The organism is Oceanobacillus sp. Castelsardo, assembly GCF_001659985.1.
In the GTDB taxonomy this organism is placed as follows: Bacteria; Bacillota; Bacilli; order Bacillales; family Amphibacillaceae; genus Oceanobacillus.
Genome location: NZ_LYCS01000003.1, coordinates 115,343 through 230,685 on the forward strand (window position 1 = coordinate 115,343; position 115,343 = coordinate 230,685).

The 115,343-nt window shown below is 36.4% G+C and carries 99 protein-coding genes and 2 riboswitches (2 of these 101 running past the window's edge); of the genes, 35 read left to right on the top strand and 64 right to left on the bottom strand.

Translation table 11 applies throughout. The features are described from left to right. Together A9178_RS07300 and pta are read right to left on the bottom strand one after the other, a co-directional pair. Nucleotides 1-732, bottom strand: the 5' portion of a protein-coding gene (locus tag A9178_RS07300) for an ABC transporter ATP-binding protein (RefSeq protein WP_068673871.1). The gene continues 1,008 nt to the left of window position 1, outside the view; only the first 732 of its 1,740 coding nucleotides appear in the window; the start codon lies at nt 730-732; its stop codon lies beyond the left edge, outside the window. 142 nt (nt 733-874) lie between these two features. Continuing rightward, nucleotides 875-1,852: a phosphate acetyltransferase gene (gene pta, locus A9178_RS07305; protein ID WP_068673874.1), complete on the bottom strand. Its 978-nt coding sequence runs from the start codon at nt 1,850-1,852 to the stop codon at nt 875-877. 425 nt (nt 1,853-2,277) lie between these two features. Here pta and hemQ point away from each other — a divergent pair, with 425 nt between their 5' ends. The 3 genes from hemQ (at nt 2,278) to A9178_RS07320 (ending at nt 4,210) form a co-directional block, all read left to right on the top strand. Further along, entirely contained in the window at nt 2,278-3,027 is a 750-nt protein-coding gene (hemQ, locus tag A9178_RS07310) for a hydrogen peroxide-dependent heme synthase (protein WP_068673876.1), read from the top strand. A gap of 331 nt (nt 3,028-3,358) precedes the next feature. Beyond that, the gene (gerQ, locus tag A9178_RS07315; RefSeq protein ID WP_068673878.1) at nt 3,359-3,832 is read left to right on the top strand and encodes a spore coat protein GerQ; all 474 of its coding nucleotides are present in this window, start codon (nt 3,359-3,361) and stop codon (nt 3,830-3,832) included. Nucleotides 3,833-3,958: 126 nt separating this feature from the next. After that, nucleotides 3,959-4,210, top strand: a complete 252-nt coding sequence (locus tag A9178_RS07320) for a hypothetical protein (RefSeq protein ID WP_068673879.1) — start codon at nt 3,959-3,961, stop codon at nt 4,208-4,210. Here A9178_RS07320 and A9178_RS07325 read toward each other — a convergent pair. The 5 genes from A9178_RS07325 to A9178_RS07340 form a co-directional block, all read right to left on the bottom strand. After that, nucleotides 4,201-4,569, bottom strand: coding sequence for a DUF423 domain-containing protein (locus A9178_RS07325; RefSeq protein ID WP_068674267.1), 369 nt, complete (start codon nt 4,567-4,569; stop codon nt 4,201-4,203). The two genes, A9178_RS07320 and A9178_RS07325, sit on opposite strands and share 10 nt — an antisense overlap. A gap of 31 nt (nt 4,570-4,600) precedes the next feature. Next, nucleotides 4,601-4,912 carry a YwdI family protein gene (locus tag A9178_RS07330; RefSeq protein WP_068673881.1) on the bottom strand — a complete coding sequence of 104 codons (312 nt, stop codon included), beginning with the start codon at nt 4,910-4,912 and terminating at the stop codon, nt 4,601-4,603. Nucleotides 4,913-5,075: 163 nt separating this feature from the next. Further along, nucleotides 5,076-5,225, bottom strand: a complete 150-nt coding sequence (locus A9178_RS19125) for a hypothetical protein (protein ID WP_197482160.1) — start codon at nt 5,223-5,225, stop codon at nt 5,076-5,078. Between the two features lie 251 nt (nt 5,226-5,476). After that, nucleotides 5,477-5,791: a phasin family protein gene (locus A9178_RS07335; RefSeq protein WP_068673883.1), complete on the bottom strand. Its 315-nt coding sequence runs from the start codon at nt 5,789-5,791 to the stop codon at nt 5,477-5,479. A gap of 14 nt (nt 5,792-5,805) precedes the next feature. Continuing rightward, complete coding sequence (locus A9178_RS07340) at nt 5,806-7,446, bottom strand: ABC1 kinase family protein (protein ID WP_068673885.1); 1,641 nt, start codon at nt 7,444-7,446, stop codon at nt 5,806-5,808. A gap of 268 nt (nt 7,447-7,714) precedes the next feature. Here A9178_RS07340 and A9178_RS07345 point away from each other — a divergent pair, with 268 nt between their 5' ends. Further along, on the top strand, nt 7,715-8,986 hold the full coding sequence (locus A9178_RS07345) for a YjiH family protein (RefSeq protein WP_197482161.1): 1,272 nt from the start codon (nt 7,715-7,717) through the stop codon (nt 8,984-8,986). 517 nt (nt 8,987-9,503) lie between these two features. Here the strand turns inward: A9178_RS07345 and A9178_RS07350 are convergent. Further along, nucleotides 9,504-10,544 carry an acyltransferase family protein gene (locus A9178_RS07350; protein WP_068673890.1) on the bottom strand — a complete coding sequence of 347 codons (1,041 nt, stop codon included), beginning with the start codon at nt 10,542-10,544 and terminating at the stop codon, nt 9,504-9,506. 188 nt (nt 10,545-10,732) lie between these two features. After that, a complete protein-coding gene (gene ku / locus A9178_RS07355) occupies nt 10,733-11,584 on the bottom strand; it encodes a non-homologous end joining protein Ku (RefSeq protein WP_068673892.1) in 852 nt (283 codons plus the stop codon). A 148-nt stretch (nt 11,585-11,732) separates the two neighbouring features. On the opposite strand from ku, the gene A9178_RS07360 reads away from it, so the two are divergent. Beyond that, complete coding sequence (locus tag A9178_RS07360) at nt 11,733-13,535, top strand: DNA ligase D (protein WP_068673894.1); 1,803 nt, start codon at nt 11,733-11,735, stop codon at nt 13,533-13,535. Nucleotides 13,536-14,027: 492 nt separating this feature from the next. Here A9178_RS07360 and A9178_RS07365 read toward each other — a convergent pair whose 3' ends face one another. The 7 genes from A9178_RS07365 to A9178_RS07395 form a co-directional block, all read right to left on the bottom strand. Next, nucleotides 14,028-15,212: an IS256 family transposase gene (locus A9178_RS07365; RefSeq protein WP_068673896.1), complete on the bottom strand. Its 1,185-nt coding sequence runs from the start codon at nt 15,210-15,212 to the stop codon at nt 14,028-14,030. Between the two features lie 926 nt (nt 15,213-16,138). Beyond that, nucleotides 16,139-17,533 carry an L-cystine transporter gene (locus A9178_RS07370; protein WP_068673898.1) on the bottom strand — a complete coding sequence of 465 codons (1,395 nt, stop codon included), beginning with the start codon at nt 17,531-17,533 and terminating at the stop codon, nt 16,139-16,141. Between the two features lie 250 nt (nt 17,534-17,783). Then, complete coding sequence (locus tag A9178_RS07375; RefSeq protein WP_068673900.1) at nt 17,784-18,224, bottom strand: OsmC family protein; 441 nt, start codon at nt 18,222-18,224, stop codon at nt 17,784-17,786. Nucleotides 18,225-18,327: 103 nt separating this feature from the next. Further along, nucleotides 18,328-19,509: a chromate efflux transporter gene (gene chrA, locus A9178_RS07380; protein ID WP_068673902.1), complete on the bottom strand. Its 1,182-nt coding sequence runs from the start codon at nt 19,507-19,509 to the stop codon at nt 18,328-18,330. 187 nt (nt 19,510-19,696) lie between these two features. After that, nucleotides 19,697-20,050 carry a DUF488 domain-containing protein gene (locus A9178_RS07385; RefSeq protein ID WP_068673904.1) on the bottom strand — a complete coding sequence of 118 codons (354 nt, stop codon included), beginning with the start codon at nt 20,048-20,050 and terminating at the stop codon, nt 19,697-19,699. A gap of 119 nt (nt 20,051-20,169) precedes the next feature. After that, nucleotides 20,170-20,970: a TerC family protein gene (locus A9178_RS07390; RefSeq protein WP_068673906.1), complete on the bottom strand. Its 801-nt coding sequence runs from the start codon at nt 20,968-20,970 to the stop codon at nt 20,170-20,172. 457 nt (nt 20,971-21,427) lie between these two features. Continuing rightward, nucleotides 21,428-23,185 carry a phospho-sugar mutase gene (locus A9178_RS07395; protein WP_068673908.1) on the bottom strand — a complete coding sequence of 586 codons (1,758 nt, stop codon included), beginning with the start codon at nt 23,183-23,185 and terminating at the stop codon, nt 21,428-21,430. Nucleotides 23,186-23,487: 302 nt separating this feature from the next. On the opposite strand from A9178_RS07395, the gene A9178_RS07400 reads away from it, so the two are divergent. From A9178_RS07400 to A9178_RS07410, 3 genes are all read left to right on the top strand, one after another. Further along, nucleotides 23,488-24,594, top strand: coding sequence for an AI-2E family transporter (locus tag A9178_RS07400; protein ID WP_369801960.1), 1,107 nt, complete (start codon nt 23,488-23,490; stop codon nt 24,592-24,594). 107 nt (nt 24,595-24,701) lie between these two features. Beyond that, nucleotides 24,702-25,268 (top strand): helix-turn-helix domain-containing protein, encoded by a 567-nt coding sequence (locus tag A9178_RS07405; RefSeq protein WP_068673912.1) that lies wholly within the window; start codon nt 24,702-24,704, stop codon nt 25,266-25,268. Continuing rightward, nucleotides 25,169-26,095: an IS3 family transposase gene (locus A9178_RS07410; RefSeq protein ID WP_231889811.1), complete on the top strand. Its 927-nt coding sequence runs from the start codon at nt 25,169-25,171 to the stop codon at nt 26,093-26,095. The genes A9178_RS07405 and A9178_RS07410 overlap by 100 nt, the downstream gene beginning before the upstream one ends. Nucleotides 26,096-26,148: 53 nt before the next feature. Here A9178_RS07410 and A9178_RS07415 read toward each other — a convergent pair whose 3' ends face one another. Continuing rightward, nucleotides 26,149-26,991: a GNAT family N-acetyltransferase gene (locus tag A9178_RS07415; protein WP_068673914.1), complete on the bottom strand. Its 843-nt coding sequence runs from the start codon at nt 26,989-26,991 to the stop codon at nt 26,149-26,151. Nucleotides 26,992-27,096: 105 nt separating this feature from the next. Here A9178_RS07415 and A9178_RS07420 point away from each other — a divergent pair, with 105 nt between their 5' ends. Continuing rightward, a complete protein-coding gene (locus A9178_RS07420; protein ID WP_068673916.1) occupies nt 27,097-27,276 on the top strand; it encodes an SE1832 family protein in 180 nt (59 codons plus the stop codon). A gap of 80 nt (nt 27,277-27,356) precedes the next feature. Here the strand turns inward: A9178_RS07420 and A9178_RS07425 are convergent, their stop codons facing one another. After that, nucleotides 27,357-29,198, bottom strand: coding sequence for a cation:proton antiporter (locus A9178_RS07425; protein ID WP_068673918.1), 1,842 nt, complete (start codon nt 29,196-29,198; stop codon nt 27,357-27,359). 408 nt (nt 29,199-29,606) lie between these two features. Between A9178_RS07425 and recQ the strand changes: the two genes are divergently transcribed. Then, nucleotides 29,607-31,748 (top strand): DNA helicase RecQ, encoded by a 2,142-nt coding sequence (gene recQ / locus A9178_RS07430; RefSeq protein ID WP_068673920.1) that lies wholly within the window; start codon nt 29,607-29,609, stop codon nt 31,746-31,748. Nucleotides 31,749-32,179: 431 nt separating this feature from the next. Here recQ and A9178_RS07435 read toward each other — a convergent pair whose 3' ends face one another. After that, a complete protein-coding gene (locus A9178_RS07435) occupies nt 32,180-33,406 on the bottom strand; it encodes an aminopeptidase (RefSeq protein WP_068673921.1) in 1,227 nt (408 codons plus the stop codon). A 188-nt stretch (nt 33,407-33,594) separates the two neighbouring features. Here A9178_RS07435 and A9178_RS07440 point away from each other — a divergent pair, with 188 nt between their 5' ends. Further along, nucleotides 33,595-33,921 (top strand): winged helix-turn-helix transcriptional regulator, encoded by a 327-nt coding sequence (locus A9178_RS07440; RefSeq protein WP_068673923.1) that lies wholly within the window; start codon nt 33,595-33,597, stop codon nt 33,919-33,921. A gap of 385 nt (nt 33,922-34,306) precedes the next feature. Here the strand turns inward: A9178_RS07440 and A9178_RS07445 are convergent, their stop codons facing one another. The 3 genes from A9178_RS07445 to megL all read right to left on the bottom strand — a co-directional run bounded on the left by A9178_RS07445 (nt 34,307) and on the right by megL (nt 37,647). Continuing rightward, nucleotides 34,307-34,804, bottom strand: a complete 498-nt coding sequence (locus A9178_RS07445) for an acyl-CoA thioesterase (protein ID WP_082918138.1) — start codon at nt 34,802-34,804, stop codon at nt 34,307-34,309. 20 nt (nt 34,805-34,824) lie between these two features. After that, on the bottom strand, nt 34,825-36,267 hold the full coding sequence (gene cls / locus A9178_RS07450) for a cardiolipin synthase (RefSeq protein ID WP_068673926.1): 1,443 nt from the start codon (nt 36,265-36,267) through the stop codon (nt 34,825-34,827). A 192-nt stretch (nt 36,268-36,459) separates the two neighbouring features. Next, complete coding sequence (gene megL, locus A9178_RS07455; RefSeq protein WP_068673928.1) at nt 36,460-37,647, bottom strand: methionine gamma-lyase; 1,188 nt, start codon at nt 37,645-37,647, stop codon at nt 36,460-36,462. 164 nt (nt 37,648-37,811) lie between these two features. Here megL and rarD point away from each other — a divergent pair, with 164 nt between their 5' ends. Then, nucleotides 37,812-38,732, top strand: coding sequence for an EamA family transporter RarD (rarD, locus tag A9178_RS07460; RefSeq protein ID WP_068673930.1), 921 nt, complete (start codon nt 37,812-37,814; stop codon nt 38,730-38,732). A gap of 91 nt (nt 38,733-38,823) precedes the next feature. After that, a riboswitch (SAM riboswitch) is annotated at nt 38,824-38,941 on the top strand. A gap of 127 nt (nt 38,942-39,068) precedes the next feature. After that, nucleotides 39,069-40,754 (top strand): PLP-dependent aspartate aminotransferase family protein, encoded by a 1,686-nt coding sequence (locus A9178_RS07465; RefSeq protein WP_068673932.1) that lies wholly within the window; start codon nt 39,069-39,071, stop codon nt 40,752-40,754. Nucleotides 40,755-41,569: 815 nt separating this feature from the next. On the opposite strand, the gene A9178_RS07470 is transcribed toward A9178_RS07465, so the two are convergent. Next, nucleotides 41,570-42,754, bottom strand: a complete 1,185-nt coding sequence (locus A9178_RS07470; RefSeq protein WP_068673896.1) for an IS256 family transposase — start codon at nt 42,752-42,754, stop codon at nt 41,570-41,572. Nucleotides 42,755-43,331: 577 nt separating this feature from the next. Here A9178_RS07470 and A9178_RS07475 point away from each other — a divergent pair. Both A9178_RS07475 and A9178_RS07480 read left to right on the top strand, forming a co-directional pair. Further along, complete coding sequence (locus A9178_RS07475) at nt 43,332-44,273, top strand: SGNH/GDSL hydrolase family protein (protein ID WP_068673934.1); 942 nt, start codon at nt 43,332-43,334, stop codon at nt 44,271-44,273. 5 nt (nt 44,274-44,278) lie between these two features. Further along, on the top strand, nt 44,279-44,911 hold the full coding sequence (locus A9178_RS07480) for a YpmS family protein (RefSeq protein WP_068673937.1): 633 nt from the start codon (nt 44,279-44,281) through the stop codon (nt 44,909-44,911). A gap of 46 nt (nt 44,912-44,957) precedes the next feature. Here the strand turns inward: A9178_RS07480 and A9178_RS07485 are convergent, their stop codons facing one another. Further along, complete coding sequence (locus A9178_RS07485) at nt 44,958-45,572, bottom strand: hypothetical protein (RefSeq protein ID WP_068673939.1); 615 nt, start codon at nt 45,570-45,572, stop codon at nt 44,958-44,960. A 221-nt stretch (nt 45,573-45,793) separates the two neighbouring features. On the opposite strand from A9178_RS07485, the gene A9178_RS07490 reads away from it, so the two are divergent. Next, on the top strand, nt 45,794-47,416 hold the full coding sequence (locus A9178_RS07490) for an ABC-F family ATP-binding cassette domain-containing protein (protein ID WP_068673941.1): 1,623 nt from the start codon (nt 45,794-45,796) through the stop codon (nt 47,414-47,416). 99 nt (nt 47,417-47,515) lie between these two features. On the opposite strand, the gene A9178_RS07495 is transcribed toward A9178_RS07490, so the two are convergent. Both A9178_RS07495 and A9178_RS07500 read right to left on the bottom strand, forming a co-directional pair. Next, on the bottom strand, nt 47,516-48,451 hold the full coding sequence (locus tag A9178_RS07495) for an NAD-dependent epimerase/dehydratase family protein (RefSeq protein ID WP_068673942.1): 936 nt from the start codon (nt 48,449-48,451) through the stop codon (nt 47,516-47,518). Nucleotides 48,452-48,468: 17 nt separating this feature from the next. Then, on the bottom strand, nt 48,469-49,671 hold the full coding sequence (locus A9178_RS07500) for a glycine C-acetyltransferase (RefSeq protein WP_068673944.1): 1,203 nt from the start codon (nt 49,669-49,671) through the stop codon (nt 48,469-48,471). A 198-nt stretch (nt 49,672-49,869) separates the two neighbouring features. Between A9178_RS07500 and A9178_RS19490 the strand changes: the two genes are divergently transcribed. After that, a complete protein-coding gene (locus tag A9178_RS19490) occupies nt 49,870-50,001 on the top strand; it encodes a hypothetical protein (protein ID WP_255376716.1) in 132 nt (43 codons plus the stop codon). A 445-nt stretch (nt 50,002-50,446) separates the two neighbouring features. Here A9178_RS19490 and A9178_RS07505 read toward each other — a convergent pair whose 3' ends face one another. The 8 genes from A9178_RS07505 to A9178_RS07540 form a co-directional block, all read right to left on the bottom strand. Further along, complete coding sequence (locus A9178_RS07505; protein WP_068673946.1) at nt 50,447-51,196, bottom strand: 3D domain-containing protein; 750 nt, start codon at nt 51,194-51,196, stop codon at nt 50,447-50,449. A 416-nt stretch (nt 51,197-51,612) separates the two neighbouring features. Next, nucleotides 51,613-52,785: an iron-containing alcohol dehydrogenase gene (locus A9178_RS07510; RefSeq protein WP_068674271.1), complete on the bottom strand. Its 1,173-nt coding sequence runs from the start codon at nt 52,783-52,785 to the stop codon at nt 51,613-51,615. 40 nt (nt 52,786-52,825) lie between these two features. After that, nucleotides 52,826-53,203: a RidA family protein gene (locus tag A9178_RS07515; protein WP_068673948.1), complete on the bottom strand. Its 378-nt coding sequence runs from the start codon at nt 53,201-53,203 to the stop codon at nt 52,826-52,828. Nucleotides 53,204-53,261: 58 nt separating this feature from the next. Next, entirely contained in the window at nt 53,262-53,894 is a 633-nt protein-coding gene (locus tag A9178_RS07520; protein ID WP_068673950.1) for a lysozyme family protein, read from the bottom strand. A gap of 102 nt (nt 53,895-53,996) precedes the next feature. Continuing rightward, nucleotides 53,997-55,340: an MATE family efflux transporter gene (locus tag A9178_RS07525; RefSeq protein ID WP_068673952.1), complete on the bottom strand. Its 1,344-nt coding sequence runs from the start codon at nt 55,338-55,340 to the stop codon at nt 53,997-53,999. Nucleotides 55,341-55,488: 148 nt separating this feature from the next. After that, the gene (locus A9178_RS07530) at nt 55,489-57,519 is read right to left on the bottom strand and encodes a TRAP transporter permease (RefSeq protein WP_068673954.1); all 2,031 of its coding nucleotides are present in this window, start codon (nt 57,517-57,519) and stop codon (nt 55,489-55,491) included. Next, complete coding sequence (locus tag A9178_RS07535; protein WP_068673955.1) at nt 57,512-58,042, bottom strand: DUF1850 domain-containing protein; 531 nt, start codon at nt 58,040-58,042, stop codon at nt 57,512-57,514. The genes A9178_RS07530 and A9178_RS07535 overlap by 8 nt, the downstream gene beginning before the upstream one ends. A gap of 315 nt (nt 58,043-58,357) precedes the next feature. Then, a complete protein-coding gene (locus tag A9178_RS07540; protein ID WP_068673957.1) occupies nt 58,358-59,356 on the bottom strand; it encodes a TAXI family TRAP transporter solute-binding subunit in 999 nt (332 codons plus the stop codon). A 321-nt stretch (nt 59,357-59,677) separates the two neighbouring features. Between A9178_RS07540 and A9178_RS07545 the strand changes: the two genes are divergently transcribed. Further along, complete coding sequence (locus A9178_RS07545; RefSeq protein WP_068673959.1) at nt 59,678-60,955, top strand: hypothetical protein; 1,278 nt, start codon at nt 59,678-59,680, stop codon at nt 60,953-60,955. 334 nt (nt 60,956-61,289) lie between these two features. Here A9178_RS07545 and A9178_RS07550 read toward each other — a convergent pair whose 3' ends face one another. From A9178_RS07550 to A9178_RS07570, 5 genes are all read right to left on the bottom strand, one after another. After that, nucleotides 61,290-64,466 (bottom strand): DEAD/DEAH box helicase, encoded by a 3,177-nt coding sequence (locus A9178_RS07550; RefSeq protein WP_068673961.1) that lies wholly within the window; start codon nt 64,464-64,466, stop codon nt 61,290-61,292. 189 nt (nt 64,467-64,655) lie between these two features. Beyond that, nucleotides 64,656-65,834 (bottom strand): MFS transporter, encoded by a 1,179-nt coding sequence (locus tag A9178_RS07555; protein WP_068673963.1) that lies wholly within the window; start codon nt 65,832-65,834, stop codon nt 64,656-64,658. A 330-nt stretch (nt 65,835-66,164) separates the two neighbouring features. Next, nucleotides 66,165-66,746 carry a superoxide dismutase family protein gene (locus A9178_RS07560; RefSeq protein WP_068673965.1) on the bottom strand — a complete coding sequence of 194 codons (582 nt, stop codon included), beginning with the start codon at nt 66,744-66,746 and terminating at the stop codon, nt 66,165-66,167. Between the two features lie 456 nt (nt 66,747-67,202). Next, nucleotides 67,203-67,718 (bottom strand): DoxX family protein, encoded by a 516-nt coding sequence (locus A9178_RS07565; protein ID WP_068673967.1) that lies wholly within the window; start codon nt 67,716-67,718, stop codon nt 67,203-67,205. Nucleotides 67,719-67,768: 50 nt separating this feature from the next. Next, the gene (locus tag A9178_RS07570; protein ID WP_068673968.1) at nt 67,769-68,284 is read right to left on the bottom strand and encodes a DoxX family protein; all 516 of its coding nucleotides are present in this window, start codon (nt 68,282-68,284) and stop codon (nt 67,769-67,771) included. A gap of 240 nt (nt 68,285-68,524) precedes the next feature. Between A9178_RS07570 and A9178_RS07575 the strand changes: the two genes are divergently transcribed. The 6 genes from A9178_RS07575 (at nt 68,525) to A9178_RS19130 (ending at nt 73,989) form a co-directional block, all read left to right on the top strand. Further along, the gene (locus A9178_RS07575; RefSeq protein ID WP_068673970.1) at nt 68,525-69,457 is read left to right on the top strand and encodes an ABC transporter ATP-binding protein; all 933 of its coding nucleotides are present in this window, start codon (nt 68,525-68,527) and stop codon (nt 69,455-69,457) included. After that, on the top strand, nt 69,444-70,688 hold the full coding sequence (locus A9178_RS07580; RefSeq protein ID WP_369801961.1) for an ABC transporter permease: 1,245 nt from the start codon (nt 69,444-69,446) through the stop codon (nt 70,686-70,688). Before A9178_RS07575 ends, A9178_RS07580 begins: the two co-directional genes overlap by 14 nt. Before the next feature lie 85 nt (nt 70,689-70,773). Further along, nucleotides 70,774-71,682, top strand: coding sequence for a DMT family transporter (locus A9178_RS07585; RefSeq protein ID WP_068673975.1), 909 nt, complete (start codon nt 70,774-70,776; stop codon nt 71,680-71,682). 204 nt (nt 71,683-71,886) lie between these two features. Further along, nucleotides 71,887-72,420, top strand: a complete 534-nt coding sequence (locus A9178_RS07590; RefSeq protein WP_068673976.1) for a flavodoxin family protein — start codon at nt 71,887-71,889, stop codon at nt 72,418-72,420. A 114-nt stretch (nt 72,421-72,534) separates the two neighbouring features. Continuing rightward, entirely contained in the window at nt 72,535-73,647 is a 1,113-nt protein-coding gene (locus A9178_RS07595) for an N-acetylmuramoyl-L-alanine amidase family protein (protein ID WP_068673978.1), read from the top strand. Nucleotides 73,648-73,830: 183 nt separating this feature from the next. After that, nucleotides 73,831-73,989, top strand: coding sequence for a hypothetical protein (locus tag A9178_RS19130; protein WP_197482162.1), 159 nt, complete (start codon nt 73,831-73,833; stop codon nt 73,987-73,989). A gap of 103 nt (nt 73,990-74,092) precedes the next feature. Here A9178_RS19130 and A9178_RS07600 read toward each other — a convergent pair whose 3' ends face one another. The 8 genes from A9178_RS07600 to A9178_RS07635 form a co-directional block, all read right to left on the bottom strand. Then, the gene (locus A9178_RS07600) at nt 74,093-74,272 is read right to left on the bottom strand and encodes a hypothetical protein (RefSeq protein ID WP_068673980.1); all 180 of its coding nucleotides are present in this window, start codon (nt 74,270-74,272) and stop codon (nt 74,093-74,095) included. 107 nt (nt 74,273-74,379) lie between these two features. Then, nucleotides 74,380-75,423 carry a ribonucleotide-diphosphate reductase subunit beta gene (locus A9178_RS07605; protein WP_068673982.1) on the bottom strand — a complete coding sequence of 348 codons (1,044 nt, stop codon included), beginning with the start codon at nt 75,421-75,423 and terminating at the stop codon, nt 74,380-74,382. After that, the gene (locus A9178_RS07610) at nt 75,401-75,850 is read right to left on the bottom strand and encodes a flavodoxin (RefSeq protein WP_068673984.1); all 450 of its coding nucleotides are present in this window, start codon (nt 75,848-75,850) and stop codon (nt 75,401-75,403) included. Before A9178_RS07610 ends, A9178_RS07605 begins: the two co-directional genes overlap by 23 nt. Next, a complete protein-coding gene (locus tag A9178_RS07615; RefSeq protein WP_068673986.1) occupies nt 75,835-78,072 on the bottom strand; it encodes a ribonucleoside-diphosphate reductase subunit alpha in 2,238 nt (745 codons plus the stop codon). Before A9178_RS07615 ends, A9178_RS07610 begins: the two co-directional genes overlap by 16 nt. A 115-nt stretch (nt 78,073-78,187) precedes the next feature. Then, a riboswitch (cobalamin riboswitch) is annotated at nt 78,188-78,381 on the bottom strand. Between the two features lie 144 nt (nt 78,382-78,525). Then, nucleotides 78,526-79,320, bottom strand: a complete 795-nt coding sequence (locus tag A9178_RS07620) for an ABC transporter ATP-binding protein (protein ID WP_068673988.1) — start codon at nt 79,318-79,320, stop codon at nt 78,526-78,528. Next, nucleotides 79,313-80,299, bottom strand: a complete 987-nt coding sequence (locus A9178_RS07625) for an ABC transporter permease (RefSeq protein WP_068673990.1) — start codon at nt 80,297-80,299, stop codon at nt 79,313-79,315. The genes A9178_RS07620 and A9178_RS07625 overlap by 8 nt, the downstream gene beginning before the upstream one ends. Nucleotides 80,300-80,404: 105 nt before the next feature. Then, nucleotides 80,405-81,448 (bottom strand): ABC transporter substrate-binding protein, encoded by a 1,044-nt coding sequence (locus tag A9178_RS07630; protein WP_068673991.1) that lies wholly within the window; start codon nt 81,446-81,448, stop codon nt 80,405-80,407. A 135-nt stretch (nt 81,449-81,583) separates the two neighbouring features. After that, on the bottom strand, nt 81,584-82,213 hold the full coding sequence (locus A9178_RS07635; protein ID WP_068673993.1) for a DUF421 domain-containing protein: 630 nt from the start codon (nt 82,211-82,213) through the stop codon (nt 81,584-81,586). A 151-nt stretch (nt 82,214-82,364) separates the two neighbouring features. On the opposite strand from A9178_RS07635, the gene A9178_RS07640 reads away from it, so the two are divergent. Continuing rightward, complete coding sequence (locus A9178_RS07640) at nt 82,365-83,672, top strand: M48 family metallopeptidase (protein ID WP_068673995.1); 1,308 nt, start codon at nt 82,365-82,367, stop codon at nt 83,670-83,672. Between the two features lie 59 nt (nt 83,673-83,731). On the opposite strand, the gene A9178_RS07645 is transcribed toward A9178_RS07640, so the two are convergent. The 3 genes from A9178_RS07645 to rlmN all read right to left on the bottom strand — a co-directional run bounded on the left by A9178_RS07645 (nt 83,732) and on the right by rlmN (nt 87,984). Beyond that, nucleotides 83,732-84,292, bottom strand: a complete 561-nt coding sequence (locus A9178_RS07645) for a hypothetical protein (RefSeq protein WP_068673997.1) — start codon at nt 84,290-84,292, stop codon at nt 83,732-83,734. 9 nt (nt 84,293-84,301) lie between these two features. Next, nucleotides 84,302-85,492 carry a ParM/StbA family protein gene (locus A9178_RS07650; protein ID WP_068673999.1) on the bottom strand — a complete coding sequence of 397 codons (1,191 nt, stop codon included), beginning with the start codon at nt 85,490-85,492 and terminating at the stop codon, nt 84,302-84,304. 1,424 nt (nt 85,493-86,916) lie between these two features. Further along, the gene (gene rlmN / locus A9178_RS07655) at nt 86,917-87,984 is read right to left on the bottom strand and encodes a dual-specificity RNA methyltransferase RlmN (RefSeq protein ID WP_068674001.1); all 1,068 of its coding nucleotides are present in this window, start codon (nt 87,982-87,984) and stop codon (nt 86,917-86,919) included. A 424-nt stretch (nt 87,985-88,408) separates the two neighbouring features. Here rlmN and A9178_RS07660 point away from each other — a divergent pair, with 424 nt between their 5' ends. After that, nucleotides 88,409-89,446, top strand: coding sequence for an SEC-C domain-containing protein (locus A9178_RS07660; RefSeq protein WP_068674003.1), 1,038 nt, complete (start codon nt 88,409-88,411; stop codon nt 89,444-89,446). 203 nt (nt 89,447-89,649) lie between these two features. After that, the gene (locus A9178_RS07665; protein WP_068674005.1) at nt 89,650-90,669 is read left to right on the top strand and encodes an LLM class flavin-dependent oxidoreductase; all 1,020 of its coding nucleotides are present in this window, start codon (nt 89,650-89,652) and stop codon (nt 90,667-90,669) included. Nucleotides 90,670-90,807: 138 nt separating this feature from the next. Here A9178_RS07665 and A9178_RS07670 read toward each other — a convergent pair whose 3' ends face one another. The 6 genes from A9178_RS07670 to A9178_RS07695 all read right to left on the bottom strand — a co-directional run bounded on the left by A9178_RS07670 (nt 90,808) and on the right by A9178_RS07695 (nt 96,555). Beyond that, entirely contained in the window at nt 90,808-91,407 is a 600-nt protein-coding gene (locus tag A9178_RS07670; protein WP_068674007.1) for a response regulator transcription factor, read from the bottom strand. Continuing rightward, nucleotides 91,404-92,537: a sensor histidine kinase gene (locus A9178_RS07675; protein WP_068674009.1), complete on the bottom strand. Its 1,134-nt coding sequence runs from the start codon at nt 92,535-92,537 to the stop codon at nt 91,404-91,406. Before A9178_RS07675 ends, A9178_RS07670 begins: the two co-directional genes overlap by 4 nt. Nucleotides 92,538-92,638: 101 nt before the next feature. Further along, nucleotides 92,639-93,691, bottom strand: coding sequence for a Delta(5) desaturase DesA (gene desA / locus A9178_RS07680; protein WP_068674011.1), 1,053 nt, complete (start codon nt 93,689-93,691; stop codon nt 92,639-92,641). 186 nt (nt 93,692-93,877) lie between these two features. After that, nucleotides 93,878-94,558 carry a phosphoribosylaminoimidazolesuccinocarboxamide synthase gene (locus A9178_RS07685; protein WP_068674013.1) on the bottom strand — a complete coding sequence of 227 codons (681 nt, stop codon included), beginning with the start codon at nt 94,556-94,558 and terminating at the stop codon, nt 93,878-93,880. 353 nt (nt 94,559-94,911) lie between these two features. After that, nucleotides 94,912-96,003 (bottom strand): copper resistance D family protein, encoded by a 1,092-nt coding sequence (locus tag A9178_RS07690; protein ID WP_068674015.1) that lies wholly within the window; start codon nt 96,001-96,003, stop codon nt 94,912-94,914. Nucleotides 96,004-96,006: 3 nt separating this feature from the next. Continuing rightward, on the bottom strand, nt 96,007-96,555 hold the full coding sequence (locus tag A9178_RS07695; protein WP_068674017.1) for a copper resistance CopC family protein: 549 nt from the start codon (nt 96,553-96,555) through the stop codon (nt 96,007-96,009). 195 nt (nt 96,556-96,750) lie between these two features. On the opposite strand from A9178_RS07695, the gene A9178_RS07700 reads away from it, so the two are divergent. The 4 genes from A9178_RS07700 to A9178_RS07715 all read left to right on the top strand — a co-directional run bounded on the left by A9178_RS07700 (nt 96,751) and on the right by A9178_RS07715 (nt 100,399). Continuing rightward, on the top strand, nt 96,751-97,578 hold the full coding sequence (locus A9178_RS07700; RefSeq protein ID WP_068674019.1) for a sensor histidine kinase: 828 nt from the start codon (nt 96,751-96,753) through the stop codon (nt 97,576-97,578). A 101-nt stretch (nt 97,579-97,679) separates the two neighbouring features. After that, on the top strand, nt 97,680-99,008 hold the full coding sequence (locus A9178_RS07705) for an IS3 family transposase (protein WP_068674021.1): 1,329 nt from the start codon (nt 97,680-97,682) through the stop codon (nt 99,006-99,008). Between the two features lie 42 nt (nt 99,009-99,050). Beyond that, on the top strand, nt 99,051-99,692 hold the full coding sequence (locus tag A9178_RS07710) for a response regulator (RefSeq protein WP_068674023.1): 642 nt from the start codon (nt 99,051-99,053) through the stop codon (nt 99,690-99,692). A gap of 92 nt (nt 99,693-99,784) precedes the next feature. Continuing rightward, on the top strand, nt 99,785-100,399 hold the full coding sequence (locus A9178_RS07715) for an NUDIX hydrolase (protein WP_068674025.1): 615 nt from the start codon (nt 99,785-99,787) through the stop codon (nt 100,397-100,399). 365 nt (nt 100,400-100,764) lie between these two features. On the opposite strand, the gene A9178_RS07720 is transcribed toward A9178_RS07715, so the two are convergent. The 3 genes from A9178_RS07720 to A9178_RS07730 all read right to left on the bottom strand — a co-directional run bounded on the left by A9178_RS07720 (nt 100,765) and on the right by A9178_RS07730 (nt 105,282). Continuing rightward, nucleotides 100,765-102,693 (bottom strand): ATP-dependent DNA helicase, encoded by a 1,929-nt coding sequence (locus A9178_RS07720; protein WP_068674027.1) that lies wholly within the window; start codon nt 102,691-102,693, stop codon nt 100,765-100,767. Nucleotides 102,694-102,925: 232 nt separating this feature from the next. Further along, a complete protein-coding gene (locus tag A9178_RS07725) occupies nt 102,926-104,443 on the bottom strand; it encodes a succinyl-CoA:acetate CoA-transferase ScpC (protein WP_068674029.1) in 1,518 nt (505 codons plus the stop codon). Nucleotides 104,444-104,637: 194 nt separating this feature from the next. Then, nucleotides 104,638-105,282, bottom strand: a complete 645-nt coding sequence (locus tag A9178_RS07730; RefSeq protein ID WP_068674031.1) for a LytTR family DNA-binding domain-containing protein — start codon at nt 105,280-105,282, stop codon at nt 104,638-104,640. A gap of 193 nt (nt 105,283-105,475) precedes the next feature. Between A9178_RS07730 and A9178_RS07735 the strand changes: the two genes are divergently transcribed. Further along, nucleotides 105,476-106,537 carry an NAD(P)/FAD-dependent oxidoreductase gene (locus A9178_RS07735; protein WP_068674033.1) on the top strand — a complete coding sequence of 354 codons (1,062 nt, stop codon included), beginning with the start codon at nt 105,476-105,478 and terminating at the stop codon, nt 106,535-106,537. 259 nt (nt 106,538-106,796) lie between these two features. Beyond that, entirely contained in the window at nt 106,797-107,432 is a 636-nt protein-coding gene (locus A9178_RS07740; RefSeq protein ID WP_068674035.1) for a pentapeptide repeat-containing protein, read from the top strand. On the opposite strand, the gene A9178_RS07745 is transcribed toward A9178_RS07740, so the two are convergent. The 3 genes from A9178_RS07745 to A9178_RS07755 form a co-directional block, all read right to left on the bottom strand. Beyond that, nucleotides 107,433-108,467: a serine hydrolase domain-containing protein gene (locus A9178_RS07745; RefSeq protein WP_068674037.1), complete on the bottom strand. Its 1,035-nt coding sequence runs from the start codon at nt 108,465-108,467 to the stop codon at nt 107,433-107,435. Nucleotides 108,468-109,593: 1,126 nt separating this feature from the next. Further along, nucleotides 109,594-111,009 carry an argininosuccinate lyase gene (gene argH / locus A9178_RS07750; RefSeq protein WP_068674040.1) on the bottom strand — a complete coding sequence of 472 codons (1,416 nt, stop codon included), beginning with the start codon at nt 111,007-111,009 and terminating at the stop codon, nt 109,594-109,596. Further along, nucleotides 111,006-112,259 (bottom strand): argininosuccinate synthase, encoded by a 1,254-nt coding sequence (locus A9178_RS07755; RefSeq protein ID WP_068674042.1) that lies wholly within the window; start codon nt 112,257-112,259, stop codon nt 111,006-111,008. Before A9178_RS07755 ends, argH begins: the two co-directional genes overlap by 4 nt. 543 nt (nt 112,260-112,802) lie before the next feature. On the opposite strand from A9178_RS07755, the gene A9178_RS07760 reads away from it, so the two are divergent. Together A9178_RS07760 and A9178_RS07765 are read left to right on the top strand one after the other, a co-directional pair. Next, nucleotides 112,803-113,456, top strand: coding sequence for a hypothetical protein (locus A9178_RS07760; protein WP_068674043.1), 654 nt, complete (start codon nt 112,803-112,805; stop codon nt 113,454-113,456). A gap of 23 nt (nt 113,457-113,479) precedes the next feature. Beyond that, nucleotides 113,480-113,914, top strand: coding sequence for a hypothetical protein (locus tag A9178_RS07765; RefSeq protein WP_068674045.1), 435 nt, complete (start codon nt 113,480-113,482; stop codon nt 113,912-113,914). Between the two features lie 125 nt (nt 113,915-114,039). Here A9178_RS07765 and A9178_RS07770 read toward each other — a convergent pair whose 3' ends face one another. Together A9178_RS07770 and A9178_RS07775 are read right to left on the bottom strand one after the other, a co-directional pair. After that, on the bottom strand, nt 114,040-114,687 hold the full coding sequence (locus A9178_RS07770) for an SDR family oxidoreductase (protein WP_068674048.1): 648 nt from the start codon (nt 114,685-114,687) through the stop codon (nt 114,040-114,042). Nucleotides 114,688-114,766: 79 nt separating this feature from the next. Then, nucleotides 114,767-115,343 carry the final stretch of an SLC13 family permease gene (locus tag A9178_RS07775; protein ID WP_068674050.1) on the bottom strand. 1,091 nt of this gene lie beyond the right edge of the window, so 577 of the gene's 1,668 nt are visible here — the last part of the coding sequence; the start codon falls outside the window, past its right edge — the gene reads right to left on this strand; its stop codon occupies nt 114,767-114,769.

The following is a 115,343-nucleotide window of genomic DNA, read 5'->3' on the forward strand; positions in this document are numbered from 1 at the left end:
AAAAATCCGCGCTTCTTTTAATCCATATTTATACAGTTTGGTTATACCGGACATCCCTTTATTCTGTTCCACTTCTTCAGCAGTCGAAGCTTTGGTTAATCGAATCTCACTTAAGGTTTGCTGAATATCTCCGGTAAACTTTGCTGTTTCATCTTGCAAGCTTTTTGATATTTTTGCCATTCTTGTACCGAGTGGCATCATGATTGCAAACGTTACCGGCACGGCAATAAGCATTAATAATGTCATTTTCCAATCCATAATTAATAAAATGACAATTGCCCCAATAATCGTAATGAAACCAGTAATAAACTGTGGAAAGTGTTGGGTAATAAGATTTTTTACAATACCTGTATCGTTTACCACACGGCTTACGGATTCCCCACTTGCTTGTTTGTCAAAATAACTTACTGGTAAACGGAGGAGCTTAAACCACATCATCTCCCGTAACCTTGCAACAATTCTTTGGCCAACAGCCGCTAACAAATAAGTAGATACACCATCTAAAACACCCTGTAAAACAAACACAACAAAAATCGCCACGATAAGCGTCGTACTTATGGCATCTACTGAAAACCCATCAACCAATTCCCGTGTTAACAAGGGAATCGAAAGACCAATGAACATTGTGATAATACTACCAATTAACCCGATAAATAAGGACCATTTTGGTATTTTAGTAGCTAAAATTAAAGAAACAAACGGTTTGAGTTTAGCCTTTTCCTGATTTCCCACATTTGATCTCCTGTCTCGTTTTTTTAAAATCTATCTATTGTTTACATTACGTATAAGAAGCCAATTTAGATTCACACTTTTGGAAAACAAATTTAGAAAAAAAGCTTGCAGCCATGTATAATTTGCTGCAAGCCTTTTATTTTTACTCCCCAACCGCTTGTGCTGCAGTAATTAGAGCTAGGTTATAAACATCCTCTGCACTACATCCGCGTGATAGATCGTTTACAGGTTGATTCAACCCTTGAAGGATTGGCCCTACTGCCTCAAATCCACCAAGACGTTGTGCAATTTTGTAACCAATATTCCCTGCTTCCAAACTTGGGAAGACAAATACGTTAGCATCTCCTTTTATAACAGAATCAGGAGCTTTTTTCTCTGCAACACTAGGAACAAATGCTGCATCAAATTGAAATTCTCCATCAATGACTAAGGAAGGATCATTTTCTTTTGCAATTTGAAGTGCATTCTCTACTTTTTCAGTTTCCGGTGATTTTGCAGAACCTTTAGTAGAAAAACTTAGCATCGCAATTCGCGGATCCACCCCAAATAGTTTCGCTGTTACCGCACTTTCTGCCGCAATTTCAGCTAAATCCTGGCTGTCAGGAGAAATATTAATTGCACAATCTGCGAACACATATTTCTCTTCCTCACGCACCATAATGAAGACACCTGATGTTTTTTTCACTCTACCATTTGTTTTAATAATTTGTAATGCTGGACGTACTGTATCTGCTGTGGAATGTGCCGCTCCACTAACAAGGCCATCTGCTTGACCCATGTATACTAGCATGGTTCCAAAGTAGTTTTCATCTAGCAAAATTTTACGAGCGTCTTCTTCTGTTGCTTTACCTTTACGACGTTCTACAAATGCTTGAACCATTTCATCGAAAGCAGAATAATCATTTGGATTTAAAATTTCACATGATGAAATATTTACTCCAACTTCTTTTGCCTTTCCTTCTACTTCCTCTTTATTTCCAATTAAAATCGGAGCAACTACTCCATCTGCACTTAATTTACTCGCAGCTGTTAAAATTCTTTCGTCTAATCCTTCAGGAAAAACTATCTTTTTATCTTTTCCTGCAATCTTTTTAGATATTTCATCGAATAAGTTACTCATTATACAATCCTCCAATATGCTATATATGTGTAATTTCAAAAAGGAGGATGAAAAGGACCGAGCAGTTCAAGGCGGCGTAGCTTTGAGGAACGGAACGTATACAATTAATACGTGAGGACCGGAAAAGCAAGCCAACGAAGAAATGCGAAGTGTCATTTTCACCGGACTTTTTGAATAACCTCTATATGCATTTCCATCATAAATCAAACCATACTATAATTAAAGAAATTAACATTGATTTTCTACAATTTTTGACAAAGCCTTGACAAATTGAAAAATCAAGTCTAAATGCAGACCTTCCTCCATGATTAGTATTCCCGAATTATGCTATAGTAAAAGAGGAAAGTGTAAACATCTACCCCCCTTGTTTAATAGGGGATGAACAGGACAATGCTATGAATAATCATTTTAAAGGAGAGATACATATGGCAGAAGCAGTAGGAACTTTAGACGGCTGGAGCACCCTTCACGATACACGTACATTTGATTGGACTTCTTGGAAAATGGCATCTGAAAATGACAGAAAAGAAGCTGTTGAAGAGTTAAAAGAATTAATGACAAAATGGGATGCTGTGGAGGAAGAGAAAAATGGGAGCCAATCCATCTATAAAGTAGTAGGTAACAAAGCCGATTTAATGTTTATCGTCGTTCGTCCGACAATGGATGAATTGGAAGACTTTAAAACGGAACTGAATAAGTCTAAAATTGGAGATTACCTCATTCCGGGATACTCCTATGTTTCCATCGTTGAGCTAGGTACGAATGATACCGTAGATGAAGTGAAAAACCGTAAAATCAATGAAGCAGTGGAAGCACGCCTTAAACCAATTCTTCCTAAATGGGAACATGCTTGTTTCTACCCTATGAATCGCCGTCGTTGGAATGAAGCAAACTGGTTTACGATTGATCGTAAGGAAAGACATCGTTTACTAACAGACCATGCCGCTACAGGTCGTAAATATGCTGGCCTAGTAAAACAAATTATTACTGGTTCCATGGGTCTTGATGAATGGGAATGGGGCGTAACTCTATTTGCACATGACCCACTTCAATTTAAAAAAATTGTTTACGAAATGCGTTATGATGAAGTTTCCGCAATCTATGCTGAATTTGGAGACTTTATCATTGGAAATTACTTGCCAAAAGAAGATGTTGATACTTATTTTGCACTGTAAAATTAATATACAGAATTTCAAAGCTATCACCCTCTGTGGTGGTGGCTTTTTTCATCTATTTCACTTATATAAATTCCCTTCAACTCATACTATACTCATTTATTAATCACCCTCTCCAAAATAATTGGGATTTATCTGTCATCATTTCCTGGGTATTTACATACATATAATTATTGAGTCTAGCATCCAAGATGATGGGCAGAAAGAAAAGATTCAAGTAAACGTGAAGTACTCATCAAACTAATAATACGACTGCCCAGCAGTCTAATGATAAGAGAAGTCAACAAACCAACCATTTGCAAGAAGTACTTAAAAACAGGGAGGAATTTTAATGTCTAATAATCAAGTCAATCGACAGTATGGAAACTTTTATCCTGTAGCTGCTTATCCTTATGGGTATCCAGGATATACAATGAATCCAATGGTAGGCCAACCCATAAATCCCTTACAACAACAAGCACAAATGCAACCAACACCACAGGCCCCTCAACAACAACAGTCTACAGACGTACCTGGAATGCTACCTCTTGAACAATCGTACGTTGAAAATATTCTACGACTTAATAAAGGTAAATTAGCCAAAGTATACATGACCTTTGAGAACAATGAGAGTTGGAATGCGAAAGTGTTTACTGGAATTATCGAAGCTGCAGGAAGAGATCACCTTATTATAAGTGATCCAAATACCGGAAAACGATACTTATTATTAATGGTTTACCTTGATTATGTGGAATTTGAGGGGGAAATCAATTATCAATATCCATTCGGAGAAAGTGCACAGCTAACTACTTACTCACCTAGATAATAGTCTGCCGCCAAATTATTTTGGTAAAATTCGGTTTACGCTATTAGGTTGCTAAAAAAGGATGACACTCCTAAAGCCTTGTGTCATCCTTTCTTTTCCTATCACATTAAAAATGGAGGGATTGCGATGAGGAGTCCGTTAGAAAAGTTTACACTAATTGAAATCCTCTCTATAGGTATTGCAGCTGTTGTTGGTTTGTTTGCTATGATACAAGGTTATCTCATTCTACTATTTCTAACTTTCTATCTTATCGCCATCAGTTTGATTTGTGAGGCTTTTATCTTTTTACAAAGAAGGGATACTGCTCACGCTGGTAAACAATTGGTACGAGCAATTTGTATCCTTATTTTTATCACGTATACAATTTTTCAAATATAGCGAAGTACAAAAACCCCAAATAATACCCAACCAATTAAAAAGGCAAGTCCGCCGATTGGGGTTATCATTGCAAAGGTTTTAATGGCTGTTGTGGAGTAAATATAAAGGCTACCTGAGAATATTAAAATTCCTAGGAAAAACATCCAGCCTGCCCATGTTAATGATAGACTTTGTGATTTTGCCATAAGGATTCCAACTGCAACTAGCGCAAATGTGTGAAACATTTGATACTGTACTGCTGTATTCCACGTTTCTAACTGCTTTTCAGTCAGTCTTGCTTCCAAGCCATGCGCACCAAATGCCCCAAGTGCCACTGCTAAAAACCCATTAATTGCCCCTAGTATTAAAAAGATCTTCATCCTTTTTTCTCCTTTCGATAAAGGTTCAGCATTAAAAATCAAAAATGGAATCTCCATTTGCCTTTTCGTGATCAATTGTCTCTAATTGTTTTAATTGTTGTTGCTGTACCTTTTGGATTGTATCTTGTTTTCCAATCATTGCTTTTAATTCCACTTCCGTAAATTCATCACGACGTTCTTCGGTTGTAATAACCTTTTCCGAATCTTCCTCAAGAAACAAATCACATAACAATTTTACATTACTAATATGTTTAATTAATTTCCCTTGATTGTTATGATTTTTCTTTGCATCATTTATTTCCTTCAACATTTTATTCAATATTGTTTCATTTTCTATCGCCATACGAACGCTCCTTAAATCTTGTGATTACACAGAATTCATTATATCATGAATCATATTGTATGAATAATAATGCTATGTAAACAGGTAAAAACCCTTGAGATTGACTCCCAAGGATTTCGGAAATAAAACGTTTTCATGTTTTTGTAATATTAAAATTTTGTAGTTAAGCCTCTATAAATGTCTCTGCACAAGTTTCTTGTTTTTCCTCTGAGTAGCGATTATACATCCACTGTAGAAAATTAACCTCTTCTTCTTTTAATTGTCTACCAAGTCGTTTTGTAGCGTTCTCATAAAATTGCAAAAAATTTATCATACCGCTAATATTCACCCCCGAATGGAAAAACTTCGTCTAATTTGTTTTAATTATACTACAGTTTTCACAAAATGCAACCATTTTTTAAATTATTAGACAATAACCTTTTAGAAAACTTGGCATTCGCCAAGCCTTTGGGTGAATGCCTTAGTTGCACTTATGCAAATCTTTACGGTGGGGCGAGTAATCAAAGCCCCAGACGGGAAAGATTTTATACTTTCTTTACTGCCAATGGAAAAGTGAGCTTGTACTCACTCTTCAATAACTTCCTTATCCGATAATTTTAATTCTAAAGCATGAATCCTTCGTCTAAGTTCGTCTAATTCCTCTGCAGTTGCTATACCCATTTCTTTCGCCATTTTTTGTGCTTGTTTTTTCTGTTTCACGGACCATTCCTGTTTTTTCGAATCGCCTTTTTCAATAAAATTATCCATCATTGACTTTGCTTCGTCTTGTGTTAACTCATTTTTATCGACTAGTTCTTTTAACTTCTGTTCCAGTTTTTCTTTTCCGCTAACTGCAGCACCAAGGCCTAATAAAAATCCTTTTTTTAAGTAATTACCCATTTTCTCGACCTCCGTTATCGTTTTTTTCGTATAAACCGATAATGAAAAATTAAAATAACACTAAAAATTAATGTAAATATTCCTGTAACGATGAATCCAATCCATTCCAACTTTTCTAAACCATTATTTATACTATATGCACAAATACTAAATCCTACTATCACCATGATAAAAGATGTGATCTCTAAAAGTAAATAATAGTGATGTTTCAAATCTATAAAATGTTTTTCTTTATCCCATTTCCTATCCTTTTCTCCACTCTCCAGCCATGTAAGAAGTGCTCTTGGATAAGCCAAAATCGGTTCTGTTGCATTTTTAACGTATTGTTTTGCAACGGACTCTGCGATACTTTTCGTTCCAAACCAATCTTTTATTTTAGGCTTTGCCCATTTAATAATATTTATATTCGGGTTAATGGCAAAAATAATTCCTGCTACAATCGAGATCGCTCTTAATAAGTATGCATAGTCTGCTGGAAGTTGAATGGCATCGTCTTTCATCACAACATCCATTTCCTCATTAATAAGCTCCATTACATTTCCATCAAAATCTTTTAACAAGCCATTCGAATATTTTTCTGTCGCTTCCTCAATTGCCTTCTTTAATTTTCGTTTATCCGCTTTTGGTAAAACAAAATTCATTTTACATAGTGCTTCAACGACCATATCATAGTTTTCTAAAATAAAGCCTTGTACAAAAAGCTTAAAATTCTCAATATCCTTCTGCTTGATTTCTCCTACCATTCCGAAATCAATAATTCCAACACGGCCGTCCTCTTGAATCATGATATTTCCTGCATGCGGATCAGCATGGAATTTACCGGCATGTAAAAATTGGTCCATATAAAAGTCAAAAACCACTTTAGTCGTCTGTTCCACATCGATACAATGTTGTTTCATAAATGCAGTATCAGTTATCTTTGCACCATTTATCCATTCCATCACAAGTACTTTATCGGTACATAGCGCTTCATAATACGTTGGTATGTGGATATTTTTATTTTCTTTGAATTGTTCTTTAAAGAATTTGCTGAATTCGAGTTCCTGTTCGAAATCCAATTCCCGATCCATTACAGTAATAAATTCACGATAAAGTGCTTTGAGGTCCGCCTTTTTCCCAAAAGCCGTAAAAACCTTTATAATCCAAAATACCATTCTTAATGCTACAAAATCTTTGTGAAAGATTTCCTCAATCCGATAACGACGTACTTTGATTGCGACATCAGTACCATCTCTTAATACCCCACGGTATACTTCCCCAATTGATGCAGAGGCGACTGATTCTTTCCTTAACGCTTTTAAATGCGTACCTAAATTAGTTCCCCATTCTTTTTGCAATAGGCCTTTCGCATACTCATAGGGCATTGGTGGTACATGATCAACTAATCCAGCCATTTCGTTAATAAATACATCTGGCATAAAGTCGGTTCTAGAACTTAAAAACTGACCAACTTTAATGAGTACGCCTCCCAATTTTTCTGCCGTCATCCGATATTCTCTAGCCATTTTTTCTAGTAGTATATTCCATCTTTTTTTTGCTTTTCGATCCCAAATGGCTGTCTTCAAATGGAAAAGATAGATTTGAAAGATGAATTTGATAACCATCGAAACAATCACCGTAAAACGATAGACTGCATTATATTTTAACCCTTTCATCCGAGACACCCCATCGTTGTCTGTTTGTTCATGTATAACTTTTTATTAAGTACTAATACTTATACCATCTCGTATTCTTACAGTTTTTATGCAAAAATAACTATTGAATATTTTCCCGAAATCCTGTATATTTATACGTTGTGTTGTTAATTAAAACAATTATAAAATTTAAAGATAAATATAGAAAGGACCTTACTTCTTGAGACAGCATCCGTTAAGCAACCATTTAAAGTTTATTCTTACCTCTATCATTGGGGTTTTCTTATTTATGATTCCGGTTAAAACGGAAGATGGATACTCGATTCCAATCGCATTACTAGCTAATAAAATGCAGGATTTACTTTCCAACCAATTGTCTTTTATTATGATGGTCATTATTCTTATAACGGCAATTTGTACAGCTATTGCATATATTTCTCCAACGTTTTTTCGAAAAACACCATTCTTTCAAGGATTGTTCAAAACAAACCTTTTTTGGACGATTACAAGAGTTTTAGCAGCCATTTTTGCTATCATGGTATTTTACCGAATTGGACCAGAAGCAGTCCATGGACCTGATACAGGGCAATTATTATTAGATAGTTTGTTACATGTTTTATTTTCAGTGTTCTTATTTGCTGGATTATTTTTACCTTTACTAACGAACTTTGGACTCTTAGAGTTTTTCGGAACAATGATGACAAGAATTATGCGTCCACTATTCACATTGCCAGGTAGATCCTCTGTAGATGCATTAGCATCATGGATTGGTGATGGGACAATCGGAGTTCTTTTAACGAGTAAACAATATGAAGAAGGGTTTTACACGAAACGAGAGGCAGCGGTCATTGGTACGACTTTCTCCGTTGTATCGATTACTTTCTCTTTAGTCGTTTTAGCGGAAGTTGACCTTGCTCATATGTTTGGACCGTTTTATTTAACAGTAGTGGCCGCTGGAATTGTTGCGGCAATTATTATGCCAAGAATTCCACCTTTATCAAGAAAAGCCGATACCCTTATCGACAATAAAGAGAGTCATTCACAAGAACTAATTTCTGAAGGTGAAACAGCATTATCTTTCGGCTATAAAAATGCGCTAGACCGAGCTAAAACTCAAAATAGCGTATATCGCTTCTTTAAGGAAGGCGGACAAAATATACTAGATATGTGGATGGGTGTAGCACCTGTCGTGATGGCCTTTGGTTTAATTGCCCTAATCATTGCTGAATATACGCCCATTTTCCAATGGCTTGGTATACCATTTGTACCGCTATTAGAATTATTGCAAATTCCGTATGCACAGGAAGCATCTCAAACAATTGTAATTGGTTTTGCTGATATGTTTCTTCCATCCGTAATCGGTGCCGGTATTGAAGCAGAAATAACTAGATTTATTATTGCGGCATTATCCGTTAGTCAGCTTATTTATATGTCAGAGGTCGGTGGTTTACTGTTAGGAACGAAAATACCCGTTTCTTTCTTAGACTTAATCATTATTTTCCTCTTACGTACCATCATTACTTTACCAATTATTACTTTAGCTGCACATATTATATTTTAAAAAACCTTGCCCAATTTTGGGTAAGGTTTTTTAATGTATAAAAATTCAGTTTATTATATCTTGTCTTAGGGAAGGCCTCGTCCGGCTCCAGCGCCCAGCAACTAGCAGATCTTTTTGGTGGGGCAAGCGTTAGCGCAGTCCCAAACTTCACACTCCTACACTACGATAAGTCAACATCGACTCGTACCTCATCGTGTTTCCTTTATCTCATTGCGGAGTGCTCCAGTTTGTACGTTGCTAAACGGGCGCTTCTGCCTTTGTTCACAAAAAATAAGCAGTCCAAATTTGAACTGCTACAGACACTTTCGTTCATTTATATAATAAAAGGGGGGGATAAAAATAGACGAATTGCTGTCTATACGAAACATTATATCCAAATCACAACATTTTAAACATGAGACGATTGACTTTTTTTATTTTTTCCCACATCCAGTTCCAGCACCCAGCGACTAGCGAGACTTCCCTCGCCTCCGTACGATAAGTCAACATCGACTCACTCCGTTCGTCGTGTTTTCCTTTATCTCCTACGGCTCAGTCCAGTCCGTACGTCGCTAAACGGGCGCTTACGCTTTTGCTCTACCCATTGTTTTAATAATGTTGCTTTTCCTTCTATAATTGGTTGGGTGATTGCCATAATTGGTTTACTAGATAAAACGATAACGATTAAGGCCGAGAGTATTACTATCCCGATGAAATGAATGAATGTATTCAATTGGAATAACTCATAATGGCGGAATATTTGTATAAAAAACCCGTGTAATAGATAGACAAATAACGTTCTTTTACCAAGTTCCGTAACCCAGTTTAAATTCCTCTCGGGAACCCAAGCTAAAATACTTGCTGTCATAAAAGCTGCTGTTATATAGACTACTAGCCTAATGGCCGCATTATATTCCCCCGCCCCTAGTTCAGCATAAGGTTTAGATTGAAGAAACCAACCGGAATCGATATTCGGAATATAATATAGGAATACAGCTACAGCTATCATCACGAAGACAGAAGCTACTTTTGCAACTGGCCGTTTTACGAGAAGCAACTGTTTTTGCGTCAAATGAAAGCCTATCAAGAAAAACGGGAAAAAGACCAACGTCCGCGACAAGCTAAAGGTGTGCCCAATTTCATTAAAAAATCCTACTACTAACCCAATCGCTACTGACAAAGGAATACCAATTTTTGCTGGCCATTTTTTGTAAACAATAAGTAGAAGATGCCAACAAAAAAGGCTAAGTAAAAACCATAATGACCAATGTGGTTCAAAAGGTTCGGTCTTCCACCCCTCATTTCCCACACTGTAGTAAAATAACGTATATATCCCCTGAAAAATTATATAAGGGACTAATAATTTTCTAATCAGGTTCCATATATAGCCCTTATCACTCGATCCCTTTGCAAAAAAGCCGGAAACCATAATAAATGCAGGCATATGAAACGTATAAATCCAAAGATAGAGTGTATTAACTTTTCCAGAATCAAATGTAAACGGTTGAATCATATGTCCAAATACTACTAAAAAAATGAAAAGTACCTTTGCGTTGTCGATGAATGCATTTCTCTTCATTTTTTCTCTCCTCACTAAAAAAAATACCATGTAATACACACTTTACTCCTTTTAAAAGAAAAAATCACCTTTTCGAACACTTGTCACTAAACTGTTAACTTCTAGTAAAATGGATGTTAAAAACCTCCTTAGCAGGAATACCGCTTATTTCCTAAACGACAAAAAAATGTCCCCCTAATGGAGACACTTTAAGATGTTGCCTTTTTCTTTTTGAGTGTTGTTTTTGTTTTTTTCTTTGGTTGACTCGGCTTTGGCTTGTCTTGTTTGGCCCGATCCAATGATGCTTGAAGTGCATCCATTAAGTTGGTCACATTATCAGGCATAGGTTTCTCTGTGAGTGTAGGTGTTGACGTTTCCTCATTATTTTTCTTCTCTTCAATTAGATTGAGTAAAGCAGTTCTGTACTCATCATTGTATTTTTCTGGCTCAAATTCGGTTGTTAATTGATCAATTAGCATTTTCGCTGTTTCTAATTCCTTTTCGCCGATTTTCGTTTCTTCTGGGACATTTGGAACGTCTTGTACATTACGAACTTCGTCAGGGAAATGAATCGTTTCTACAACAAGGACATTTTCATAAACTCGAATGACGGCAAGTTGTTCTTTAGAGCGAATCATCATTTTCGCGATTCCAATCTTTCCTGTATCTTTCAAAGCACTACGGAGTAAACTGTATGCTTTTCCCCCTCCTTCATTTGGGGAAAGATAATAGCTTTTTTCAAAGTAAATCGGGTCAATCTCTTCTAATTTCACAAAATCCACGATTTCCACTGCACGATCTTCTTGCTCTTTTCGTAGTGCTTCTAAATCTTCCTCATCTAAAACGACAAATTTATTTTTTGCGTATTCATATGCTTTTACAATTTCTTCATTCTTTATTTCTTTATCACAAACAGGGCATACTTTTTCATATTTAATTGGAGATTTACATTCTTTATGCAGTTGACGTAGCTTTACATCCTTGTCTTCAGTTGCTGCATGCATTTTTATCGGTATGTTAACTAAACCAAAGCTTATTGAGCCTTTCCACATCGTATGCATGTAGTTACCCTCCATTCGGTTAGGTAGTTTCTTTTCCTTATTTTGAATAACGAATCATATTCATATCTTTTGTTTTACATCATTTTTTTATCCTTCGTTTATTTTTCCTCTTAATTAGCCAATTTATTAAGGAAAGGGGAATTTGTTTATGGATATTATGAAACCAATTGCAAGCGATGAAATTCCTTATGGAGAAGAATGGGTTTATGAGGTGAAATACGATGGATTCCGTTGTGTATTAACGTGGAATAAGGATGGGAGCATTCAGTTAACCAGTAAAAATAAGAAGGATCTAACGGGGAATTTCCCGGAAATAATTGCTTTTTGTCAAGAATATTACCATCAAGTAAAGGATTACCTTCCATTAACAATGGACGGAGAATTAGTTATATTAAACAATACGTATCAAGCCAATTTTAACTGGATACAAAAACGTGGGCGCCTTAAAAAGTCTGATGTCATTCAACAAATATCTACCCAGCGTCCTGCATCCTTCATGGCCTTCGATTTACTAACAATAAAAGGAAATACTCTATTAGCCACATCTTTTCATGAACGAAAACAGGAATTAAATACTCTTTTTAAAAATCTACCAAAAAGCGAACGAATAATGAACGTCCCTTCTTTTGAAATTGCTGATGATTTATGGAGAATTATTTTTGACTATAAAGGGGAAGGCATGATTGCTAAGCGAAAAAATAGTAAATACATATCCGGAAAAGGTCATCAAGATTGGTTTAAGATTAAAAACTGGCGTACCATTGAAGGTTTTCTTACACATTATGACAGGCAGAATGGTTATTTTACGTTCAATGTATTTCACAATGAAGATGTTTATGTTGTCGGCAAATGTAAACATGGATTAAAAGAAGACGAAGCAGAAACATTAAAAAAACTATTCATTACGAATGGAGAAGAAACAAAGGATGGCTTTTCCTTACCACCAGCCATTTGTGCAAAGGTCCATACGCTTGATTTACATCAAGAAGAATTACGTGAGCCAGAATTTGTTTCCCTTTTGCCACAAACAGTTCCACAGTCTTGCACATTAACTAATTTACAAATCGATCTGGCGATGATACCTGAACGTATCGGTATTTCTAAGGTCGACAAAGTCTACTGGCCCGATCCTATGTACACGAAAGGAAATTTTCTTTCCTATATTCGGGAAATCAGTCCATATATGCTACCGTTTTTACAAAATCGCGCTTTAACCTTAATCCGCTTCCCAGAAGGTGTAGATGAAGATTTCTTCTATCAAAAACATCTTCCAGACTATGCACCTGACTTTATCGATTTCAAAGTAGTGGGTGACGAAAAAAAGATTATTTGCAATCATATGGATGCGGTTGTTTGGTTTGCAAATCACGGAACATTAGAATATCATGTTCCTTTTCAAACCGTTGATCTACCGAAGCCAATTGAAATTGTATTTGACCTTGATCCACCAGACCGGGATGCTTTTTCTTTAGCTATTCAAGCTGCAAATCTTATTAAACCTATTCTTGATGATTTAGGTCTTATTTCCTTTGTAAAAACTTCGGGAAATAAAGGTATTCAAATTCACATTCCTATTCCTGTAAATAGTTTAACGTATGATGAAACAGCTGTTTTCACCCAAGCAGTTGCCTATACAGTGGAAGGAGCCTTTCCTCATTTATTTACAACGGAAAGAATGAAGAAGAAGAGGCAAGGTCGTTTGTATATAGATTACGTTCAACATGGAAAGGATAAGACAATTATCGCTCCATACTCCCCTCGAAGAACAAAAGAAGGTACAGTCGCTACTCCACTGTATTGGGAAGAAGTGAATGAAAATCTTAGGCCAGAACAGTTTCATATTAAAAATGTATTATCCCGTGTGAAGGAATTAGGCTGCCCTTTTAGATATGTTGAAGAAGCAAGGGAGAAGCAAGATTTAAGTAAGGTTTTATCTTTAATTAAGGCATGAACAATCACTTGAAAAGATATAGCATTCTTTCGGTTACTCATTTTTGGGATGAGTGACCGAACATAGTGATTCTCCTCTCACTCCGGCACTCATCAGGCCTATGAGTGACCGAACAAACGAATTTTTACTTCTCTCCGGCACTCATCGGGCCTATGAGTGATCGAACAAACGGATTCTAGCTTCACTCCGGCACTCATCGGAGTCAAGTCCATATTTGTGTGTAAAAGTACATTTCCGACCAAAATATTATTAAAGTGAAATCTAAGTACCAGATCAAGCCACAGCTATGCTGCTTGCCGTTGACTGTAGCGCCCGATTCTTAGTATTTGCTGGAAGGGGACGGGGCCCCGCCAGCAGATGCTTAGAATCGATTTATCCGTGTTACAATTTAGAGAAGGATGCCCCGTAAAGGGTGTTTTTTAGCCATCCTTTGACAGCACCACTAACACGGATAAAAGTAAAGTCAATGGTGGCGTTATTCGAGTAAAGCTCCTAATCGTCTTCGTATTTGTCATAATTCTTAAAGTATTGTTTATTCTCCCAATCCTTATCAATGTTCATAAGTACAGAACCGATTATTCGAATAGCTGATTGATCATTTGGAAAGATAGAAATTACCTTTTCTCTTCTGCGTATTTCCCTATTTACACGTTCTAACATATTAGTAGTTCTCAAATGTTTATGATATTTTAGTGGGTGGGCATGGTATTGCATCACATCTTCAAACCCTGAATCTAACAATTTTATCGCCTTTTCAAGGCTTTTTGTATTTTGGTATTTATCCATAAAACGTTCCTTTAGTTCATTGGCATGCTTACGTTTGGATGTTCTGAAAATAGCCTTAAGATCATCCTTGACTTCTTCCATATTCTTTTTAGGCATCGTATCAATGATATTTCGTAAAAAATGAACTGCACATCTTTGCCAAGAAGTACCTAAAAATGTTTGTTTAATAGCTTTAACTAAACCAGCATGAGCATCAGAGATAATCATTTTTGGTGAATGAATACCACGAGATTTTAGGTACTCGAAAAAGCTAGACCAGCATTCCTTAGATTCTTTATGATCAATTTTCAAGCCAATGATTTCCCTGTACCCTCTTTCATTTACACCACAAGCAATATAAACCCCTTTGGAAACCACACGCCTACCTTCTCGAACCTTGATATACATAGCATCTACGTAAATATAGGGGTAGTAATAGACATTCAGTGGTCGACTTTTCCACTCATTAACAATTGGATCCAGTGCCTTCGTAATTTCTGACACAAAGGACTTCGAAACTTTCTTTCCACACAACTCCTCTACGATATTAGATACTTTACGCGTTGAGACGCCATTAATAACCATCTCCATCATGGATATGATTAATGCCTGGTCATATCGCTCGTATCTCTTAAAGGCTGTCGGTGAAAATTCCCCATCTCTCGTACGAGGGACTTTTAATTTAAGTGAGCCAGCACCTGTGATTAACTCACGTTCATAGTAACCATTCCGATACCCTTTGCGATTACTAGTTCTTTCATGAGAGAGAGCATTAATATATTCGTCCCTTTCCTTTTCCATTAATGAATTCAAAATTAAGGCCAGGGAAGATTTTACAGGGGATTCTAGAGAACTATTTTCAACTTTCTCTTTTAGGTCTTCCAAATTTATAGTAATATTAATCTGGGTCATCTTTTCATACCTCCATGTTTTATTTTCTTGGTCGAAAACATTGTAACATGGGTCATGAAAGATGACCTTTCTTTTTACACAATTATATGGACTTTATCCTCATCGGGCCTATGAGTGATCGAGCAAACGGATTTTCACTTCACTCCGGCACTCATCGGGCCTATGAGTGACCGAACATACGGATTCCTCCTTCTCTCCGGCACTCATCGGACCTATGAGTGACCGAACTAACGGATTTTCACTTCACTCCGGCACTCATCGGGCTTATGAGTGACCGAACTAACGGATTCTAGCTTCACTCCGGCACTCATCGGACCTATGAGTGACCGAACTAACGGATTTCTCCTTCACTCCGGCACTCATCGGGCCTATGAGTGACCGAACTAACGGATTTCTCCTTCACTCCGGCACTCATCGGGCTTATGAGTGACCGAACATAGTGATTCTCCTCTCACTCCGGCACTCATCGGACCTATGAGTGACCGAACAAACAGATTTTCACTTCACTCCAGCACTCATCGGGCCTATGAGTGACCGAACTAACGAATTTCCACTTCACTCCGGCATTCATCGGGCTTATGAGTGACCGAACTAACGGATTCCTCCTTCTCTCCGGCACTCATCGGGCCTATGAGTGATCGAACAAACGGATTCTAGCTTCACTCCGGCACTCATCGGACCTATGAGTGACCGAACTAACGGATTCCTCCTTCTCTCCGGCACTCATCGGACCTATGAGTGACCGAACTAACGGATTTCTCCTTCACTCCGGCACTCATCGGGCCTATGAGTGACCGAACTAACGGATTCTAGCTTCACCCGGGCACTCATCAAGCTTATGAACAGCCAACACTTCAGTTAGCCAACGAAAAATAGCATCCCAGTCACTTTGCGATTGGGATGCTATTTTATACTAAGGATAGTTTTTAAAATCCTGCACTCTCTGTTGTTGCATTTTTATCGTTAAATGTTTTCGTATTAAAATTCCCCATTACTCGTGAAGTGATGGTTCCACTCAACATAGAGCCGTTAACGTTTAATGCGGTTCTTCCCATATCAATTAGCGGTTCAACGGAGATTAGAAGACCTGCTAACCCTACAGGTAGCCCCATGGATGAAAGCACAATAATTGCTGCAAATGTTGCTCCTCCACCAACTCCAGCAACCCCAAACGAGCTTATACCTACAATGACTACAAGCTGAAGAATAAATCCGATAGAGAAAGGATCAATTCCAACAGTTGGCGCAATCATAATCGCCAACATTGCAGGATAAATACCGGCACAACCGTTTTGCCCCATTGTCGCCCCAAAGGATGCCGACATATTCGCTATTCCTTCATCAACACCTAATGATTCTCTTTGCGCCTGAATATTTAACGGAATAGTTCCTGCGCTAGAACGAGAAGTAAAGGCAAATCCTAATACCGGGAAAACCTTTCTCAAAAAGGTGATAGGATTTAATCCAAAACCGCTAACAAGGATTAAATGAATAATAAACATAATAATTAATGCTAGATAAGAAGCCAATACAAACTTACCTAGTTGAATAATTCCTGCAAAGTTAGTCGTTGCAACCATATTCGTCATAAGTGCAAGTACCCCGAATGGAGTTAATCGTAATATTAACGTAACAAGGCGCATGACAACCGCATAAGCGGAATTTACTATTTTAATAAATAAATCAGCCTGTTCAGGATTTTTTCTACGTACACCAAGAACGGCAATTCCTAAAAGAATCGAGAATATAACAACCGAAATAGTTGATGTCGCTCTCCCGCCAGTCATATCTTCAAAAATATTACTTGGGATAAAGTCAAGTATACGTTGTGGTGTTGTTTGACCTTCCATATCCGTATACATGGCTTCCATCGATTCTCCACGTTCTACTTCTGCATGACCCGCTTCAATTTGTTCTGCGTTTAAGTCAAATAACCAAGCTGAACCAATTCCAACAAAAGCCGCAACCATCGTTGTAAGAATCAGTGTCCCAATAATCCAACCCGCCATTTTTCCAAGCTCTTTTGTCTTTTCTAAATTAATGATGGCCCGAATAATGGATACCATAATAAGTGGAACTACGATTACCATTAATAGACGGACATATCCTCTTCCTACAATGGCATACCATTCCATTGTATTTGCAATTATTTCAGATCCTGTACCGTAAACAAGTTGAAAGATGACTCCAAGAAGGATACCAATTCCCATCCCTGTAAACACACGCTTAGAGAAGGAAACATGCTTCTTCTGCATATTTATTAATAAAATGATGGCTAATATAAGCACAACCACGTTTATAATAATTAATAAACCATTCATTCTTATGACCCCTTTTTTCTATATTAATATATTTATTATTCCAATTAGGTTACTATGTTTTACATTTTAAACCTAATCTACAAGTTATTCAATATGTTTTTTAAAGAGCAAGTGTAAGCACCCTGATAGGCGCCTCTTCATAAAGGTATGTCAATGCTGGAAGCCAGAGCCGTATGTGACAAGTTATGAATAGAGTTATTTTTATAATCTCCTAAAGAACAAAAAAACAAACACAGGAATACTGTATTTGTTAACTTAAGGTCGGCTCTAAGGCCAATTCCACATTTCCCTCGATTGCACGAGATATCATACAGCTCTTTTCAGCCTTTTCCACTATAATCCTTAATTTTTTATGTTCCTTTTCCGTGGCAGTAGATTGCAAAGCGACGGTTGGTCGATGAATAATTTTCTTATACGTAAAGATACCATTTGTTACATCAACAATACCCTCTGATTCAAGCGCCATCTCTTTTAAAGGCAAGCTTGTACGTTCAATCATAGCCGCTAATGTAATTAGGTAACAAGTTGCAGCTGCACCAAGTAACATTTCATCTGGATTTGTACCTACTCCCGGTCCATCCATTTCAGTTGGGACCGATATTTTTGTTTTTAAATTGCCTGCATCTATAAAACCTTCACTATTTCTTCCGCCCGGCCAATCCGCTTTTAAAAGAAAATGGTGTTCAGCCATCTTGTATCACCCCATGGTTTATTCATACCTATTTATGTTGAATTCAGCGAGTGACAAAATACCCATGCTGAATAACTTCTTTTTATTGTACCCCAGTAGCAAATTAAATAAAAATAATGTGCATTACTTCTCCTAATATTATTCCTATAATCACAATCATCCATGCTGGTTTTTTCCAGAAACTAAGTAGAGCGAAAAGGATTGCTGCTAAAGCAAAGTCCATTCCATTCTGTATCCCACTTGTAAAAACAGGATCATAAAAGGCAGCTAGTAAAATCCCAACAACACTTGCATTGACACCGGCAAGAATTCCTTGGAAACCAGGGCGACTTCTTAGTTCACCTAAAAATGGTAAAGCGGCAACAACAAGTAAAAATGATGGTAGAAACATGGCAATTGTTGCAATAATTCCACCCAAGACTCCACTTATCATGGTTCCAATATAACTTGAAAATGTGAATAGCGGTCCCGGAACAGCATTCGCCATCCCATAGCCTGCAAGAAATTCACTGCTTGTTAATAATCCGGTTGGTACCACTTGTTGTTCCATTAATGGCAATACAACATGGCCCCCACCAAAGACAATTGCTCCCACTCTAAAAAACATGTCAAAGATATTCACATATGTATTCGTTGTGAATTGCGACAAGATTGGTAATCCAATTAATAAAATCATTAAAATAGAAAACGAAATGATACCCTGTGTTTTCGTTATGGTTACCTTAATTGGTTGTAGTTTAGACTGTGCTTCTTTTGTAAACATAAAATACCCTAAAATAGCGGCACCAATAATAACTGCTATTTGCATCCATGCGGAAGGAAATATAAGTAGGATAAATAACGCAGCCAAAGCCATAGCAATTCGTGGCTTATCCGGTGTTAATTTTCTACTCATTCCTAAGATGGCATGAGCAACTACAGCTACTGCCACAATTTTAAGGCTTGAAATAAAATTAGCATCCCCTAATGTAAAGGTTTGGAATAAAAGAGCAAAAACGATAAGGACAATAACGGAAGGAATCGTAAACCCAAACCAAGAAGCAATTCCTCCTAATAATCCACCACGCAACATTCCAATCGCAATTCCAACCTGACTAGAAGCAGGTCCCGGTAAAAATTGACACAATGCAATGATATCTGCATACAGTTTATCATTTAACCACTTCTTTTTATCGACGTACTCCTCTTTAAAATAACCTAAATGAGCAACTGGTCCACCAAAAGAGGTTAATCCTAATTTAATCGAGGTCCATAAGATCTCGAATAATGATGTTTTCTTTTCCATTACAACCTCCAAATTTAACATTTTTCACTACATTATCATGAACAAGAGGTTATATCCATAAAATTTATTAGAAAACTGGGCATTTGCCAATTTTTTCAGGCAAATGTCTTAGTTGCACTTATGCATGAAGAAAGTTTTATACTTTCCTTCCAGCCAAACATTTAATATTTGCGCATTTACTGTACAACTATTTCTCCAATAATTCCTTTAAAATAACTGCTTGATTATGTTGTTCATCTTTTGCGGCATAGAGGAGTGTTACGTTGGTATTGTTTTTTACGATGTCTTTTAATTTATCGAACTGCTCTTTCTGTTCTCCGCTTTTTAATTCTTGTTTATACTTATCCTTGAAATCAGGGAATTTTTCTGGATCATGGTTGAAATCTTTACGTAACCCGCTTGAAGGACCTATCTCTTTTAGCCAATGGTCCAATTTCGCCTCATCTTTCGAAACCCCTCTCGGCCAAATTCGGTCAACCAAAACCCGAGTTCCATCACTTTTATTAGCAGATTCATAAATACGTTTCAGTTGAACAGACATATTGATCTCTCCTTTTAAAGTTAAATTCAACAAAAAACAACGACCTTCATTTCATGTATACCCTATTTCGGGATTTTTAAATGAAGATCGTTGTTAGATTATGCATATTACGAATACACTTAGGAGTGCGCCCCTTCTTTTTCCTCTTCCTTCTTCGGACTGGAAGCAAACCAACCGATGATAGCAATAAGAACTAATACACCATAGAAAATAAGTTTCCATAAGGTTGAGTGTGGGAATTCATGAGGTATTAAACCAATATCATTATGTGCTAATACCATGACAGCTAATTTCACACCGACCCATCCGACAATAATAAATGCTGCTACTTCCAATGTTGGACGTTTATGAAGTAAGTCAACAAAAATATTTGCTGCAAAACGCATAATGATTAGGCCAATCATACCTCCAGCAAAAACAACCCAAAATTGTGCAGCATCTAAACTTCCAATTGTACCTAAACCACTTGGTGGAAGAGCCATCGCAAGTGCAACAGCAGCTAATATAGAGTCAACCGCAAATGCTAAGTCAGCAAATTCTACCTTCAAGACGGTAAGCCAAAATTCCTTTGGTGATGCTTCATGAATTTCTGAATCCTTAAGCTTAGCTTTATCTTCATCATCATCCTTCTTCGGTTTAAATCGATCGTAAAGGTTTTTAAAGGAAATAAATAACAGATAAAGTGCACCTATCGCCTGAACTTGCCATACATCAACAAGGAAGGAAATAATAAATAATGATCCAAAACGGAGGACAAATGCACCGGCTAATCCATAGAATAGTGCCCTCTTCCGTTGTTTTTCCGGTAAATGACGAACCATAATTGCTAATACTAAGGCATTATCTGCTGCAAGTAATCCTTCCAAGGCCACTAACACAACTAATACCCATAAGTATTCGATGATTAATTCTGTTCCCATAATCTCTCTCCTTAAAAATAAAAATGGCCCTACCAACCGGTAAAGACCATAAAAAGACCTTTACCTGCACTGGTAAAGGTCTCGCTAACAACGTTTAGTTGCCAACTAAAGCCGGAGATTTAGATCTCGTAATGACGACTTTAATTGTACAGCTACTCCCCTTTATATAGGTGGTTCAAAGAAGTCCGGTGAAAATGACACTTCGCAATTCTTCGTTGGCTATAGCGGAACTTCTACTAAGAACGCCCACGTCCTGTGGGCACGTAGAAGTCAGCACATCCTGTGCAAGTCCGCTACTCACGTATTAATTGCATACGTTCCGTTACTCAAAGCCAAGCCGCCTCGAATTGCTCGGTCCTTTTCATCCTCCTTTTTGAACATACACTTATAGGAATATAATATTATTAAAACCCTATATATACTATTTGTCAATTTACAACTCTATATTATATATAACCTAAGAAACGAAATTTATACGTTGATTTTTCAGACTTTCTTCCACCATTTTATTTAACGCAGATTGTAATGAAGATAATTGCTTCTTACTATTTTCCGCACTTTCCTCACAAACACCAAAGTAGTATTTGATCTTGTGCTCTATGCTACTTGGACGTATACCAACCCAAGCATTATTTTCAAGATGGAATTTTATCATATTTTCCTTTGGCAATAAAATGTTCTCTACTACCCCGTCTTCAACAAATTTCCTTTCCCGCTTCTCATAATTTTCAACTTGCCTTACGTTTAAGCCGGCAATTTTCATAGGAGGATTTTCTTTAAATTGATTCATGATTTCCTGGATTTCTGACAGGCCATTTTTCCCTTCCAACGTGAGTGCTGACGTACCTTCTAAATAATAGCCGTGCTTTTGATACAAGTCATCCAGTACATCAAGCAATGTTTTACCCTGCTTTTTCCAGTAATATGTCATTTCGGCCGTCACGACTGAAGCTTGGATTGCATCTTTATCACGTACAAAGCCACTTACTAAATAGCTATCGCTTTCTTCAAATCCAAAAAGGAATGTCTCCCCACTTGAATCAAACGTAGCAATTTTTTCTCCTATATAATTAAAGCTTGGTAACGTATCAATTGTTTTCACATAATAAGAATCTGCAATAGCTCTTCCTAACTCTGTCGTAATAACAGATTTTATCATACGTGAATTCCGATAAACATTCGGGTCACTATGTCCTAATATATAATCCAAGAGTAGAGAGCCTAATTGATTCCCTGTAAGTACTTGATAATTCCCTTCCGTTGTTTTTACAGCAACTCTAAGTTTATTTCCATTTGGATTTGTAGCAAGTAAAATTTCCGCATCCACTTTTTGCCCAAGTTCTATAGCCATTTGTAAAGTTTCGTTCTCTTCCAAACCTAATGAAATAACCGAGCTTACTTTCGTGTCCGGTATTGCTTGTTCTTCCACTACATGAACTTGACCAAAATGAAGCTGCTCTAATCCCTTTTTCACAAGCGGGAGTGCAGTACCATGAAGCGGTGTAAAAACAATTTTTAAATCCTTGTCCTTTAATTGTTCTTCATGGTCCATTTTAGAAATATATCGTAAACGTTCTATATAAGCTTGGTCAATCTCATCTTTGACCCAATAAATTAGCCCTTTTTCTAGTAATTCCTTTTGTTCTAAATGAGGAACTGTTAATTCATCTTCCATTAGCCCCATATAAGAAATGAACCGTTCTGATTCTTCAAGGGTCATTTGTGCTCCATTTTCGTTGTAAACTGCAAAGCCATTGTATTCTTTAGAATAATCACTTGCTGTAATCATGATTCCAGCAGTTGTTCCGAAATACCTCACTGCATAAGATAATAATGGAGTTGCACAAACCGACTCAAACAGATAGGTTCTTATTCCATAAAAGGCTAATACTTTTGCCGCTTCTAACGCAAATTCTTTTGACATCAATCCTAAACCGTAAGCAATTACCACTCCACGGTCTTTCACATTTACCCGATTTGCTAATAAATAGTTTGCTAGACCATTTGCCGCTTTTCTAACAGTATATATATTCATACGGTTTGTTCCAGGTCCAATCAAGCCACACATTTCACCTGTCCCAAACTCTAATCCTTTATAAAATGAATCTTCTAGTTTGACGTAGTCATCTTTTAATCTATCCAATTCTAGTCGAAGGGATGGATCTAATTCTTCAAAACTATCCCATTTTTTGTATACTTGCATCCAAGCAGTCATTATTCTGTCCTCCATTAGAAACTTGGCGTTCGCCAAGCTTCTGGGCGAATGCCTTTTTTGCAATTATGCAGATTTTTATGGTGGGGTAAGTAATCGGATCCCCAGAATAAAGAAAGTATCCTTCCTTATCTGCAAATAAATATGCTCAAATTTTAACATATTTTAAACTATTATTCTATCTTCTGTTTTTTATCTTAGTATGGTTTGAAAAGGATTGGATAAAATACTAATAAGTAAACCTTAAATTTCCAATTCCTATCCATTATGTTTAAAATGAAATTAGTTATATCGAAGGGAAAGTGGTGAATGGAGTGTTTCAAAAGCGTTGGTTTAACGTTCTTAGCTTTTTAATTCTTTTATTTCTATTAATCTTACTATTAAATTATACAAGTTTTATATTTATTCCAATTTTACAATATATTGGTGCCATTGCCTTTCCGTTGATTGGTGCGGGGATTTTATATTATATCACACGACCGTTGATGCACTTTTTTGAGCGAAAACTAAAAGTCGGACGAATCATCTCTATTATTCTAGTTTTCCTCGTTATTCTATTACTTTTAACTGTATTTCTTATGTATGTATGGCCAATTTTACAAAAACAGGTTACGAATTTGATGTATGGGATACCAGGAATGATTGCAGCAATTGAAGACTTCATATTTTACTGGAGAATTAATTACACAAGTATTCCCCCACAAATCATCGTTGCGTTAGAAGATTTTATCGGGAATATTCCTACCCACTTACAAAATATTTTAGATAATCTTTTTGGATTACTAGGTGGTTTTATTGGCCAGGTAATCAGTATTGTTGCTGGACTTGTTATGGTACCATTTTTCTTATTTTTTATGTTAAAGGATGGAGAAAAATTACTACCATTTGTCCTACAAATATTCAAGAAAAAAAAGGCTGATAATATTCGAAATTTAATTGCTAAAATCGATCATGTTTTATCTAGTTTTATTCAAGGACAGCTATTCGTAAGCTTTTGTGTTGGTGTTTTATTATTTATAGGGTATCTCATCCTCGGATTAGATTATGCCCTGATTCTGGCCCTGTTTGGAATGCTGACGAACGTGATTCCATACCTAGGACCGTTTTTAGCTGTTACTCCAGCTTTGATCGTTGGAACAATCCAAGACCCTATAAATTTACTTTGGGTATCTATTATTATGCTTGTTGCCCAGCAAATTGAAAGTAATTTTATTTCCCCAAACGTGATGGGGCAGGCACTAAATGTTCATCCTTTAACTGTGATGACTGTGATTATTGCAGCTGGTAGCATTGCTGGTTTCCTTGGAATTCTATTTGCGGTTCCAACATACGCTGTCGTCCGGACCATTATCGTTCACTTTTATCAAACGTATGTCAATTCAAAGAAGGATAAGGAAGATGCTTTGATTTAGAGACAGAGGGACAGTTCCTCGCCCCACTTTTCTAGTTATAACTGGGACAGTGTACTGTAGTGCACCCCAAAAGTTAGAGTGAAAAACTAACTTTTGGGGTGTTTATGATGACTAAAAAATATAGCGATAGTTTGAAGCTTAAAGTAGTTAAAGAGTATCAAGAAGGATATCTGGGAATTAGACCTTTAGCCAAAAAGTATGGTATAAAGTCAAAATCACAAGTGGATAGATGGATTAAATTATATGAAAAGTTCGGTGATGAAGGACTAAAAGCTAAGAAACACATAGAAACTTACTCTGTTCAATTTAAGCTGGATGTATTAAGATTTATAGAGAGAACAGGTTCTTCAGAGATGGAAGCAGCCCTTCATTTTGGAATGAAGGTACCTACTCGAATAGCTTCATGGAAGAAGGCTTATCGGGAAGGTGGGGTTGGAGGCCTGTCTAAAAAGAAAGGATGGCCATCCATGTCTGATGCATCTAAACGTAATAAAAATAAAAAGTTTAATGAAAAAGAAATGACATACGAACAAAAATTGGAAAGAGAAAACGAGCTTCTTCGTTTGGAATTAGAATACCTAAAAAAGTTGCGAGCTTTTCAGATAGATCCGGAAGGCTATCTCGAAAAGCACAAGCAGCGTTATCATTCGAACTCAAAGAAGAATTCAAATTAAAAGATGTTTTACAGGTTGTTGGTATTCCTGAATCGTCTTACCATTATCATATCAAAATGATGAAGAAGGAGAACCAAGATCTGGAATTAGAAGAGCTTATTCAATCCATTTTTGATGAACATAACGGAAATTATGGTTACCGTCGTATTAAACTAGAATTGGAAAATCAAGGGTACTACGTAAATCACAAAAAGGTTCAGCGTATTATGAACAAACTAAATCTTAAAGGAAACAAGTTCTGGAGAAAAACACGTAAGTATAGTTCATACAAAGGTACAGTTGGGAAGGTTACGAAAAACCGTATTAATCGTCGATTCCANACCAATGTGCCCCTTCAAAAATTAACAACGGATATCACAGAATTTAAATGTGCGAACGGAATAAAATTATATTTAAATCCAATTATGGATCTGTTTAACGCTGAAATTCTTTCATTTGCAGTAAGTAAACGTCCGACTTTAGAACTTGCGATGAAACCCTTAGAGGAAGCCCTAGAAATCGTGAAGAACTCAAAATATAGAACAACAATTCATTCCGATCAGGGATGGCATTATCAACATAATAAGTGGGTAAAAAAACTGAAAGAAAATAAGATTTTCCAAAGTATGTCGAGAAAAGGAAATTGTTTAGATAATTCACCAATGGAAAACTTTTTTGGTTTACTAAAACAAGAGATGTATCATGGAGAAGCATTGTGTTCTTTTGAAGAATTAAAAGACAAGATTGAGAGATATATAGATTACTATAATAACAAACGTATCAAGCAAAAATTGGCTGGATTGAGTCCGGTTCAATACCGCATTCATTCCAACCAATTAGCAGCTTAATAAAAACTCTAACTTTTAGGGGTCACATCATACCTGTCCCTTTGTCCCACTTTCTATTTGAACTCATACACAACCGATGATCCTATTATATTGTACCCAATATTCGAATAAATTTTATTGGATGTTGGGTTCTCTTTATCTGTATATAGGCTACAAAATTGATAACCACTATCCAATAGCTTTTGGCTTAACGCCGCTACGACATTTGTCGCATAACCATTTCGTTTATATTCATCCGGGGTAAATACTGCATTAATGGATACGCCATTTTTCGTTCTCCTCGATTGGTTAGCCATCGATACGTGCTTTCCATTCACTTTCCATAAATACAAACTTCCATTCTCAATATATTTTGTTGCCATCTGACTAGCTTTAATTTCAGATATAGGTTTTTCATTCGTCTCTTTTCCAAATTGAATGAGCCAACTTTTTATTAGTTCATGCTCGGTTTTTGTTGCCTTTGCTAATTCACCATTTGGACTTGGTTTAATCCGAACCTCATTTATTTGATAAATCAACTGGTTCATTTTTAAAGAAGCCTTTACCTTTTTATGCTTCAGCCATTCCTGGACAAAGCATTCCACATGATGAATGGGTCCCAGTACGCCTGGCACTTTAATTGCATTTTTATAGAAAAAACTAGCTATATATGAAAATAGATGATTATCAACATGATCCACATCTGCTAATATCCAATTATTAGGTGCGGTTTGCATGAAAGCGTATATCACTTCTCCATCATCTTCTATATATCCACAATAGACATCTTTCGTCATGGTTGTTTTAAAATACTCTAATAATCCAAGCATTAAATTATTCGAAGCTTCTTTACGTAATAATAAGGCTTCGACCTTCTCCAAGTAATTCTTAATAGAAGAGGAAAATATAATTTTCATTCATAAACCTCCGATTAGAAAACGTACTATATGCCTCATTATAACTTACTTTCTTGTTTTATAAAGGGGATTTAGCTAGACTATACGTAAGGGGGATGGATGACGATGACCAAAAAAGAACTTGAAGCAAAATTAGCGGAATTAAAATCGGATTATGTTCGTATTCAAAGCGATTTGGATAAATTGGAGTATGTAAAAGGTAGAGTATCATCGGCTCAAAATCAATTAGCACGCCTAGAGGATGAAATAGCGGAAGTTAATCGCCAGTTAGATGAATTGGAATAATTAATATGGTGAATTCACAGCCCGAATACAACTTGCTTTCCATGATAGGCTTCGTGTATTCGAGCTGTTCTACTTACATATTACGATTGTACTCTCGCCTTGTCTAACTTCGCCTGTATCTTTTCTTTTTCTTTAAGTGGCGGGGTCAGACTGACAATAACGTCCCCTGTGGATGGGACTGTCCGCATTTCCTCAGAGAAAAACTTCAAGGCTCCATTCGGTTTAATTAAATAGAGAAACACTGTTGAACTATCTTTTTCATCTAAGTATTGCTTCAGACCATATTGCTCCGTTAAAGTCGTTCTGCGGAATACAAAGCCGTTTTCTATTTTCTCATTAAGGATCTCGATTGGAAATTTCCTGTCAAATAAGATTCTCCCTCCAACTCTAGATACAACTCCACTCGAATTATCTTCTACATCATATGGACTAATTTTAAAGACATTTGTCCTTCCATATTCAGGAAGGAAGGTCGTACATATTAGGGAATTATATGCATGGTCATCCGTTACTGCAAGTAAATAATCATACGGAATCGTGTTTAGCATATGCTCTGTCTGTTCAGAAAGCATATTTCCGCGATAGAAAGGAACTCCAGCCTTTCTCGCAAGCCCTAAATGTTCCCATGATGAATCGACAATAATAACCGGTATATTTGATTTTTTTAATGAATCGGCTAATCGAACTGTAAATGGATTACTACCAATGATTAATGCTCCTGGTTTTCCTTCTTCTGATAAACCTAATTTTTTCGCAAGCCAACCGATAGAAAAGCCATGCGCTAATACAGTTGAAAATACGAGAGCAAAGGTTAATGTAGTTAAAATAGAAGCATCTTCAAACCCCGCCTCCAGTAAAACCGAAGCGAAGTAACTAGATACAGTTAAAGCAACAATTCCCCTTGGTGCAATCCACCCAACTAATATCTTCTCATTTAATGATAACGTGGTTCCAATGGTAGATAAAAATATAGACAAAGGTCTCACGATAAACATCATTAATAAAACATAACCAATAATATTAGGACTGAAAATGTGTAATAATGTTTCCACCTCTAAAGAAGCAGTTAGCATAATAAAAATGGTGGATGTGAGTAATACAGAAATATTTTCTTTAAAATGCCTCATATCTGAAATGGAGCTAATGCCCATGTTCGCTAACGTGATTCCCATCGCAGTAACAGATAGTAAACCAGTTTCGTGCATGATGAGATCTGCTACCGTAAAACAAAAAATAACTACAACCACAACAGCAGGAGACTTTAAAAATTCAGGTATATGTCCTTCTTCAAACACCCATCCTAAACCTTTTCCAAGTGCCCAACCAAGTATGACGGCAAAAATGGATGCAGCGAAGAACATGATAAGCTGTGTACCATCTGGATTCTCTGCAGTAATAAATGTAATGATTTCGAAAGCAAAAACAGCAACTAATGCCCCAATAGGATCAACAATAATTCCTTCCCATTTTAATACTTTAGCTGGTCTTGACTTTAATTTTGCTTGGCGAAGTAACGGCATAATAACCGTGGGACCAGTAACGATAAATAATCCACCAATAACAAAAGCAACGGCCCAAGACAATCCAGCAATATAATGTGCTGTTAAAGATCCTAAAATCCAAGCAATTAGTGCCCCAATTGTAGATATCCGAAAGATTGGTTTTCCTATGCCCTTTAATTCTTTAAAACTTAAATTCAAGCTACCTTCAAATAATATTAAAGCGACTGCAGCTGAAATAATAGGACTATATAAATCTCCAAACTCTTTCTCAGGATTAATAATTCCAAAAATCGGCCCTACTAATAAACCCGTAACGGACATGATCACAATTGCCGGCATTCTGTAGCGCCAGGCAAGCCATTGTGAACCTATACCTAAAACACCAATAAGGGCAATTTCCAGAAGTAATGAAGGACCCATCTCATCCCTCCTAACCAAAAAGTATATAAGGACATTCTATAGATGTGGGGTAATTCTGTAAACGAATATAACGTTTTTTTCTTAGAAAATTATCATTCGCTTTTAGGTTGGGCAAATACCTAGTTACACCGATGGACATCTTTACGGCAGGTCAAGTATTCGGCTCCCCAGGATAAGAGGGGTTTTCTTAACAACTAAAATATTATTCTCTCCAAACCTCAATGAAAAATTCTTTTTGAAAGTCCAATTCATGATAAATTATGATAGGATAATATTATGAAAATCGGTCAATTATGTATGAAGGTTTGTAATGGTTACGATCAAGTTAGAGATGAGAACATGAATATATTTAGCTAATAAAAATCGAAAAGAATAACACTATGATATATGAAAAAGGAGGATTGTTTCATGCTTACTAAAGAGAAAAAAATTTTACAGACGTATTTCGGTTATGAATCATTCCGACCTGGTCAAAAGGAAACTATTGAGCATGTTTTACAACGAAATAATACTCTTGCAGTCATGCCAACAGGTGGCGGAAAGTCTTTATGCTATCAAATCCCCGGATTATCTATGGATGGAACAGCTATCATTATTTCTCCATTAATATCACTCATGAAAGACCAGGTGGATGCCCTAAACTCATACGGTATCCCCGCTACTTTTATTAATAGTTCCCTTTCTCCATCCGAACAGCAACAACGATTGAATAACGTCATTCAAGGTCGATATAAATTCGTTTATGTTGCGCCTGAGCGATTTGAATCCGGCCAATTTGTTAACATCATGAATCGAATCCAAATTGCTCTTGTTGCGTTTGATGAAGCCCACTGTATTTCCCAATGGGGCCATGACTTTAGACCAAGCTATAGATCTATCGTAAGTACACTAAAACAAATTTCTAATATTCCTGTATTTGTAGCACTTACAGCTACCGCTACTGAAGAGGTTATTCATGATATTCAGAATCTTTTACATATCGATCATGTTATAAATACTGGATTCGCACGGGACAATTTAGCCTTTCATGTTGTTAAAGGGAAAGAAAGAACCAGCTATATTCGTTCATTTTTAAACGAACATAAGGAAGAGTCTGGGATTATTTATACAGCTACCCGTAAGCAGGCTGATAGTTTATATGAACAGCTTTCACGACTCGGGCTATCTGTCGCTAAATATCATGCCGGAATGTCGGACAATGAAAAAAAGGAAGCACAAAACTCCTTCATTCACGATGAAACGAATGTCATGATCGCCACCAATGCTTTTGGGATGGGGATTGATAAGTCGAACGTTCGCTACGTCATTCATTATGCGATGCCAATGAATATTGAATCGTATTATCAAGAAGCCGGTAGAGCCGGCCGAGATGGAGAGCCGAGCGATTGTATTTTGCTTTTCTCCCCGCAGGATGTACAATTGCAGAAATTCTTAATCGAGCAATCTCTGATGGACGAGTCTGCGAAACAAAATGAATATCGAAAATTACAAGAAATGATGAACTATTGCCACACCCATAGCTGCCTTCAAGATTTTATATTAAATTATTTCGATGATGATCCATCAGAGACAGGTTGTGACCGATGTAGCAATTGTATACAGGGGCAAGAAAAGACGGACATTACAGAAGAAGCACAAAAAATTCTTTCTTGTGTCAAACGAATGGGTGAACGTTTTGGAGTTACAATGACTGCAAAAGTATTAAAAGGATCCAAAGATAAGAAGATTTATGAGTTTGGATTGAATAAATTAACTACTTATGGTCTCCTGTCTAACTATACCGAAAAGGAAATTACAGAGCAGATTCAACTCCTTATTGCAGAACGAATGCTAGCAACAGAAGAAGGTAAATATCCAACTCTAAAACTGAATCAAAAGTCTGTTGATGTTTTGAAAGGGAAAGAAAGTGTTTGGATGTTTGTACCAACCATTCCTAGTAATGAGGAAGCGGATTACTTTGAAGATTTATTTGCAAGTCTTCGCACGCTTCGTAAAGAAATCGCGGATGAAGAAGGCATTCCACCATATATCCTGTTTTCAGATGCAACTTTAAAAGAGTTAAGTCGTTATTTCCCAACAACAAAAGAAGACATGCTTGCTATTAAAGGGATCGGTGAAAAGAAATTCGAGCAATATGGGGAAGCCTTTTTAGAAGTTATTCAACAATGGAGAGCGGACCATCCAGATGTTAAAGAAAGAGTTCGTATTACAGATACTAAACCAAGGCCGAAAGCAAAGAAACAACCTGGAGATGACCGACCAAGTCATCTTATTAGTTACCAAATGTTTCAATCCGGAAAATCACTAAAAGACATCGCAGCTATACGCGATATGTCTAATCAAACAATCGAAAATCATATTTTTAAAGCATTTAAAGATGGGCATCCTATCGCTTGGGACATCTTTTTTAATGAAGAAGAAGAGAGAACGGTTCTGGAAGCTCGTGGTGAAATTTCCGAGGAAAAACTTAAACCGTTGAAAGATGCTTTACCTGAAGAATATAGTTATACAATGATAAAAGCAGTGCTCGTTAAAAATGACTTGATGTGAACGAAAGGTTGTCGCCTAAAGATTATGGGCGATAGCCTTTTTTTGCCTTTCGTCCAACTATGAGTGACGGGTTCTTGCATATCAATTTCAAACGGGGACTCATAACGCAGATGAGTTGCGGTATTTAATTAATTTGCGCCTGTTCCGGCACTCATTACGCAGATGAGTTGCGGTATTTAATTAATTTGCGCCTGTTCCGGCACTCATCACGCAGATGAGTTGCGGAACTTAATTAATTTGCGGCTGTTCCGGCACTCATTACGCGGATGAGTTGCGGTATTAAATTAATTTGCGCCTGTTCCGGCACTCATTAGGCGGATATGTGCCCAAAAACAACCGAATAGAGGAATCTCTCTACTCTTCACAGGCATACTCCCCTCAAAAAAAGAAAGACACAAGGGAAATGCCTCTCCCTTGTGCCTACTATCCATTTATGCCCACGTACCATTTCTAAAGATTGGTTCTACTGTTCCATCTTGCTTAACCCCGTCAATATCCAATTCCTCCGATCCTATCATGAAATCCACATGAATGAGACTATCATTGACACCATGTTTGTCTAGTCCTTCTTCAGACATGGAAGAGCCATTTTCTATATTCGTTGGGTAGGCCTTTCCAAGCGCGATATGACAAGATGCATTTTCATCAAATAACGTGTTATAGAAAATAAGTCCCGACTTAGAAACCGGTGATTCATGTGGCACCAAAGCTACTTCGCCTAACTGACGTGCCCCCTCATCTGAATCTAACAGATGTTTTAATACTTCTTCTCCCTGCTCCGCTTGGAAGTCAACTACTTTACCATCTTTAAACGTTAAACTAAAACGATCGATCACACTTCCACCGTAGTTTAATGGTTTCGTACTTGAAACCGTTCCATTCACGCCATATTTATGTGGCATTGAGAACACTTCTTCTGTTGGCATATTTGGGTTAAACGTTACGCCCGTTTCCGCTTCAGCAGATCCACCCTTCCATATATGACCTTCTGGAAGCTCCATTTCTAAATTGGTCCCCGGGGCCTTAAAAATTAACTTCTTATAATTCTTTTCGTTTAGTTCCTCTCTCTTTTCCTTTAACGTTTGATTATGCGCATCCCATGCTGCAACTGGATCGTCTTGATCTACACGGACAATTTTCAAAATAGCATCCCAAAGACTTTCGATTGCTTCCTCTTTGGTTTGTTCTGGAAATATTTTTTGTGCCCAATCTCCTGATGGGATGGAAATAATCGACCACGGTATTTTATCATTCATCGTATATTTGCGAAAATTCTTCATAGCCTCTCCAGCTGCTTTATTCGCCATTGCCACTCGCTTTGGATCAATATTTTGAAGCAAATCTGGATCGGTAGAACGAATACTTAAAACAGCAGCGCCATCCTCAGCATACATATCATGAAGCATGACTCGCCATTCCGGGAATGAACCGATAACTTCATCTGGAGCATTCTCGTATTTTAATAATGTTAACTCGTCATCTGACCAGTTAATATGTACATCCTTTGCACCTAATTCGTACGCCTTCTTTGCAACTAATTTTGTAAAATCTGCCCCTTCAATTGGTGCATTAATCATTAATGCTTGATTAGGCTGTAAATTGACTCCAGTTTTCAATGCCAATTCTGCATATTTTTCAAGTGATTGATGGTCTACCATCTTTTCCCCTCCAATTAAATAGTTTTACCACTACTATTATTCCACTTTTTCATGCGAAATACCTTCTTCATCCCTTATTAAGTTCTACCTGAGTCCTTTACTCATCGGCTAGAATTTGTTAAAATTACATTAAGTTACTTTTAGTAATTAATAGATATTTGATGTACGATTAAAGCGAGGTGATCAGAATGAATAAATTATGTCCACGATTTGAAAAAGCAATGGGACTTCTTAGCAAACGCTGGGTTGGGCTTATTTTATTTGATTTATTGGAAGGGCCGAAGCGATTTTCAGAGATGGAAGCTGATTTGCCTATAAGTGGAAGATTGCTCTCTGATCGTTTAAAGATGCTTGAAAAAGAAGGAATTGTTGACCGTAATATTTACTCTGAATTTCCTGTACGGATTGAATATAGTTTATCAGATAAAGGAAAAGCGTTGGAACCTGTTATTATAGAAATCCAAAATTGGGCGGAAGGTTTTATAACCCATGAGGAAGTTGAACCAAAATCATAGAAAATTTGGCGTTCTATCTAATAGACTAATGCCCTAACAGCTATTCATTTTCCATACCAAAACGCTTGGAATTATATTCAAGCGTTATTTTAGCTTTTATATATTTAAACCTTTGTCCATTTATAGTGACCGTCCTTATTTCAAACGGTCACTTCATAACCTTTTTTTAAGGCTGTTTTCGCATAGTTTGTTGCTGATTCCACCCGCAGCCCGAATACACTTCGCTTTCCAAGGGCGGCTGTTGAGCCCCCTCGCGCTGACGCACTCGTGGTCTCACCGATGTCTTTCCTCCCCCAAGAGTCTACGTGTATTCGGGCTGCTAGTAAGGTAATATACGCCTTAAGTCTACTTCAAAAACAACAATCTTTTAGAAAACAACCTTTTTTTAAAAACCAAACTTCTTCGCAAACTCTTTCGAACGATTTCTTCTTTCTTTACGTTGTACTGCGCGCTCCATAGCCGCTTCATGTAGTGCTTTCTCTTGTTCTGTTTCTGGATAAACGGGTGGCACTAACCCAGGTTTTCCATTCTCGTCCAATGCAACAAAAGTTAAAAAAGCAGTGTTACAAACTCTTTCTTCACTCGTTAAGACATTTTCTGTAATTACTTTCACAAAAATCTCCATCGACGTCCGATGTGCATATGTAACAAATGCCTCGATGGTAATTGTCTGTCCTAGCGTTACTGGAGATAGGAAATCCACGGAATCCATTGATGCAGTTACCACATGTTTTCTTGCATGTTTTAATGCAGCGATAGATGAAACTTCATCAATATGTGCCAATAACTTCCCACCAAAAAGGGTTCCATGATTATTTGTATCTGGCGGAAGTACTAGCGATGTTTTTATTGCCCTTGATTCTGAACAGGCTTTTGCTTTCAAATCCATTTTTATAAATCCTCCTATAGTACTGGTGAGATTAAACGAGAAATCGACTCCTTAAATCGAATTCCTATCGTACGTTTACTATATAGCTTTTCTGTCATCTGCGTAGATAATTTAATGTCGTGATTAAAGGCATCCACTAATTGCTTGGAGATTTCTTGGTCATAAATAAATGCATTCGCTTCAAAATTAAGTTGGAAACTTCGTACATCAATATTCGCTGTACCTACGGAGGCTATCTTTCCATCAACTACGATTGTCTTGGCATGGAGAAAACCATTTTGGTAAATATACACTTCCGCACCCGCAGTTAGTAATTCTCCAGAATAGGAAAGTGTTGCCCAATAAACGAATGGATGATCTGGTTTGTTCGGGATCATTAACCTAACCTTCACACCAGAAAACGCCGCAATTCTTAATGCATCCAAAAGACTATCGTCAGGAATAAAATACGGTGTTTGAATGTAAATATATTCCTTTGCTGATAAAATCATTTTAATATAGCCATACTTAATTTGTTCCAGTTCGGAATCTGGGCCACTCGAAACAATTTGCATTCCTACATTGCCGCTAGATAATGCATTATAATAACGTTCATCATATAAAATATCTTGTCTTGACGCATGATTCCAATCTAATACAAATCTTGTTTGCATACTATTAACCGCATGCCCTTTAACTCGTAAATGGGTATCACGCCAATAACCAAATTTTTTCTTTTTCCCAAGGTATTCATCACCAATATTAAATCCACCAATATAGCCTATCTTCCCATCAATAATGGCTAATTTCCGATGGTTTCGGTAATTAATTTCTAAATTTATTTTAAAGAAGGTAGAAGGGAAAAATGCTTCAATCTGAACCCCTTCCTTCCGAAGCTTCTGAAGGAATTTTTTACTTAATGAACGAGACCCCATATCGTCATATAGTAGACGTACTTCTACTCCTTGCTTTGCTTTCTTTATTAATGTTCTAGCAATTCTTTGTCCCAGCTCGTCATTACGTAATATATAATATTGGAGATGGATGTGATCTTCTGCTCGCTCCAAATCTGCTATTAATGATTCAAACTTTTCTTTTCCATCTGTGAAAATTTGAATATCATTGTCCTGGGTAAAAACTGCCTCATCGTTTCTTAGATGTAAGTAGACAATATCGGAATACTCCTGCATCTCTGGATTATTAAACCGAAACTGATAGTTATGAAAAACCTCCATCTGATCTTTTACATTCTTCTTGAATTCTACCCAAGTTTTTCTATCCCAAGTAAAAATCCGCTTACGATATAAGGAACGGCCAAAAACTAAATATAGAGCAAAGCCTAAAATCGGAATAAATAACAATACCATTAACCAAGCCCAAGTCGAAGGTGGATTTTTCCTTTCAAGAAATACAATAGAAATACCTAATATAATGTTCATTATGATGATAAATCCAAATAACGATGTCAGTATTCCCATTGTTTCTCCCCCATCCTTTAGGAATAATATACCAATATTATACTTTCTTTTCCCATTTTTAACTAACTTTTATATCCTTTATGAACTATGTATTAAAGTTTAGTATTCCATTGAAATTGTTTCATATTCCATATAAGCATCCGCATTCCGAATCCCTTTCTTTTTTTTGATCCGAAATGCGGATGAAAAAAGCTATTCCAACTGATCCAATGCTTGTTTTAAATCTTCCCAAATATCTTGCCAAGCTTCTAATCCAACCGATAATCGAATGAGTTGATCTGTAATTCCCATCTTTTCGCGAGATTCCTTAGGTACTACTGCATGGGTCATCGTTGCTGGATGCTGGATAAGTGTTTCCGCATCACCTAGACTAACTGCAATTTTTATAACCGATAAACTATTAAGGAACTGTTGTGCTTCCTTTTTGTTCCCCTTTATTTCAAAGGAAACCATCCCTCCGCCTTTTTTCATTTGCTTCTTACCAATGTTAAAGTCAGGATTCATCGTCTCATGGGGATAAAATACTTTATCCACTTTCGGATGACTTTTGAGCTGTTCCATTATTTTTTCTGCATTTTCGCAATGACGATCCATACGTAAAGGGAGTGTTTTTAGACCGCGAATTAAGAGCCAAGCATCAAATGGAGACATAACCCCACCAATATCCTTTAATGTAGTTAATGCAACTTTATCAAGAAATTCCTTCTTGCCAACTACTAGACCCGCTATTACATCCCCATGGCCTCCAATATATTTCGTTGCACTATGGATGACAATATCACAGCCTAGATCAAGGGGTTTCTGCAAATAAGGAGTCGAAAAAGTGTTATCAACAACTACAGGAATATCCAATTCTTTAGCAACCTTTGAAACCATTTCCAAATCTACTAAACGCATTGTTGGATTAATTGGAGTTTCAATATAAATAACTGCTGTTTCCGGTTTTATTTTGGAGCGGATCTCTTCTTCAGTATCCATACTAGAAAAGTCAACTTCGATGTTATACTTTTCTTTCATCATAGCTAAAAGACCAAAAGTACAACCATATAAACCCGAGGAGCATAAAACATGGTCATTTGCTTTTGTTAAGGCGATTAATATAGCCGAAACTGCTGCCATTCCCGAACCAAATGCTAAACCTCGCTCTCCATTTTCTAATGTAGCTATCTTTTTTTCCAAAATCGTTACAGTAGGATTACCTAACCTGGAATATATATACCCTTCCTCTTCCCCAGAAAAACGCCGCTCCCCTTGTTCTGCCGAATCGAATGTGAACGTAGAGGTTTGAAAAATTGGTGGTGCCAAGCTTCCTAACATTTCTTTATCATCATAACCATCGTGAATAATAGCTGTTTCCATATGTTTATATTTCTTTCCCATCCACTCTCATCCCCTTTCCCATAGTTATATATATGCATTGACCTAGGTAACATTGAATGAGTAAAAATTCACTATTTTAAGCAGGTCTATTGCTAAATTTTGGGTTTGGAACTACAATACATTTAAGTGAATTTTTACAATAATAAATATTTAGGCGGTGTGAAATGAATAATCAAGAAAAGACAGGAATGATGAATACCGCAATCGCCTACTTGTTATGGGGATTAATCCCTCTCTACTGGAGGGCATTAGATCATGTGCCTTCCGGGGAAATTTTAGCCCAACGAATTTTATGGTCTTTTGTATTTATGATTCTCCTTATCCTATTCGTAGGAAAGTGGAACCCTTTCATGAAAACATGCAAGGAAATTTTACATAACAAAAAAGGTTTATTTCGTATTACATTAGCCACGCTCTTTATTAGCGTGAACTGGCTTGTATTTATTTGGGCAGTAAATGGAGAGAATGTCGTTCAAGTTAGTCTTGGATATTATATTAATCCACTTATTAGTATTTTATTAGGGATCATCGTGCTCAAGGAAAAATCATCAACTAGTCAGAATGTCTCCTTTATCCTTGCTAGTATTGGTGTTCTATACTTAACGTTTAGCCTTGGAGTATTCCCCTGGGTTTCCCTCGTTTTGGCAGTAACCTTTGCATTTTATGGATTATTAAAAAAGAAAATGAATTTAAACGCTATGTTCGGACTTGCAATTGAGACCGCAATTATAACCCCAATTGCACTCATTTACATTAGCTTTTTACCACAACATCATTTTCAAATGGGGAATGCTTTAACCACGACAAATTGGTTATTCATTGGGGCTGGCGTTGTAACAGCCATTCCGCTTCTCTTATTCGGTAGTGGAGCAAAGTATATCCCTCTAGCAATGGTCGGAATTTTACAATATATTGCTCCAACACTTATGTTAATGATGGGAGTATTTTTGTTTAATGAGGAATTTACTTTTTCCCACCTTATCGCCTTTTTATTTATTTGGTCCGCTTTAGTTATTTATATGGGTTCCCATATGAAGCCTTCGAAAAAGAGGCATAAGCCTGGAAAAGTAAAACAAGTACAATAATCAGAATAACAGCTATTTAAAATTATTTATTTTTTCAAAATGTGTTGACAAATACAATTCTGACTATTATACTAAGCATTAATCAATGAATCTCTTATCAAGAGCGGTGGAGGGAATAGGCCCTTTGAAGCCCGGCAACCTAAAAGTGAGGAATACTTACTTTTCTACGGTGCCAAATCCTACAGGTCACATGATCTGGAAGATAAGAGGAGGACCGGCTATTTGTATAAATAGAAGCCCTCTTCTTAGGAAGAGGGCTTTTTTTCATCTCTTCTTCCCCAGATTTGGAATAGAAAAAATACAAATCAAACATTTAATTTCAAGGAGGAATTATCTATGTCTAATTTCGATTTACAAAATCCTGAAACACTATTACTTCATGCAGGTCAAGAGGTGGATCCAACAACTGGCTCACGTGCAGTTCCAATCTATCAAACTACTTCTTATGTTTTCCGTGATACAGAGCATGCGCAAAATCTATTCGGATTAGCGGAGCCAGGTAATATTTACTCTCGAATTATGAATCCAACATTAGATGCGTTTGAACAACGTATTGCTGCATTAGAAGATGGCGTTGGTGCCCTATCCCTATCATCAGGAATGGCGGCTATTACAATGGCTATTTTGAATATTGCAGGAGCTGGGGACGAGATTGTGGCAGACAGCAATTTATATGGTGGTACATATAATCTATTTGCTAATACTCTTCCACGATATGGTATTACAGTTAAATTTGTGGATGGAACTAACCCAGAAGCTGTAAGAGCTGCTATTAATGAAAAAACAAAAGCAGTTTTTGGTGAAATTATTACCAACCCTAGTCTACAAGTATTTGATGTAGAAACCATCGCGGAAATTGCTCATGAAAATGGAATTCCATTAATTATTGATAATACATTTGCAACACCATATGTAACGAAGCCAATTTCATGGGGGGCAGATATCGTTGTACATTCTGCAACAAAATGGATTGGTGGTCATGGAACTACAATTGGTGGAGTCGTTGTAGATGGTGGACGTTTTGACTGGGGTAATGGAAAATTCCCAGGATTTACAGAACCAGATGAAAGCTACAATGGTATCAAATATGCTGAGCTTGGACCTGCAGCATTTATTACTAAATTACGTGTCCAATTATTGCGTGATATCGGTGCATGCTTAAGTCCACAAAGCGCTTTCCTATTTTTACAAGGTCTAGAAACATTGCATTTACGTATTAAAAAACATACAGAAAATGCTCAAGTAGTTGCAGAATTCCTTAACAATCATTCAGCTGTTGAATGGGTAAACTACCCAGGACTTGAAAGTCACGCTTCTAATGAAAAAGCGAAGAAATACTTGAAGGATAGCTTTGGTTCCATCATTACGTTTGGTATTAAAGGTGGACGTGAAGCAGGAAGAAAACTTATTGATAATATTAAACTATTGTCCCACGTTGCAAACGTTGGCGATGCGAAATCACTAATTATCCATCCGGCTTCTACTACTCACCAACAATTAAGTGCTGAGGACTTGAAGAAGAGCGGTACAACCGAAGAACTTGTTCGTCTATCTATTGGCCTTGAATCAACAGATGACATCTTAAAAGACCTGGATCAAGCCATTGCAAAAGCTACTGGAGTATCCCCAGTAATTAAAGAGACAGAAGAGGATGCAATTAAATGGTTACTTTCTTCCCCATTTGACCGTAATGGTGGAATTAGAAAGAAAGTAATCGCAACAACTGTATCTAACAGTGAAGCAGCGATAAAATTACAAAAACTCGGATTTCAAATTATTCCTATTAACAACTTAACAGAGATTCCAAATGAAGTAGACGCTGTATGGGTTAAAGGCGCATCCTTATCAGCTTCTTCCATTGAAGAACTTGCGAATAAACAAGTGAAAATTCTTTGGATTGAAGATGCAGGATCATTTGATTCCACTAAAAAAGCAAATGGCATTACTGTAGTAACTGGTAAAAATCCGTACGATGAAGTAAATCGTTTAAGAGGAAATGTAGCAGGAGCGGCTCTTGTTTAATACAAGATAGCTCACCATAATGAAGACTTGGTTCAGGCGGGGTTTTAACTCCACCTGAAACCTTAGTCGCCCTTATTTCGAAGCTTGGCGGCACTTATCTCCCACCTGTAGAGGCGGGAGTTTTAGTAACGCGGCGTAGATAAACATCACATAAAGGCACAACAAAAATAACAGAGCATATCAACTGATATGCTCTGTTATTTTTGTTTTATTTTGGGGTATTTAGCAAATATATGTAGAATGACGTGGAATTATATAATACTGGTCTGTTTTTTCCACTTAACTCTGCTCTCGGTTGAGTTCACACTATTTACTGCAATAGTATGCCGTGACGAAGCTGCTCTCGGTCGAGTTCACACTATTTACTGCAATAGTATGCCGTGACAGTGCCTCTCTCGGTCGAGTTCACACTATTTCCCGTAATAGTATGCCGTGACAGTGCCTCTCTCGGTTGAGTTCATGCTAATTTCCGCAATAGTATGCCGTGACAGACACCCTCACGGTCGAGTTCATGTTATTTTCCAGTCAAGTCCATATTTGTGTGTAAAAGTACATTTCCGACCAAAATATTATTAAAGTGAAATCTAAGTACCAGATCAAGCCACAGCTATGCTGCTTGCCGTTGACTGTAGCGCCCGATTCTTAGTATTTGCTGGAAGGGGACGGGGCCCCGCCAGCAGATGCTTAGAATCGATTTATCCGTGTTACAATTTAGAGAAGGATGCCCCGTAAAGGGTGTTTTTTAGCCATCCTTTGACAGCACCACTAACACGGATAAAAGTAAAGTCAATGGTGGCGTTATTCGAGTAAAGCTCCTAATCGTCTTCGTATTTGTCATAATTCTTAAAGTATTGTTTATTCTCCCAATCCTTATCAATGTTCATAAGTACAGAACCGATTATTCGAATAGCTGATTGATCATTTGGAAAGATAGAAATTACCTTTTCTCTTCTGCGTATTTCCCTATTTACACGTTCTAACATATTAGTAGTTCTCAAATGTTTATGATATTTTAGTGGGTGGGCATGGTATTGCATCACATCTTCAAACCCTGAATCTAACAATTTTATCGCCTTTTCAAGGCTTTTTGTATTTTGGTATTTATCCATAAAACGTTCCTTTAGTTCATTGGCATGCTTACGTTTGGATGTTCTGAAAATAGCCTTAAGATCATCCTTGACTTCTTCCATATTCTTTTTAGGCATCGTATCAATGATATTTCGTAAAAAATGAACTGCACATCTTTGCCAAGAAGTACCTAAAAATGTTTGTTTAATAGCTTTAACTAAACCAGCATGAGCATCAGAGATAATCATTTTTGGTGAATGAATACCACGAGATTTTAGGTACTCGAAAAAGCTAGACCAGCATTCCTTAGATTCTTTATGATCAATTTTCAAGCCAATGATTTCCCTGTACCCTCTTTCATTTACACCACAAGCAATATAAACCCCTTTGGAAACCACACGCCTACCTTCTCGAACCTTGATATACATAGCATCTACGTAAATATAGGGGTAGTAATAGACATTCAGTGGTCGACTTTTCCACTCATTAACAATTGGATCCAGTGCCTTCGTAATTTCTGACACAAAGGACTTCGAAACTTTCTTTCCACACAACTCCTCTACGATATTAGATACTTTACGCGTTGAGACGCCATTAATAACCATCTCCATCATGGATATGATTAATGCCTGGTCATATCGCTCGTATCTCTTAAAGGCTGTCGGTGAAAATTCCCCATCTCTCGTACGAGGGACTTTTAATTTAAGTGAGCCAGCACCTGTGATTAACTCACGTTCATAGTAACCATTCCGATACCCTTTGCGATTACTAGTTCTTTCATGAGAGAGAGCATTAATATATTCGTCCCTTTCCTTTTCCATTAATGAATTCAAAATTAAGGCCAGGGAAGATTTTACAGGGGATTCTAGAGAACTATTTTCAACTTTCTCTTTTAGGTCTTCCAAATTTATAGTAATATTAATCTGGGTCATCTTTTCATACCTCCATGTTTTATTTTCTTGGTCGAAAACATTGTAACATGGGTCATGAAAGATGACCTTTCTTTTTACACAATTATATGGACTTTATCTATTTTCCGCAATAGTATGCCGTGATGAAGCCTCTCTCGGTCGAGTTCATGCTATTTTCCGCAATAGTATGCCGTGATGAAGCCTCTCTCGGTTGAGTTCATGCTATTTTCGGCAATAGTATGCCGTGACGAAGCCTCTCTCGGTTGAGTTCACACTATTTACCGCAATAGTATGCCGTGACGAAGCCCCTCTCGGTCGAGTTCATGCTAATTTCGGCAAATATAAGCCGTGATTACTTTCCCCTTGGTTGAAATCTTTATTCCAATGTAACGTAAATTTAGCATATTTTTGAAATTGTCATTTGCTACAGTACAATAATAAAAGTCTTTTTCTCTTACTTGTTTAAATCCCATGTTATTGAATAAAATATAAGGGTATAGAAATCTTATAGCATGTTATAATTAACATTCAATAAGATTTTTGTGGTCAAACGACTCACACTACCATAAAATAAAGTAAACAACTTAGGTGTGATGACATGAAACGTAAGTATTTTATTATGATAGGAATTATATTACTTTTAGCTGTCCTATTTATTTTTTTCTTAAATGAACAACATTCACCAGCTGGCCAGCCAACCTTTAAAAGTCAAATAGAAGCAAACCAAGAGGAAGAACTCACGGATGCAAAAGAGCAGACAGATACCCCTTTAGAAAAGGAAGACGCCGAAGAAGAACAGACATCTAACGAACAGGCGCCTCTTCAAGATGATAAGCCTTTTCCCGAGCGGATTTCAGAAGTACTTGAAACCACGTTGAACTTCTTCCTGTCCAATCAAACACGGGTTGTAGCAATTGGGGACTCCTTAACACAAGGTGTTGGCGATGTGACAAATCAAGGTGGGTATGTTGGAGTATTAGAGCGGACGATTAATGAAAATGGCGAAGTAGCTAAATTTGAAAACTACGGAAAGCGAGGAAACCGCTCTAATCAACTACTGAAGCGATTAGATGAAAGGGAAATTCGCTCCTCTATAAAAAAGGCAGATATTGTCCTTATTACGATTGGGGCAAACGATATTATGCAAGTTGCGAAAGAGAATATCATGAACCTAAAACTTAACGATTTTATTGAGCAAAGGATATATTACGAACAGAACCTCAGACAAATCGTAAATAAGATAAGGGATTTAAATGGAAATGCTGAAATTTACCTCGTTGGTTTCTATAATCCGTTTGAAAAGTATTTTCAGGACATTGAAGAATTAAACACTATAGTGGAAACATATAATAGCACAACAGAAAGTATTGCTGAAAAGAATGATAATGTTATGTTTATCCCAACCATAGATTTGTTCCATGACACAAATACAAATTTATTTGCGGAAGATAACTTTCATCCGAATTATCTTGGTTATCACAAAATTGCTAAACGGGTATTGGATTATATATCAAATGACATTATGAGTGAAGAGAGTTGAGAAACATGATTACTCAAAAGGGGACAAAAACAGAAAAAAATAAGTGGAAAAAACTTTTTTACAGTTTACTAAGTTTCAATATGCTCATCCTCATAGCTTTTCTTATTCTTATTTTTTGGCCTGTATCCGAATCCAATCCAAAACCAAATTCAGAGACTACTCTAAATGAAAGCTCGGAGTTTGTCGTTCGAACGACGAAGCAAAATCTCAATGCATTGATTAATGCCTATCTTGAGCAAGTGCTTAATAATTCACGACATCAATACCGCATCCTACTGGAAGATGATGTTCATTTAATGGGGGAACTGCCCGTTTTTAATACAACGGTTCCCCTTTCTGTTCATTTAGAACCATTCGTTCAAAAAAACGGCGATATTATATTGAAGCAACGTTCCATTTCAATCGGTTTATTGGAATTACCAAATCAAAAAATAATGGAATATATGAAGAAATATTTAGATATGCCTGAGTGGGTCTCCATTAATCCAAAAGAAGAGGAAGTATATGTTGCTGTAACGGATATCGAGCTCAAAAGTAATTTTAATGTGTCCGTTGAGCGTATCGATTTAGAAGCTAATAATTTGGCTTTTCGTATACAAATTCCATACAAAACGTTAGGAATAGACGAATTATATTAATGAATATTATTTAGGCAGATTGAAATTTTAAAATAGCGAAGGAAAATCAGCCCTTCGCTATTTTAAAGTGTTTTAGCTTTTTAGATAAGTAGAATGGTAGAAAAGAACGTTGAAGTTGCTTTTCTTCTTCTATTTCCTCTTTATAATAACTTTCTAGAATCCCCTTATATATTAACTGAAGACCTTCTAATTTACGTATATCTTCTGGCTTCACAAAGCAAATAGACTTTGAAAATTGAATTTGTTTTACTTCGTTTAATAAGGTAGCAATAAATTGGGAGCAGAAAAAAGCATTTCTGCGCTTTAATTCCAATTGGAAAAGAACCCCAAATAATCCAAGAAAATTGTATTTATAAGCATCTTTTCTCGCTTCAACCTCACGAATTCGTTCCAAAATACGATTATATTCTAAATCCTCTATAGTAAATTGATAAATCTCACATTCTGACTTTCTAAGAAAGCCACAACGAACATCTTCCTTCACAAACCCACCAATAAAAGGATTTCTCACTTTTTTCCGTCCAAAACTATAAACTTCCATTAATTTATGATCAAAACAGATAGATACATGGTTTAACGATTGACCGGTAAACAATCGAATAACTCTCGCTAATAAGGTACCCGTATTCGTAAACAGTAAATATATCACTTTCTCTTCCATGACTTTCCCTCTTCTCATGAGTTTATTCGGAATACCTTAAGGGATGAACACTTTTTAAGATCTAGAGAACTTCTGCTTTTTTTAATATTACATTTTTATTTATATTTTTCAATAGTTATTTTACGGCTGTTGTATAATAAATGTTACTTTTCATTGACGTATCTAGTGAAATGACGTAAGCTAACTTTGATTACTTTTTTTATTGGAGGCAGTTTAGTTACATGATTACGGTTACGAATGTAAGTTTACGATATGGTGATAAGAAGTTATTTGAAGATGTAAATCTAAAATTCACTCCCGGAAATTGTTATGGTGTAATTGGTGCGAACGGTGCAGGTAAATCTACATTCCTAAAGATTTTATCTGGTGAAATCGAGCCACAAACAGGAAATGTATCTCTAACTCCAGGAGAACGTCTTGCTGTTCTAAAACAGGATCACTTTGCGTTTGAAGAACATCAAGTATTAGATACGGTATTAATGGGACATGAGCGTTTATATAAAGTGAAACAAGAGAAAGATGCCATTTATATGAAGGGCGACTTCACCGAAGAGGACGGGATGCGTGCTGCAGAACTAGAGGGTGAATTTGCTGAAATGAACGGTTGGGAAGCTGAATCCGATGCTGCAGTTCTATTAAAAGGTCTTGGTATTGATGAATCTCTTCATATGATGACGATGGCAGAACTTCCTGAAGATGATAAGGTTAAAGTATTGCTTGCTCAAACACTATTTGGTAACCCTGATATTCTACTATTGGACGAGCCTACGAACGGTCTTGATATTCAAGCAATTCAATGGTTAGAGGAATTTCTAATTAACTTTGAAAATACAGTTATCGTCGTGTCTCACGATCGCCACTTTTTAAATAAAGTGTGTACGCACATTGCTGATGTTGACTATGGTAAAATCCAAATTTTCATTGGAAACTATGATTTTTGGTATGAGTCTAGTCAATTAGCATCTAAGATGGCACAAGAAGCGAATAAGAAAAAGGAAGATCAGATTAAAGAACTACAAGCCTTTATTGCTCGTTTTAGTGCAAATGCATCTAAATCAAAACAAGCAACTTCACGTAAAAAGTTATTAGATAATATTACTTTAGATGATATTAAACCATCTTCTCGTAAATATCCTTACATCGCATTTTCTCCTGAAAGAGAGATTGGTAATGATTTATTACGTGTGGAAGGATTAACCAAAACGATTGGCGGTAAGAAAGTATTAGATAATGTAAGCTTTACTATTAATAAGGATGATAAAGTTGCTTTTGTTGGTCCAGATGACATAGCTAAAACAACTCTATTTAAGATTTTAATGGGTGAAATGGAACCTGATGCGGGAAGCTTTAAATGGGGGATAACGACTTCACAATCCTACTTCCCTAAAGATAACTCGGAGTTCTTTGAAAACAGTGATCTCTCGTTAGTTGACTGGCTTCGTCAATTTTCTCCTGAAGATGAAACAGAAACATTCCTGCGTGGATTCTTGGGAAGAATGTTGTTCTCTGGAGAACAAGCCTTGAAAAAGGCAAATGTCCTATCTGGTGGGGAAAAAGTTCGCTGTATGCTTTCTAAAATGATGTTATCTCATGCAAATGTGCTAATTATGGATGAACCGACAAACCACTTGGATCTTGAATCGATTACATCTCTAAATAATGGTTTAATGAAATTTAAAGGTTCCATCCTATTTACTTCTCATGACCATCAGTTTGTTAATAGTATTGCGAACCGTTTGATTGAAATTACACCAAACGGCTTGATTGATAAAGAAATGAGTTATGATGAGTACGTACAAGATAAGAAATTACAGAAACAACTTAAAGAAATGTATGCAGGTTAATTTGGAGCACTCCCCGGTGATTTGGGAGTGCTTTTTGTTTGATTACTTTTGTGCACAAGATAAACACACTTCTCTATCCAGGACTAGCATACTCGCTTTCTACTTCTCCTTCATTTTCCGAAACATAGCTTCCGTTGTCATTTCCAAATCATACTTCGGTTGGAATCCCCATTCCTTTATGGCTGCTATACAGTCTAATCGATTTGGCCAGCTATCTGCTATGTTTTGTCGGATTGGGTCTATTTTATAATCAAGTTGAAAATGAGGAATATGTTTACGGATTGCTTGTGCGAAGTCCTCTGGTGCTGCTGAAAATGAGGAGATATTGTAGGCGTTTCGATTGATTAGTTTACTAGTGTCTATTTCCATTAGTTGTATAATGGCATCTAGTGCATCTGGGATATACATCATGTCTAGTGTCGTCCCTTTTTCAAGATATGATGTATACCTGCCTTTTTTAAATGCGGCTTTATATATTTCTACTGCATAGTCCGTCGTCCCTCCACCAGGTTCATGATGAGAAATAATTCCAGGGAGACGAATTCCCCTTGTATCAATCCCATACTTTTTAAAATAATAATCACATAGTAATTCGCCTGCTGTTTTATTAATGCCATACATGGTTGCTGGCCGTTGAATGGTAACTTGAGGTGTGTTTTCTTTTGGAGTGGAATGACCAAATGCTGCAATAGAGCTTGGGGTAAAAAATTGGAGTTTCATTTCTCGAGCGATTTCTAATCCATTAAGCAAACCTGACATATTGATTTTCCATGACTTTATTGGAATTGATTCTGCCTTTGCTGATAGTATAGAAGCTAAATGGATGATTGTATCCACGTTATGCCTTTTAGCAATAGTCGAAAACTCTTTTCCATCGATTACATCCATCTTTTCAAATGGACCTTCCTCTCGTGCTACCGGAGAGTCTCGAATATCTGCCGCAATCACATTGGAAATCCCATAAATCATTCGTAATTGTTCTACAAGTTCGGAGCCGATTTGACCGAGCGCACCAGTAATTAAAATTCGCTTCATATTGGACCCTCCTTACTTTACAAAGATTCCTTAATCATTCCCATTTCCTTTCCGACCTTTTCGTATACTGCTAAAGTTTGATCAAGCATTTCTTTCGTATGTGCCGAAGTTGGCATGTTGCGAATTCTCCCTGTTCCTTTTGGTACGGTAGGAAAGACAATTGATTTAGCATAAACCCCTTCGTCGTATAGCCGCTTACTAAACTGCTGTGTTTCCTTTTCATCACCGATTATACAAGGTGTTATCGGTGTTTCACTTGTGCCTATGTTATAACCTAACTTCTCAAGTCCTTGTTTCAAGTAATTACCATTCTCGCAAAGCTTTTGGTTTAACTCCTTTGAGTCCATTAATAATTCAATCGCTTTTAAACTAGCTGCTATATCTGCTGGGGATAAAGCTGTCGAGAACAAAAACGGACGGGAGCATACTTTCAACCAATCAACTAAGGTTCTTTTGCCAGCGACGTATCCACCAACAACGCCAATCGCCTTGGAAAGTGTCCCTACTTGAAAGTCAATTTTATCCTCCAAACCAAATTGTTTTACAGTGCCATAGCCATTTCCTGTGACACCAGACCCATGTGCATCATCTACATAGGTTATTAAATCTAGCTCTTCAGCAATTTCTACCATATCAGGTAATTTCGCGATGTCTCCATCCATAGAAAAAACACCATCTGTAATGACCATCATTTTCTTATATTTTCCTGAAGAAATTGCATCGATCGCCTTTTTTCTTAAGTCATCCATATCGGAATGCCCATACCGGATAATTGTAGCCTTTGACAGTCGGCATCCATCAATGATAGATGCATGATTTAAAGCATCAGAAAAAATAACATCCTGTTTATCCATTACAGCAGAAATAGCTGCCATATTACAATTAAAACCTGATTGATAGGCAATCGCGGCTTCTGTCCCTTTAAATGCAGCTAACTTATTTTCTAATTTATCGTGAAGATCCAATGTACCATTAATTGTTCGTACAGAACCAGACCCAACCCCGTGGGAATCTATAGCTTCGTGGGCTACCTTTTTTAATCGAGCGTCTGTTGCAAGTCCTAAATAGTTATTAGATGATAAATTGATGAAGTTTTTACTACCAATGGTTATCATTGGGCCATTCGCTCCATGAACCGTTTCAATTTCATTATAAAGCCCATTTTCTTTCAAATGAGTCAAACCGTTTTCCAAAAATGACCTTAATGATTTAGTTGCCATTGTATTGCCTCCTTATTTCATTATATTCATGGAACGCTTACATTTTCATGAATGAAGGAAATTTATTTAAACAATTTAAAAGACTATTAAAATAGTGCCTAATGAAAAAATATATTAGAATATGAAAGATTTCCCTGTGGTTTATTCACTGCATTTCTATTATAATACATGTAGAACATTTGATGGAGGGCAACTAGAATGCGTAAGGTTTTATTCGGACTGTTTGTATTAGTTATATTGTCAGTCGGAACGTTTGGGGTTGTGAAGTCAACAGATGAACCAACAGAAATCATCGAAGAAAACGGCGTATCTACGGAAGTTCATTTTTAATAGTTTTATAGTAAACTCATTTATTCACAAGACCCTAGTGAATTGAAAAAAGAAGGAATATCACCTCCTGCCGGTGTATTCCTTCTTTTTCATTTAAGAAAAAAAAATAAATTCACTTTATTAAATCTTTTCTTAGCAACGGCCACGTCCAGCTCCAGTGCCCAACGACTAGCAGATATTTTTGGTGGGGCGAGCGTTAGCGCAGTCCCAAACTTCACACTCCTCCACTACGATAAAGAAGACTTGCCGATTGATAAAATCAGAGGCCTAGTCGCACTTATACCCTTGTGGTGAAAGTCAACATCGGCTCGAAATTTAAGGAAGGCCGACTAAGTACGGCCTTTGCGGCCAACGTCGGCATACCCCTATGAAGGGGCATGTTTCCTTTATCTCATTGCGGAGCGCTCCAGTTTGTACGTCGCTAAGCGGGCACTTGCGCTTTTGTTTATAATATAGTTATATTAAGAGTACGTGTTCCCCACTCTTTTGCTTTATCTAAATTAGGAATGAATACATCAATTCGATTCCCTTTAATAGCACTACCAATATCAGCTGCTACCGCTTGACCATAACCCTCTACATATACCTTTGAACCTAATGGGATAACATTTGGGTCTACAGCAATTACTTTTGCATCTGGATTACTATTCAAATCAACACCAGTATAGGTGATACCTGAACAACCTTCACATTTAGCAGTATATGCGGTTGCTTTTACAGTTATTGTTTTTCCTTCTGGCTTATCATTAGAGGCAGAAGCTTGTACAGTTTTTTCTTCCTTTTGTACTTCCTTTTTAACTTCTTTTTCAACTTTCTTTGATTCTACTTGTGCGTCCTTTTTATTAGATACTTCTTTAATATTAAGTTCTTGACCATTAATAATGACGTCGGACTTTAGATTATTCCATTCCTTTAAATCTTCTACCGTTACATCATATTGTTTGGCAATACTTATTAAAGAATCTCCACTTTCTACTATATAAGTTTCATTTAATAATAGAATCTGTTTCGGATGAATAACCGTTGTTTTTAAGTCATTTAAATCTATTAAATCATCAATCGATGTATTGTTTTCATTTGCTATATCCCAAAGACTATCTCCTGCTTGTACTTCATATTCCTCCGCTGATACGGTAGTTACAGTCGCTGCTAGCATGATGATTCCAGCAACAAGACCTGCTACTAACTTTCTCATATGGATTCCTCCTTTATTAGAAAACCTAACATTAGTATTAGGCTAGGCGATTTCTTTGTTGCACTTATAGGAAGAAAGTTTATTTTTTCCTAACTGCAAATCTAAGGTTAATCCTATCATAGCTTCATAGAGAAAACAGTAACAGTCCAATTAAGAGTTTATGACAAGCATTACGAATATCTAGCATTTTGTATCATTTGTAATACTTTTGATACATTAGTACTAGATTTTGTCTATTAATATTACAAAAGTAACAAGTTCTATTGGTTTGTAATTCAGTGCAATTTTCAGCCAATTAAGCGGACTATCCACATATCCCCTGTATTTCCATTACTCTTTTTTCAAATAAAAAAGGAAGCACAGCTAAAATATACTGTTCTTCCTTTTTATTAATCTTGTCGAATATTCCTAGGAAATTACAAACTCGCTTTGAAAATTTCAATAGAATCTTGTTTCGTTAACTTTTTAAAGTTACCAAATTGAGGACGAGCGATGACTGTTTTTTCCGCCATTAGCTCGACCGAAGATTCATCGATATTATAATCTGCTAGTCTAGATGGCGCATCGATGCTCTTCCAGAACTCGCTTAGTTTATCAATTCCTTCTAGAGCTACTTCCTTATCCGATTTTCCTGAAGGATTTACATGAAATACGTTTTCAGCTAATTGCTTAAAGCGCAGCACATTTTCATCATCTAATACATGTCTCATCCAGTGAGGGAAAAGAATGGCTAATCCTCCACCATGCGGTATATCATGCACAGCTGACACGGCATGCTCTAAGTTATGTGTTGCCCAATCACCCGCATATCCCATATTCAACATATTATTTAATGCTAATGTGCCAGCTAAAAGGATGGTTTCTCGATGTTCATAACTATTTAAGTCCGCTAAAAGTTTTGGTGCCGTTTCTATAACTGTTGTTAGGATGCCCTCACAAAATCGGTCTTGTATTGGTGTGTTTGGTGTTTGATGAAAATAATGCTCTAGTACATGCGACATCATATCTACCATTCCATAGATTGTTTGGTCACGAGGAACCGACATCGTATGTTCTGGATCCAAAATAGAAAATTTCGGAAATGTGTATGGTGATGCATTCCATCCGTGTTTTTCATTTGTCTCCCAATTTGTAATGACGGAACCAGCATTCATTTCAGAACCTGTTGCTGCTAATGTTAAAATGGTTCCAAAAGGTAACGCATCGTTAGCACGCGCCTTTTTCGTTACAATATCCCACATATCTATGTCGGTTTTTGCACCAACTGCAATCGCCTTCGTACAATCGATTGTACTTCCTCCACCAACCGCTAAGATGAAATCTATTCCTTCATTCTTACAGATTTCTACACCTTTTCTAACGGTAGTGATTCGCGGATTTGGCTCTACTCCCGGAAGTTCAAATACCTCTGCATTCATTTCCGATAATTTTTCAAGAACATTTTCATAAATTCCGTTACGTTTAATGCTTCCTCCACCATAAACTAACAAAACCTTCTTACCATAACGTTCTACTTCTTTTGGTAAAGCATCTAACTGTCCTTTCCCAAAAATTAACTTTGTTGGATTATAGTACTTAAAGTTTTTCATTAATCCCATCATCCTCCTTTTGAAACACGTATTATAAAGACTATTTAGTGTAAGCTACAACATCCATTTCTACTAAAACATCTTTAGGTAATCGACTAACCTCGACTGTTGCTCGTGCTGGATATGGTTTTTCTAGAAAGCTGCCATAAATTTCATTTACTGTTGCAAAATGATCCATATTTGCTACAAAGATGGTAAATTTCACTACTTGTGAAAAATCTGCCCCTGCTTCATTTAAAATAGCTTTTAAATTTTTTAATACTTGTTCTGTCTGCTTTTCGATTCCTTCCACCACTTCCCCAGTTTCTGGATTTATAGGAATTTGTCCAGAAACATAAACGAAGTCGCCTGCTTGGATCGCTTGTGAATACGGTCCTATTGCTGCTGGTGCGTTTTTTGTATGGATTTCTTTTACCATTTTACGTCCCCCTTAACTTGAGTTACTTTATATATTTATATTATCAGTTTCTTACACCTTATTCCAAAGCTAACCCTTCCTTATATTTCATAACGGATTGAACATAATAAATATCCCCATAACATGCATTATATTGCTTAGCTTCTTTCCTTAAGCATGAATAAATAGATTTGTCAGAAGCATTTTCATACATTTTTTGGGAAAAGTCGATAGCAATTTCTTCAGAATAGCTACCCGTTTCTTCTAATACATAATTAATAAACCCTCTGCCAAAATTATAGGACTGAATGGCTAATTTCAAGTCACCTTTAGCATCATTTAATACTTCGGAAAAATAATAGACTCCTTGTTTAATAGATTGTTCAGGGTCTTTTATACAGCCTACCTTTCCACAGAAGCTTTCAGAGGATTGCATAGGATCTTTTCCTCTTCCACCAGATTCTTGCATCATCACAGCAAGTAAAACATCTATATAAGGGGTCACTTCATACTCTTTCGCATACTTTTCCACAAGTGGACGGTAATTTTGAACCTCTTTTGTTATTTGTGGATAACCTTCTTGCATTTTACTTAAATTATCCACATTGCCCTTCATTGATAGAATCGATATAAAACTCATGGCGCCAAATAGCACGATACAGATGAAAAACACTTGTCCAATTAATCGTTTCGCTTTCTTTTTACGTTTCATACTTTTTCATTTCCCTCATTTTAAATACAATTTAATCCACAGCTATATCCACTTATGCACAAAAAGCAACTAGTTATCAACAATTTGTGTACAAGTGTGTGATTATTTACTCGTTTCAAACAATTCCTTTTTACGCCATTTTCCAAAACGGAAATACATAAAGGCAAATACACTACTTATTAGAAAACTTGACCCCATGCCGAGAGCGATACCTATTTCTCCAAAAAGTTTAGACAAAAGGGCGGTTAATGGAAATCGCAAAATCCAAAAGGAAATTATATTTAATACTAACACTTGATACATGGCACCTGCAGCACGAACAATCCCATTTAAAACGAAATTAATGCCTAAAAACGGATAACATAATGCAATAATTTGTAAGTACATTTCCCCGAATTGCACTGCTGTTTCATCGCGAATAAATAATTTCATCCCAAATTCTGCAAAAAACACAACAAGTACCCCGATAAATAACATAATGGCAAAATTATATAAAACACTATATTTAGCAATTTTACTTACCCTATCCCAATTCTTCACCCCGATATTTTGCCCTGCCATACTCGATACCGCCGCACTCAATGCATGAGCTGGAAGTAATAGCAAACTATCAAGTCTCTGTGCGGCACTAAATCCAGCTACTACACTGGAACCGAATGCTGTTACAACACTCATAATAGCAGCGGACCCAGCAGATATGACAGCCATTTGTAACCCAGATGGAATACCTAAATGTAATATTAACCGTACCTCTTTCCAAGAAGGAAGTTTGGGTAAGGTAAATGGCGCTAGTTTCCTCCTAAGGACATAAACTAATCCAATGAGAAAAGCAAAGCCTTGGGACGCGACAGTTGCAATTGCTGCACCTTCTACCCCCCAATTAAAAACAGAGATGAACAATGGGTCCAAAACCACATTTAATAACACTGCTATTGTCACAAAGTACATTGGGGTTTTACTATCCCCTATAGCACGAAGCACCGTACTTATGAAGTTATATCCAAACAGAAATAAAATTCCTAGAAAGTTTATACGTAAATAACTATTAGCCCCTTCCATCATTTCTTCAGGTGTACCTAATAGCGACAATAACCCATTTGTAAAAACAAAACCCAATATACCTAATACTAATGCTATCACTGTTAAAAGAACGACAAAAGCATTTAAATACCTTATCAATCCTTCTTCGCTATCACGGCCTTTCTGTTGTGAAAGAATGGTCAATGCCGCATTATTTAAACCAATAACAAAGGATAAGACTGTAAATATAATCGTACCGGAAACCGCAACAGCACCTAAAGCATTGGCTCCAAGTAAATTTCCGACCCATAAACTATCGATAAATTGATAAGATGTTTGCAATAAATTAGCAATAAGAATTGGGCCTGAGAAACCAATGAGTTGCTTTACAATATTGCCTTGTGTAAAATCATACTGCCTTTTCATTTTGAAATCCTCTTTCTTTTATATATAAAACGCTACGAATCTATTTACATACTACTATACCAAAATTACATTGTAGTGAAAGTTATTATGTCCGAATAGAAAAACCCAGCATTTTTAAATCAATGCTGGGTTTTCTATTTGATTCATATTAAGCATTTGCTACTTGTTTCTTATCTTTATTGTTATCTTTATTTTTATCCCTTGTCATAAATTGAATAACCACTAAGACAACAAAGACTCCTAAACCTATGATGTCTGTATTTCCTTCAGGATAAATTAACATTAAACCAGTAATGACCGCGATGATTCTCTCAACCCAATGAAGTTTACGGTACCAGTAGCCAATTAATCCGGCACCTATTGCAATCATACCAATGATGGCGGTGGTTAATGATATAACTACTCCCCAAACAGTTGCATCAATCATTAACAATACCGGATTTAATACGAACATATATGGAATGATATATGCTGCAATCGCCAGTTTCGAAGCATTTAATGCAGTTCGAATTGGTTCTCCACCAGAAATCCCTGTTGCAGCAAATGCAGCTAGAGCAACTGGAGGTGTAATATCCGCTACAATACCGAAATAGAACACAAACATATGTGCAGCTAATACAGGAATCATAACAGGTAATTGATCATTTAATGCAATAATTGCCGGTAATGCAATGGTTGAAGTAATAATATAGTTTGCAGTTGTTGGTGAACCCATCCCTAAAATAATGGATGTAATCATCGTGAATACCAATGTTAACATTAACTGGATTTCAACAGAATTCGCAAGTGTACCTGCTAGGTCAACTAAACCATTACCAAGTTTTAAACCTAATCCTGTTTTGGTTACTACACCAACAATAATACCCGCACAAGCTGTTGCAGCTGCAACACCTAAAGCTGTTCGTGCCCCATCCGTTAGCGCAGTAATAATCTTGCTGAAGGTGAATTTACCTTCATGTAGAAACATATTCGTTTCTTTACTTATCATACTTACAGCAATGGTAAACAGAATCCCATAAATCGCTGTTCTTTCAATACTAAAACCAGCAAATAAGAAATATACGATAGCGAAAATTGGTAGTAATAAGTATACTTTCTTAAAAACCTCTTTTCTATCCGGCATTTCCTCTTTGGAAAGTCCTGTTAATCCTAATCGTTTTGCTTCAAAGTGAGTCATAATCCAAATTCCCACAAAATAAAGTAAGGCGGGAATTACTGCAGCTTTTGCGATATCCCAGTATGGAACACCTGCAAATTCAATCATTAAAAAAGCAGCAGCACCCATAATCGGTGGCATAATCTGACCACCAGTTGATGATGCAGCTTCTACAGCACCAGCAAAGTTCGCACGATAGCCTAATCGTTTCATCATTGGAATCGTATAGGAACCAGTTGTTACCGTATTCGCAACGGAACTTCCGGAAATCGTACCATTTAATGCACTTGAGAAAATAGCTACCTTTGCGGGGCCACCAACACGACGCCCAGCTATTGCTATAGCTAAATCGTTAAAGTATAACCCTACACCACTTTGGACAAGGAATGCACCAAATAATAAGAATAAAAAGATGTATGTAGAAGATACTTGTAGTGGTGTACCCAAGATACCCTCTGTTGTAAAGAACATTGTATTAATTAATTGACTAAGATCAAGCCCTCTATGCGCCAGCATTCCCGGCATATAAGGTCCAAAATAAGCATAAATAAGAAAGATAAGTGCAATAATTGTTATAGGAAGACCCACTGCACGCCTTGTAGCCTCAAGAACGAGCAATATGGCTATTCCACCAATTACCATTTGGGTATTATCAATACCGCCAATTTGTTGGACTAACGTATCATAAAAGACAGGCCAATAACCTGTAACAATAATAGATAAAACAATGAAAATCCAATCATACCAAATAACTCCGTCTTTTTTCATTCCTCGTTTTGCTGGGAATAATAAGAAAATAAGTGATAAAGCAAAACCTAAGTGAATCGTTCGTTGTATATAAGCTGTATATACACCAAACGCCCCAGTATAAAGTTGAAATAATGAAAAGGCAATCAACCCGATGAATACAATCCAACCAGATATACCAGTCAAATTCCTCGTGTTTGATTCCGCGTCATATTTTTCAAGCAACTTCTGTTGTTCTTCCTCTGTTAATTGCTGATTCCCTTTATTTTCACTCATTAATCTTCACTCCTTTCATAATTTGCCATAGTGAAAGCCCCTCTACCTTAATCGTAAACCAAGCTCCAGGTTCAAAATAATCATTGAACCAAACCATATGTTGATTTTCATTTTCTTCCGTACCCCAAACCAGGCGATTTTCGGATACAGTTTTACCATTACGTACTTTTATTTCTGGAAATACATTATTTATATTCTTTATATAATACTTCCCATCTTCATATACAAAGGTTTCCCCTTCTTCAGCGTTAGAGGGCATACCAATCCCGAATTCTTCATACACAAATTCATACTGTTTTATTTCAAAGTTCTTAGTCACTCTATATTTTTCAACAACATCTGTTAAATGAATCGAGTGTTTAAAGATTATTTGGAAAGTATCTCCCTTTTTAATGGGCAAAAAGGCTTCGATATCTGTTGTGTTTTCTTTATAAAACACTAATGCGGTTCGAAAAGGAACAAATAAAACGGTGAGTAGGATGAGTAGAACTAAAAAGGAAAGAAGTATTCTTTTATATTTCATTAGACAGTCCACCTATTCGATCCAAAGAATGTAAAGTAGGCTGGCAGCAAACGCCTATTTTAATAGGATTGACAGCCAGCCACTTAACTTTTTACTTAATCTATGTCCAGCTCCAGCGCCCAACGACTAGCGAGACTTCCTTCACCTCCGTGCGATAAAGAAGACTTGCCGACTGGTGAAACCAGAGGCTTAGTCGCACTTATACCCTTGCGGTGAAAGTCAACATCGACTCCCTACGCTCGTCGTGTTTCCTTTATCTCCTGCGGCTCAGTCCAGTCCGTACGTCGCTAAACGGGCGCTTCCGCTTTTGGTTCACTACTCAAGTAATCCCGCTTCTTTAAAGTACTTTTCTGCACCTGGATGCAAGTCAATTCCAATACCATCTAAAGCAGATTCTTTCGTAATAAATTCACCTTTAGCGTGAGAAATTTGATCTACGTTCTCATAGATAGCTTTTGTAATGTCGTAAACTACATCTTCAGAAACTGAATCGGTAACCGCCAACATAGCAAGTACTGCCACTGTATTTACATCTTCTTCAAGTCCATATGTTCCTTCAGCAATCGTATCCGCCGCATAATATGGATATTTTTCAACTAATTCATCCACTTTTTCCTGTTCAATAGGAACGATACCAACGTCAGTAGTAGCTCCTAAACCTTCCACAGCACCAGTTGGGGTACCAGCTGTAATAAATGCTGCATCAATATTTCCATCTTGAATTCCACCTGTAGACTCACCGAAGTCTAAGTTTTGAGCTTCAATATCATCCATCGTTAATCCATGAATTTCTAGGATTTGCTCGGCATTAATATAAGTTCCTGACCCCGGCGCACCAACTGAAACAGTTTTACCTTTTAAATCCTCAACTGATTCGATACCTGATTTAGCATTTGTAACAATCTGAATTGTTTCTGGATACAAAGACCCCAATGCTAATACATTATCAACTGGGTTATCAACAAATGCGTTTATACCCTCTACTGCATTCGCAATAACATCTGTTTGCACAAATGCAAGTTCTGCTTCCCCTTCTTGTAGGGAAATTACATTATCTGCAGAAGCATTTGAAGATAAAGCATCTGTTTGAATTCCTGTTTCATCTGTAATTATTTTCGTCATCTCTCCACCTAGCGGGTAATATGTACCACTAGTACCACCAGTAAGCATGCTTAGGAATTTTGGCTTTTCAGCTCCTTCATCACTTCCCGAATCAGATTCTGAAGCGCTATCATTATTCCCCCCACCACATGCCGCTAAAAACATACTCAGTACTAATAGCATAGCAACTGACAAAAGTGTTTTCTTTTTCATAAAAAGGCCCCCTTCTAATTAGTAAAACATACTTGGGATTATTTTATTATATTTTAATGCATATTGTCAAATAATTCTCCATTCATGCACTCTTTGAAATTAGTCATTTCTTTTAATTTTCAATAGTCTTATTTGATAAAGTACCTTCTTGACAATATTATGAAAATTCAATACGATAGTAGCAATGAATTAGTAGTACTATTGATAATACAAATCTTTTATATTATGATGTTAAAAGAAATTTTTATAGCTATTCTACACCTTATGAATTCTTCCACCATAGTAAATCTATTAATAGTTAGAAAAGGAGTAATAAATGCTATGAACGTAAAAGTTGCTGTATTTGGAAGAGAAGAATCCATTATAAAACTAAGTGAGATAGCCAACAGAGAGAATACAATTGAGATTGTCCCATTTACATATAGAGTTGAAAGTGAAACGATCGAATTAATTGAAAGGGCTTTCATATGTGACGTCTACATTTTCACCGAAGCTCTTTCCTTTCTATTTGTAAAAGACAAGATTAAGAGAAAGCGACTCCCTGCCATTTTAGTACGACATGATGAACATATGACACTAACAAATTTATTCTTAAAAAGAGATGCAGGGCTTTCCCTAAATCGGTTCTCAATCGATATCGATAATGAAGATGTTGTAAATGAAGTGCTTCATGATTTAAAGATTAACAATGACGAAATCTATATCTATGATTATGGATTAAAAACAGAGCACTCCATTGATTCCATCGTGGATCATCATTCCAAGCTTTGGTTAGAAGGAAAGATTGATTATGTTATAACTTCGGTTAAGAGTGTTGTAGACAAGTTAAGAGTAATGGATATACCAGTTCACTCCATGATCACTCCGGAAGCTAACTTAAGAAAAGTAGTGGAACAGGCAAAATCCATCATTCGATTTGATTCGAACATCAGTGCACAAGTTGTAAGTGGACATATTCAAATTAAAGATCCAGATACTATTCCTAAACAAAAATTAAAAGAACTTATGGAAAAATTATTAGGGATTCTCGAGAAGTTCAGTAAGAAAACTGATGTATCTATTTACCAAGGTAATGATTATGAGTTTATTCTTTTCGGCACAAAGGCATTGATACATCATTTAACCAATCATTATCGTGATTTTCCTTTACTTAGGGAAATCAAAAGTGAACTAAAAGTACCTGTTAATATTGGGTATGGATTTGGGTTAACTGCGAAACAATCTAGCATAAACGTGGGCATTGCTCTTGAAACATGCAATGAAGCGGATGACACCAGTTGTTATATCGTAAATGAAAGACAAGAAATAATTGGGCCAATTGGTGTTAAAAAGGAATTTGATGCATCCAAACTATATCATGCACTAATACACAAAGCTCGACTTAATAACGAATTATCCTATAATTTTATTGATTTTATCCGTAATCGAAATAATGAACCATTCTCATCCAATGATATTGCTAATTATTATAAGGTAACAAAAAGAAGTGCGGAGAGAACGGTTAATAAACTGTTAAGTGGCGATGTCATCCGTGTATCTGGAGAAGAACGCCCATATCAAAAAGGAAGACCGAGGAAACTATTTACATTAAATCAGTAAGCTAAAGGCCAGATTCCTAATGAATCTGGCCTTTTTTTGTATAGAAAATATAAAAATTGAGCTTATTAAATTCTGTCTTAGGGAAAGTCACGTCCAGCTTCAGCGCTAAAGCCGTAGCGAGACTTCCTTCACCTCCGTGCGATAAAGAAGACTTGCCGACTGGTGAAACCAGAGGCTTAGTCGCACTTATACCCTTGCGGTGAAAGTCAACATCGACTCACAGACTAAGGTAGGCCAACTAAGTGCGGCCTTTGCGGTCAACGTCGGCATACCCCTATGAAGGGGCGTGTTTCCTTTTCGCATCCAGCATAACGGCCGCTTTCGCTTTTGTTTCCTATATACTTAACAATTCTCGAACGTCATCTTCACTTAGACTTGATAACATGGTTTCTCCTGGTTGGATGACTTGATCGATTAGTTCGCGTTTTTTCTGTTGTAATTCATAAATTTTTTCCTCAATTGTACCTTCTGTAACAAGTCTGATTACTTGCACAACGTTTTTTTGCCCAAATCGATGAGCCCTGCCAGTTGCTTGGTCCTCTACGGCAGGATTCCACCATAAATCGTATAAGATAACCGTATCCGCACCGGTAAGATTTAATCCCGTACCGCCGGCTTTTAAGGAGATTAGGAAAATACTCTTTTCTCCATTATTGAAACGTTCACTCATTTCTACTCTGTCTTTCGCATGGGTTTGACCACTTAGATAGAAATAATCAATATCTTCTTGATCCAATCTTTCCATAATAATCTCATGCATACTCGTGAATTGCGAAAAAATTAACATTCTGCTCCCATTCGAAATAGTAGTTTTTACCGTATCCATGAGCTGTTCTAATTTCCCGGATTGTCCTTCATAGTTTTCAATAAACATCGATGGATGGCAACAAATTTGCCTTAACCTTGTTAGACCCGCCAATATCTTCATACGGTTCTGATTAAAGCCACTTTCTTTCATCGTTTGAGCAGCTTCTTGCTGAACTTGCCTTAAATAACCAACATATAATTCTTTCTGGTCCCTGGTTAACTCAGAAACATGAACTGATTCAATTTTATCTGGTAGTTCTTTTAATACGTCTTTCTTCAAACGGCGAAGAATGAATGGTCTTGTAATCATTGCAATCTTTTCATTGGATAATTGCTTAAAGTTCTGTTGGCTAGGCATTAGCCCTGGTAGAATAACCTGGAATATAGCCCATAATTCATCAATGGAGTTCTCAATCGGAGTTCCACTTAGAGCAAATTTCCTAGTCGCCCGAACCTCACGTATTGCTTTTGACGTTTTCGTTGCGTAGTTTTTAATATACTGTGCTTCATCCAAAATGAGTGTTTGAAATGTCATTTCGCGATATTGTTCAATATCTTGCCTTATCGTAGCATAGGAAGTAATCCAAACATCCATTCCTTTTAGTTCTTTTATCTTTTCCTGCCGCTCCCCAGGTGTCCCCGTCATAATAGCAACATTCAAATCTGGAGCAAACTTTCCAAATTCATTTTTCCAATTATAAACAACAGAAGATGGGGCAACAATTAAGTGCGGGCCTTCGACTACTGGTTCGGAAGCTATATATGCTATGCTCTGCAACGTCTTACCTAACCCCATATCATCGGCTAGAATCCCACCTAGATGATATTGACTTAATGATTTAAACCATTGGAATCCCGTCATTTGATATTCTCTTAAGTTAGCATTAAGATTTTCCGGTAACTCATACACTTGTTCTTCAGGAGATTTAAGATGACTAAGTAATTTACGAAATGAAGAATCGTATCTTTTATCTGTTTGTATTAATTCATCTAATTGCATTCCCCGATAGACGGGTACTTGGATATTACCTTCATGGATATCTTGTTTCCTAATATCCATCTCATCTAGAATTTGTTTAATGGAAGTAAACTTTTCTCCTTCTAAAGAAAGTAATGCTCCATCGGGTAATTTATAATAACGTTTCTTCTCAATCACTGCGTCTAATATCTTGTTAATCTCTGAATTATCCACTCCATCAATGTCAAAACCGATTTCCAATAAGTTAGAGGAGGATTCTAATCTAACATTTGTACTAGGAATTGGATCTGTCTCCATTAACATATCGCGAATATTAGATGTTAAAAATAATTCCACGTTTTGATCTAAGAGCGGCATCACATAATAAAGAAAATCATACATATCCTCTTCATCTGCCGTATGAATATACAGTTCCTTCCCATTATAATGGAAATTAGCTTGCTCAATCAGTTGCATAATATCTTGCTCTTTTTCCACATCTCGAATGATGATTGCGTCACTTTGTTTTCGTCCATTAAACGGATCAATAAAATGTTCACCGTAATAATATTCTAATTTCCCTGTAATCATATCCTCATTCATTTCTAAAAACAATTTAGCTTTTAAAGGATATTGAATAATTTCAGAACGAACCTTTTCGGATGTTTCCACCTTCCCAACCTTTTTCAAGGACGGCAATACTTCCGAAACAAATGTATCTGCTTGCTCTTTCGTAATTGGTAGTTTTAAATCTTCCATCCCAAATCCAATCATTTCCTGCACAATCGGTATTTGTTCTTTTTTAGGGAAATAAAATGTCCCTTGAGCAAATAATACTTCATAGGAGCCAAAGTAAATGGCACCTTTTACATCTTCCATTGTTAGCATTAAGTCATCACGCGTATTTTTCGTTAAAGAAAATTCAAATGGCAATGCCTCTTCTTCCATCCTTATATTCGTATATTCTTCATTTCCGGATTGTACTATAAGATCCCGTTGACATAATTTCTCTAAAAGGTCCTTAAATAGAAATGGCGGAATAATTATATTTCGTAAATCATTCATATTTCCTTGGTAATGATAGAATCGGAATCCTTCATAGATTTCCTCGTTCTTTCGTATGGATTGTAGCATTTCAAAAATCTCTATATCCTGGTTATGGAAATAGTGTGTATCCGAACTATATGTGAATTTCTTCGTGAAAAAATGCTCCCTATCCTTTAAAACATCTGAGATAAATTTGTATGCATCTTTCACCACATAACGATGATTAGATCCTGCCTTTAATTCAATTAAAATTTGATTATCATAAGACCATTTACAAATATATTCTACATGCATTGGTATTTTCTCAGATAATATTTCTGAGTGAGTATTAGAATGAGCAACGGAAGTAATTCTCTCCATAAACCGTCCAGTTAATTGATAATCATAATTTTTTGTAGTTTTGGGATTACCTTTTTCTTTATTAGCAATCGTTAATAAAGTTGCTACGATATGTTTGCATGATCCAAAGGTATCGAATGCCGGGCAATCACAATACGTATTAACGAATCCTTTGTCTATTTCTTTCATATCTATTTCAACAAAGTAGTCCTCAGATCCGTGAACAGCTGCCGTCCAAACTTGATAATTAATATCATATAAGAGGTCACTTACTTTATTCTGTTTATAATACTGAAGCCCCCGTCGATAAATGACAGACGGAAATAATTTTTGGAGATTTATATCACTAAGTCTTTTCAAAACATTAGTAACCTACCTTCTATACTGACATCATTACTTTCATTTTATACGAGTCCATTGTTTTTTGAAACTTTTCCATCCTATAATCTTATTATCATTAGGATAGGAGAATCTAGTAAGAATTATACCTTTGTTAAGTAGAAAAAGTTGATAACTAATAAGCTATCAACCTTTCATTATATTTTTATATTATTTTATTGCTTTCCTATAAAGATAAATATATAAAATCATAGATAGGACGACTGAAAAGGCAGATGCTACATAAATCATTCCGTATCCAAATACAGCTATGGCACCGAAAATAATGGCACCACAACCAACCCCTAGATCAAAGAAAGAGAAAAATGTGGCGTTCGCCATTCCCTTTCTCCTAGCATTCGCCTTTTCAACTGCCCAAGCTTGGAGTGCCGGTTGAACTCCACCAAACCCTAATCCGTATAGGGAAGCAGCAAATAAAAGTATCATGGTGTTTGGAAGCCAAGCTAATAATAGCATTGCTAAAAAGATAAGGAATGTTCCAGGTAAAAACACATAAAGATGACCTTTTTTATCATAGAGTTTCCCTGCAAACGTACGGGAAATCATGAGAAATATAGCGAAGAAGAGAAAATAAAGTTCAATTCCTTTCACTCCATTTTCAATAGAATGTAAAGGTAAAAATGTAGCAATACCACCAAATGAAAAGGTAATGAAAAATAGGAGAATAGAAGGTTGGATGGCCGTCTTTTCAAAGATATCAAATTTTATCGTTGTCGTTTTATGCTCGGACTTTTCAACTTTTTTATAGTGAATTTTAGATGCTAATAATAAAGCAATGAACCCAAATGTACCACATAATAAAAATAGCTGTGTAAAGGATATTACTCCAACAAGGGTTAAACCTAAGGATGGTCCAAATGCTAAAGCTATATTTCCTGACAATCCAAAGTAGCCTAAACCTTCCCCACGTCTATTTGGTGGAATAAGATCTGTTGCCACCGTTCCACCTGCAGTGGTAGAGAACCCCCAACCAACACCCTGGATAACACGAAGAATAATTAATACGATTATACTTAGGGCAAAAGCAAATCCACCAACGGAAAACACAAAAATGGCTAATCCTAGTAAATATACAAAACCTCTACCTTTCGATTCTAGAATATGTCCAGCATATGGTCGGATTAATAATGCCGAAAATGTGAAGATCCCAACAATGATACCTACTAACTGGTCACCACCACCAAGTTCCTTCACAAATAACGGAATGGTAGGTAATGTCATTTGGAAGCCTAAAAAAACAAAAAAATTGGCCATGCAGACTAATACAAAGTCACGTGTCCAAATTTTCTCTTCCTTTTTTAATTCCGATTCTCTCGATAAAGGTTCCATACATGCCTCCCTCTTTAAAGACGTGGAAAGTTCATTTTCTTGTTCAAAAGCGCAAGCGCCCGTTTAACGAGTACGAAGGTGAAGTAAGTTTCGCTACAGCTTTAGTGCTGGAGCCGGACACAACCCTTATTAATACGGGTTTACAAAATTAAATCCTTTGCCATTAAAGAAAATAAACTGTCTTTAAATATATTCTGTTTCCGTATATATATTAGACACTAACCATCATTATACACGATTTAGCATGAACAATATAGTCTAATCATTATGAATAATCACCCAAATAAAAAACAGCGCCTTTTTAAGTAGCGCTGTTTTACTTTTACCCAGTTATTTAATTACTCCACATGCAATTCTATCTCCTGCATTTCCTGCCGGCTGGGAAACATAATCATCTGGATCAGAATGAATCACCAAAGATGTACCACCTTCTTTAAGTAAAGAGGTTTCTTTCCCCTTTTCTAACGTAACCATATCAGCTGTCACTTCGGTAGAAAGGTTGCCGTTTGCCCCTACATTAATATTATTTAAATCACCTGCATGTGGGCCCTCTGAATTATCAAATCCATGTTTTTTGCCTGTTGGATTAAAATGTGCCCCCGCTGATTCAAATGTAGGAGCAGTACATGAACCATTTTCATGAATATGAAAACCATGTCCACCAGAGGGTAAATTTTCCCCTTTAATCGAAATAGTTACACCACCAGATTTTGATTCTACAAGCGATGCATTAGCAACTATTTCTCCATCACTATTTTTCAAATCGACAATGACATTTTTATTAATCATTGAATTTACTTTTTCGTGGTTTGGCTCTTGTGAATCCAGGTTTTCTCCTTTTTCTTGTGTTGTCTGATTGCAAGCAATTAGTACAGTTGATATAAGAATCAACAAGCATACGAAACGTTTCATACTAAAATCCTCCATCTGTTTTAATACCATATTTGCCATGAAACATTTCTTTTAAAACAGAATAAGGGTTGATTAACTATTCTATATTTTCATATAACAGCGGCGGACCTGATTAAATAAATGAATACTATATGTAAATCAATGTTTTTTAGAAACATGTAATTTTATCACTAATTTAGAATAGACACCTGTTACTCAAGAACAGCAATTAAACTACCAAGATTATACATTCATTGGTCTAATGACTAACTATCCAAGATAAAAATGCCTGGTAATGGGCACCTTTAGATTGATGAGTGTCCGTTTCAGATGAAATTGCTTGTATACGGGCGCTCATTAGCTCGATGAGTGTCCGCTCATGTTGAATATGTACATACTTACGTTTGTTTAATACCAAATAATAAAATAACGCTTGAATAGAATTCCTATCCAAGCGCTTTGAAAATCCAGTTCTTCTTATGCAACCGCAACTTCTTCTTTTTTCACTTTATCTTTTCCGATTGGAGTATGCTCTTTGACGAATGGAATCACCCATCTATCTAAACCATAACGTCCTGCGTTAAATCCTGCTACAATTAAGAATACAGTGATTAATACCATTTGTGCGTTTGTGCTTACTGTTCCACTGAATAGAAAAGAGAAGTTCATCGTAATACCCATTAGCGCTGCGAAGTTAGTGAAAATACCTAAGATAAGTGCTGCACCCACTAATACTTCGCCCCACATAACTAGAAAGCTAAATAATCCTGCATTTGGTAGTGCTACTGCTTCTAAGAACGCTGCCCACCAACCCTGAACTGCTGGGTGATCTCCACCCGCACTCGCAATCGCACCTTGGATAAATCCACCAGCGTCAAATCCACCACTTGTTAGTTTACCTATCCCTGCTGTTAACCAAGCATAACCGATATAAACTCTTAATACTGCTAAAACCGCTGCTACTACTCTATTTTCACGAATAAATTCCATCATTATAAATCACTCCTCATTAAAAATTGTGTATTGCTTCACATAATTGGTTACTATGCTGCTACAAATTCTTTCTTCATTTTATCTCTTCCAACTTGTGTATGTTTTTTTATAAATGGAATAACCCACCTATCTAAACCATAACGTCCTGCGTTAAATCCTGCTACAATTAAGAATACAGTGATTAATACCATTTGTGCGTTTGTGCTTACTGTTCCACTGAATAGAAATGCGAAGTTCATCGTAATACCCATTAGCGCTGCGAAGTTAGTGAAAATACCTAAGATAAGTGCTGCACCTACTAATACTTCGCCCCACATAACTACAAAGCTAAATAATTCTGCATTTGGTAGTGCTACTGCTTCTAAGAACGCTGCCCACCAGCCTTGAACTGCCGGGTGATCTCCACCTGCACTTGCAATCGCACCTTGGATAAATCCACCTGCATCAAATCCACCACTTGTTAGTTTACCTATCCCTGCTGTTAACCAGGCATAACCGATATAAACTCTTAATACAGTTAAAATAGCAGCTACAATTTTATTATTACGAATGAAATCCATTACCATAATGATCCACTCCTTTATTTTAATGTTCAATGTTTCACAATATATTGTGTGCTTCCTTCTTACATTTTCATCATACACATGTTTAATACTTTTGAAAATACGTTTGTTCACCATTTCACAATTAAGACACAAATATTTGAATAAAATGTGAACACAAATTTCTATATTTTTTGAAACCTATCCATACTACCGTCCGTACTACTTAGCAGCGAACGTAAATAGAGAGGATGATGTAATGACATGGAGGTTATGTTAACGGTTGAAGGCCTAGAGAAGTCATTTAAGGACAAAAAGGTTTTAAAAGGCATTTCATTCGAAGTTCGTAAAGGCGAAATTATGGCAATCCTTGGTCCAAATGGAGCTGGGAAATCTACAACGATACGAAACATTATGGGTATTATGTATCCTGATAAAGGATCCGTTACATTTCACCAACATAATGGAAAAGGGATTCCAAGGAACAAAATTGGATATTTACCAGAGGAACGTGGACTTTATAAAAACGTCAATGTCATGGATATTTTACTTTACTTAGCCGATCTAAAAGACTACCCACTACATAAAGCAAAAGAACGAGCACTCATGTATTTGAAAAAATTTGATTTAGAAGGAAAGGAAAAAGTATCTGTTGAGGAATTATCGAAAGGTATGGGGCAGAAAGTTCAATTTATATCTTCTATCATTCACGAACCTGAGCTTCTCATATTGGATGAACCGTTCTCTGGACTTGATCCGGTTAGTCAGGAATTATTTAAAGAAGAGATTAGAAGTTTAGCAGATAATGGGACTGCTATCCTTTTATCCTCGCATCAAATGAATTTAGTGGAAGAAATGTGTGACCGTCTTTTTATGATTCAGCATGGTCAGAAAGTGATATACGGTACATTAAATGATGTAAAAACAGAGTATGCGAACTTCAAATGTACTATTAAAGGACAAAACAACCGACATGAATTAGAGCGCATCCCTCAAGTAGTTAGAGTAGAGCAAACTGGTGAGTCATCTATTTTATACCTTGAAAAGGATGTCGGGCCCGGGAACTGGCTAAAACAGTTACCAAACGAAATAAATATCCATGAATTAAACATCAATCGGATTTCCCTTCATGAAATTTTTATTGATATTGCAACGGATAAAAACCTAATGAAGGAAGGAAGTGATGTCCATGCGTAACTCGTTGAAAGTTGCTAAATGGGAAATTAAACGAAATATGAAAAATAAAACCTTCCTTATTGGATTATTTCTAACCCCTGTTCTCATTGTCGCCTTTATGTTTATAGGTAGCTTATTCGGCGATGACTCAGAAGATTTAGCTACCGAGGAAGTTACAGTACTAGTAAATGATCAACTGAATATTTTTAGTAGCTTAGAAGAAACCGTAAGCGAAACAGCTTTTAATATGAAATTAGAGAAAACAGATATATCCGAAAGCGAGGTTGAGGATGTTCTTAAAGACAAGGAAAATACGGCCTACATTTTTATGGATCAGAGAGCCGTGGAACAAGGAATGGTACCCGTTTATACGAGTGAAGAAATAAATCCATATTTCATGGATCAAATCCAAGTCTTCGAAACTCCTTTAAAATCAAATCAATTGGGAAATTTAGGCTTAACGGATGAGCAATTAGCGATAATTTCAAGCAATATTTCATTTGAAGAGGTCGTATCTAGTGCTAGTGATTCTAGTACAGATACTGATTTAGAGGCAAGTAGCCCACCATTCGAGAAGTTGATCCCAGGCATTTTTGCCGGCTTTGTTATGCTATCTATTGTTTTCACTGGAATGGCAATATTCCAAAGTGCTTCCCAGGAGAAAAAGGATAAAATTGCCGAAATTATATTATCTTCCTTAACTCCCGGGGAATTAATGAATGGAAAGATTATCGGCTACTTTGTTTTAGGACTAATTCAGACCGCCGTGTCGATAGCTATTTTACTTCCAGCAGCAATTTGGAAAATTGATTTCCCATTTATGGAATACCTATTTGTGCCTGAACTTGTGTTATACCTCTTTATCGCTATCTTAGGTTATCTACTTTTTGCAGCAATATTTGTTGGGGTTGGTGCAACAATGGCAGATATTTCAACTGCGGGAAACTTCCAAGGATTCGTCATGATGTTACCTTTTGCTACTTTTATTTTCATAGGGCCTGTTTTTAGCGATCCTAGTGGATTATGGGCACAGGTTGGTACTTATATTCCGTTCACATCGCCAGGAGTATTACTTTTAAGACTTACACTACTTGAGAACTGGCCTTGGTTGGAAGTCATCATAGCTATAGCGATTTTATTAGTATGTATCGGCTTATTTATGAAACTTGCAGGGAAAATCTTTAAGGTCGGTATTTTACTATACGGAAAAAATGCTTCACCGAAAGAAATTTGGAAATGGATTAGAGCTTAAGTATCATGTGAGCCTATTGTATTCCCCACTACCCTCCGCTATAATTTAGGAATATTGAATATATATAGAAATCGGAGGGATTTTTTTGGCTCAGGAAAATAGTCCAAAATCGATTGTATTACCTTTAACCATTTCTATTATCGCCATTTCCTTTTCTGCGATCTTCGTAAAATGGTCTGAATCCCCTGCTACCATTTCAAGTATGTATCGGATGTGGATTGCTGCATTATTTTTATTACCAATCGTTTGGAAAAAGAGAAATGAATTTAAAAAAATAACGAAAAAGGACTGGAACCTACTCCTTATCTCTGGAGCCTTTTTAGGTCTTCACTTTGCCCTATGGTTTGGTTCGTTAAAATTAACTACAGTAGCAAGTTCGACTATTATTCTTGCACTGCAACCAGTTGTTGCGGTTATTGGTGGTTTTATTCTTTATAAAGAGCGAACAAATAAGCAATCCTTATTAACGATGGGTATTGCAGTGATTGGTGTTGTTATGATTGGCTGGGGAGACTTAGCTTTAAGTTCAAATGCTATCATCGGTGATATTTTATCTTTCTTGAGTGTAGTCGCTGTTGTCGGTTATTTATTAATAGGCCAAAGTGTTGTCAAAAAAATATCACACTGGATTTATAGTTTTTTAGTCTTCACCTTTGCTGGAACCTTCCTTACCTTTTACAATGTTGGAACAGGAGTAAATCTAGGAGGTTATGAATCTAAAGAATGGGGAATATTCCTACTCCTTGCTATTGTACCAACTATTTCTCACGTTATTAATAACTGGTTGTTGAACTACGTCAATACAACTACAATATCCATGAGTATTTTAGGAGAACCGGTTGGGGCAAGTGCCTTAGCGTTCCTGTTATTAGGAGAACGCTTAACGAGTATGCAAATGATAGGTGGACTGATTGTTTTGGTTAGTGTCTTTTACTTTTTAACCCGTAAACAAAAATTAGAAACACAAAATCAAACGGCAGTAGATAGTGCATAAAGTGAAGCTTCAACCAGTGGGACTGGATAAAGTTTTATAATCTGGCAGACTGTAGGGGCTGAATATTTTTACATGTTTTTCATTCCCATTCATATACTCTAATAACGTTTATTTATATTTAGGAATTATTCTACAGAGAATATAGGAACCTAGCCTTTCTCTGTTATTACCTAAGCATCACAATCTACGCGGGGAGGATACTAAATGAAGGTAGTCGTTATTCATGGATCAACGCGAGAGAATGGAAATACGGAATATTTGACATATAAAGCTGTTCCCAAGGATAAAGGAACTCATATCTATTTACGAAATCATTTTATTCAACCAATTGTAGATGAACGTCACGAAAAAGATGGATTTAAACCTGTAAAGGATGAGCATAAAGGGCTTATTCAAAAAATGTTAGAACATGATATTATTGTCTTCTCAACCCCCATTTATTGGTATAGTATGTCGGGGCCGATGAAGATATTTATCGATCGATGGTCACAAATTTTACGCGATCCAGAAATCCCTCATTTTAGAGAGGAATTGAAGAATAAGAAAGTATACTTAATTGCTGTAGGCGGTGATAAGCCTACTATAAAGGGACTTCCACTTATTGAACAATTTAATTATATATGCCAATTCTATAGTATGTCATTTGAAGGATATGTCATTGGAAGAGCGAGTAAACCTGGGCAGATGGTTCATGATGAAGGGGCTATAAAAGCTGCGTCCTCTTTGCTAAAGATTTAAATAATTATGTAAAAAAAAGGATGATTAAATTCATCCTTTTTTTTACTTGTCTTATCCTCCGTTCCATAATAAGATTAATAGTAAATATTTCCAACAGACATTAAGGAGGTTATGATGAGGCCTTTACGACCAATCATCACAATCGGATTCATTTTATTATTACTACTTATCCCGATAACAGGATATGCCGAGAGTGGAAAAACTTATGAGGTGAGTACTGGTGTCCTAAACGTCAGAAGTGAACCTTCACTTCAAGCAGATATTTTAGGAATGCTCACAAAAGGAAATCAAGTGAACGTATTCAAGGAACAATACGGATGGGTTCAAACCTATTACCAAGGAAAAGAAGCTTGGATTGCCAAACACCATCTGATTGCATTAGATGAAACCCAAGTAAGCGAAGTAAAACAAACGGCAGTTTTATCTGCTGAAATGATTACTCTTACAGCAGATGGAGTAAATATTCGCTCTGGTCCAGGTGAAGAATACCGTGTTATCGGTACCGCTTCATCACATAAATCGTATGAACTAATACATACTGAAGGAGATTGGCATAAGATTTCTTTAACTGAAGGCAAAACGGCTTGGGTTGCCTCTTGGTTAACGAATAAAAGCATAGGAACCAAGAGTAGGAATAACGAGGAAACTAAAACAGAATCAAAAACTCTGTCCCCTACAAATCAAAGTGGATCCTTATCTGGCCGTCATATTGTACTTGATCCAGGACATGGTGGTCGTGATCCAGGGTCAATTGGACTTGGGGGAATTTATGAAAAGAGCCTAACATCGCCAATTACAAATAGGGTTGCAGACAGACTTAGAAATGCGGGTGCAAAAGTAACCATTACTCGTGAAGGCGATTATTATGTTTCTTTAGAACAAAGAGCAGCAATTAGTAACTCCCATCAAACGGATGCCTTTATAAGTTTACATTTTAATGCTTACCCAATTCTTTCTGCGCAAGGGATTAGCACATTTTACTTTTCCGAATCGGGGCAGCAATTGGCTAAAAATGTACAAGCATCCCTTTCTTCTAAAGTATCATTACATAACCGTGGCATTCATAGAGAGGGCTATCACGTGCTACGCAACACAAGTGCACCAGCTATTTTAATTGAACTCGGCTTTATAACTAACCCATATGATTTAAATATTATTCAAACGGTAGATTACGAGAAACAAGCTGCTGAAGCGATAACGAGTGGACTTATTGATTTTCTTAATTAACGAATGGTAAAGAGGCTGGGACAAAAGTATTTTAACCACAGCCTCTTTTTAACTATATTTTGAATGATGATGTTACTACTTTCCTTTTTCAGCTTTATCTTCCTTTAAGGTGAAATCGCCCCAATGCTTGGGTTATACTTAGAGATTTTTCGTTAATAATAAGATTATTGAAGGAGGATTTATATGAGGCAAAGTCGACAAGCTAATAAGAATTTGAAGTCTAGTATGAAACCTGGATTTGCTGGGACCGATGCTAAAAAGGTAAAACAGCAAATTCAACAAGATTTGAGCGAGGGACAGGGTGCAATGACTTCTCGGGAAGCAGGAGCAATGAGAGATTAATCCTTAGAACTCACTGGTTAAGTTAATTACTTTTCTATATGCAAATTAAAGGTGCTAATCTCTTATAGATTTGCACCTTTAATTACCATCTAATACATTTTTCCTAATGAAACCATTTTTCAGGTTCCATATCAATCGTTTTCTTATCAGACCTTTTTTCATTTAATTCTCTTACACCTTGCTGAAACTTTATGTAAATATATAACTCGCGCATAATTTCTTCTAAGGAAACATTTTCTGGTAGATCTTTAATTAGTTTTAGAACCTCTTCTTTCTCTGACAATGGAACCTCCCCCTTTTCATTACTTTCAGTATAGCACAGAGTTTCTCTTACCTTCCTATACTATGATTAGTGAAAGTGGTTAATGAGGAGGAGGTTTTACAATTTCCTTACAAATCATCAAATCCGTTTAAATCGCTCGTCTTCGTATACTGTCTGGACTTTTGTTCAAAGAAATCTGTTTTCGTTCCATCAATATTATCTGCATATGCACGGATCCATTTCATTGGATTCTCCGTGAACTCTGGATATATTTCACTTAATCCCATCATCCGTAGCATTTTATTAGCACGATATTTGATATATCCTTCCATCTCTTCTAAATCAAAACCGTCCACATCTTTAAGAACATAATGAGACCACTCTGTTTCTAATTCGACTGATTCTTTGAAATGGTCATATACCCAAGTTATAAAGGTTTCGTTGTTATACTCAGGGTTTTCAGCTAATGTGGCACGGAATAATTCAGATATAAATCGACCATGCTCCAGTTCATCACGATTAATATAACTAATCATCGTTGATGTACCTACCATTTTATTATCACGTGCTAAATGATAGAAAAAGGCAAATCCAGAATAGAAAAACATTCCTTCTAATAATGTTGTATATACTAACGTTTTTAATATATTTTCAATGGTTGGATTCTCTACAAACTCGTTATACTGTTCCATAATCGTATTATTTCGCTTTAATAACACCGTATCTTTTCTTCCATGTTCAAAAGATCGCTTTTGTTCTGCTAATGATACTACCGATGACAATACATAAGAATAACTTTCATTATGAACCGCCTCTTGTTGTGCAATCACTGCCATAATTGATTGAACAGAAGGATCTGTAGCATATAAACTGAGGAGTAAAGCTGTCCTTGTTTGAGGACCATCCAAAGTGGATAATAAACCAATAATTTTCAAATATGCTTCTTGTTCAGCAGGTGATAATTTTGGAAACTCCTTTACATCATTGGACATATTTATTTCGTCCGCCTGCCAATAGTTACCTAGTAATCGTTTATACATTTTATACCAATGCGGATAGGCAATATCATTCCAATTTAAAATACCACTTGACTTACCTCCAAATAGTCCAGTAGATTTATTTGGACTCACCGGTTCTAATGTTTTAGCTCTATTTAGTAACACATTTTGCATCATGTAACACTCCTTCTAACCACTCTCTAACCTTCTTCTCTTGACTTCCCCTTGGTGACTGTTCAATTGTTAATACAGGGTATGGACTATTGTAAAATTTAGCTAACTTTTTAGCTGCTAAACAAAATAAATTATCCCCACCAAATTGAGTATCCCCTGTGCCAAAAACAATCATATTGCATGGTTTATAGCCTATTTCTAAAACGAAATCCTTTACTTCATCTGGTGTACTTCCTCTTTCCCATGTAAATGTACCGAGGAATACATAGTCATACTGCTCTGGATTGATTGGCAAATCAATGCCAATTCGATGCAGATCAACCTCAACATCCTCATTTATTAATATTTCCGCAATTAACTCTGCTGTTTCGTTTGTATTACCGCTATAAGATAAATACGCGATTACTACTTTCAACTTTGACACCATTCACATTCTTCTACGTCATTGGAAGTAGATCTTACATAATACGTCGTTTTCAAACCTTCTCGCCATGCTTGAAGATGAAGTTCAAGCAAAATAGAAGCTCGAATGGTATTTGGTACATAAAGGTTAAAGGATATACTTTGATCAATATGTTTCTGTCTAGCTGCATTTTGCTTAATCGACCAGCGTTGATCCACGATGTAAGCAGAACGACGGTAAATATCGTACGTACGGTGGTCGATGTCAGGTGCAGTAACGGGAATTTTAAAGTCCTTCTTTTCTTCGTAATAAAAAGGCTTGAATATTGGATCAATACTTGCGGTCGATCCAGCAATCATCGCAGTCGTTGAATTTGGTGCTACAGCCATTAAATATGCATTGCGCATTCCATTTTCTTTTACCTCTTCCTTGAGTTTTAACCATGTATCATCTTGATAGCCTTTTTCCTCAAAGTAAACACCTGTACTCCATTTACTACCTTGGAATGCAGGGTAATGTCCTTTTTCTTTACTTAGTTCCATACTGCTCTTAATCGTTAAAAATGCAATTCTCTCGTACAAGCTATCTGCATATTGAACAGCTTCTTCTGATTCCCATTTGATACCCATTACCGCTAATAAATGATGCCAACCAAATGTCCCTAAACCAATAGCGCGGTACTTTTTATTCGTTAATTCAGCCTGTTTAATTGGTAATGTATTCATATCAATAACACCATCCAACATCCGAACTTGTATAGGGATAAGACGTTCTAATACCCCTTCTGGAACAGCTTTACCTAGATTTATAGAGCTTAAATTACAAACGACATAATCACCAGGTTTATACTTCTTAACGATTGTCTCATCTTTCTCGACATACTCTTCTAAAAACTCAGACGGAGATTGATTTTGCGTTATTTCCGTACATAAATTAGAGCAATAAATGACTCCTGCATGTGCATTACTATTCTTTCGATTCACTTCATCCCGGTAAAACATGAATGGCGTTCCCGATTCTAGTTGCGACCTCATAATCCGTTTCATGATATCGATTGCTGGTACTTTTCTTTTTGACTCAAGTGGTGCATCTATACATTGTTCGTATTTCTCCCGAAAGCTCCCACTTCCTTTTTCCTCATCATAATAGTCTTCTAATGAGAAACCCATCACCTGACGAACTTCATGCGGGTCAAATAAATACCAATCCTCTCTTTTGTCCACTTGTTCCATAAAATAATCTGGTAGACTGACTCCGGTAAAAATATCATGGGCACGCATTCGGTCGTCACCATTATTTAATTTAAGATCTAAAAACGCCTCAATATCCCGATGCCATACATCTAAATATACCGCAATTGCACCTTTCCTCGTTCCTAACTGATCCACACTTACAGCTGTATTATTCAACTGTTTAATCCATGGGACTACTCCACTGGACATTCCTTTAAAGCCTTTTATATCACTACCTCTCGAACGGATTTTCCCCATGTAAACTCCGATCCCGCCACCATTTTTGGATAGTCTAGCAATATCTGTATTACTATCATAAATGGACTGAAGGCTATCATCGACTGTATCAATGAAACAACTAGACAGTTGACCATGAGTCTTTCCGGCATTTGCTAATGTTGGCGTAGCTACTGTCATGTACAAATTGCTCAGTGCCCAATATGCCTCTTTCACTAATTTTGTCCGTTTTGATTTATCTTCATTTTGCATGACATGCATCGCAATGATCATCCAACGTTCCTGTGGTAACTCGTATGTGTTCTTCTCAAAGTCCGTAGCCAAGTATCTAGTAGCCAATGTATAAATCCCTAAATAAGTAAAATTCATATCTTTATCTGGCTCTATTAAATCCCCAAAATAATTAATTTCAGCTTCCGTGTACTTTCCCAGGAAATGAGGGGAATAAATCCCTTTATCCGTTAAAATCTTGATTAATTCAAGAAATGATCCGTATTTTTTATCTTTATCATCATAATTTCTGTTTTTAGCTGCTTTTTTATATAATTTTTGCAAATAAAGTCTTGCAGCAAAATAGGACCAATCTGGGTTCGCCTCATCTATTTCTTCTAGCGCTTTTTTTACTAGAAAATCCAAACCCTTTTCAAATTCTTGTTGATGATTAAGACCTGTATCCACTTTTTCTATAAATGAACTTACGTTTAGGGATAGACCATTTGCTGCCCTTTTCATCACTTTCTTTAATTCTCCATTTTCTTTAACCATTTCTACTATCATCCTAGCCCTCCTTGTATTTTTGACACAAAAAAACCGTTCACCAGAGCTTGAACGGTTAAAAACGACAGAAAGTATGTGCCAATCTATCGTTTCACCATCCCTCACCCCGGGGAAATGAAACTTAAGAGAAATGGCAGGTATCCTGACTTGTGCATCAAACCTACTAGAGTCCTTCCCATACCAGAGCCTTCTTGAGCCAGTTGATACAGTGGATTACTCTTTCGTACACACTTACAGTTGCGGGGACAGTTCTAGATTTACACTAGATTCCCTATTAAGACTACAGTCACCATTAATCTATTCGCTATATATAGTATTTAATTTTAATTCACACACAATATATTGATGAATCAAACATATCATAGAGTTTAATAGAAAGCAACATGAAAAGTGGGTAAATATGACAAAAAGCACAAGAAAATAAATGTTCTTGTGCTTCTCATCGATATAATATTAGTTTAATACAGCACGGTCACTACCAAACTGTTCGCCACGAATGCGTTGGAATTCGTGTAATAGATTTTCGATAGTTAGGCTTTGTTTTTCTTTCCCACGAACATCAAAAATAATCTGTCCTTTATCCATCATAATTAATCGATTTCCTAAATCTAATGCTTGTTGCATATTATGGGTAATCATTAGTGTTGTTAATCCTGATTCTTTGACAACCTTATCTGTCAAACTCGTAATCAACTCTGCACGCGATGGATCTAGAGCAGCTGTATGCTCATCTAAAAGCAAAATATCTGGTTGGGTAAAAGTGGACATTAGTAAGGATAATGCCTGTCTTTCCCCACCCGAAAGTAATCCAACCTTCGCCGTTAGTCTATTTTCTAGACCAAGGTTTAAAGTCTTCAAATAATCTTTAAACATCTCTTTTCGTTGTTTTGTTACCCCTAATTTAAGTTTTCTTTTTCTAATTCGAGAATATGCCATCGCTAAATTCTCTTCTATCGTCATGGATGGTGCAGTTCCAGCCATTGGGTCCTGAAAGACACGGCCAATATATTTAGAACGCTTATATTCAGGTAAATCTACAACCTGTTTTCCATTAATAAACACGTCGCCAACATCAGGGATTAGTACTCCAGAAATGATATTCATCAGTGTTGATTTACCAGCACCATTACTACCAATAACAGTAACAAAATCACCTTTTTCCAGTTCTAGATCGATATGTTGCAATGCTTTCTTTTCGTCCGGAGTGCCTTCATTAAACGTAATAGAAATATCTTGTAATTTAAGCATGGCCATCGCCCCCCGCCTTAAGTTGCTGACGTTTTATGATGCGTCTACTTTTTTCTTTTCTAGACTGAAGGATTTTCGGAGCAACGAGAGCAATAACAACAATTACCGCAGTAATCAACTTCATGTCTCCAGTTTCAAGGAAGTCAACACGTAAAGCTAGTGTGACGATAATGCGATAAATGACTGCACCCAGAATAACGGCTAATGTTGCTCGGACAATCGTCTTCGTACCAAATAACGCTTCCCCTATAATGATAGAGGCTAAACCGATAACAATAAGTCCTAGCCCCATATTAACATCGGAGAATCCACCTAGTTGAGCTATCAATCCGCCACTAAGTGCAACAAGAGCATTAGAGATACCTACTCCAACGATAATAAGTGAATCCGTATTTGCTGAAAGACTACGAATCATTTTCTTATTATCACCAATCGCTCGTAAGGCAAGACCGACTTCTGTCTTTAAAAAATAGTCCGTTAAAAGTTTGATAGCAATGGTCACGAGGATCATAACGATAACGATAGACCAAGTCTTAGGGAATCTTTCCATTCCCATCGCAGAAAGTAGGCCATTAAATACGGAATCCAGTCCAATCGCATTCCAAACGGATGTTAATTGTTGAAATAAAGTAGTTTCACTTAATAAAGATAGAGTTGGCTGATCCATAATTCTTAGATTAATAGAATAAAGTGCTGTCATCATTAAAATACCAGCCAATAATGAATTGATTTTTCCCTTCGTATGCAAGACACCTGTTACACAACCTGCTAAAAACCCAGCAATAGCCGCGAGTAACGTAGCAACTATTGGAGGTATCCCATTGATAATGGAAAAGGCTGCAACTGATGCACCAGTTACAAAACTTCCTTCCACCGTTAAATCCGGGAAGTCTAAGACACGAAAGGTTAAATAAACACCTAAGGCCATTATTGCATAGATAACTCCTGATTCTACAGCTCCAAATAATGATATAAACATAGTTTCATTCCTTTCGTGCAGTAATCATGACGAATCAATCCTAGGGATGTAAAGCACTATAGAGCCAGTTCATGCACTGGCTCTAACGTATTCATATGTCAGTAATTATTCTTCAGTTCCAATTATTTCTGCAGATTCATCCCAATCAGAGTTCCATTCAATTCCTTGTTCTTCAGCTGCATCTTTATTTATGAATAATTGAATTTCTGGTGGATATTCTGGTGTAACCTCACTTACCTTTTTCTCTCCACTTAGGATTTCAGCAGCCATCTCACCAGTACGATATCCTAATGTATAATAATCAATTCCAAATGTTGCAAAGCCACCTTTTGCTAATGAATCTGGCTCACCAACAATTAAAGGAATATCTTGATCATTCGCTACACCAACAACACTATCAAGAGCAGACACAACGGTGTTATCAGTAATAATATAAATCACATCAGCTTCTCCAACTAAAGTGGTTGTAGATTGTTGTACTTCAGCAGTATTCGCTACTGTACGCTCTACAATTTCTAGGCTTGTACCTTCAACAGCTTTCTTTACTTCCTCTACCTGTTTCACTGAGTTTTGTTCCCCTGCATTATAAACCATCCCTACTTTAGAATTAGGGAAATATTTGTCTATAAATTGAACTGTTTCACTAATTGCCTTTGGATGTAAATCTACATTACCAGTAATGTTTTCTCCCGCTTTGTCCATAGAAGGTACTAATCCAGCTTCTACTGCATCAGATACAGAAGTGAAAACAATTGGAATATCACTTGTTGCTTGTAGCGCCCCTAATGCACTTGGAGTGGAGTTAGCAAAAATTAAATCCACATCGTCTGCTACGAATGTATCAGAAATGGTTTTCACGTTATTTTGATCATTTTGTGCACTTTTAAAATCAAATTCAACGTTCAAACCAGCATCATTCAATGCCGCTTGAAAACCTTCATATGCTTTATCCAATGATGGATGCTCCAAGATCTGAGTTGCGCCAACAGTAAACGTTTCTCCACTATTAGAACTAGTATCCCCTTCTGTTTCACTAGAATTAGTTGCATCTTCATTCGATTCTGCCGCGTTATCATCTGAATCAGACCCGCATGCCGCAAGCATTGCGATAAGAGTGATAATAGCAAGTAATTGCAAGAACTTCCTCATCTCTTCTTCCCCCTCTTATATTATAAAATTTTCTAAATATTTAATCGTGATTATACCATACTATTTACCTAACTGCGAGAGGTTTTTTACGATTTTTCCTTTTATTGTGACTATTATAAATAAAAGAAACCGCCATTAATCTAAACGACTTGGCGGTTTATTTTTATGCGATTTTCTTTTAACTTCAGCGAAAATAGTTTCTTGTTGTTCCGGTTTGATTTTTGTAACCTCTATATTACTATCCATCTCTACATTTAATTGTTTCAATGTCTGTTCTAATAAGCTTTTTAATTGTTTAAATTCCCTTTTGGTTACGGGTTGAAAGTCTTCTTTTAACCTCACAGCTATTTGTCCACTTGGTTCAATCGTTGCCCATTCCACATCTTCTATTTTCTGAACATTTTGTTGACGTAAATTCATTTCTAACTGGTCTACCGTAAGTCTAACCTTTCTTAAATTTTTTTCTTCTAACTTACCATTTTCAATAAGCACCTTGGCCTTACCTGTTATCAAATTTTCTACAAAATCCAACTTTACTTGGAAAAGTTCCATTACAATTAAAGTTATAACTAAAATCAATCCAATTAGGAGTGTTGTCCAAATATTTTCACCAGCTATTGGTTGTATTAATAATGAACCTATCCCAATCATGATAACCGTTTGCGCAAGTGTCATTTGGGCAATTGACTTTCTCCCTGCAAAGCGTAGTAATATAGTGCCCCCAATTACAATAATCATAGCTTTCCATATTAAATGAAAATCCACATGCATGACCCCTCTCTTCTCTTTTAGTTTTACATATAGGCTGCATTTTATTCAGCAAATTATTAATTAACTATATAGCTATTCAATCAACAATCGCTTATAATCTTATTGTTATGAAGAAATAAGTTTATAGATACAGGGGGGAACAAAAGTGTTTGAGGAAAGTGATTTAAAGAATAGGTTAGTTCATCGTAAAGAAAACGTTTATTTTGTTATCACTTTATTGTTTAGTATTTTAGTTTATGTTGTTCTAGCTTTTTCGATTGTAGGAATTGCTATCATTTTAGGAATTATGCTCATTTCTTATTTTTTTCATGCCTTATCGATGGCATCCATTCGCCGAAATGGAGTTCGACTGAGTGAACAGCAATTTCCAGATATTTACCAAAAGGCGGTAAATCTTGCTAAGGATATGGAATTAGAGAAAGTACCCGCTATTTATATTATGGAATCAATGGGAGTACTAAATGCATTTGCAAGTCGTTTTTTTGGTAAGAACATGGTTGTTGTATATTCGGAGTTCTTTGACCTCGTTGAAAATAATCGTGAAAAAGAGTTGATGTTTGTACTAGCACATGAGTTTGCTCATCTTAAACGACGTCATGTGCTCGTTCATTTCCTGCTACTTCCGGCAATGTTTATTCCATTTCTCGGTGAAGCCTATTTACGAGCTTGCGAATACACCTGCGATCGTTACGCTACCTATTATGTAGGTAACCTCGATGCAGCGAAGGAAGCATTATCCATACTTGCTATTGGTAAGAAGCTTTCAGCAAAAATGAATAAAGAAGCTTATGTAGAACAAATAAGAGAAGAGTCTGGCTTCTTCACTTGGTTAAGCGAAAAACTGTCCAGTCATCCTGATTTACCAAAGCGAATAAATGCATTGGATCACTGGGCTCATCCAGACCAATATCCACTTCATCGTGAAAAGAAAACAACTATTATTTTAGGCGTAATTGTTTCTATTGTGTTCGTATCCATTTTAATAGGGGCAGCCGCATTCTATTTCGAAAATTCAACTGTGTTTTCTGATTCTTATTTATATGAGGATGATGAGTATGATGAGGATGGTTATGAAGAAGAAACGCTTGATTATCCACCTATTATGGAAGCATATATGGAAGATGACATGGAACTTCTTCAACAGCTTATCAGTGAAGGGGCGGATATAGATGAAAAAGATAGTGACGGTTTCACTCTCCTACAGTATGCAGTAACTTGGGGGGATATGGAGGCTACACAATGGTTCATCCAAAATGGAGCAGATGTGAATACAACGGATAACTGGGGATCAACTCCTTTAATAAATGCTGTCTATAATGCCGCTGGTGTTGAAATTGTCGAGCAATTATTAGAAAACGGAGCAGATAAATCATTAACAGACTCCGAGGGAAAAACCGCCTATGACTACGCTATCGAATACAGGGATGCTCAGCTTAGAGACCTATTAAAGTAATTATTATTGTAAATTTAACAATAAAAAATAGCCAAATAAGGCGTCTAACCCTTATTTGGCTATTTGTTCATACTAGAAAAGAAGTCCCCTAATGGATCGGATTCTTCCTCCCCCACTACTTGTTCGTCTTCATTATGAATTTCTAACATATCAATTTCAACATCATCTAACGTATTTTCTTCATCCATAGTCGGTAATTCATAAATTTGTTCTGGTTCCTGCTCATGATCTGATTCAACTTCCACTTTTTCTTCTTCAAAAGCAAATATTTCGTCCATGTTTACCGTGTTACTATTTAATGAAGATAAAAGAGATGTAGCACGCATTGGATCACTTAGTAAATGATATAAAATACTTCCTATCATTGCTTCAGAATGCTCGTGCTTAAGCCAACTTCTTTGCTCTTTCGTTAGTTTTTTAGGCAAAGGAACAGAAATGACTTCCCGTTCCTTTGAGGATGTTTCATTGACACCCTTTAAAACAAAACTAGCAATGGTACTTGAAAAATTTCTCCGTTCCGTTTCTTTTAAATTCGATAGCTTTTTAAGTAAATAATCAGGTGTATCTGACGGGACTCGAAATGTAATAGATTGTCCACGTTCTATACCTTTTTTCACCATTTAATCACCCTATTTTGATCCAGTGACAGTTGCTTTTTCTTCTTTTTTATTTTTGTTTAATGTGTCCTCTTTGTTTAATGTCCCTACAAATTGATTAATCAATTTATAATAAGCATTCGCCATCATCCAAATGCTTTCTTGTTCATTTTCAAAGAATTCTATATTAAATCCATCTAATTTATTATTAAGTGCTTTAATATAGTCTTTAAGAACAGCTGAACCCCCACCTACAAAATAGCAGATTTCAGATTGTGAGTTTTTCGCCCAGACATTTCTTAAGAAGCGGTATTCCTTTTTAGCTAGTTCTAACAGAATATGATCTGTTATATCATGGACATTTGTTCTACTACCTTTCACCATAATATGGTGGCGATCATTTTTACGAGTAATAATATCCACTACATCACGGCGACTATCTAATTCTACGCCATGACGAATAAGAATTTCTTCACGAATTTGTTCTAATGATTCAGATACTCCTAAGTTGTAACCTTGTGCTTTATCATCGTCCACATTACGGTTTTTAATGACAGCAATATCTGTTGATAATCCACCAATATCTTGGATTAAAATTTGTTTATCCAACAATTCTTTATTTGTTACTTTTAAATCATTGTCCATCACAAGATTTACATAAGCAGCAAAGCCTTCTGGGTAAATTTTAACTTCTTCAAACTTTAAATTCACTTTCTTACCTTGATGCTTTGGTGTAACTAAAAATTCAACTTGGTGTACAGAACCTATTAATTGAGAACGATAACCTACATCCTTACCTTCTTTTACTTCCCTTAATGGAAGCCCTGTTCCTAACATATAGCTTGTATCTATAACACCGTTTCTTTCTTGAAATTCATTTGATTCAACTGCATCTAATGCTAATGCAGCAAATAACATGACCAATGTTTGATCTTCTTCTGATTTACTACTTCCCGGATCAAGTTCTTGTGAATTGGTTGTTTTTGCAGCTAGATTCCCAACACGATAGATAACACTATTTTCTTCTAATGCTGGTGAATGAACACGAATATGTATGTTATCTAATACTTCCTTCGTATCTAGTTCTTCTATTCCAATAACAGGTCGATCTTCTAAATCAGGAGCAATAATATTTGGAATGTACAACTCGTTTTCTAGTTTTCCAAATAATCCTTTCAGCGCATCGTTACCTACATCCACTGCGGCGATTCTAGATTTTATCATAGTAAAACTCCCTTCAAAAACTACTTACTATAATAGAATAATAGTTTTTCACGGATTTGGCAATCCAACTTTTGAAGTATTCTTTTTTGCATACATGTATTCATTCGTGTAAACGCGAACAAACCAATATGTACACACATTTGAAAACTTGCATACATATACAGTTTACAAACCATCTAATTTTGTTTGCATGTTTACTAAAATGTATACACATAAAAATTTAATTGAATAGTGCTTTAAAACTCCCCTCCCCTGCTAATGAAGGGTGAGAAATTCTCATCAAATTTTACTTCTTTTCTATCACAAAATTTTTGTAGAGCAATTAGTACAACTATTGCTCTACAAAAATTGGTCTAGCACATGGTGCATTGGCAAGAAAATATATCCCATTATTTTTTCTAATACAAAGGATCATTGTGAATGGCATGAATTGGTTTTTAACGTTAATAAGCTTTTATTCTTTTGAACACATTATTTCTATGTATAGTACATTTTCTTAAATAACTTGGCATTGACATATCCTTTGAGCGAATGACTTTGTTGCACCTATGCAAATCTTTACAGTAGGGCGAGTAACAGGAGCCCTAGATGGGAAGGGTTTTATACTTTTCTTACTACCAAGAAGGACTAGGAAATACCTAAAGAATAAAAGAAGCTGGGACAAAAGTATTTTAATCAAGTAATGTCCGAACATGATTGGTATAAATACCATTTCAGAAATATACTTCGCTTAGACAATCCATCGTATATTTTTAAAGTTAAATACATTCATTATGTCTCCTCCTAAACAAACAGCTTTTTGACTTCTTCATTTGTTTAATTCCTAATCACCTGCATTATCAATCTACCCCATTATCTTTTTACAGACTCTCGTCACCATAAATCCTATATCCCTTTAGAGTTCAAGAAATTACTTGATGGAGTTTGTCTCACTATGGTGAAATTTCATCAAGATCATTGATTTCTTAAATCATTTTATATTCATATGTAATCAATGATTCTTCTATAGATCGTATTTAATAACAGACATTAATTCATAAAAACTTTTTTGCGCTTTCAATTTAGAGCGAATAATCGAATTAGGTATCAAAAGGAACGATTTCCTCCATATTATTTAACTTAAATGTTACTACCTTTTTTAAATAGTAAATAATTGTATATTACAGCCCAGTTTCTAAAGTATACTTTTGTGCATACACGCACACAAATAAGCAAACGCGGGTATATCAATATGTATACACTTTCGTTTACTTGTATTCATTAATTGTTTACAACCATAACAATTTTGTAAACATGTGTGCGTATTTGAAAACATTGCTGTTCACTCCCCTCCCCTACTAATATGAGGGTGCTTTTTTATCTATTAGTCCTACTTTTATTCAAACAAAAAAGTAAGCCGCGCTTTTATAAGCACGGCTTACTTTTTAAACTGCTTTTGACTTCTTCATTTGTTTACTTCTTAACTGTCCACACGCTGCATCTATATCAGCACCGTTTTCCCAACGTACGCCACAATGAATACCACGTTCCTTCAAAGTCTCAAAGAATTGCTGAATGGAATTAGAATCACTGCGTTGATATTGAATATGTTCGTCTACTGTATTGTAAGGAATTAAGTTAACATATGCTAAGTGACGGTGATCTTTTATTAAATTAGCAAGCTGTATAGCTTCTTCTTTATGATCATTGACGTCTTTAAGCATAATATATTCATAGGTAATACGACGATTTTTCTTCTCTAGATAGTACTTAATTGCAGGCATTAGTTTCTCTAACGGGAAAGCCTTATTAATCTTCATAATACTAGTGCGTAATTCGTTATTAGGTGCATGTAAGGATACAGCAAGATTTACTTGAATATCTGTATCCGCAAAATCATAGATCTTATGAGCTAAACCACTTGTAGAAACCGTAATATGTCTAGCACCAATATTTAATCCACGATCATCGTTCACGACATACAAGAAATTCATTAGGTTCTTATAGTTATCTAATGGCTCCCCTATTCCCATAACTACTATATGACTAACACGTTCTTCTTCACCTTGTTCATCCAAGTGCTTCTGTACATTCATGATTTGTTCCACAATTTCGCCACTAGTTAAGTCACGGCTTTTTCTTAATAGGCCACTTGCACAAAAAGAACAACCGATATTACAGCCAACCTGTGTCGTAACACAAACAGATAAACCATAGCTAAATCGCATTAGTACCGTTTCTATTAAATTTCCATCCGAAAGTCTAAACAAGAACTTTTTCGTACCATCTTTCGATTCCTGTCTAATTTCCTCATCTAACGTATGCAAAACAAAATTATCATCTAACAAATCTATCGTTTGTTTATTCACGTTTTTCATTTCATCAAACTGATTAACACGCTTTTTATATAACCAATCCCATACTTGATTAGCTCTAAACCGTTTCTCACCATGCTCCATTAGCCAATCTTCTAATTCATCAAAAGTTAGCCCATATATGGATGTTTTGTTCACGATAAACCCTCATTTCGATTCTTTAGATAAGTGTTCAAAAAGGAGGATAAAAAGGACCGAGAAGTTCGAGGCGGCGTAGCTTTGAGCACCGGAATGTACATCAAAAGGTACATGAGGAGCGAAAAAGCAAGCCAACGAAGAAATTCGAAGTGTCATTTTTACCGGACTTTTTGAACTTCCTCTTTAAATTCCTACCCTACATCATACTCCATGTGGTGTAAGGAAATCAAATTGAAAATAGTGGATATGATGGGAATTGTGTTGTATATTTTATTAGAAAACTTGGCATTCGCCAAGCTTTAGGGCGAATGTCATAGTTGCACTTATATAGTAAGAATGCTTTTAATAATGAAATACTTGAAGGAATAAAAGGTTTAATTCATAATTAAATAGAATATTAATAGATAAAGTAGGTATATGTAGTATGAGTAAAATAAGAAGAAATGATCCATGTCCCTGTGGAAGTGGAAAAAAGTATAAGAAATGTTGTGGTGCTTCTAATGTTATAGCATTTAGCCCTGACCTTTATAATCTAGAATTAGATAAATTACATACAGAACTTATAAACTTTACTAAATTTAGAAATCAAGACGCCTTTATTGAAGCAGTTAGCGATTACCATCAACCCTTCATAAAAGATAATGATGAACGATCAGATATTTATATAAAGGGAATTTCATTGTGGACTGTCTTTAATGTACCATTTTTAAAAAATAAGCAGACTGTTTTTAATGCTTTTTATGAAAAACAAAAATCTAATATAAAATACAAAAAGGTAGAAGAAACATTTTCAAAATGGACTCAATATGAACCTGGCGTTTTCGAAATCATGTCAAAAAACGAACAAGAAAACAAGATAACTTTAAGAAATGTGGTTTCTGATGAATTATTTCACATCGCCTATAGAAACGCAGAGATTCTAAATGAAGGTTATCTTGCTGTTGGTATACTAGTTCCATATATTCAAAAACATGAATTCTTCTCCACGATGGTTCTACTTGGAGATAGTAAAAAGAATCAAATTATTGATGTTACAAGCCAATATATAGAAAAATACGGTTCCCTAGTGCAACATTATCCTGATTTTCTGGCGGAGATTCTTACATTGGATGACCAAGAGGAAAATGAGATATTAGAGTGGTCTAATCCTTTACATGAACAAGTTGCACTAGAGTTCACGAACCACATGTTGAAGAAAAACATCGAAGAAAAATATACAGACATCGGAGAAAAACTTTGGAATGTCTATTGCAAAAACGAAAACCCTAATTTTAAAAAGGTATCAGGCTATGCCGCGGCTTTAGATTATCTCGTGCAAAATACGATTCTAGAAAATGAAGTTACCCAAAGCGAGATTGCGAAAGAATATGAAACGTCAGCTACAACTATATCATCTAATTTCAGAAAGCTTCAAACTGCTTTAGATGAGGAAATTCAACAAGTTATGAAAGAACTTAAATAAACAAAATCTACTTAAGAAACGGATTCGTGTCTTGGTGCAAAATGTATTATTCGCTTCCAAATTAGTAGTAAATATAGCTAAAAATTGAGGGCCTGATAAACATTGATTTATCAGGCTTTACTCTTCCTAGGCTAATAATTGGACTCTATCAAAGGAAATCTTTATCATTGCTTATTAAGAAAACACTTATCGAGGTGAATAGGATGAGCATACATGAGAAAGCAAGGAAGTTTAATGACATACCGTTATCTATTCTGGATTTAGCACCAATTGTAGAAGGCCGAACAGCGACTGATTCCTTCAAAGAGAGTGTAGAACTTGCACAGCATGCAGAAAAATGGGGGTATAACCGCTATTGGTTAGCAGAACATCATAACATGCCGGGTATTGCAAGCTCTGCTACTTCTATACTGATTGGTCATATTGCAGAAAAGACGAATTATATGCGTGTCGGTTCAGGTGGAATTATGCTTCCAAACCATGCAACAATCGTCGTAGCCGAACAATTTGGGACGTTAGAATCCTTATATCCAGGACGAATCGACCTAGGTTTGGGACGAGCACCAGGAACAGATCAAGCAACTGCTTATGCATTACGTAGAACGTTAAATATGGGGCCTGAAGAGTTTCCAATGCAAGTAAATGAATTACAAGATTACTTTAAAGAAGAACCAATTTCAAGGGTGAGAGCTATCCCTGGACAAGGCTTGGATATCCCTATTTGGCTACTTGGCTCTAGTGACTTTAGTGCTAGACTAGCAGCTGAAAAAGGGCTGTACTTCTCGTTTGCAAGTCATTTTGCACCAGCATATTTACTTCATGCACTTAAATTATATCGTGAAAACTTTAAACCGTCTGAGACGCTGGAGAAACCACATGCAATGATTGGCATTAACGTTATTGCAGCTGAAACTGATGAGAAAGCACAATATTTGGCATCCTCTCATCAAATACAATTTTTAAACATTCGTAAAGGAATTAGTTCCAAACTACAGCCACCAGTTAAGAATATGGATGAGATCTGGTCCCCGATGGAAAAAGCGGCTGTAGAAGAATCTCTTGATCCAAATACAACGATTATTGGTAGCCCTGAGACAGTAAGAAGAAAGCTTGAAAAGATCCAAGAAGTAACACAAGCTGATGAATTAATTATTAGTTCACAAATATATCATCTGGAAGATCGCTTACGTTCATATGAAATTATCTCAGAACTGATGGATTAAAAGTGAACCATGGCCAATAGTGGATGGCCATGGTTCACCTTTTTGTTATTGTTTTTTACATTTAGTCATACATCCAGGTTTGACGTATTTTGGATATGGATTCTATGAAACTGATTGATTCCCCATGGGTCTACCATTTTACTTAAACCATCCCTTTTCTTTAAAACGTGATATCGCCTCAATTCGATTGCTTACATTCAGTTTATCCAGTATAACTGAAATATAATTACGAACCGTTCCCGTTGTTAAGAACAGCTGATTGGCTATTTCTTTCGTGTTTTTCCCATCTGCAATTAACTTAATAACTTGCTCTTCTCTTTCGGTCAACGGATTTTCTTCCTCATAGGCCATATCCACTAACTCAGGTGCATATACCTTTCTTCCGCTCATGATAATCCGAATCGAGTTAGCTAGTTCCTCGCTGGGGCTGTCTTTTAATAAATAACCATTGATTTTCGCCTTTCTTGCACGGTCAAAGTAACCAGAGCGGGCAAATGTCGTTAGGATAATTACTTTACAAGGATCATCCACCAATTGTTCCGCTGCATCTAATCCGCTCATGACAGGCATTTCTATATCCATAATACAAATGTCCGGTTGATACTGTTTAACGAGTTCTAAAGCTTCTTTTCCATTTTTCGCCTTCCCAACTACTTCCATATCTTCTTCTAAATCAAGAAGAGCACCAAGGGCACCAAGGAGCATTCCTTGATCTTCAGCAATGACAATACGAATCACACTACCCCTCCTGTTTTGATTGGACCAGTTATTTTTGGCACTTGAATCGTGATTAACGTTCCCTCAGATGCTTCCGCTTTCAAATTCCCGTTCACAAATTCTAATCGTTCACTCATTCCACGTAATCCATTTCCAACGGACCACTCAGGATTAGAAATTCCAATTCCATTATCCCATACTGTAATCGTAATTTCACTTTCCGATTGTAAAATAGATATTTTACAAACAGATGCTTTGCTATGTTTTACGACGTTTGTAATCGCCTCTTTTAAACACATACTTAGAACATTCTCGACTAATAAAGGTGTCGCTAAGAGGTGCGTATCTCCACTAATCATACAATCAATTTGGGCAGCTTTTAATACCTGTTGGATAGGTACAATCTCATCTTGTAGCTTAACAGCTCTCATTGTAGAAACAATATCTCTAACTTCCTTTAATGCTGTTCTGGCTGTTTGGTGAATATCATTTAATTCACTTCTCGCTTTATCTGGATGTTGCTGAATTAATTTTCCTGCAAGATCGCTTTTTAAGCCAATTAGAGAGAGCTTCTGCCCTAACGTATCATGTAGGTCTCGCGCAATACGTTGGCGCTCCTCCGCTACTAATAACTCGGAAATACGCTCATTTGCATTTTGTAATTCACTTTCTAACTTTTCTCTTTTGTTACGATTATACATATTAAACGGCAGTAAAATAACACCGATAATACTCACAATGATAAAGGGGAGTTGTGTTAGATACGTTGTGCTGTCCATGATGAATCCAAGGATAACAGCTACTAAAGTGGTCACTAAATGCACAACATACAAAGTGATAAAACCCGCCTTTTGTTGAATATTTCCGATAAAAAAGGCTAGAAATAAGGAAAAATATACATATCCAAAGTAAATAGCCATAACGATACTAATCGCCATTTGGATACCGACAGACACGTAAACGGTCCAACCTTTTTTAATAAATGCTAAACGATATGTGGTGAAAAATAAAACAACCATTAAAAGTCCGACTGAAATTTCCATCCACCTGAATGTCCGGAAAATAAAATAGAATGGTAGTACACAGAAAATAATCCAAGCGTATAAACTTAGTCCCGTATTTTTAGGAAAAAGATGATACCAATTTTGCATGATGTACCTCCATTCAAACTAATTAATCTCGTTTTTATGTAAGTATAGCAGATTATTGCCAAAAGAACCCTTTACACAAATTGAGTAAAGGGTTCTAATCATTATTCTTGCTGGAACTTTGCTCTGTTTACTTTTAAAGAAACACTTGAATTCTTCTGTTTTTCCATCGCTTTATACTCTTTAAAACTTACGAAAGTTCGACTTGCTTGGTCATAAAGACGGAACCGAATCGATTGTAGGCTTGTTTTTAAAGTTATCGTTGTTGCTTTTTGTAATGGCGGTGTAGATTCATGCGCTTTTTCAAGTTGGTAATTCGGAACTCTCGGACTCAAATGGTGCACATGGTGAAATCCGATATTCCCTGTTAACCATTGCAAGACTTTTGGTAGTTTATAATACGAGCTTCCATCAACAGCAGCTTTTACATAATCCCATTCTTCCTCATTCTCAAAATAGGAATCCTCAAATTGATGCTGCACGTAAAACAACCAAACACCTAGTGATCCGGCAACAAACATAATAGGCAATTGAACCATTAATAATGCTTGCCAGCCTATTAGCCAAATTAATAATGCATAAATAGCAACAAGAGAAACGTTGATTAAATAGGTATTCCAGCGTTCCTTACGTTTTGCCCCTTTACGATTAATACGATTGGAAATGAAGAATAGGTAAAAAGGACCTAATCCAAACATGATAAGTGGGTTACGATACAATCGGTAACCTAATCTCCCCCAAAAGGACGCTTCTGTATACTCGTCTACTGTCATTACCCAAACATCACCTGTACCACGTTTATCTAAGTTGCTGCTAGTAGCATGATGAATGGAATGATCTCGTTTCCACTTTTCGAAAGCAAAATGAGTAATAATTCCCGTTATCGTCCCCAATATACGGTTTGCTTTTCCACTTTTGAAAAAGGACATATGTGTACAGTCATGGAAAATGATAAAGATCCGGACAACAAATCCCGCTGCAACAATAGACAAAGGAAGACTTAGCCAAAACGAAATAGATAGGCTTTGATATGCTAAAAACCAAAGTAAGAAGAACGGTACAAATGAATTAATAATCTGGATAATACTAATCTTCGTATCAGATGTTGCAAATGGAGCAACACTTTTCCGTAATTGTGCTTGCTTTTGTTTGCTCATAGTTTCCTCCTAAGAACTAGTACTAATATAGTTACTATAAGTTTAAAAACAATGAGCAAAAAATATAAGTCATAAACGTCAAGTAAACCATATGACAAATGTCATATCGAGAGTAAAATGCGACCAGTCCCTTCAAAAGTAAAACGATAATAAGCCGTAACCCTATTGGATTACGACTATGATGTCTTAAGCTAACAATAATTGTTCTAAATCCAATGGAGGAATATACTCGCCATCTTTATAAACTCTCATATTTCCACCAGATATTTCATCTATTAAAATGATCTCGTTCGCTTTATTTCTACCGAATTCTAGTTTAATATCATAAAGTTCCATACCCTTTTTCCCTAATTCCTCTTTCACAACGTGTGAGATGTCTTTCGTTAGGCTTTTAAGAACTTCATATTCATCTTTCGTTAAAATACCGAGCATATCTAATGCATCTTTACTAATTGGTGGATCATGACGTTCGTCGTCTTTAATCGTAACCTCAACGAATGCATTTAGGGAATCCCCTTCTTCCACATATGCTCCATATCTTCTTAAAAAACTTCCAACAGCACGAAAACGGCAAATAACTTCTAATCCATTACCGAAAAAGGTAGCTGGGGCAACCTTCATTTCTTGTATTTCAATATCTGCATCGATATAATGAGTTGGAATATTTTTTTCCCTTAGCTTCTCAAAGAAAAATTGCGTTAATTTTAATCCTGCCTTACCAGCACCTTCAATGGATAACCCTACTGAATTCGCACCCGGGTCAAAAACACCATTTTCACCAGTAACATCATCTTTAAACTTTAATAAATAATTTCCATCTTCCAGTTCAAATACATCTTTTGTTTTACCAGTGTATACATGTTTCATTCGTGGCACCTCTTTGGTAGTAGATTTTTTAATCATATGGTTATTATGACATATCCTATAAAGTATGTCATTAAATCGGCAATATTTCTCCTTATTTCCTTAGAAAATACGACTATTAAATGGTTATTGTTTGGTTTTTAATCCCACCCTGTTTGTTGATTTAGAAGAACACTTAATTTAATTACTAATATTGCTACTTCAAAAAGATTAGATAAATCTAATTTAAATGAACAGAACAAAAAGAAAGATCATGTTTAAAAACTTATCAAAACATGATCTTTCTTTTATTTTTATAAAGACTATAATTGACTACGTAATTCTTTATGAATAGAATACATTTATTATTTATCCTTTTAGCGAACTACTACAGCCATCATCAACATGAAATATATACTCGTTACAAAAATACAACTAAATAGAAATGATACAATAAGTGATACCCTTTTATAAAACGATAATGCCATTAACCCCATCAATAAAATCGACAGGATAAAGAAGAGTACCGTATTTAAGTTTATAACGAACCCAATGGTACTACTTGCGTCGATAATCCCATTGTGAAACAGACGGAAAATAGGCGACACTGCATCACTCGTTAAATAGTTACCATGTGGTGGTGATTGCTGTGAAAATACAGCTGTAATCATAAAGATAACAAATAAAACAAGACTCTCTACTCGAACCCAAGGAACAGGATTAAATGCCGTATCTTTGGCTAGTTTATATTTCACAATAAAACCATTAATGAATGCATAAAAAACAAGTGGTAGTAAGAATAAATGTTTGATTAATAATCCTTGTCCATACGAAACCATCCAAGCATCTGTATATCCATCCACCAATACATCCGTTAATAGTAAACCACTAAGACCTGTTGCAACTAAACAGCTAAAAGCAACTTGTGAAAACCAACTTAAAAATGCAAGCCAATTATTATAATTAATCGAACACCAACCCACCATAAGTAAAATACCTACCCATAGGCTGACAGCTGTTAAATGAATAAAGTGACTTATGATCCCTGTGATTGGATTAATGGAGCCCGCATGACTAGACCACGCAACAGTAAGAATTAATCCAACTGTTAGAAGCATCCCTAAAAAAGCAAAAATACGCTTTTCGTTAGGCCTCGCAACAACAATTAAAAATACTAACATAGCTGAAACGAGAAGCGTAAAGTTCCACGCATTCCCTACTGAGTATGTGGTTAAAACAATTTTAATCGTTTCAAATAAACCTAAGCGTGGTGCAATCAAGAAGATAATATCAAGAACAGGAATAAAAGCGAAAATCGGTAGTGTTATGGCACTAAGAAATAACATACGCTTTCGAATAACTATTTCAGGACGGTAATTGCTTGGCACAAGAAATAATAAAAAACTCCCAAGTAAAACCGAAAAGCATACATATAAAAGTACCTGACTAATCATCACTACGATATCCATTCACTATTTCTTCCTTTTAATAAGAAAGATGAAACCGACAATAACAATAACTATTAAAATGACAATAAGAATGGTTGTCATAGAAGATGATTCTTCATCATCCGTTGTTTGTTCAGCTGTTTCCGTCGTATCTCCAATCTCTGTCTTTTCTGTTTCAACAGGGGCTTCGCTTACTTCTTCCTCCGATTCAGGAACTGCGGAATTGACGGTAAATGAGAATTCACCTTCTAATGGGTGACCATCTGCACTAATAATATTCCAATTTACTTGATATTCCCCATTTGTAAGCGGCTCTACAACCGTACCTGTCAATGTGCCTTCATCAATCATAAGTTCTTGGAGCTCGACATCTTTCCCGTCTGTAGTTGTCACATCCATAAAGCTACCTTGTTCAATAGCACCATCAAATTCAAGGACAATTTCACTTAATGGTTCTGTTATAATGTCACCATCTGCTGGATTTGACCCTGATAAATGTGAATGAGCAAACACAGTAGTTGAAATACACATCGCAAATAAAAATACTGCTACCGTGGTAAATATACGTTTCAAAATAATTCCTCCCTTATTGGTATAAGCAACTATATAAATCATTATTTCGTGATTCGAGTTACCTCAAACATTATAAAATAAAATTGTAATATGAAATAATCCCTCAAAAGAGTGATTTAAGAGGTAAATTGTTAATAAAGTTTGAATAAATGATAAAATAAAATACATCTTATTTTGCAAAAAGGCGGTGTAGACATGAAATATAAACAGATAAAATGGCTGATTTTAACGATACCAACTATCACCATTGCCTTGTGGGAATATATCCGTCATGAATTTTTACTTTCTTATATATCAATGGATATGGGGAATGTCCTTTCTCCTATATTAGTCTTTATCGTTACACTCGTCTTTTTACGTCACCTATTTTCGATTTTAGAAAAGATTCAAGAAGAACTAAGGCGAGAGAAGACTAAAAAGGCCGCACTAATTGAGAGAGAAAAGTTAGCAAGGGAACTCCATGATGGAATTGCCCAATCGTTGTTTCTATTGTCTGTAAAAATGAATAAATTTAGTAGGAATAATAATCTTGAATATGATCCAGACTTTCAAAAAATTAAACAAACATTACAACACGTTCATGAAGATACCCGTCAAGCGATTACGAATCTGAGATACATTCCAAATGAAGAAACATTTAGTTGGACAGAAACTATTTATCAGTACGTAACAGAATTAAAAAATCAACATGTAATAGATGTTCAGTTAGAATGGGAAATTAAAGAGAATACATTATCGTCAAAAGAGAAAGTAGAGCTATTTGCCTGTATAAAAGAAGCCATTGTAAATGTGATTAAACATGCAAAAACTAATAAAGTATGGATTCATGCAAAGGAAATAAATAATGGATGGGTTTGCCAAATTAAGGACCAAGGAATAGGATTCACAAATAAAACGATTCAATCAAAAAAAGGATATGGACTACAAATTATTAAAGATAGAGCCAGGGATATGGAATGGAAATTTTCTATGAAAAGAATCGATAATCAAACAATCATCGAATTTAAAAAGGAGAACTTATAGATAAACTGGTACCTGTAGATAAGACACTTTAAAAAAAGTGTTTAATCTATAGGTATTTTTTTATATACTTGAATTTCAAGATATGGGGAATAGGTGACAACATGAGTAAGATAACATTTTCAACTAAAGAGATAAAAACACTTCAAAAGAATCCAAATGTACAACGTGTTAGCGAGCGAGCTATTACATATACTGATGCATTTAAAAATAGATTTATGGATGAGTATTTAGCCGGAAAACTCCCGCGAAAGATTTTTACTGAGAACGGATTTGATGTCGATGTTATAGGAATGAAGCGAATTGAACAATCAGCCTATAGATGGAAAAAGGCTTATGAAAAGGATGGATTATTGGGGCTTACAGATACAAGAAAAACAAGTTCTGGCAGACCGTTAAAACGGGAACTTACTCCGTCCGAAATCATTGAAAGACAGGAAGCAAGGATTAATTTACTGGAGGGTCAAGTTGAACTATTAAAAAAGCTAGAAGTGACAGAAAGGAGGCTGCTAAACGCAAGCGAAAATCTAGACCCAAGTAAAGTATATCAGTTAATTTACGAGATTATTGAACAAAATCAATATAAGCGAATGACGAAGTATTTTTGTGACCTTTTGGAGGTCTCCCGTTCTGGATATTATAGCTATCTAAAGGCATCTACTTATAGAGAAGTAAGAGAGCGATTGGACTTAGAAGCGAAAGAAATRATTTTAAAGGCATTTAATCGACGGGGGTATAAGAAAGGATCACGTTCCATCAAAATGATATTGGAAAATGAATATAACATTGTCTTTAGTCGTAAAAAGATCCAAAGAATCATGAGGAAATATGGAATTGTCTGCCCTCATAGAAGACCAAATCCATACAAAAAAATCGCTAAAGCAACCAAGGAGCATCAGGTTGTTCCAAACAAGTTAAACAGAGAATTTAAGCAAGGTGTTCCAGGTAAAGTGTTATTAACTGACATTACTTATTTGCCATATAGTGGTAATTGTATGGCTTATTTGTCTACCGTAAAAGATGCTTCGTCAAATGAAATCCTAGCCTATCACGTTTCTGATCGAATTACTTTAGACATCGCAACTAAGACAATCCARAAATTAGTCAACAACAAGAAAATTACCCTACATGAAGATGCCTATATCCACTCGGATCAAGGAAGTCACTATACGAGTCCACAATACCAAAAGTTATTAAAAGAATATGGTCTAGGCCAATCTATGTCTAGGAAAGGCAATTGTTGGGACAATGCCCCTCAAGAATCCTTCTTTGGTCATTTAAAAGATGAGGTAAACTATCAATCTTGTAAAACACTAAAAGAACTAAAATCTAAAATTAATCATTATATGGTTTATTATAACAATTATCGTTATCAATGGAATCTAAAAAAGATGACCCCTATTCAATATAGGAATCATCTTCTAATTGCTTAATCTCTTTTTTTATAGTGTCCTTGACATGGGTACCAGTTTAAGATGCAACCCTTTCGAATATTAATTGTGGACGATCACTCTCACGCAAGAGAAGCTATTCGAGAAATCTTAGAGGAACACATCGACTTTGTTATTGTAGGAGAAGGAAAGAACGGAGAAGAAGCAATTAAACTAACCGAAGAATTAATGCCCGACATTATTCTCATGGATATTCAAATGCCTGTAATGGACGGTTTAGAAGCAACGAAAAGAATCAAGCTCAAATTCCCCTACGTAAAAATTGTCATAATTACCGTATCTGATGATATCACCGATTTGTTTGATGCATTAAAGAAAGGAGCTCAAGGTTATTTATTAAAAAATATCCAACCAGAAGCATGGAGTGAACATTTACGGGCTTTTGCCTTAGATGAGGTCCCTATGTCCAAAGAAATCGCCTTTCAAATTTTAAAGGAATTCCCTCAAAATAAAACCAAAAAAATAAAGAAAACACCTTTATCCACCCGAGAATTGGAAGTGCTACAATTAGTTGCCAAAGGGTTCTCCAACAGAGAAATTTCTAAGTTACTTTTTATTTCGGAGCATACAGTTAAAAGTCATTTAAAAAACATATTAAGTAAACTTCATTTAGATAATCGAGTTCAACTAACAAGCTATGCTTACCAACAAGGACTAATGAATTAGCCATTATGTTTGAAAATGGTAGGCCCCCTACTCTGTCATTTTACAGTATTTTCTGTATAATAGATTATAACTGATGGGATAGGGGGAGCGAGATGGATGTAAATGAAATTATACAAAAGCTTAGAAATAGGAAACCCTCTATATTGGGGGAAGAACAGTTTTTTAAGTCCGCTGTTCTACTTCCTCTTGTTGAAGTAAATCATGAATTACATATTTTATTCGAAGTACGATCGATGAATTTACGTAGGCAACCCGGTGATATTTGTTTTCCAGGCGGTAGAATTGATGAGGAAGACCAAACGCCTATGCACTGTGCCATTAGAGAGACAACAGAGGAATTAGGTATAAAGGATACGGATATAGTTGATATTTTTCCACTGGATTACGTTGTAGCCGATATGGGGCGAGTCATTTACCCATATGTTGGCCAAATTAAAAATCCTAAGGAAATTGTTCCCAATAAGGATGAGGTTGGAGAAGTATTTACGATTCCTTTAAATTATTTACTAGAGAACAAACCAGACGTATATAAAATACATTTTGAAGTGAAGCCAGCTGATGACTTCCCATTCGATTTAATTATTGGCGGAGAGAACTACCAATGGCAAATGCGGCATATGAACGAAATGTTTTATCAATATGATGGGAAAGTCGTTTGGGGGTTAACTGCAAAAATACTTTATCACTTTTTAAGTTTGATAAAGTAAGTAATCTAAGCGTGGCATCATTTATTTAAAAGTAGTTCACTTACCGAGAAGGGATTTCCCAAACGAATCATAAATGCTTCTTATTCGGCCACACCAATCCACTTGGATAGGAATTAGTTTTCTATCCAAGTGTTTTTTATTGTTTAAATATCGGACTGTTAAGCAATGTAGGATTTATTTAGCATGAATGCTTGTTATATTACTTTTCTAGCTTATCGCGGCACTTATCGGACCTATGAGTGACCGTTCGATTGCTTTTCTTCCTCATTGCGGCACTCATCGGGCTCATGAGTGACCGTTCGATTGCTTTTCTTCCTCATTGCGGCACTCATCGGGCTCATGAGTGACCTCACAACACTAACATTTCATTGTAGAAATTTAATTTCCACAGGTAACACTGCTTTAATTTCTTGTAAGTATTTCTCTTTTTCTTGTTCACTCATCCACATGTGGACAACACCACTATCCTTACTCGTACGAATTAACCTACCAATACCTTGGCGTAATCGTAGTAACATGTATGGTAAATCTACTTCTTTTTCAGGATCCATTGCATGTTTCCTTTTCGCTTTAAAGACAGGATCATTGGGTGGGAACGGAAGTGAAGAAATAATTACTTTTGTAAGTGATTTTCCAGGAACATCAAGACCCTCCCATAAATGATACGAACATAGTACAGCTGTTTCATCTGTTTGAAATCGTCTTACCATTTCACTAATTTCCTGCTCCCCCTCAAAAAGCATGGAGAAAGGTACATCTCTTTTATGGATAAAATGGCGGAATTCATCCATTTCCTCTTTGGAAGAAAACAATAATAATGAACTCCCGTTATTTTCAAGGATAGACGTACTTATTTCTTCCCACTTATCGTTACTATTCACAGACCCAGTAATCTCCATTTGCCTTTCATAATCAAATGGGGATGCCACGGAAAAGGAGTCAATGTTTTCGATTCCAAGGCTCTTCGCAATGTAAGAAAAATCACCTTGATAGGAAAGGGTTGCGGATGAAAATACAAATGGAATCTTTTGCGTGAAAACCTCTTTTTTAAGAACATCTTCAACTAGACGCGGCATAATAACAAGACTAGTCGTATCTTGACATTCCTCTAGCCAATAAATCCCCTCATCATCTTTCAAAATCGTACGTAATCCGTGGGAGAAAAATTCTAGGAACTCTTCAATAATCTTGATATAATAATCATCCATCGTAAATAATTCTGAATCAAAGACAAGCTCTTCTAATAATTGATTGACCTTGGAATAGAGCCTTTTAATTTCCTCAAGGATTTCATTCGTTAGCGTGATTTCCTGCCTATTAGAACCCTCTACAACACGGGCTGTGTCGGCTAACTTATCGAATAATAGATCATTATCCATTAAGATATCTTCCACTAATACTAAGGATTCTTCGCGTACATCTTGCCCCATGTATCCTGTCAGTACTTTTGTAATCGTGTCGAGATTGTATCGGTACGTTAATCCTTTTTGTGCCGCTAATTCTAATAAATGTCCTTCATCAAAAATAACAGAACTAGCATCAGGTAAAAGTGGCAACTGTCCTTCACGCTTCCTAGATTCCTTTGTCCAAATATGCTCCATATAGAAGTCATGGGAACATATGATAATATCGGTAGCGTGTCGGTAGTATTCTCTGTTCAACGTTTGACCGCTTCGATGTCTCCACTCACATGTAGAACACTGTTGTAGTGGGTCCCAGGCAATTTTATCCCAAGTCTCATCCGAAACCCAAGGATATTCCTTCCGATCTCCATATCGCTCAAAAGTTTTTACTTTGGACTTTGAATCAAAAACAAACTCAGGAATAGCATCGTAAACCTTCATAATATCCTCGTCGTCTGTATGGTCTATCAAAGCATCTAATTTGCGTACACAAACATATTGCTCCCTAGACTTTGCTAATCTCACATCAACATCGATTCCTAATGCTTTTTCCAGCTTTTCTATATCTCCGTCTTTTTTTACAAGTTGCTCAATCAATGTTTCATCCGCACAAGAGATGATTGCCGGTCTTCCAATATAACGTGCATAACATATCGCATAAATAAGATATACGAATGTTTTCCCTGTACCAACACCTGCTTCAGCAAAAATAGATTTCTTATTTTTAAAAGCCTGTTCTAACTGGAATGCCATATATATTTGTTCATCCCGAAGTTCATATCCTTGCTCTGGAAGAATATCGTAAAACACGTCCCCTACATAATCACCCAGTCGGTCAAAGAAATTCTCCGTTTTCGAAACAGTAAACGGTAGTGATTGATTTTTAGCCATTATATACTCCTTTATTTCAACATTGTTAACCTACTCATTGTAATAAATACGTTTAGAGATAGCAATTCCGAACAAAAGCGCAAGCGCCCTTACAGGCTAACTGCATCGGAGACATATCGACATGTTTTTAAAGACTGTAAAAAAAGAGGCTGATCCTCTCTCCCCCAAGAGAAAATCAGCCTCTTTTTAACGTATATTATAAATAAAACCCCTTTTAAATAATCATAAAACCCTATATTTGAGCTTTTAATGGCATCTTCATCGTTCCATGCTCTTTAAAGCTTACATGCCATGAGAATGCTTTTTCTAGCACATGTGGGGTCTGCCCTCCCCGTTCTAGCGCTTCATTGTAATATTCCCAAAGTTGTTCACGATACATAGGATGTGCACAATTCTCAATTATTAGTGGGACACGTTCTCTTGGTGCAAGTCCTCTTAAGTCTGCATATCCTTGTTCCGTAACAACGATATCCACATCATGTTCGGTATGATCGACATGAGAAACATAAGGCACAATACTAGATATATCGCCGCCCTTTGCGATTGATTTGGTTACGAAAATCCCCAATCTAGAATTTCTAGCAAAGTCTCCTGACCCACCGATACCATTCATCATTTTGGTACCACTAACATGCGTAGAGTTAACATTTCCATAAATATCAAATTCCAACGCCGTGTTAATGGCAATCAACCCAAGTCTACGGATAATTTCTGGATGATTGGAAATCTCCTGTGGACGTAAGATTAACTTCTCACGATAGTTCTCGAATTCCCCAAAGACTTGTTTCATTTTTTCCTCGGATAATGTTAAGGAACAAGCGGATGCAAAGTTTACTTTTCCTGCATCAATGAGATCGAATACCGCATCTTGTAGAACTTCAGAATAAACTATTAGATTTTGAAACTCTGAATCAATCATTCCATGAAGAACCGCATTCGCTACAGAGCCAATACCAGATTGTAATGGCATGAGACTTTCTGTTAGTCTTCCTGCTTTTACTTCTTCACGTAAAAACTCTAAGAGATGATTGGCAATCATTTGTGTTTCTTCATCTGGTGGAACGATAGTGGATGGTGAATCTAATTGATGTGTAAAAACAATTCCTTTCACCTTATCCATATCAAGTGGGATTCCAACCTCCCCAATTCGCTGATTAGGTTTAGTTAAAGGAATTGGTTCCCTTTCTCCTTGTTTACTCGGGCTATATAAGTCATGTGTTCCCTCTAGCTGTACGGGTTGTGCTGTATTAATTTCGATAATAATATTATCAGCAAACTCAGCAAATGCTTGGGAGTTTCCAATGGATGTACTTGGAATAAGAAATCCATCTTCCGTAACCATAATTGCTTCCAAAATTGCATAATCAATGGAATCAATCGCATCTGCCCTGAGTAATTCCGAAGTATGGGATAAATGTTGATCTACAAAGAAGTGCTCCCCGGAATTAATTTTACTTCTCATAACAGGCTCAGCCTGAAATGGTAAACGTTTGTTTACGATTCCAGCTTCAGCAAACATTTTATCAATATTAGATCCTAGTGAAGCCCCTGTATACACGTTGACTTTAAACCGCTCTCCCGCTTCTGCCCGATTCACGAGCGCAGTTGGTACTGCCTTAGCGTCACCCGCACGCGTAAAGCCACTTAACCCCAACGTCATTCCATCTTCAATCCAAGTTGCAGCCTCTTCCGCTGTTACAACTCGATTTATTAATTGCGGGGCTTTAATCCTTTCTACTTTCTCCTGCATCCTCATCCCCCCACATATTATGGTTAACATTATTATAAGCGCTTTCATACCGGTATTGGGGAAAACAGGATAAAACAAGAAATATGCGACTAAATCATTACATTGATGGAATAATCCAGCATTTTTTCGTTAAAGGGTATACGTTTTTCCTATTAAAAAAGGCCAAGCCCGACTCCAGCGACTTAGCTCTAATATTAAAATCCTAATAACTTTCTAAAGTAACTAGAGTAGGATTGACTTACCGGTATCTTGGCACCGTTATCCATTTCTAGAAAAAAGGTCGAATGGGTGTCCGGATAGATATGCTTAATATGATTTACGTTTACGATAAACGAACGGTGACAACGTATAAAGTGTTTGCGAGGCAAAAGATATTCAAATTCTTGTAACGTATTTGAATGCGTCCCCTCATATTCCCTTGAATGAATATGCGTTTTTCTATCTTTCGTTTCTATGTATTGGACTAATTCAAAGGGAATGGGTTTCCATCCGTCACTTGTTTTCATGGTTACGACAGATTTGCCTTCTGTGTAGGCAGGATAAATCGCTAATACACAACCACTCAACATCGTATCCTGATGAAAGGGAACCGCCATCCCATGATATGGAATCCCATAAATCTCTCTATCGATAAATTCAGATACCTTTTGTTTAGACGATATTGCTTTATAAGCAATCGTACCTTCTTTGATGGGATCACCCGGTTTTATTTTTAAATCAATGCGCTTACTTCTTCGGTAATAGATATATTCCTTCGTATTTGCTACTGCAATTGATATTTCATCCGAAAAAAGCTCCCCTATGACATCTAATAATGTAGGGAAATTTATCTTCTCCATAATAACCTCCTGAATAATGGAAAATACTACTATAAGTGCATGTTTATTTATCTATACATTCCTAGTATAGCATGACCTTGATTTATTAGGTAAATAGTCATTTTTTAATCCAGAAATAAAGTGACACTATATCAAAACTTTGATAATCTATACAATGGTACAATAGTGCGACAACAACATTGGGGGTAGGAAAATGAAAAGGTTAGTTATTTTAGGTGGAGGTTATGGTGGTATTAAAGTATTAAATGGCTTATTAGATTATCAACTACCAGTAGATTTACAAATTATTGTTGTGGATCGTAATCCATTTAGATCGCTAAAAACCGAATTCTATGCCATCGCTGCTGGTACCTCTGCTGAAACAGATGTACGTGTGAGTTTTCCAGAGGATGATCGTGTTACCTATCTTTTCCGTGAAATATCAAAAATTGATACAGAAAACCAGCAGATCATTTTTAATGATGAAGATGAAAATCTTCCATTTGATTATTTAGTCATCGGCTTAGGCTGTGAAGATAACTATCATGGAATTCCAGGAGCAAAGGAATTTACCAAAAGTGTCCAAACATTTGCGAATACATGTGAGGCTGGACTACAAGTTGCCAATTTAAAAGCTTATGGAAAAGTATCTGTCATCGGTGCTGGACTTAGTGGAATTGAAGTTGCATCAGAAATAAGAGAAAGTAGACCGGATTTAAATATTAGACTATTAGATCGTGGACCAACTGTACTAAAAGCTTTTGATTCTAAAATACAAGAATACGTTGAAAAATGGTTTATCGAAAACAATGTGGATGTGATTCATCACTCTAATGTGGAATATGTCGAAAAAGACGGTGTATGTAATAACGGGGTTTGTTACCTTAACGATGTAACGATTTGGACTGCAGGTGTGCGACCAAATTATTTAGTTAGAGAACTGCCTTTTGAAAAAGATAATCATGAAAAAATAAAGGCGAATGAGTTTTATCAAGTACCAACGCAGCCTAATGTATATGTACTGGGGGATTGTGTCAGTTCTGAACATTCACCAAGTGCACAATTAGCCATGCAACAAGGAGAACAAATTGCGGAAGTTTTACTTGCTGTTCTCCACAATAAAGAACCGAAGAAGCCAAAACGAATTAAATTAAAAGGAACTTTAGGATCACTTGGTAAATCAGATGGTTTTGGAAATATGATGACCTACCCAATGATTGGTTTCTTACCAAGATTAGCGAAATCTGGTGTACTTTGGTTGAGTAAAAGGCATTAAACTAGAAGGGCCACGCACTTGTTAAGGGTTCCGTTTTGAGGTGCATATTCATTAAATGACAGACAAAAATGACGTATGAATTTGGCATACGTCATTTTTGTCTGTCCGCCTTGTTATACTACTGCACCAGTTCGTTTAAAAGCGCTTCTTCACAATCAATTCAAATTTGAATAATCCTTGCAGTTATATAATAATTAATTCATTATGGTTTATTATAATTTGTTATTTCGATAATTATCGTAAGAAAGAAGGTATGACTATGAAAATTGATATCCCAAAAATCTCACCAGAGTTATCTGAAAAGAATTTCCATGATATTTTTTATGAAGAAGATCCAATCCTTGAAATGTGTGTAATCAATGACTCTGATTTTACAAATGAGACTATCGATAGAGTACGGCTATATAATGCAGTGATAAAGAATTGTACTTTCACTAATACCGATTTTTACAATATTGACATTACAGATGTTCGCTTTGAAAAATGTGATCTATCCAATGTAGACATGAGTAAATCATCCATTCATAGAGTAGAGTTTGTAAACTGTAAATTAGTTGGTTGTGAATTTCCAGAGTCCTCCATTGGTAACGTGAAATTTGAGAACTCTATATTGAACTTAGCTACATTCGGGAATTCAAAACTTGAGAAAGTTATATTTAAAGAATCTTCATTAGAAAATATAGATTTTTATGATTGCAATTTTAAAAAGGTTGAATTCGATTTATGTAATCTCAATAAAGCAAATTTTGAACAAACATCACTAAAAGGAATAGATATAAGTTCTTCAAATTTCGATTCACTTATGGTCTCGCTTGATGATATAAGAGGTTGCAAAGTATCGACATATCAAGCTATTCAATTAGCATCCCTAATGGGTTTGGTAATTAATGACTAATTAGTTGATAGCGAGTCTCATCACTAATCGTACAGGAATTGCAGGCCTTGCCATTTGATTGACATCCCCCACGAAAAACAAATCCGATGCAGGATAATAAAACGCAAATGACCCCGTTGACCCCGAATGACCCAATAATTCACCTTTTCCCATAAAAAGTGTCACAAGACCACCCAACGGAATTTTCATATATCCGGCACCGTAATGAATGGGGGACATGGCGGCTTGCAATTCGTTATTGACCTTCAGATCATGAAAAATAGTATTATTAAACAACCTTCCTCCAAAAAAAGCCTTGATAAATATCATTAATTCACGAGCCGTAGAAATACAACCGCCACTGGCGCGAATACCTCTAATCATTTTCGGTAGATAAAAGGAGGTGTCCTTGTAATATACATTGGGAACAAAATCATCCTCATCTATCGGAAGGTATGTATTTTTAAGTCCTAAAGGGTCGAAAATAAATTGCTTATAAACATCTTCTAATGTTGAATCAGTAACTATTTCAATTATTTTTCCTAGTATATCGAAGTTTACATTTGCATAATGGGCTCTTTTTCCCATACCCGGTTCAAAGTGTGGTTTCAATTGTTTCGTTTTCAGGATGGTTTCATCTATACTAATTTGCCTATCCTTATATCTAGCACGTTTTTTTGCCTTATTACTGCCTTCCTCTATGGCATCTGGCAATCCACTTGTATGAAATAATAAATGGGAAAGTGTAAGATCCATGGAATACTCTTTCCCCTTGTATATATGAAGGCCGCTCAACATATCTTCTCCAAAATATTTTGCTATTTTGTCGTCTAGTGACAGTTTTTCTCGCTCTCTCAAAATAAGAATACAAGAGGTTGTGAATAGCTTTGTAATACTTGCTGTTAGAATGAGGGAATCTATCTTCTTACCTCCGTACTCAAGATGGTATGAAAAGTCACCGCCTGAGTTTTCTATAAATAGCACGGATTCATGTATTTGTTTGTTTTTCGTCATTTTTTCGAAGACTTTTTTGATTTTTTGTTTTTGACTCTCCATATATTTCCCCCCTATCTTTTCCATTGCAATACAATTTTGACCGATGAAATTACTCCTTTATCTGGCCCATTTGCTGAACAAAGAATAATCTGGACTCGGTTCACAATATCATTTTGCTTTATATTATGTGTATCCAGCAAAAATAATGATATCGTTGTCATTATAAAAATAAAAGCCGTCTATTTAGACGACTTTTATTTTCGCATATTATTGGTCAACTTTGATATCATTTGAGTTGTATTTTTTGCAAAAGCACCCCGAAATGGAATCCTTTATACGACTTATACAGCTTAGCACTCCGCAATCAATGAGTGCCGGAATGCAAGGGAAATCCTAGCGCTCCGCTACTCATACGATCGATGAGTGCCGGAACGTTAGAGAAATTTCAGTGCTCCACTACTCATACGGCCGATGAGTGCCGGAATGCAAGGGGAATCCCAGCGCTCCGCTACTCATACGACCGATGAGTGCAGGAATGCAAGGGGAATCCCAGCGCTCCGCTACTCATACGACCGATGAGTGCCGGAACGTTAGAAATTTCAGTGCTCCACTACTCATACGGCCGATGAGTGCCGGAATGCAAGGGGAATCCCAGCGCTCCGCTACTCATACGACCGATGAGTGCAGGAACGTTAGAGAAATTTCAGTGCTCCACCACTCATACGGCCGATGAGTGCAGGAATGCAAGGGAAATCCCACCGCTCCGCTACTCATACGACCGATGAGTGCCGGAACGTTAGAGAAATTTCAGTGCTCCACTACTCATACGGCCGATGAGTGCCGGAATGCAAGGGGAATCCCAGCGCTCCGCTACTCATGAGTGCCGGAATGCAAGGGGAATCCCAGCGCTCCGCTACTCATACGACCGATGAGTGCAGGAACGTTAGAGAAATTTCAGTGCTCCACCACTCATACGGCCGATGAGTGCAGGAATGCAAGGGAAATCCCACCGCTCCGCTACTCATACGACCGATGAGTGCCGGAACGTTAGAGAAATTTCAGTGCTCCACTACTCATACGGCCGATGAGTGCCGGAATGCAAGGGGAATCCCAGCGCTCCGCTACTCATTCAACCTATGAGTGCGGAACGTTAGAGAAAACCGACTTATACGGCTCTTCTTGACTATTATAGTTGGATAATAGCTCCTTTATCCTCTATCCATTCATCATTTCCCTTAAGAAATACCGACGCCTTTTCGATTTGCTCTTCTACTCTGTTCTTTGCTGTTCCGCCTGCTACATTACGTGCGTTCACAACGGTTTCGGGTGTAAGCACATCGAAAATATCTGCTCCAATTAAATTAGAGAAGGATTGAAATTTTTCCAGAGATAAGTCTAGTAAAAATTGACCTTGATTGATACAGTGAAGCACCACTTGCCCAACAACTGCATGGGATTCTCTAAATGGCATCCCTTTTCCAACTAAGTAATCAGCCAGGTCTGTAGCATTGGAGAAGTCTTCTTTCACTGCTTGATACATGTTTTCCTTCTTCACTTGCATAGATTCTATCATTGGAGCAAATAAAGCTAGAGCACCTTTTAATGTTTCAACCGTATCAAACATACCTTCTTTATCCTCTTGCATGTCTTTATTGTATGCAAGTGGAAGTCCTTTTAAGGTTGTCAGCATTCCCATTAGGTGACCATAAACACGTCCTGTTTTCCCACGGACTAGCTCCGCTACATCTGGGTTTTTCTTTTGTGGCATCATGCTACTTCCTGTGGTGAATTCATCATCCAATTCGACAAAGTTAAACTCTGCGCTAGACCATTGAACCATTTCCTCACAAAGTCTAGACAGGTGCATAGAGATAAGGGATGCATTTGCTAAAAATTCCACAACAAAGTCACGATCACTAACTGCATCTAAACTATTTTCACAAATACCATCAAATCCTAATTTCTTCGCAACAAACTCTCGATCAATTGGGAAGGTTGTTCCAGCTAAAGCACCTGCGCCTAATGGAGATTTGTTTACACGCTTAAAACTATCCTGCAAACGTTCGACATCACGTTGGAACATAAATACATAGGCATTCATATGATGTCCGAATAAAACAGGTTGTGCACGCTGTAAATGGGTATACCCAGGCATGACGGTATCCAGATTTGCCTTTGCCTGCTTTAAAAGTGATACTTGTACTTTACCGAGAAGACTTGTTAAATCCACAAGTGCTTCTCTTAAGTACAAGCGCATATCTAACGCTACTTGGTCATTTCGGCTTCGTCCAGTATGTAGTTTTCCACCTACTGGACCTACTTCTTCGATTAAAAGCTTTTCTACATTCATATGAATATCTTCATTTTCAGCAGATAATTCTGCTTCTCCACTTTCAATCTTAGCAGCTACCTTTTTTAATCCTTCTGCGATCTTATCCGCATCTTCAGCCGGGATAATCTCACAAACCTTCAACATTTCCACATGGGCGAGACTACCTTGGATATCATACTTCGCTAATTTTTTATCAAAGTAAATCGATGCAGTATATTCATCTACCAATTCATTCGTTGGTTTTGTAAATCGTCCGCCCCATAGTTTCATGGTTTAACAGCTTCCTTTACTTCTAGTTTTACTTTTTCAGTGGAGTTAAATTTTGAACCCGCCTTGTTCACAGATGCATGAACTTTTGTTGGAAGTCCCCAAAGTTTAATGAATCCTAATGCGGCTTCATGATCAAATGAATCCTCTTTATTGTAAGTTGCAAGGTCAAAATCATATAAAGAATTAGCAGATTCACGACCAATTACTTGTGCTTGACCTTTATACAATTTAACTTTAACTGTACCTGATACAAATTCTTGAGTTTCTTTAATGAAAGCTTGCAATGCGGAAGTTAACGGCGAATACCATAATCCATAATATACCGCTTGAGCTAATTTTTGCTCTACAATTGGTTTGAATTCCGCAACTTCTCTTGGTAATGTTAAAGCTTCTAATTCTTGATGTGCAGCAATAAGTGTCATCGCTGCAGGTGCTTCATAAATTTCACGTGATTTAATTCCAACTAAACGGTTTTCTACATGATCAATACGGCCTACCCCATGTTTTCCTGCAATATCATTCAATTCCAAAATTAATTGGTCTAATGGTAAAGCTTTTCCGTCTAAAGAAACAGGTTTACCATTTTCAAAGGTAATTTGAACAACTTGCGGCTCATTTGGAGCATCCACTGGATCTTGTGTTAATTCAAAAGCTTCTTTCGGTGGCTCAGCCCACGGATCTTCTAACACTCCACATTCATTACTACGTCCCCATAGGTTTTGGTCAATACTAAATGGATTATCTAAATCAATTGGAATTGGAATATTATGTGCCTTTGCATATTCAATTTCTTCTTCACGGGACATCGACCAGTCACGTACAGGAGCAACAATTGTAAGTTCTGGATTTAGAGCTGTAAAGGAAACATCGAAACGAACTTGGTCATTCCCCTTACCTGTACAACCGTGCGCAACTGCTACTGCACCTTCTTCTTCAGCTATATCAACTAATATCTTAGCAATTAACGGACGAGATAATGCTGAGATTAATGGATATTTTCCTTCATATAATAAGTTAGCTTGCAAGGAAGGTAATACGTATTCTTCCGCGTATAGAGATTTTGCATCTATAACATAAGATTTTATCGCACCTACATCAATAGCCTTTTGCTTCGTAAACTCTAAATCTTTCCCTTCTCCTACGTCTAGAGCAACCGCAATGACATCATAGTTATATTTATCTTGTAACCATTTAATTGCTACAGAAGTATCAAGTCCACCTGAGTAAGCTAATACAATTTTATCCTTCATGAAAAATTTCCCCTCTCAATTATGTGCTATTAATGAATTATTATGCATCATAATGCATAATAATTCAAGTACTTTTTTGAAAATTTTTATTTATTTTTTGTTTCGGGTAAAGGATGGATTGACTATGAGATTGGAAGGTTGTCTATCATAATATTATTAAAAAACATATATTACCAAAAATTGGTATAATTTTACTATATTTAAAAGGGTATCAAATATCGGATATATTTATATGAAGTGGACTATTTTTCATACAAAAGTCTTAAAATTCCTCCAAATCTACGTTTCACTCCAGATTTGTGTGCATTTTTTCATAGGTAGAAACGCCGTTGTAATCATAAATTAGATTAGATATACTCACTTCCGTATGGTACAAAATCACCTAATATAGACACTTCTCCTATGACCCTCATCATATAAAATCGTGGAAACTATCAATCTAACATCTAGAGAAATAATCCTTTTATCATTTATAAATTATTCCTATATTTTATTTTAGTTTAATAGGTCTATCATGGTGACAAGATCAAGGGGAGGAATTTCATGTTAAAGAAAGCTTCATTGCTAGGTTTGTCATTTTTGCTAGCTTTCTATCCAACAGCTGCACTGGCGGCTGAATCAGGGGAACAGCAAAGCGATGAACAAACCGACACACAAGTAGATGCGATCACAAATAACGGAACAGAAACAGACAACCAAGAGTCTAGTGCTAAAACAAAAGAATCTACCAATGAGTTATCTAAGGATTTAGAGCTTGATTATGCTAGTTTTGGCAAAGACTATGAGATTAATGGTGTTAAGGTTTTTGGTGATGATTTCATTGAAAATAAATCAAACCACGTTAATAGTCATAATGTACCTTTATCTTTAGTTAGCGCTAATCCAGGTAATGTTCAAACTTACTCTGTTCCAAGTTATGCAGTAAAAAAATCTTTAAAATGGGCTATTAAAAATACTACAACTATCACAAATTATGTTGGTAAATACCTAGGAAGAGACGCAGCAGTTAAAGTTGGCAAATTTATGAATTCTCACGTTAAACCAGCTTTAAGAAAATTGGAAAAAGCGGAAAATCTAACTTATGGAAAAATGGAAACCGCGATTAGAGAAGCCCTTGACGGACCGCTTGGTAAAACCCCGGCTAGAATTGCGGCTAGTGTAATTGTAGAAGCTATCCAAATTCTTGCTCCAATTTAAAATAGTAATTAGTGAGGGATAATATGTCTGATGTTTCAAAATTAGAGGCTAGAGTACAACAAATAGAAGATAGTCTTCAACAAATTGATAGACTCGATCATGAAGTCTATAGCTTGACTCAAAAGCTTGAAAAGGCAACTAATCTATTAATCGACATTGTTGAAAAAAAGAAAAGCTTAGGAGTTCATGATTTAGAATATGTTTTATTAAAATTAAATATTGATGGTACTAAGTATCACGAATTACCCTTGTTAATTAGTAGGACGGAGAGAAAATTTAGAGAAACTGGTGAATTCCCAACTATCCAGGGATTCCATCAAATGGTAATTGAAATATTTTCTCTTACTGAAAATGATCAAAAAATCTTCACATTAGAAGTAACTAAAAAGGTGCTAGAAAAATTTATGAATGATGAAGATAATTTATTTCCAGTTTGCAAAAAGATCCTTTCAAGTTAATGGTATTTTCCACTATTCACGCATTTAATGGTCAATTCCTTAAAGTAGTTCAATTAAATGGTTCTGTAACTATAATTTAAAAAGCGAACAATCCTTTCAAAAGGACTGTTCGCTTTTTAATTTAGCTATAAACGTTTAAATGCCCCTTCAATCGTACTTTCCCCTGACATTAAACCAATTGTCTTTTTAAATGTATTTTCATTATCTAAAGATTGCACAACTGCTCTAGCTACATCTTCACGAGGAATAGAGCCCTTTTCAATGTCATTTCCAGCCTGCACTTTTCCAGTCCCTGGTTCATTTAACAAAAGTCCCGGTCCTAAAATAGTATAGTTTAGATTACTTTCCGTTAAAATATGATCTGCATAATGTTTGGCAACCATATACGGTTTTATCGGACTATCTTTCCACGATTCACGATCAAATGCACGGAATGCACTAACCATGACATACCGACTTGCACCAACTTTTTCTGCTGCTTCCATTGATTTTACTGCTCCATCAAGGTCAACAAGTAGTGTTTTATCCGGCCCTGTTTTTCCACCTGATCCAGCTGAGAATATTACTGCGTCACTACCTTGCATTGCTTCAGCTAATTCCTCTACGCTTCCCTCTAGGTTAGCAACAATGGCATCCACCCCAGATTCCTTAAGTGCCTCAGCTTGTTCTTCATTACGAACCATTGCTTTTAATGTATGTTGATTACTTTCTTGAAGTAGTTTTACGATATGTTTTCCAACTTGCCCATTTGATCCAATTAGAAATACGTTCATTAGCGATTTCCCCCTTCATTCTTGGATAGCTATATTGTTTCAAAGTATAAAGAGAATATCAAAAGAATTGCTTTGATCCTTAACGAAATTCAGTAGGTATCTCAAACAAATCTATTCCCCAAACAATTGGTAAATAAAAATAGACTACCAATATAATTAAAACGAGGGTGAAGTTATTTAGCCAAAATCCGTTTTTAACCATTTCCGTTATTTTTAGTCTTCCAGTACCATACATAATGGCGTTTGGCGGTGTCCCAACTGGTAGCATAAATGAACAGTTAGCCGCCATCGCACAAGGTACCATTAAAGCATATGGATGTATATTTAATGCAAGTGCCAATGAAGCTACTACAGGTATAATCATGGTTCCTGTAGCTGTATTAGAGGTAATCTCTGTAAGAAGTAAAATAACTAATGTTGAAATAAACATGACAAGTAAGATGTTCATACCCTCAAGTCCTGCTAATTGTAGTCCAATCCACTCTGAAAGCCCTGTTGACGTAAATCCCGCAGCAATAGCAAGGCCTCCACCGAACAGGATTAGAATACCCCATGGAATATCTTTAGAATCTTTCCATTCCATTATTTTACTTCCTTCCTCCCGTTTTGCAGGAATTAAGAAAAGCAAGACTGTAGCAATCATTGCGATGATTCCA

Coding starts and splice junctions, on each gene's coding strand:
- A9178_RS07535 (WP_068673955.1), bottom strand. CDS start 58,042: ATGAAATATAAAAGAATACTTCTTTCCTTTTTAGTTCTACTCATCCTA.
- megL (WP_068673928.1), bottom strand. CDS start 37,647: ATGGGAAAGAAATATAAACATATGGAAACAGCTATTATTCACGATGGT.
- A9178_RS19125 (WP_197482160.1), bottom strand. CDS start 5,225: ATGATAAATTTTTTGCAATTTTATGAGAACGCTACAAAACGACTTGGT.
- A9178_RS07725 (WP_068674029.1), bottom strand. CDS start 104,443: ATGCAGGAGAAAGTAGAAAGGATTAAAGCCCCGCAATTAATAAATCGA.
- A9178_RS07700 (WP_068674019.1), top strand. CDS start 96,751: ATGAAATATAAACAGATAAAATGGCTGATTTTAACGATACCAACTATC.
- A9178_RS07475 (WP_068673934.1), top strand. CDS start 43,332: ATGAAACGTAAGTATTTTATTATGATAGGAATTATATTACTTTTAGCT.
- A9178_RS07650 (WP_068673999.1), bottom strand. CDS start 85,492: ATGATAAAATCTAGAATCGCCGCAGTGGATGTAGGTAACGATGCGCTG.
- chrA (WP_068673902.1), bottom strand. CDS start 19,509: ATGGAAAAGAAAACATCATTATTCGAGATCTTATGGACCTCGATTAAA.
- A9178_RS07770 (WP_068674048.1), bottom strand. CDS start 114,687: ATGAACGTATTTCTAATTGGATCAAATGGGCAAGTTGGAAAACATATC.
- A9178_RS07420 (WP_068673916.1), top strand. CDS start 27,097: ATGACCAAAAAAGAACTTGAAGCAAAATTAGCGGAATTAAAATCGGAT.
- pta (WP_068673874.1), bottom strand. CDS start 1,852: ATGAGTAACTTATTCGATGAAATATCTAAAAAGATTGCAGGAAAAGAT.
- A9178_RS07375 (WP_068673900.1), bottom strand. CDS start 18,224: ATGGCTGAACACCATTTTCTTTTAAAAGCGGATTGGCCGGGCGGAAGA.
- gerQ (WP_068673878.1), top strand. CDS start 3,359: ATGTCTAATAATCAAGTCAATCGACAGTATGGAAACTTTTATCCTGTA.
- A9178_RS07345 (WP_197482161.1), top strand. CDS start 7,715: ATGATTCCGGTTAAAACGGAAGATGGATACTCGATTCCAATCGCATTA.
- A9178_RS07690 (WP_068674015.1), bottom strand. CDS start 96,003: ATGGATATCGTAGTGATGATTAGTCAGGTACTTTTATATGTATGCTTT.
- A9178_RS07625 (WP_068673990.1), bottom strand. CDS start 80,299: ATGTTTATATCATTATTTGGAGCTGTAGAATCAGGAGTTATCTATGCA.
- A9178_RS07480 (WP_068673937.1), top strand. CDS start 44,279: ATGATTACTCAAAAGGGGACAAAAACAGAAAAAAATAAGTGGAAAAAA.
- argH (WP_068674040.1), bottom strand. CDS start 111,009: ATGAAACTATGGGGCGGACGATTTACAAAACCAACGAATGAATTGGTA.
- A9178_RS07360 (WP_068673894.1), top strand. CDS start 11,733: ATGGATATTATGAAACCAATTGCAAGCGATGAAATTCCTTATGGAGAA.
- A9178_RS07335 (WP_068673883.1), bottom strand. CDS start 5,791: ATGGGTAATTACTTAAAAAAAGGATTTTTATTAGGCCTTGGTGCTGCA.
- A9178_RS07595 (WP_068673978.1), top strand. CDS start 72,535: ATGAGGCCTTTACGACCAATCATCACAATCGGATTCATTTTATTATTA.
- A9178_RS07320 (WP_068673879.1), top strand. CDS start 3,959: ATGAGGAGTCCGTTAGAAAAGTTTACACTAATTGAAATCCTCTCTATA.
- A9178_RS07495 (WP_068673942.1), bottom strand. CDS start 48,451: ATGAAGCGAATTTTAATTACTGGTGCGCTCGGTCAAATCGGCTCCGAA.
- A9178_RS07645 (WP_068673997.1), bottom strand. CDS start 84,292: ATGGTGAAAAAAGGTATAGAACGTGGACAATCTATTACATTTCGAGTC.
- A9178_RS07525 (WP_068673952.1), bottom strand. CDS start 55,340: ATGAAAAGGCAGTATGATTTTACACAAGGCAATATTGTAAAGCAACTC.
- A9178_RS07505 (WP_068673946.1), bottom strand. CDS start 51,196: ATGAGAAAGTTAGTAGCAGGTCTTGTTGCTGGAATCATCATGCTAGCA.
- A9178_RS19490 (WP_255376716.1), top strand. CDS start 49,870: ATGCGTAAGGTTTTATTCGGACTGTTTGTATTAGTTATATTGTCAGTC.
- A9178_RS07555 (WP_068673963.1), bottom strand. CDS start 65,834: ATGGAACCTTTATCGAGAGAATCGGAATTAAAAAAGGAAGAGAAAATT.
- A9178_RS07520 (WP_068673950.1), bottom strand. CDS start 53,894: ATGAAACGTAAAAAGAAAGCGAAACGATTAATTGGACAAGTGTTTTTC.
- A9178_RS07720 (WP_068674027.1), bottom strand. CDS start 102,693: ATGGCTAAAAATCAATCACTACCGTTTACTGTTTCGAAAACGGAGAAT.
- A9178_RS07545 (WP_068673959.1), top strand. CDS start 59,678: ATGAACGTAAAAGTTGCTGTATTTGGAAGAGAAGAATCCATTATAAAA.
- A9178_RS07660 (WP_068674003.1), top strand. CDS start 88,409: ATGAGTAAAATAAGAAGAAATGATCCATGTCCCTGTGGAAGTGGAAAA.
- A9178_RS07560 (WP_068673965.1), bottom strand. CDS start 66,746: ATGAAACGTTTCGTATGCTTGTTGATTCTTATATCAACTGTACTAATT.
- A9178_RS07740 (WP_068674035.1), top strand. CDS start 106,797: ATGAAAATTGATATCCCAAAAATCTCACCAGAGTTATCTGAAAAGAAT.
- A9178_RS07620 (WP_068673988.1), bottom strand. CDS start 79,320: ATGCTTAAATTACAAGATATTTCTATTACGTTTAATGAAGGCACTCCG.
- A9178_RS07395 (WP_068673908.1), bottom strand. CDS start 23,185: ATGACTGCTTGGATGCAAGTATACAAAAAATGGGATAGTTTTGAAGAA.
- A9178_RS07485 (WP_068673939.1), bottom strand. CDS start 45,572: ATGGAAGAGAAAGTGATATATTTACTGTTTACGAATACGGGTACCTTA.
- A9178_RS07415 (WP_068673914.1), bottom strand. CDS start 26,991: ATGAAAATTATATTTTCCTCTTCTATTAAGAATTACTTGGAGAAGGTC.
- A9178_RS07685 (WP_068674013.1), bottom strand. CDS start 94,558: ATGAAACATGTATACACTGGTAAAACAAAAGATGTATTTGAACTGGAA.
- A9178_RS07515 (WP_068673948.1), bottom strand. CDS start 53,203: ATGGTAAAAGAAATCCATACAAAAAACGCACCAGCAGCAATAGGACCG.
- A9178_RS07760 (WP_068674043.1), top strand. CDS start 112,803: ATGTTAAAGAAAGCTTCATTGCTAGGTTTGTCATTTTTGCTAGCTTTC.
- A9178_RS07665 (WP_068674005.1), top strand. CDS start 89,650: ATGAGCATACATGAGAAAGCAAGGAAGTTTAATGACATACCGTTATCT.
- A9178_RS07615 (WP_068673986.1), bottom strand. CDS start 78,072: ATGATAGTAGAAATGGTTAAAGAAAATGGAGAATTAAAGAAAGTGATG.
- A9178_RS07565 (WP_068673967.1), bottom strand. CDS start 67,718: ATGATGGAATTTATTCGTGAAAATAGAGTAGTAGCAGCGGTTTTAGCA.
- A9178_RS07580 (WP_369801961.1), top strand. CDS start 69,444: ATGTCCATGCGTAACTCGTTGAAAGTTGCTAAATGGGAAATTAAACGA.
- A9178_RS07390 (WP_068673906.1), bottom strand. CDS start 20,970: ATGGGAACAGAATTAATCATCGAATACTTATGGGTATTAGTTGTGTTA.
- recQ (WP_068673920.1), top strand. CDS start 29,607: ATGCTTACTAAAGAGAAAAAAATTTTACAGACGTATTTCGGTTATGAA.
- A9178_RS07745 (WP_068674037.1), bottom strand. CDS start 108,467: ATGGAGAGTCAAAAACAAAAAATCAAAAAAGTCTTCGAAAAAATGACG.
- A9178_RS07435 (WP_068673921.1), bottom strand. CDS start 33,406: ATGGTAGACCATCAATCACTTGAAAAATATGCAGAATTGGCATTGAAA.
- A9178_RS07470 (WP_068673896.1), bottom strand. CDS start 42,754: ATGACCCAGATTAATATTACTATAAATTTGGAAGACCTAAAAGAGAAA.
- ku (WP_068673892.1), bottom strand. CDS start 11,584: ATGCATACGATGTGGAAAGGCTCAATAAGCTTTGGTTTAGTTAACATA.
- A9178_RS07735 (WP_068674033.1), top strand. CDS start 105,476: ATGAAAAGGTTAGTTATTTTAGGTGGAGGTTATGGTGGTATTAAAGTA.
- A9178_RS07610 (WP_068673984.1), bottom strand. CDS start 75,850: ATGGTGTCAAAGTTGAAAGTAGTAATCGCGTATTTATCTTATAGCGGT.
- A9178_RS07325 (WP_068674267.1), bottom strand. CDS start 4,569: ATGAAGATCTTTTTAATACTAGGGGCAATTAATGGGTTTTTAGCAGTG.
- A9178_RS07440 (WP_068673923.1), top strand. CDS start 33,595: ATGAATAAATTATGTCCACGATTTGAAAAAGCAATGGGACTTCTTAGC.
- A9178_RS07540 (WP_068673957.1), bottom strand. CDS start 59,356: ATGAAAAAGAAAACACTTTTGTCAGTTGCTATGCTATTAGTACTGAGT.
- A9178_RS07510 (WP_068674271.1), bottom strand. CDS start 52,785: ATGAAAAACTTTAAGTACTATAATCCAACAAAGTTAATTTTTGGGAAA.
- A9178_RS07605 (WP_068673982.1), bottom strand. CDS start 75,423: ATGCAAAATGTGTTACTAAATAGAGCTAAAACATTAGAACCGGTGAGT.
- A9178_RS07370 (WP_068673898.1), bottom strand. CDS start 17,533: ATGAATGGTTTATTAATTATTATAAACGTGGTTGTGCTTATATTAGCC.
- cls (WP_068673926.1), bottom strand. CDS start 36,267: ATGGGAATACTGACATCGTTATTTGGATTTATCATCATAATGAACATT.
- A9178_RS07465 (WP_068673932.1), top strand. CDS start 39,069: ATGTCTAATTTCGATTTACAAAATCCTGAAACACTATTACTTCATGCA.
- A9178_RS07765 (WP_068674045.1), top strand. CDS start 113,480: ATGTCTGATGTTTCAAAATTAGAGGCTAGAGTACAACAAATAGAAGAT.
- A9178_RS07490 (WP_068673941.1), top strand. CDS start 45,794: ATGATTACGGTTACGAATGTAAGTTTACGATATGGTGATAAGAAGTTA.
- A9178_RS07425 (WP_068673918.1), bottom strand. CDS start 29,198: ATGGGTCCTTCATTACTTCTGGAAATTGCCCTTATTGGTGTTTTAGGT.
- A9178_RS07340 (WP_068673885.1), bottom strand. CDS start 7,446: ATGAAAGGGTTAAAATATAATGCAGTCTATCGTTTTACGGTGATTGTT.
- A9178_RS07730 (WP_068674031.1), bottom strand. CDS start 105,282: ATGGAGAAGATAAATTTCCCTACATTATTAGATGTCATAGGGGAGCTT.
- A9178_RS07530 (WP_068673954.1), bottom strand. CDS start 57,519: ATGAGTGAAAATAAAGGGAATCAGCAATTAACAGAGGAAGAACAACAG.
- A9178_RS07630 (WP_068673991.1), bottom strand. CDS start 81,448: ATGAGGAAGTTCTTGCAATTACTTGCTATTATCACTCTTATCGCAATG.
- A9178_RS07715 (WP_068674025.1), top strand. CDS start 99,785: ATGGATGTAAATGAAATTATACAAAAGCTTAGAAATAGGAAACCCTCT.
- A9178_RS07500 (WP_068673944.1), bottom strand. CDS start 49,671: ATGGCAACTAAATCATTAAGGTCATTTTTGGAAAACGGTTTGACTCAT.
- A9178_RS07570 (WP_068673968.1), bottom strand. CDS start 68,284: ATGGTAATGGATTTCATTCGTAATAATAAAATTGTAGCTGCTATTTTA.
- A9178_RS07755 (WP_068674042.1), bottom strand. CDS start 112,259: ATGAAGGATAAAATTGTATTAGCTTACTCAGGTGGACTTGATACTTCT.
- A9178_RS07330 (WP_068673881.1), bottom strand. CDS start 4,912: ATGGCGATAGAAAATGAAACAATATTGAATAAAATGTTGAAGGAAATA.
- A9178_RS07675 (WP_068674009.1), bottom strand. CDS start 92,537: ATGCAAAATTGGTATCATCTTTTTCCTAAAAATACGGGACTAAGTTTA.
- rarD (WP_068673930.1), top strand. CDS start 37,812: ATGAATAATCAAGAAAAGACAGGAATGATGAATACCGCAATCGCCTAC.
- A9178_RS19130 (WP_197482162.1), top strand. CDS start 73,831: ATGAGGCAAAGTCGACAAGCTAATAAGAATTTGAAGTCTAGTATGAAA.
- A9178_RS07365 (WP_068673896.1), bottom strand. CDS start 15,212: ATGACCCAGATTAATATTACTATAAATTTGGAAGACCTAAAAGAGAAA.
- A9178_RS07350 (WP_068673890.1), bottom strand. CDS start 10,544: ATGAAGAGAAATGCATTCATCGACAACGCAAAGGTACTTTTCATTTTT.
- A9178_RS07405 (WP_068673912.1), top strand. CDS start 24,702: ATGACTAAAAAATATAGCGATAGTTTGAAGCTTAAAGTAGTTAAAGAG.
- desA (WP_068674011.1), bottom strand. CDS start 93,691: ATGAGCAAACAAAAGCAAGCACAATTACGGAAAAGTGTTGCTCCATTT.
- A9178_RS07575 (WP_068673970.1), top strand. CDS start 68,525: ATGGAGGTTATGTTAACGGTTGAAGGCCTAGAGAAGTCATTTAAGGAC.
- A9178_RS07710 (WP_068674023.1), top strand. CDS start 99,051: ATGCAACCCTTTCGAATATTAATTGTGGACGATCACTCTCACGCAAGA.
- A9178_RS07385 (WP_068673904.1), bottom strand. CDS start 20,050: ATGTCTGTTCAACTGAAACGTATTTATGAATCTGCTAATAAAAGTGAT.
- hemQ (WP_068673876.1), top strand. CDS start 2,278: ATGGCAGAAGCAGTAGGAACTTTAGACGGCTGGAGCACCCTTCACGAT.
- A9178_RS07590 (WP_068673976.1), top strand. CDS start 71,887: ATGAAGGTAGTCGTTATTCATGGATCAACGCGAGAGAATGGAAATACG.